A 113,529-nucleotide genomic window follows, 5' to 3' on the forward strand; every position below is an offset into this window, starting at 1 on the left:
GGCGTGGCTGGGCGGGACGCCGATCCGCGACGAGTACCTGATCGTCGACGGAGGGCGACTGGCCGGCGCCGGAGCGCATTCGTACACCGCGCGGGGCTGACAGAGGTGTAAGCCGGATCACGGCGTACGTAACGGGGATCACGTGAGACGCGGGCATAACCGGTGAGTAGGGCTGGTTGAATGTATACAGAAGGCAGAATTCAAGGAGAGGAAGCAATGATCTTCACACGCAGGTTCGGTGCTCTGGCGGCGCGGCCGCAGTTCCCGGATGCCCCGGAGCTGGACACGCTGAACACCCCGGCCGACCTCGACGCGGAACTCGCCGAGCTGACCGGAACGGACGCCCGCAGCACGAACGCAGACAACCACGACAGCGACCGCCAGGACGCCGGCGAGTCGGCTGCCTGACCCAGGCGGACGAAACATCTTCCGCCACGGGTATATGTCAGCTAATGGCACTTGGTAGACTGTCTACCAAGTGCCATGGCTGTAGGACCGGAAGGGACCTCATGACGACGATCAGTGCAGGGCCAGGGGCGGGTGCGGAACCGGCGGGCGCGCGGCACGTCAAGCGGCCGCAGCCGCTGCGCGAGTCCGTGTACGAGGCCCTCACCGAGATGATCATCGACGGTACGCTCGAGCGCGGCCGGCACCTGGTCGAGGTCGAGCTCGCCGGTCTGCTGGGCGTCTCCCGGCAGCCGGTCCGCGAGGCCCTGCAGCGGTTGAACAACGAGGGCTGGGTGGATCTGCGGCCCGGGTTCGGCGCGATGGTGCACGTGCCCGCGGAGGACGAGGTCGACCAGTTGCTCGCGGCCCGCGCCGCGCTGGAGTCGGAGTCCGCGCGCCTCGCGGCCCGGCACGCGTCCAAGGACGACGTCGCGAAGCTGCGCGACCTCTGCAAGGTCGGGACGTCGTACCAGGAGGCCGGCGACATCGACGGCACGGTCCGGACCAACGGCGAGCTGCACAGCCTGATCACCCAGATGTCCGGGAACCGTTTCCTGGTCGACTTCGCGGCCCAGGTCGACCGCCGCGTCCGCTGGTACTACACGCCCGTCGCGCCGGTTCGTGGTGCGGCCTCGTGGCGCGAGCACAACCGCCTGGTGAAGGCGATCAGCGAGAGCGACGAGGACAAGGCCGCCCAGATCATGCGCGAGCACACCGAGCACACCCGCAAGGCGTACCACGACCTCCAGGCCGCGGAACCGGCCACCGAAACCCCCGAGGCGGACCCCGCACCCCGTAAACGCCGCCGCACCCTTTGAGGGTCAAACCCTCAAAGGGTGCGAGGCTCAGGCGACGCGACGTTTGCGGCTCCGGTCCCTGTCGGCCTTGCGGGCCTCCAGGGCGGTGGCCAGTTGGGAGTAGTGGCCAACCGTACGACGGGCGTACTGGTTGGTGTCGAGGATCCGGGGCCACCAGAACCGGGCCACTTGTTCGTGCATCCACAAGAAGCCGATGGCGAACCCCATGCTGAGCAGTGCCCGGAAGGCCAGGAACTGCCAGGGATCGGGCGGCAGACCGGGCCTTCCGGTGAACACCCACTCGGTGACGATCGCGTGCACCATCAGCGACAGCGGGAACGCGATCAGCCAGTAGAACGCTGCCGGTGTGAACACGCCGGCAGGCACCTTGCCCAGGGCCACCAGTACGGAGTACCCGGAGCCGAACAGGATCAGTGGTACGCCGAGCCCGAGCCCGGTGAGCACCGCCCAGCCGGCGGGCTGGCCGGCAAAAACGGCCAGTCCACCGGCGAGGAGTCCGGCCGCCACGCCGACCGAAGCGGCCGGGAGGCAGTACTGCGCCATCTGCTTCACGTCGACAGCCATGTCAGCCCACAGCCACGCCGAAGCGGAACAAGCAGTAGAACAGCATTCCGAGGTAGAAGAACGCCCCGAACCCGATGATCACGTTCCGGACCGGCCCGGGACGGATCTTCTTCGGCAGCAACAGGTTGTTGGTGAGCAGCAACACGATGCAGTACGCGCCCATCGCGAACGTCGACAGGAACGCCAGCGTGTCCAGGATCCCCGCCGGGCCATCGGCCGGCCCGAACAGCAGGATCAGGATCCCGAACAGGATCACGCCCCACAGGAACCCGGCGTACAGCCTCGACATCGAGAACCGCTTGGCACCCGGGACGAAGTAGTACGTCATGTCTGCCTGGCCGCGGGAGAACGAGTCGAACAGACCCAGGGTCGCGTTCAGCCCGATCAGTGCGATGAAGGCGAAGAACAGGGTTCCGAGGATCGGCGAACCGGCCGCCGAGAACGAGTCCGACATGGCCCGCAACGCGGCCGACCGGTCGCCGTCCTCGATCAGCTGCGCCACGTCCGGGTTCTGCCGGGCCGCCGACATGGCCAGCACGGTGAACGAGATCGTGACCAGCATGGTGATCCCCCAGAAGAGCAGGATCGCGTCGAAGGTGACCCACTTGCGCCAGCCCTTCCACTTCGCCATCTCGGCCGGGTCCTCGGTGTCGAACATGAACCCGCGGGACGGCATCGACTCCGCTTCGCCGGCGGTCCGCAGGCCGCGGACCTTCGGGATGTGCGCGCCCATGCCGGCACCGCTGTCACGCAGTTGCAGCGTGTACCACATCTGCTGCATCCCGGACGGTCCGGCGAACGCGCAGGCACCGACGACGACCGGGAACCAGGCCGACGTCATCGCCTCGTGCGGGAAGTACCCGAACGCGAGCATCCCGGACAGCGTCTTGCCGACGTCGCTCCAGCTGCCGACCATCGCCGCGATCACCGACGTACCGACAACCAGCACCCCGATCAAGAGACCGAGGAGCTTCTCGAGGAAGTTGTAGATCACCGACAACAGACTGAACAGCACACCCACGAACACCAGAGCCACGCACGCGGTGACCTGCCAGGGTATGCCGGTGATCTCCTCGAACGCGGCTGCTCCGGCCGACAGATGGCCCGGCCACATGTAGATCAGGATCGCCGCTGCGTAGAAGAACCACATCAGTGGTTTGAAGACCCGGGCCGCACCGAAGAAGATGCTTTCTCCCGTGGCCATCGCGTAGCGCGCCATCTCCAGCAGCACGAACGCCTGCAGCGTGACACCGATCAGGAACAACCAGCGGATGTCCGGCCCGAACACCAGGACGAGCCGGGGCCACATGTACGACTCGCCGATGCCCACCCCGAGCGCCACCAGGAACACGGTCGGGCCCAGGATGTGCATGGACGGTGGTGCGTCCGGAAGCTTCCGGATCGGCATCGGTTCGAGCCTGCCCGCTTTCCAGACCTTCTCGGTCGCGGCGGTCGCAGCGCCCGCGGCAGGCTCTTCAGGAACTTCTGAGGTCTTGCGCGTGACGTCCAAGGCGGACTCCTTAGATCGACGCCAACTAGCGGTTGGGATCCCCCGCGGATTGCCCTTCCTCCAATCAGGCTCAGTTCAGTGGCCCGGCATTGCGGGCCCAGCGGTACTTGGCACCGAGCACCTGGACGGGTGTCTCGGTGGTGTACGGGTACGCGACCACGCCGTGGTCGAACAGGTACTGGCTGGCTTCCTCGACCTCGACGTCACCGGACAGCGAGGCGACCACGGGCTTGTCGATGCCCTTGGCCCGGAACTCCTCGACCACCTCGGCGACCAGTTTCGCGAACACCATCGGCGGTGTCACGATCGTGTGCCAGTACCCCAGGATCAGCGCGTGGATCCGCTCGTCGGACAGCCCGAGCGCGACCGTGTTCCGGTACGTGGACGGCGGCTCACCCCCGGTGATGTCGACCGGGTTGCCGGCCGCACCGAACGGCGGGATGAACTTGCGGAACGCCGCGTCCAGATCCGGCGGGATGTCCATCAGCGTCAGGCCGTTGTCCACACAGGCGTCCGACAGCAGGACGCCGGAGCCGCCCGCGCCGGTGATGATGACGACGTTCTCACCCTTCGGCGTCGGCAGCAGCGGGATCCCGCGGGCGTACTGGAGCATCTCGTTCAGCCCCGGCGCCCGGACCACCCCGCTCTGCCGCAGGATGTCGTCGTACACCTTGTCGTCGCCGGCCAGCGCACCGGTGTGCGAGCTCGCCGCCCGGGCGCCCATGGAGGTCCGGCCGGCCTTCAGCACGACGACCGGCTTCTTCTTCGACACCCGGGCCGCCGTCTCGGCGAAGGCCCGGCCGTCCTTCAAATCCTCAAGGTGCATGGCGATCAGGTTGGTGTTGTCGTCGTTCTCGAAGAACGTCAGGAGGTCATCTTCGTCGATGTCGGCCTTGTTGCCTACCCCAACGATTGCGGAGACGCCCATCCGGCTCGAGCGGCTGAACCCGAGGATCGCCATCCCGATGCCTCCGCTCTGTGACGAGAGCGCGACGCTGCCCTTGACGTCGTACGGCGTACAGAACGTCGCACACAGACTCTCGGGCAGGTAGTAGTAGCCGTAGATGTTCGGTCCGAGGATCCGGACGTTGTGCTTGCGGGCGATCGCGACGACCTCGTCCTGGAGCGCCTGCTCCCCGGTCTCGGCGAAGCCGGACGGGATCAGGATCGCGCCCGCGACGCCCTTCTGGCCGCACTGCTCGAGCGCCCCGGCAACGAACTTGGCCGGGACCGCGAACACCGCGACGTCGACGTCACCCGGTATGTCGAGGATCGAGGCGAACGCCTTGAGCCCGAGTACCTCGCCGCCCTTGGGGTTGACCGGGTAGATGTCCCCGGCGTACCCGCCGTTGACGAGGTTCTTCATCACCGAGTTGCCGATCTTGCCGTCCTCGTTGGACGCCCCGATCACCGCGATCGCCCGCGGCTTCATGATCCGGGTCATCGCGGTCAGGATCTCCTCCTGGCTGTACCGCTCGACCGGCTTGCCGGCCTCGGCGTCCACGATGATCCGGAAGTCCACCGCGGTGGCGCCGTCCGGCCCGGCGAGCACCGGGTTCAGGTCCACCTCGGCGAACTGCGGGAAGTCGGTGACCAGGTCGGACAGCCGCCGGACCAGGTCGGCGAGCGCGTCCTTGTCGACCGGTTGCGCGCCGCGGACGCCGTTCAGCATCTCGTGCGCGCCGATCCCGTCGATCATCGCCCGCGCCTCGCCGTCACCGAGCGGAGCCAGCCGGAACGTGACGTCCTTCAGCACCTCCACCAGTACGCCGCCGAGGCCGAACGCGACGATCTTGCCGAACGTCGGGTCGGTGACCGCGCCGACGATCACCTCCTGCACGTCACCGCCGGTGACGAGCATCTTCTGCACCTGGACGCCGGTGATCTCGGCGTCCGCCTTGTACGAGCGGGCGTTCGCCAGGATCTTGTCGAACGCGTCGCGGGCTGCGTCCTCGCTGTCCACACCGACCACGACACCGCCGGCGTCGGTCTTGTGCAGAATGTCCGGCGAGACGATCTTCAGTACGACGGGGAAACCGATCTCGGCGGACAGACCGGCGGCTCCCTCGGCAGTCGTGGCCAGTCCCTCACCCGGCGTCGGGATGCCGTACGCGTCGGCCACCAGTTTGGCGTCCGGCGCGCTCAGCGAGGTGCGGCCGTCCGCCAGAGCCTGGTCGAGGATGGTCCGGACTGCTGCCTTGTCATAAGTCATGCGGCTAACTCCTCTGTAGTCACTTGCGTCCGAAGATCCGCAGGTCACCGGCCTCGGATCTTCGGACGTTCAGATCACGCCGGCGGTCTTGAGGTCGTCGAGCTCGTTGGCGGAGATCCCGAGCGAGCCGTACACGGTGGAGTTGTGTTCGCCGAGGCCGGGCGAGGTCTGCACCTCGACCGGGGAGTCGGACAGCTTGATCGGGCAGCCGACGGTCTTGAACGTGCCGCGCTGCGGGTGCTCCACTTCGACCACTGCGCCGAGGTCGGCGAGCGTCTCGTCGGCGATCAGCTCGGCGGTCGACATGATCGGGCCGCACGGGACGTTCAGCGCGTTCAGCTTGTCCATCACCTCGAACTTCGTGTGCTGCTCGGTCCACTGCTCGATCAGCGCGAACATCTTGTCGAGCTTGTCCAGCCGCGCCGCCGGCGTCGCCCAGTCCGGGTCCTCTGCCAGCTCAGGCTTGCCGATCAGGTTCGCGATCGGCGCCCAGCCCGGCGGCTGGACGATCACGTAGATGTAGTCGTTCGGGCCGCCCGGAGCGCAGCGCAACGCCCAGCCGGGCTGACCGCCGCCGGACGCGTTCCCGGACCGCGGCACCGCGCCGTTGAAGCTGTCGTTCGGGTACTCGCGGAGCGGACCGTGTGTCAGCCGCTGCTGGTCACGGAGCTTGACCCGAGCGAGGTTGAGCACCGCTTCCTGCATGGCCACGGTCACTCGCTGGCCCTTGCCGGTACTGGTCCGCTGGTACAGCGCGGCGAGGATGCCCGCCACCAGGTGGATCCCGGTGCCCGAGTCGCCGATCTGCGCACCGGTCGCGGTCGGCGGACCGTCCTCGAACCCCGTCGTACTCATCGCGCCGCCCATCGCCTGGGCGACCACCTCGTACGCCTTGAAGTTCTCGTAGCGTCCCGGGCCGAAGCCCTTGATCGACGCGAACACCAGGCCGGGGTTGAGCTCCTGGAGCCGTTCCCAGGTGAAGCCCATCCGGTCGATCGCGCCGGGGGCGAAGTTCTCCACCAGGACGTCGGAGTTCTTCACCAGGTCGATGAAGATCTCCTTGCCGCGGTCGGACTTCATGTTCAGCGTGATGCTGCGCTTGTTGCAGTTCAGCATCGTGAAGTAGAGGCTGTCGACGTCCGGCAGGTCGCGCAGCTGCTGGCGGGTGATGTCGCCGGTCGGTGCCTCGAGCTTGACGACGTCGGCGCCCAGCCAGGCGAGGATCTGGGTGCAGGACGGTCCGGACTGCACGTGCGTCATGTCGAGCACACGCACACCTTCGAGGGCCTTGCTCATACTGGTCCCCTTACTTGTACATGGTCTGGTTCATGGTTCCGGGGGCGTACGCGTCCGGGTCGACCCAGACGTTGATCAGCGACGGCAGTCCGGACTCGCGGGCGCGGAGCATGGCCGGCCCGATGTCCTTCGGGTCGCGGACCTCCTCGCCGTACCCGCCGAGCATCCGGGCGAACTCGTCGTACTTGACGTCGCCGAGGGTGTTGCCGATCCGGCCGCGGTCGTGGCCGTACTTCGCCTCCTGGCCGTAGCGGATCTGGTTCATCGAGGAGTTGTTGCCGACGACACCGACGAACGGGAGCTTGAAGCGGACCAGGGTCTCGAAATCCCAACCGGTCAAGGAGAAAGCGCCGTCACCGAAGAGCGCGACGACCTCCTTGTCCGGCCGCGCGTACTTGGCCGCGAGCACGAACGGGATGCCGACGCCGAGGGTGCCGAGCGGGCCCGGGTCCATCCAGTGGCCGGGCGACTTCGGCTGTACGACGCCGCCGGAGAACGTGACGATGTCGCCGCCGTCGCCGATGTAGATCGAGTCCTCGGTGAGGAACTCGTTGATCTCGTGCGCCAGCCGCAGCGGGTGGATCGGGTTCGCGTCGGACAGCTGCCGCGGCAGCCGCTTCTGGTACGCCGCGTCCTCCTCGGCCCGCAGCTCCGCGAACCACGCCTTGCGGTCGGTCTTGTGCAGCCGGCCCGACGCGGCCTGCGTGACGGCGGCGAGGATCGCGCCCGGGTCGCCGACCAGGCCGAGGTCGATGTCGCGGTTCTTCCCGACGGTGCGGTAGTCCATGTCGATCTGTACGACAGTCGCGCTCTGCGGCAGCCGGCGCCCGTACCCCATCCGGAAGTCGAAGGGCGTACCGACGATCAGGATCAGGTCTGCGTTGTTGAAGCCGTACCGGCGGGAGAGGTGGAAGTGGTGCGGGTCTCCGGGCGGCAGGGTGCCGCGGGCCGACCCGTTCATGAACGCGGGGATGTCCAGCGTCCGGACGAAGTCGGTGGCCGCCTGGCTGCCGCGGGACGTCCACACCTGGGTGCCCAGCAGTACGACGGGCTTCTCGGCCCGGACGAGCAGATCGGCCAGCGCCTCGACGCTGGCCGGATCGCCGATGCTCTTCGTCGACGCCCGGTAGTGGCCGGCCTCCGGAACGGTCGCGGACTCGACCGGCACCGAGTTGTCGAGGATGTCGCGCGGGATCTCCAGGAACGACGGGCCCGGGGCCCCGTTGTAGCACTCGCGGAACGCCATCGACACCATGTCGGCGGCGCGCGCGGTGTGCGGCACGGTCGCCGCGAACTTCGTGATCGGGGTCATCATGTCGACGTGCGGCAGGTCCTGCAGGGACCCCATCTTGTGCTGGTTCAGGGCGCCCTGGCCGCCGATCAGCAGCATCGGGCTCTCCGCGCGGAAGGCGTTCGCGACGCCGGTCACCGCGTCGGTGGTTCCCGGGCCGGCCGTGACGACCGCGCAGCCGGGCTTGCCGGTGACGCGGGCGTACCCGTCGGCCGCGTGCGCCGCGACCTGCTCGTGGCGGACGTCCACCACTGCGATGCCCTCGTCCACGCAGCCGTCATAGATGTCGATGATGTGACCGCCACAGAGCGTGAAGATCACGTCGATGCCCTCGGCCTTCAAGGCCTTCGCGACGAGGTGACCACCGGAGATGGTCTCCGGCTCCTTGACCTCGGCGACGGAATGGGTCTCCGACACTGTCTGCGCCATCTGCAGTCAACTCCTCGGAAAGGCCTGTGTCAGGCTTGATGTAGATTGCATACCGTATGGTGTAGTCGTAGTCTTAACCCAGTCGACAGTGATTGTCCAGAGGTCAGGACAACTGCTCACTCGCCGAGCTGAAATCCCTTGTGGTGTTGACGAATCGCCTCATGATGCCGGGCTGGTCCGGACGGCACCTTGGGTGCGGAGACACTGCTTCAACAGCGCTCTCAGACGTACGTCGCGGTCACCACCTGTAACCCGGGCAGTGACCGCGACTGCTTCTGCTGCGTGTTCGATAGCGACGAACGTGCGGTAGAACGCCTCGCTCCAGCGGAAGCGCAGCCACCACTGGTCCGTTCCGCCGTCCGAATCCAGCAGCTGCAGAGCGGTTCGGTGCGCTCTGCCCAGGCGGTGCTCCTCGTCGGGCTGCAGTTCGCCGCCGGTCAAGGCGGTCGAGACACAGAGCGCGACGAGACGCGCGGACGGCTGGAACCCGGTGTGGTTGGTGTTGAGGAAATGCGGCGCGAGTGGGAGGAGTTCGCGGCGGCCGGCCGAGGTGCTGTGGTCGTGGGCCGCGCGGGCAACCGCGCTCAGCACGGGGTGCACACAGGCCGGGCGGTCGGTCCAGGGTTCCCGCGCGAGCCGGGACACCAGCTCCATCACACACGGATCCGGTCGCGGAACCCTTCCGTAGCCGTTCACTCGCCCGACACCGGCCGACCGAGTTGGGGACGGACGGGCAGCGCCGGCCTGCCAGGTTGTTTGAGCAGGCGAACACTCAGCGCGGTCAGCACGCCGAGCAGTCCGGCCACGAGGAACAACGGACGGTAACCGGCCACAGAGATGATCGATGCGGCGACGCCGATGCCGATGAGCCCGCCGGCCGCCTTGGCGGAGTACAGGATCGCCTGGTTCTGTACGAGGCTGTTCTCGCCGAAGAACTCCAGCACGAGGTTGGCCATGATCGCGTAGAACGCACCGCCGCCGAGGCCGGCGAACATCGCGCAGACCGCGAACACCCAGCTCGCACCCGACAGCACCAGGCCGACCTGCGCGAAACCTTCGATCATCAGGACGGCAGCCAGTACGCGTCGACGACCGAACCGGTCAGACAGATGACCTGCGGACGACCGCCCGAGACCGTTGACAGCGGCAAGCATTCCGGCGGCGGCCGCGGCGGCTGCCGTACCGTGGCCGGTCTCTATCGCGAAGCTCGCCACGAACGCGATACCGAACAGCGACAGCGCCGTACTGATTGCCAGCAGCAACCACATCAGCGGCAGAGCGCCGGTCCGCATCGCCTCGCCTGGACGGTACTGCCGGACAGCGGGGGCGTTGTGCGGGATGCTGCGGTTCAGCTTGCGGTCGATCGCCCAGGCCTGCGCGTCGAGGTCCGCCGGCCACCAGTGCCGCGGCGGATCCTTCAGCAGACCGCCCGCGATCAGCACGACCACCACGGCGACCGCTGCGGTCAGGTCGAAGACGAGCGAGTGGTCGAGCACGGTGAGCAGGACGATGCTCGGTACAGCTCCGACCGCGAATCCGCCGGTGACGAAGCCGATCGTCGCGGTACGGCGCTCCGGGAACCAGCGTGCCGAGGTCGTGATGCACGCGGCGTACACGAGCCCCGCGCCGATGCCGCCGAGCAGTGCGTACCCGATGACGACGACGGCGTAGCTGTGTACGTGCGCGAGCGTGACGAGACCGATCGCGGCGAGTACGCCGCCTGCGACGACCGATTGCGTCGGACTGGTCCGCCGTACGCGCTGAGCCCACGCGGCCGGAACCGCGACCAGCGCCTGGCAGGCGACGAAGAGTGCGAGCAGCCACAACGTCTGCGCGGCACCCCAGCCGCGATCGGACCCGAGGCCGAGAGCGGCGCTGCCGAACGAGTACTGCAGGGGGCTGATCGCGACCATGCACGCCCAGGCGGCCCAGAGTTGCCAGCGACGCGAGTGGCCGGTCAGCTCACGCGCATCCTCACCAACCCGGTACCGCCGGCCGTACACATCACGGACATCACGTACCTCCGGGGGCGCAGCCATTACGTGATCCATGAGTTCTCCTGACTCTGCTCATGCCGCGTGACTACTGCATACCGTATGAGATCTGTGGTACCTCGCCTGTCAGGCCATGTCCAGACCTGGTGGCCACTTGTTCGTAGATTGCATACCGAATACAGTCGTCACTACACATTCAGGAGGCTGACGTGGACTTGTTGGAGCACCAGGCGAAGGAACTGTTCGCGCGGCACGGCGTTCCGGTGACGCTCGGGCGCGTGGTCGAGGACCCGGCCGCAGCGGCGGACGCGGCCCGCGAGCTCGGCGGCCGCGTAGTGGTGAAGGCACAGGTCAAGACCGGCGGTCGCGGCAAGGCGGGCGGCGTGAAGCTCGCCGCCACCCCCGAAGAGGCCGTCGCTCGAGCGCGCGAGATTCTCGGGATGGACATCAAGGGGCATACGGTGCGGCGCGTACTGCTCGCGCCGGCCGCGGACATCGCCGACGAGTACTACTTCTCGTTCCTCGTCGACCGCGCGAACCGCGAGTACCTCTGTATCGCGAGCACCGAGGGCGGCGTGGAGATCGAGGAGGTCGCCCACACGAACCCGGACGCGATCGCGAAGGTGCCGATCGATCCGGCGGTCGGGGTCGACGACGCGAAGGCCGCGGAGATCGTCGCGGCCGCCGGTTTCCCAACGGGTGCGGATGAAGTCGTACGTCGATTGTGGGACGTCTTCGTCGCCGAGGACGCCTCGCTCGTCGAGGTGAACCCGCTGGTGAAGCTCGGCGACGGATCGCTGGAGGCACTCGACGGCAAGGTCACGCTCGACGAGAACGCGGCGTACCGGCATCCGGACCACGCGTCCTTCGACGACAAGGACGCCGCGGATCCGTTGGAAGCCGAGGCACACGCGAAGGGCCTGAACTACGTCAAGCTCGACGGTTCGGTCGGGATCATCGGCAACGGCGCGGGACTCGTGATGTCCACGCTGGACGTGGTCGCCTACGCGGGTTCGCCGTACGGCGTGAAGCCGGCCAACTTCCTGGACATCGGCGGTGGCGCGTCGGCCGAGGTGATGAAGAACGGGCTCGGGATCATCCTGTCCGACCCGCAGGTGCGCAGTGTGTTCGTGAACGTGTTCGGCGGCATCACCGCGTGCGACGCGGTGTCGAACGGCATCGTGCAGGCACTCGCGCTGCTCGGTGACCAGGCCGACAAGCCGCTGGTCGTCCGGCTGGACGGCAACAACGTCGACGAGGGCCGCAAGATCCTTGCCCAGGCCAACCATCCGCTGGTGACCGTGGTCGACACGATGGACGGCGCCGCGGCCCGCGCCGCCGAGCTGGCCGCAGAGAAGGGACTGTGAGATGGCGATCTTCCTGACCGAGAAGAGCCGGGTCGTCGTGCAGGGCATGACCGGATCCGAGGGACAGAAACACACCAGCCGGATGCTTGCCGCCGGCACCACCGTGGTCGGCGGCGTGACGCCTGGCAAGGGCGGCCAGTCCGTCGACTTCGCAAAGTGCTCGGTCCCGGTGTACGGGTCGTGCGCGGACGCGGTGCGGGCGGCGGATGCGGACGTGTCGGTCGTGTTCGTGCCACCACGCTTCACGCGCGGCGCCGTCGTGGAGGCCGTCGACGCAGGCATCCCGCTCGTGGTGGTGATCACCGAGGGTGTACCGGTGCACGACACCGCCGCGTTCTTCGCGCACGCACAGGCGCAGGGCACGCGGATCATCGGCCCGAACTGCCCGGGTGTGATCAGCCCGGAACGTTCCAACGCGGGCATCATCCCGGCCGACATCGCGGGACCGGGACGTCTCGGGCTGGTGTCGAAGTCGGGCACGCTGACGTACCAGATGATGTACGAGCTGCGGGACTTCGGGTTCTCGACGGCGATCGGGATCGGTGGCGACCCGATCATCGGGACCACGCACATCGATGCGCTGCAGGCGTTCCAGGACGACCCGGACACCGACGCGATCGTGATGATCGGTGAGATCGGTGGCGACGCCGAGGAGCGGGCGGCCGCGTTCATCAAGGAGAACGTGACCAAGCCGGTCGTCGGGTACGTCGCGGGCTTCACCGCGCCGGAGGGCAAGACCATGGGTCACGCCGGCGCGATCGTCTCCGGCTCGTCCGGAACCGCGGCCGCAAAACAAGAGGCCCTGGAAGCCGCCGGCGTCCACGTAGGCAAAACCCCCACCGAGACGGCCGACCTACTCCGCGCAGCCCTCTCCCCCGCACCCCAACCAACCTGACCACCCCACAGCCACGCCTGATGACACTCCAGTCATGAGTGAGGTGGGCCCCAGTCATGGCTGGGGTTGACCTCTGAGCTTGCGGGTCGGCGCGCCGGTATGTCAGCGCACAACCCACCACCTCAGAGGTCAACCTCTCAGCTGGTGGGTTGGCCACGTGCATGCTGACGGCGAACCCACCAGCTCGAGGGTCAACCTCGCAGATGGCTACCTGTCGGCGCCGGCGTTCCGGGTGCAGGGGGCGGCGGTGCTGTTGCGGATGACGAGGGTGGTCGGGACGGCGACCGGGGTGTGTTGGTGGTCGGTGGCGTGGATCTGGGTGAGCAGGGCGTCGACGCTGCGGCGGCCGATGTCGGTAAAGGTCTGACGGACCGTGGTGAGCGGCGGCCAGAACTGGGCCGCCTCTTCCATGTCGTCGAAGCCGACCACGCTCACGTCGGCCGGCACCGTCCGCCCGTGGGCGTGCAGCGCGCGCAGTACGCCGAGGGCCATCTGGTCGTTGGCGACGAAGATCGCGGTGACGTCCGGATCGGCCGCGAGCCGGCACCCGGCGTCGTACCCGGACGCGGACGACCAGTCCCCGAGCAGCAACGGCGGTACGTCGCGTCCATGATCGCGCAGCGTCTGCTCCCACGACAGGCGGCGCTGGCTTGCCGCGTACGACGACGTCGGACCGCCGAGATGCCACACCGTCTTGTGGCCGAGCTCCAGCAGATGTTCCGTCGCGAGGCGTGCGCCCTGCAGCTGGTCGGTGTCGACGACCGGATGGTCGTAGTGCACGCCGGCGTGGACGATCACGACGGGCAGCCCGACCGGTACCTGGACCTCGTCCAGGACGTGCGCCTCGATCATCATGATGACGCCGTCGACGGCCTGCTCGCCCAGCCTGGTGAACGCGTCCGCGACCGCTTGACGGTTCACCGAGAGCACCGGCATCAGGTTGACCGAGTACCCGCGCGCGGTGGCGGCGGTGGCGATCGCATCCAGGGTGCGTGTCGTACCGAAGGTGGACAGCTCGAAGACGATCACACCGATGCTGCGGAACTCGCCGCTGCGTAGTGCACGCGCGGCGCCGTTGGGGCGATAGCCGAGCTGGTGCATGGCTTCCTTGACCCGGGCGCGGGTGGCCGCGTCGACGTTCTGCCGCCCGTTCGCGACCCTGGACACGGTCTGCCCGGACACCCCGGCCAGCCGCGCCACATCGGCCATCGACGGACCGCGCCGCCGCCTGCCCACCGTTCCTTCCACCCCGCTACCTCCCGTGTGGCAGGAGTCTAGACATGTTTGCGTCAACACGTCCTTGGTGCGGCGAGGCGGGATGGAACAGGTGGGTCCGACGTCGCTGTGGCCGGACCCACCTGGTCTTAGAGGGCGTCTTACACGCCGACCTTGCTGGCCAGCAGGTCGGCGACGGCATGGACGGCGCGCAGCGTGGGCGCCGGCACGCCGGTGAGATCGGCGAGCTCGACGACCGCCGCCAGGATCACGTCGAGCTCGAGCGGCTTGTCCTTCTCCAGGTCCTGCAGCATCGACGTCTTGTGCCCGCCGACGCGTTCGGCACCGTCGAGCCGCTTGTCCACGGAGATCTCCGGGTGGCAGCCGAGGGCCGCGGCGATCGCCAGCGACTCCTCCATCATCATCCGGACCATCTGCCGGGTGCCCTGATGCGTGGCGATCTCCACCATCGTCGCCCGGGCCAGTGCGCTGATCGGGTTGAACGCCGCGTTGCCGAGCAGCTTGATCCAGATGTCGTTGCGGATGTCCGCCTCGACCGGGCACTTCAGCCCGCCGGCGATCATCGCCGTACTGAACTGTTCGCAGCGCTCGGACGGCCCGCCGGCCGGTTCGCCGATCGAGAACCGGGTGCCCTCGAGGTGCCGGACGACGCCCGGGCCTTCGAGCTCGGTCGAGCAGTAGACGACACAGCCGACCGCGCGGTCGAGGTCGATCACCTCGGTGACGGCGCCGCCCGGGTCGACCGATTCGATCCGGCGGCCCCGGTACGGACCCTCGAGGCCGTGGAAGTACCACCAGGGGATGCCGTTCTGCGCTGCGACGACGACCGTACGGTCGTGCAGCAGCGGCTGGAGCAGCGGGCCGGCGTTCGCGTACGAGTTCGCCTTGAGTCCGAGAAAGACGTAGTCGACCGGGCCGATCGCGGCCGGATCGTCGGTGGCCGGGGTCCGGGCCGTGAAGTCGCCCCGGGGGCTGAGCACAGTGACGCCGTCCGACCGGATCGCTTCCAGGTGGGGGCCGCGAGCGACCAGGTGCACCTCTGTCCCACCACGGTGCAGAGCCGCGCCGACGTACGCACCGATCGCACCGGCGCCGAGAACCGCAACTCTCATCAGGTCCCTGCCTTCCGGAGAAGTTGTATACGGCATACAGTAGGCTGGAGCCTGAATGCGGTCAAGATCACATTGCACGGCAAGCGCTCGCCAAAAAGATTTCCGATCGCAGCGATGAATCCGGGCGCTCCCGGCGGTAGGTACTGGCATCAACCGCAGCGACAAGGGAGCAGGACCATGAGCCACGTCATCGCCACCTCGTTCATCAGCATCGACGGAGTCGTCACCGACCCGGACGGCTCGGGCGGCACGCCGGCCGGGGGCTGGGCGTTCCGGCACGGTCCCGAGACGGTCGGCGGCGACAAGTTCCGCCTCGGCGAGTTGATGGACACCGGCGTACTGCTGCTCGGCCGGACCACCTGGGAACTGTTCAGCCGGCTCTGGCCGAACCGCACCGACGAGTTCTCCACCCGGATGAACAAGATGGCCAAGGTGGTCGCGTCGCACACGCTGACCGACCTGTCGGCGTTCCCCAACTCGACACTGATGACGGGCTCGCTGGAGGAGTACGTACGGTCCGAGCCACGGACGATCGCGGTCACCGGCAGCCTGAGCGTGATCCGCGCACTGCAGGCCGCCGACCTGGTCGACGAGTACCGGCTGATGACGCTCCCCTCGATCGTCGGCAGCGGCGACAAGCTGTTCGGCCCGTCCGAGCAGCCCGTCCACCTGCGACTCGACTCGGTCGTCCAGACCGGTGCAGCTTCGTTGGTGACCTACGTACGGCCTTAGTGTCTTGTCGGTGAAGTGGCCTGGCATGGCGTGGATAGGTGGGGCTCCGGGCGCGGGGAAGTCGACGATCGCTCGGGACCTCGCACGGCGTGGTGACCTGCCGCTGCACCCGATCGACCTGTGGACGTACGCACACCTGGACCGGCTGCCACCACTCCGGCCGCTGGCCGAGGACCTGGCCGCGGGACCGCAGTACGCGGCAGACGCGTTCGTGGACATCGCTCGGCTGCGGCTCGACCTGGTGGCCGAGGACGTACGCGAACGGGACCTCGGCGACGTACCTGCGCTCGTGGAGGGGCCGCAACTCCTCCCGTCGATGGCTGACTCGGTTCCAGCTGCGGTGTGGTTGCTGCCGGACGCTGAGCAGACGCGTCGCGCCAGGGAGGAGCGGCTGGCACGAGTGGAGGACCCGGAAGGCCGGGCGCGGCTGGAGAGCCTGCTGGCGCGGGACGCGATACTGGCGGAGCGCGTGCGCCGGGAGGCAGCCTCGTACGGACGGGTGGTTGTTGAGGTCCCCGCTGCGCCGGACTGGGCGGATGTGGTGCAGAGAGTCGTGGACGGACTGGGGTCGCTCCCCCGACTCCAGGCGGGTGACGAGCTGCGCCGACAGCGCCAGTACGAGAACCTGGCCGGGTGCCGGCAGGGGCGGCTGTGGCAGGCCGATCGCGGGCTGGCCGAGGTGCCGCCGTACCCGTTTGCGTGTGAGTGCGGGACGTCCGGATGCGCGGTGACATGGATGGGAACACCAGGCGAATACGACGTGCGGCGCGGCGAGGGGTGGCTGACGGCTCATCCAGCGTGCTAGGGTTTTGACTCGTTGCAGTTTTGCAGTTCCACGTTCGTGTCGAAGCGCCCGCGGATTGTGATCCGCCGGGCGTTTTGTCGTATCAGGAGAAAATCATGGCTTTGGGAACAGTGAAGTGGTTCAACGGCGAGAAGGGCTTCGGCTTTATCTCCCAGGAGGACGGCGGCGCCGACGTGTTCGTGCACTACTCGGCGATTCAGACCCAGGGCTTCCGCTCCCTGGACGAGAACCAGCGCGTGGAGTTCGAGATCGCTCAGGGCCCGAAGGGCCTGCAGGCGGAGAACGTTCGCCCGCTCTGATCTCGGTTCGGTTGTGAGTTCGGCAGGCCCGGTTCAGGCCGGGTCTGCCAGGCTCCACAGGTTCTCGCCGTCCTCGACCACGTCGGTCCGGGCGAGACCGATCGCGGTCGCCACGGCGGCCGACGCAGTGTGATCCGGATGTACGTGCGCGATGATCCGGTCGATCTTCTGAGCCCGTAGCCAGGTGACCAGCCCCTGTGCGGCCTCCTTCGCAAAACCCCGGCCCTGCCAGGCAGCGCCGATCACCCAGGCGATCTCCGCCTGCCCCGCTGTCACGGTTGCCTGGACATAGCCGATGAGCGTGTCCTCGTACTGGACAACCCAATTCAGCCACTGCTCGTCCGGACTGTCCGGGCCGGCCAGTTGGCGGCGGTAGCGCGCCTCGAGCACCTCAACGGACGGCGGCTCGCCGCCGGTGAACGCATACAGGCCCGGATCGGACAGGACCACCGCCATCGGTGCGGCGTACTCGACGCGCAGCGGCAGCAGGGTCAGACGTTCGCTGGTGATCACCCGCGCAACGGTAACCCGGACTTGCCAGACTTGCCGGACCGGCAATTCGGCATGGGTTCTGTCGCAATTCCGTACCAAACTGAGCTGCATGATCGAGATCGATTGGGCCGGAGAGGCCGGGCGGCTGCGGGCGTCGGCCGCGGGCGAGGCCGACTGGAACGCGGCCGTGGCCGGCACGCTCGTACGGGACACCGACAAGGTAGTCGCGGACGTCGGGTGTGGCGGTGGCGGGATGGCGAAGGCACTCGCCGAGGCCCGGCCCGGTGCGACCGTCGTGGCGATCGACGCGGACCCTGACGTACTCGCGCAGGCTCGCGAACACACCGGCGGGCTGGTGCGCTGCGAGTTGGCCTCGATGGACGACGGAGCAGAACCGTTGCGCCAGGCAATCGCTGCGCCGGCGGATCTGATCTGGGCGTCCGCCTCGGTCCATCATGCGGCCGATCAGCAGGCAGCCATCGACGCTCTCGTCTCCTTGCTTGCGCCGGGCGGACGGTTGGCGCTGGCCGAGGGCGGACTGCCGGCCCGGCACCTGCCCTGGGACCTGGGGATCGGCGAGCCAGGGCTGGAGTTGCGGCTGGACGTGGCGCAGGACCGGTGGTTCAAGGTGATGCGGGAGTCGCTACCCGGATCCGTACCGTTGCCGTACGGGTGGACGGAGGCGCTGACGCGGGCCGGGCTCACGGAAGTGACCACGCGGAGCGTGCTGAGCGAGACGCCGGTGCCGTTGACTCCGGAGCGGCTGGACCGCGTCGTGCAGGGGTTCCGGACGCGGATCGAGCGTCTTACTGGGACCGGTCATGGACACGGGCACCTCGTACCTCAAGAAGAGTGGCTGACTCCAGCGGATCTGGAGGTCTGGCAGCAGTTGCTGGACCCCGAAGGGCCGTATTTCCTCGGGCACCGCGCCGACCTCGCCGCATTGTCCGTACGGAGCGTCCACATCGGTCACGCGCCGCGCTGACAGGGCAGCCCGTCGCCGTACTGTCGGTCGGTCGCCGTAAGGTGGGTCCCCATGAATGACCGGCTGGTGTGGATCGACTGCGAGATGACCGGCCTCGATCTGGAGAACGACGCCCTGATCGAGGTCGCGGTACTGGTCACCGACTACGAACTGAACGTCCTCGGCGACGGGATCGATCTGGTGATCGCGCCCCCCGACGGCGCGCTCGAGCAGATGGGTGACTTCGTCCGCGACATGCACACCGCCTCCGGGCTGCTCGACGAGCTCGCCGGCGGCATCCCGCTCACCGACGCCGAGCAGCAGGTGCTCGACTTCATCAGCTCGTACGTCAAGGAGCCGCGCAAGGCCGCCCTGGCCGGGAACTCGGTCGGCACCGACCGCACCTTCCTGGTCCGCGACATGCCGCGCGTCGAGTCGCACCTGCACTACCGCAACGTCGACGTCAGCTCCATCAAGGAACTGGTACGCCGCTGGTACCCGCGGGTCTACTACGCGACCCCCGCGAAGAACGGCAACCACCGCGCGCTCGCCGACATCACCGAAAGCATCGCCGAGCTGCGGTACTACCGGCAGACCGTGTTCGTGCCGCAGCCCGGGCCGGACTCGAACACCGCACGGGCCGCGGCGAGCCTGGTCTCGGCCCCTGTCGAAGACAGCGCCGCAGGCAGCGCCGCGGAGACTCCCGCGGACAGTCCTGCAGACGCCTGACGGGCACCCGACCTGCGCTCTGACCTGCGGATCCACCCTCGATTTCAGGTCCGGAGACTTCATCGCTATGATTACTCAGCCGTCGCAGTACGGGCGGCAATGGTGGGTGTAGCTCAGCTGGTAGAGCACCTGGTTGTGGTCCAGGTGGCCGCGGGTTCAAGTCCCGTCACTCACCCGAATTCGGCGGCGGCATGTGCCTGCGGAGAGCGCAGGCCGTGCCGCCTTCGGCGTTTTGTGCGGCTTCGCTCCGCTCGCCGCAAGCGGGGGCTCCGCCACCCGCACCCCCTCGCGCCTTCGCTGCGCTCGGCGGCCTTCGCTTCGCTCGGCTCCTGGGTTGGGTTGGGCAGTCAGGTCACCCGCGTGGGTTCGGTTTGGTGGTTGCTGGCCCGCCTTCCCCGTCCCCTTCGCCCCCCACCTTCCTCTTCTCCCTCCCCCGTTCCCCTTCGCCTTCCTCTTCTCCGTCCCCCTTCGTCTTCCCGCTCTTCCCCGCCCGTCCGCTTCTCCCTCCCCCGTACCGCCGTCCTTCTTCTTTCTCTTGTTCTTGGTCTGGGAGGATGGGGTTGTGAAGTTGAGTGGGAGTGCTTGGTTCGGGTACGGGGTCGTGGTGGTTGTGACCTTTGTGGTGGGGTTCTTGGCCTTTGCCGTTTGGGTTCTTTCCAAGGTGTTCTGAGGTTGGTGTGACCTGATCGGGGTGTGGGTGCGTCTCTTGGGGTAGAAGCATCTACGAGAGGCAGCGGATGAGTGCTACCGACGATTTCGAGGAGTTCGCGCGAGCGCGAATATCTCAGCTGTACCGGACCGCATGGTTGCTGACCGGGGACCGGCATCATGCCGAGGATCTGGTGCAGGAGACGCTGGCGAAGATGGTGGCCGCCTGGCAGCGGATCGAGAATCCGGTGGCCTACGCGCGGACAGCCATGGTGCGGACGTTCGTGTCGCAGCGGCGGCGGAAGAGCTGGTCCGAGCGGCCTACGGGCGAGCTGCCTGAGGTGGCCGAGCGCTCTGGGGATCCGGAGCTGCGCTTGGCGTTGCAGAGTGCGCTGGGTGAGTTGGAGCCGCTGGATCGGGCGGTGCTGGTGCTGCGGTTCTTCGAAGATCGCAGCGTCGAGCAGGTGGCGTTCGATCTCGGCAAGAAGACCAGTGCGATCACCACTCGCACCGCCCGGGCCTTGGAGCGCCTTCGCGCGGTCCTCGGCGAGGGTGCCGACCAGCTGATCGCGCTCTGACACAGGAGAACCTCATGAACACCCAGCTCAAAGACCTCATGCACCGGGCCACCGAGAACCTCGAGCCCGTTACACCCGACCTGCTGGAACGGTCCGTCGCGCAGGGCGTCCGGCATCGCCGCCGCCGTACGACACTGCTCGCCGCGACCGGGACCGGCGCCGTACTGGCCACCGCGGGCTTGATCGCCGGCGGCATCCAGCTCATCGGCTCCCCCGCCGACTCGGCGGCTGCCGGACTGCCGGCCGCCAAGCCGTCGGTCAACGCGTCGGCCAAACCATCGATCAAGCCGTCGACCGGTCCCTCGGGCAAGTCGTCGGGGAAGCCTTCCACCAAGCCGACGTCCGGCGGCAGCGCCGGCAGCCTTGCTGCGCAGAAGCAGACGCTCAGCACGCTCCGTACGTTGCTCAAGGCCCCCGGTCGGCAACTGTCGGCGCCCCAGACCTGGGGTGACTCCGACAACTTCGCCGGTGCGGGAATCGTGGTCGACGACGGCAAGGGCGGCGGCTACGTCAGCGTCGCGCTGAGCTCCGGCGACGTCCACAACCCGTGCAGTGGCGGCCACCTCGGCTGCACGACGCTGCCGGACGGCTCGGTTATCCGTACGCTGAAGAACCAGCCGGAGTACTCGGACAGCCGGCAGGCCAAGGAGGGCGTACTCAGCAACAGCGTCGAGCTGTACCACCCCAACGGCCGGACCATCAGCATCATCAGCTTCAACGGGCCGGCCGAGAAGGGCGAACGCCACACCCTCGCCAAGCCGGTGCTCACCGTCGCCCAGCTGACCACGCTGGCCAAGAGCACCACCTGGAAGTTCCCGGTGGCGAAGATCAGCAAGTAGCTCGAAGGCCCGGCGCTCAGGTGGGCGCCGGGCCCTACTTCGCCGCGAGGACGCCGTGCGTCACGAGCTCGACGCCGATGGCCAGCGTCAGGAAGCCGATGATCCGACTCAGCGCGCCGAGCCCTGTCGGGCCGAGCTTGTCGACCAGCGGCGTACCGAACCGCAGGAGCACCGCGACCAACGCGGCGACGACAGCCACCGCGACGATCACGCTGACCCGGTTGAGAACCCCCGGGTGCCGAGCGGTCAGAGCGATGACCACGCCGATCGCGCCAGGTCCGGCGACCAGCGGCAGCGCCATCGGCGAGAACGAGACGTCCGCCTTCGTGACGCCGTGCGTCTTCTCGTCGTCGGTCAGCGTCTGCCGCGACACGATCATCCCGAAGCCGGAGTGACCGACCACCAGGCCACCCGCGATCTGCAGTGCGGGCAACCCGATGCCCAGGCCTTCCAGTACGAGCGTGCCGAGCAGCGCGAACACCGTCAGGATGCCGAGCACGTAGACGCCCGTCATCACCGCCTGGCGTTTCATCGCGGCGCGTTCGACACCGTCCGTCAGACCGGCAAAGGTGGCCAGCGCGCCGACCGGGTTCGTGATCGGCAGCAGGGCCGCCAGGGCCCCGATGGCAACGTGTACGGGCTCCACGGGCGGGAGCGTACACCCGGGTCCCGGAGAGACTGCCGTGCGCTAGACAGGCGGCTCGACGTACCAGCGTGGCAACTCGCCCGGCTGGAGGTCCGTCGGGTCGCCCGGGCGGGACAGGGTGAGGATCGCCTGCTGGATCTCCGGCCGGGCGTTCAGCGCGTCCTCGATCGCGTACAGCCGGGCGGCGACCTCGGACTCGACATCGTTGCCGGTGACATCGACCGCAGCGACCAGGAAGATCCGGTCGGCGCCCACCCATTCCATGTGCAGGAACGTGATCCGCTCGATGTCCTGGTGCTCGAGCAGCGCCCGCAGCACCCGGTTCTGGGCGAGCGGCGTGACCGCCTCACCGGTCAGGAAGTCCATGTTCCGGCTGATCAGGAACAGCGCCACCGCACCGAGCAGGATGCCGACAACGATCGACCCGATCGCGTCCCACGCCGCGTTGCCGGTGATCTGATGCATCAGGATCGCCAACGTCGCGATCAGGATCCCGATCAGCGCCGACAGGTCCTCGACGAACACCGCCCGCAGTACTGGGTTGGAGGTGAGCCGAACGTACCGCCACGGCCGCAACATCCGCTCCAGCGCACCGGCCTTGGTCTGCCGCAACGCCTGCAGGAACGAGATCCCCTCGAGCACGAACGAGACGCCGAGCACGGCGTACGCCCAGCCGTACGACGTGCCCTCCGCCTCGCCGTGCTGCAAGGCCTGGACCCCGTGCCACACCGACACGGCAGCACCGACCGTGAACAGGCCGAACGCCGCGAACATCGACCAGACGTACCCGACGCGGCCGTAGCCGAGCGGGTGCGCCCGGTCGGCCGGCCTGCGTCCCCGCCGCTCCCCGACCAGCAGGAACACCTCGTTGCCGGTGTCGGCCCACGAGTGCGCCGCCTCCGCCGTCATCGAGGCGGATCCGGTGATCACCGACACGATCGTCTTGGCGATCGCGATCAACAGGTTCGCGGTCAGCGCCACCAGCACGGTCAGGAGGCTCTCGCCACCGGCCGTGTCCTCCTCCGAACTGCTCACCCTCAGACCATACTCAGCTGACCGCCCGGATGATGCGTTGCTCGATCGCGCGTGCCACTGCGGCCGCTCTGGTGTCCACCTCCAGCTTCGAGTAGATGTGCGCGAGGTGCGACTTGATCGTCGCCTCGCTGACGTACAGCCTCTTGGCCAGTTCGCGGTTCGAACTGCCGGTGGCGAGCAGGCCGAGGATCTCCACCTCGCGCTCGGTCAGCATCGGCCCGGTGCGCCGTAACAACCGGGCGGCGACTGCGGGCGCGAGCACGGTCTCTCCACGCGCGGTGCCACGGATCGCCCGGAAGAGATCCTCCGGCGGAGCGTCCTTCAGCAGGTAGCCCGAGGCGCCGGCATCGATCGCGCTCTTGATATCGGCCTCGGTGTCGTATGTCGTCAGGACGAGCACGTAAGGCGGCTCGGGCAGCGCGCGCAGCTGCGCGGTCACCTCGGCCCCGCCGGGACCGGCGCCGAGGTTCAGGTCCATCAGCACGACGTCGGGGTGCAGGGCCGCGACCAGTTGCTCCGCGCTGTGCGCGTCGGATGCCTCGCCGACGACACTCAGATCATCCTGCCCCTCGAGCAGCGCCCGAAGACCGGCGCGCACCACGGGATGGTCATCGACCAGCGCCACCCGGATCATCCGCGCTCCGGCGGCAGCGGGATCGACGCGGCCAGCGCCGTCCCGTCCCCCGATTCACTTTCCAGCACCAGCGTTCCTCCAAGTTGTCTCAGCCGTTCACGAATTCCGGCCAGTCCATGGCCGCGGTCGGCATCGATCTTGGCACGAGATCGCGAGAGGCCCGTTCCGTTATCCACAACGTCGAGAACCACCGCATCCGGTTGGTAGGTGAGGGTCACAAAAGCTGCCTCGGCGTGCGCGTGCTCGAGCACATTGGCGAGCGCACCGCGTGCTGTCCGGAGCAGTGCTGTCTCCACCTCGGAGTCCAGGGTCACCGGCGTGCCGTGTACTTGCACACGGACGTTGAGGTCGCTGTGGGCTGTCAAACGTTCGCAGGTCTTGCGTAGCGCGTCCGGTAGACCAGCGGCCAGCTCGGCGGGTGCCAGGTCGCGTACGACTCTCCGGGCCTCGTCAAGACCGTCGCGGGCAGTGGCTGCTGCTTGTGCTGCGTGATCGCGTGCAGCAGCAGGCTTGTCGTCCCACTCGCGCTCGGCAGCCTGTAGCAGCAGGTTGATGCTGGACAGGCCCTGCGCCACGCTGTCGTGAATCTCTCGGGACAGCCGGGCGCGCTCGGCTATCACACCCGCCTGATGCTGCGCGTCCGCCAAGTCGCCCTGTGCTGCGTGCAACTCGTCCAGCAAGACCTGTCTGGCCAGTGCGTCCCGCTCCAGCGCCCGGTAGGCCCCAACGGCAAGCACTGCGATGCAGACGGGTCCCAGCACGATCGTCGGGTCCAGCCGGTCGCTCATGCGGGTCCACTGCACCACGGTGACCACCACCATGCCGGCAACGACCAGACAAGCCGGCCGGAACGACAGGATGCGCAGGGCAACGAAAGACAGCGGCACCGCGCACCAGGCGAACGAGGGCGCCAGGAACACCAGCACGCACCACTCCACGACCAGCAACGCCAGCCAGACCCGACTGGGCAGCACCCGGTAGGCGGCGTACGTCGCGAGCAGGACCACTGCACCGAGCAGCACCCACGGGCCGCGGTCGTCGAACCCGTGACCGGTGAGGTACCGGATTGCCGACGCCAGCACGAGGACCACCAGCGCCGCGTGCAGTGCGGTCACCAGCCGGGTCGCGTGGCTGAGGATCGACGGGGTGTGCGCAGTAGACATGTTCAGTTGATCGTAGGCCGCCTGGGCCTGGTTCCGAATCATCCGTTCGGCTATCGATTGGTGGCCGAACACCCGTCGTACGGAGCGCCCGGCGGACGGAGGCTGGAGGCAGCTCGAAATCCACCGACCGTTCAGGGGCTCAGATGTCTGTCCGTTCGCTCTCCGCCACTCTCGCGCTCTCCGCCACTCTCGCGCTCTCCGCCACCCTGCTCGGTGCCGGCGCCTCGACTGCCTTCGCCGCCCGGCCGGCCACGTACGAGCTGCCCGGTGACGCCGGCGGCTCGAGGTTCGAAGGCATCGGGTACGACGCGCGTACCGCGAACTATTACGTGTCCGAGACCACCGGCGGCGAGATCCACCGCGGCCGGCTCCACTCCGGCGCGGCCGTCGAGTGGCTGCAGGGCGACGGCGTCGACGGCCGCTGGACCGCCCGCGGCATCACCGTCGACTCCCACGGCCGGGTGTACGTCGCCGGCGGGCCGAACGGGATCGACCACCCGGGCGCGCCGGACCTGTGGGTCTACGACCGCGACGGACGGCTGCTCGCCGCACTGCGCACCGGCGTACCGAACTCGTTCTTGAACGACATCGTCATCGGGCCGGACGGCGCGGCCTACTTCACGAACTCGAACGCTCCGCAGATCTTCCGGGTCTCCGCGGACCACGGCCGGTGGACCGTCACGACCTGGGCCGACGCGACCGGGACCATCGAGACGGCAACCGGCTTCAACCTCGGCGGGATCGTGCTGTCACCGGATCGCCGGGCGCTGGTCGTGGCCCAGGGCAACGTCGGCAACCTGTGGAGGTTCGACCTGCGGACCGCGCAGGCCACCGCGATCGACACCGCCGGCGCCGATCTGGTGAACGCCGACGGGCTGGTGCAGCATGGCAGCAAGCTGTGGGTCGTGCGCAACTTCTCCAAGGTGCTGACCAAACTGCGGCTGTCGGCCGACGGCCGCACCGCACGGCTGGTCTCTGCGACGCCGACCGATCCGGACCGGGTCCTGACGACTGCGAAGCTCGCGCAGGGACGCTTGCTGGCGGTGGACAGCAAGTTCGACGAGGCCACCGCGGCCCCGCCGTACCAGGTCATCACGCTCAACCCGCGCCGATGAGCCGGCGTCCGATCGCTGTGGTTGCCGTTCTGCTGATGGTGGTGACCACGGCGTGTTCCACTGAGACCAGCAGTAGTCCCCCATCAGGCCCGTCCAGGAGCGTGTCCGTGCCGTCCACACTCGACAGTCAACTGATCGCCGCCGCGTGGAAGAACGAGGTGGCGGAGGCGAAGCGCCTGATCACCGCGGGTGCGAACGTCAACGCGGTCGACGACACCGTCCAGAGCGCGTTCCTGATCGCCGCGAGCGAGGGCTACGTGGAGCTCCTCGACCTGACGCTCGCGCACGGCGCCGACGTCCGCAGCCTCGACAGCTACCACGGAACGGCGCTGATCCGCGCCGCCGAGCGTGGCCACGCCGCGGTCGTCGGTCGACTGCTCCAGGCCGGCGTGGCGGTCAATCACGTCAACAACCTCGGGTGGACCGCGCTGCACGAGGCAGTGCTGCTCGGCAGGGGAACCCCGGAGTACGTCGACACCGTGCGGCTGCTGATCGCCGCCGGCGCCGACCGGAACAGACCCGCGGTCGACGACGGCACCACACCGATGCAGGCTGCGCACGACCGCGGCCAGAAGGCAGTGAGTGCGGCACTGGACGCTCGAGCCGACCGAGGCGACCTGCTGAGCGCAGCAACCGCTGGTGATGCCAACAAAGCGGCTGCGGCGCTGGCTGCCGGCGCCAAGCTCGAGTCCCGCGACGACCACCGTCGTACGCCGCTGCTGCTCGCCTCGCTCAACGATCGGGTCGATGTCGCGCGACTACTTGTCCGGCTCGGCGCAGACCCCGACATCCAGGACGACCGGAAGGACTCCGCGTGGCTCGTCACAGGGGTCACCGGGAGCGTCGCGATGCTGGAGACGCTCCTCCCCGCAGACCCTGACCTCGCGCTGCGGAACAGGTTCGGCGGCATCTCCGTGATCCCGGCCAGCGAGCGTGGTCACGTCGACTACGTCCGGCGGGTCGTCAAGACCGACATCAACCTCAACTACGTCAACGACCTCGGCTGGACCGCGCTGCTCGAGGCCATCATCCTCGGCAAAGGCACGAAGCCGTGGCAGGACATCGTCCAGATCCTCGTCGACGCCGGCGCCGACCCCGGACTCGCCGACAAGGACGGCGTCACACCACTCCAACACGCCCAGTCCAGCGGGTATGACGAGATCGCGAAGATCCTGCGTACTGCCGGAGCGCGCTAGTCGCGGACCAGGCAGCGAGAAGGGAGTTCGAACCAGCGGAGGTGGTCGAAGCCGGTGTTGACGTGGCCCTCGGGGTCGATGCGGTCCTGATCGCAGGTGGCCAGCAGGTCGCGGGCCTCGGCCAGGTAGTCGTCGAGTGCTGACTCGGGTGCCGTGTGGTCGTGCCGTGGGTACCTGAGCCGGCCGTCGGCGTCGTACCCGACCTGGGAGAGTCGCAGCGGCGGCTCGACCGGGCCGCGGTGATGCCGCCACAGACCGTTTGCCGGGTCGAACCTGTAGTCGCCGAGCAGCCGCCAGCCGTCCCGGGCGAGGAGCTTCACGGCCTCGACGACGTACGCGAACACCGCCTCCGAGATGAAGTAGTTGAAGTTGACCCGTACCCAGCCCGGTTTGATCCCCTCGCAGCCGTGCACGATCTCCTGCTCGAACTCGTGCGACCGGGCGAGGTCGATCCCGAGCAGCGTGTGACCGTACGGGCCCGCACAGGAGCAGCCGCCGCGGGACTGGATGCCGAACAGGTCGTTCAGCAGCGCGACGACGAAGTTGTGGTGCAGGTACCGGCCGGACGGCGCCTTCACGACGAACGAGACGATCGACAGCCGCTCGGCGTCCAGGTTGCCGAGGATCTGCAGGTTCGGCTCGTCCTTCCACGCCTCGACCGCGCGCCGCAGGTACGCATCCTCGTGAGCGCGGATCACGTCGATCCCGACCGCCTTCTTGAGCTGGAACGCCAGACCGGCCCGGATCGATCCGATGATCGCCGGCGTCCCGCCCTCCTCGCGATGCACCGGGTCCTCGAGGTACCGGTGTTCCAGCGGGTTGACGTACGCGACCGTCCCTCCGCCCGGTACGTCGGGGACCCGGTTCCGGAGCAGCTCGCGGCGTGCGACCAGTACGCCCGGAGTGCCCGGGCCGCCGATCAGCTTGTGCGGGCTGAGGAAGATCGCGTCCTTGTAGGCCAGCGGGTCCTGGTCGCGGCCGCCGTACATGTCGATCTCGACGTACGGCGCGGCAGCGGCGCAGTCCCAGAACGAGAGGGCGCCGTACCGGTGCAGCAGCGCGGACACCCGCTGCGTGTTGCTGACGATGCCCGTGACGTTGCTCGCCGCCGAGAACGAGCCGATCTTCAGCGGGCGGTCCGCGTACTGCTGCAGGCGCGACTCCAGCTGGTCGATGTCGATGTGGCCGTCCGCGTCCTGGCTGATCAGCACCACGTCGGCAATCGACTCGCGCCAGGGCAGCTCGTTCGAGTGGTGCTCGTACGGGCCGATGAAGACGACAGGCCGGCGCTCCGGCGGGATCTGGTCGGTCAGGTGGTACGTGTCGTCGAGCTCGGCCGGGATCCGCAGCCCCATGATCCCGATCAGCTTGTCGATCGCCCCGGTGGCACCGGAGCCGCAGAAGATCACGGCGGTCTCGTCGTCACCGCCGACGCTGTTGTGGATGATCCGGCGAGCGTCCTCGCGCAGGCGGGTCGTCTGCAGGCCGGTCCCGCTCGACTCGGTGTGCGTGTTCGCGTACCGCGGCAGGACCTCCTCGCGGATGAAGTCCTCCAGGAACGTCAGCGCGCGGCCGGAGGCGGTGTAGTCGGCGTACGTCACCCGCCGCGGTCCGTACGGCCCGGGCATCACCTGGTCGTCACCGATCACCGACGCGCGGATCTGCCGCAGCAGCGGCGTCTCCGGCGGCATCCCCTCGTCTGCTCCCATGTCTCAGAGTAGGGCCCGGACGTGACCTGCGTCTCGTGCTCGGTGCGCGCCCTGTGGATAAGGTCGGTGCCAGTCGACGGCGAGGAGTGGGGATGACGTTTTCCAGCGAGCTGTGGGAGCGCGGGGCGGCCTCCGTGTACGAGGAGATTGTCAGGCACCCGTTCATCACCGGGCTCACCGACGGGACCCTCGATCACGACGCGTTCCGGTATTTCATCGTCCAGGACAGCCACTACCTCCGCGCGTACTCCCGGGCGCTCAGCCTGGTCGCGGGACGGGCGCCCGACGAGGACGCGGTCAGCATGTTCGCGCTGCATGCCGCGAACGCGATCGCTGTCGAGCGGGAGCTGCACACGTCGCTGCTCGGATCGCTGGGGCTCACCGCGACTGATGTGGACGCAGCTGGATCCGGTCCGACCACAACGGCGTACATGTCCTATCTGACGGCTGTGTGCGCCACAGGAACGTACGCCGAGGCCGTGTCTGCCGTACTGCCCTGCTACTGGATCTACCGCGATGTGGGGCGGGAGCTGCTCAAGCGCTCGTCGCCGGATCCGGTGTACGCGCAGTGGATCGCGACGTACGGCTCGGAGGAGTTCGACGCCGTCGTCGAGGAGGTCCTTGCGGTCACCGACACACTGGACGTCGGCGCTGCGGAGCGGGAACGTTGTCACCAGCACTTCGCCACGACGTGCCGGTACGAATGGATGTTCTGGGACGCCGCTCATCACAAGCTCGATTGGCCGGTGGGATGAAGGACTTCTACGACGTCGTCATTGTCGGCGGTGGGCACAACGGGCTCGTTGCTGCCACCTACCTGGCGCAGTCCGGGCTCTCCACCCTCATCGTGGAGCAGCAGGCACACACCGGCGGCGCAGCGGTCAGCGAGCGCGTGTTCCGGGGCGTGGACGCGCGGCTGTCGCGCTACTCGTACCTGGTCAGCCTGCTGCCCGACAAGATCGTCGCGGACCTCGGGCTGACTCTGGACCTCCGTTCGCGCGGCGTGGCGTCGTACACCCCGGTACGGCGCGGTGGGCGCGACGTTGGCCTCCTGGTCGAGCGTCCGGAGGCCACCGGGACCAGGGAGTCGTTCAAGGCCCTCACCGGCAGCGACACGGAGTACGAGGCCTGGACCGACTTCTACGGAGCTGTGGGATCGCTAGCGGCCACCGTGGCGCCCACACTGCTCGAGCCGCTCCAGCCGGCGGCTGCGCTCCGGTCACGAGTAGACAGCGCGCTGTGGGACGAGCTGGTCGAGCGACCACTTGGAGAGAGCATCGAGCGCCGGTTCGCCGACGACACCGTACGTGGCGTCGTGGCGACGGACTCCGTCATCGGAACGTTCGCGGGGCTGCACGACGAGTCCCTGATCCAGAACAGGTGCTTCCTGTACCACCTGATCGGCAACGGCACCGGTGAGTGGCGGGTGCCGGTCGGCGGCATGGGCGCGGTCACCGACGCACTGGCCGCGGCCGCGCGACGTGCGGGCGCGACGATGGTCACCGACGCGGCCGTGACGTCTGTCGAGGTCGACGGGAACCGCGGATCGGTCACGTGGCTCGGCGGTGACGGCGAGAGGTCCGTCGACTGCACCTGGGTGCTCTCGAACGTCGCACCGGCCACACTGGCCGCGCTGCGTGGTCAGACCGGCGTCGAGAAGCCGGAGGGTTCGCAGCTGAAGATCAACCTGCTGCTGAACCGGCTCCCGGCGCTCAAGTCCGGCGACGACCCGGCGCGAGCGTTCGCCGGCACGTTCCACATCGACGAGGACTACAGCCAGTTGGAGACGGCGTACCGTTCCGCGGCCGGTGGCGAACTGCCTGCCGTACCGCCGTCCGAGGTGTACTGCCACTCGCTGACCGACCCGTCGATCCTCTCCCCCGAACTCGTTGCCGCCGGCTACCACACCCTGACCGTCTTCGGCGTCCACTTCCCCGCCCGTTTGTTTGCCTCCGACAACGACTCGGTCCGCGCCGAAGCCACCCGCCGGGTGCTGGCCGGACTCGAGTCGCACCTCGCGGAACCACTCGACGACTGCATCGCGCGCGACGCCGACGGCAACCTGTGCATCGAGGCCAAGACCCCGTACGACATCGAGCAATCCGTCGGCATGCCCGGCGGCCACATCTTCCACGGCGACCTCCAGTGGCCCTGGGCGACCGACCCGGCCGACGCCGGCCGCTGGGGCACCGAGACCGACGTCCCGAACCTCCTGATCTGCGGCTCCGGCGCCCGCCGAGGCGGCGCCGTCTCCGGCCTCGGCGGCCACAACGCCGCCATGACCGTCCTCACCCACTAACCGATTTCACATCTCCGCGATCCCCCTGCTACGATCCTCTTCGTTCGAAGGCAAGACCGGCGCCGCTAGCTCAATTGGCAGAGCAGCTGACTCTTAATCAGCGGGTTCGGGGTTCGAGTCCCTGGCGGCGCACAAAAGCCCAGGTCACGCAAGTGTCCTGGGCTTCTGCATGTGTGCCGCACACTCTTTACGCACTCAATTACTGTCCGGGCCGGCCGTCGAGCGGCGAGCCTCGCCTTCGCACCCACCTCACGGCACCTCAGATTTGTCGTGACTGTGCGTCACATCACATCGCCTCGCATCCTTGCCGAAATCTCGGCTCTCAGCATCCGCCCACCGTTGAGCCCCCAACCATCAACCCGGTTGGAGGCATGAGATGTCGAGATCACCGCTGCCACTCGGAACCTGGGGCAAGATCTCTGCCTGGTCGCCGAGACCGACACCAACGGCAAGGCGCTCAAGTACAAGTCGCAAGCGAAGTTCCGCGACCACGACGGCGTCGTCCGACCTGTCTCGGCGTACGGCCGGACCAAGACCGCATCCGAACGCGACCTGTTGAAGAAACTCCAGGATCGCGCCAGAACGAACCAGTCCGGTGAGCTGACAGCAATGCACAAGATCAACCACCTCCTGGACCTCTGGGAGAAGCGATTCGAAGGACTGATCGCCGACGGGAAGCGCTCACCCACCTCCCTCGACACCTACCGGCGCGCCCTCAAGAACCACATCCGTCCCGCCCTCGGCGAACTCCGCATCGGCGAAGCCACCACCCCACGCATCGACACCGCCCTCACCAAAATCAAAACCACCGCCGGCGCCCCCACCGCCAAAACCTGCCGCGCCATCATCTCCGGCGCCATGAAACTCGCCGTCCGCTACGGCGCCACCTCCATCAACCCCGTCCGCGAAGTCGACACCATCGAAGCCGACCTCCCAGACCTGGTCACGTTCATGCTCGCCACCGGCGTCCGCATCGGCGAGTCCCTCGCCGTCCTCTGGCACCAGACCAACCTTGAAGCCGGGACCGTCGAGATCACTCACACGATCGCGCGGCTACGAGGCCAAGGCCTCATCCGCAAAGCCACCAAGTCCAAAGCCGGCGAACGCCTCCTCCACCTCCCGACTGGTCCATCGCCACGCTCCGCACCCGCCACGCCGCCGGCATCCGCCTCGACGACCCCATCTTCGCCGACACTCGCGGCGCCCACCTGGACCAGCTCACCCCGTAACCTCGCTCAATGCCTCAAACCACGCGGCCGGAGGAGTTGACGGGGATGACGGTACCGACGCAAGACGACGTGCTGGAGTACTTCGACACGTTGTCGAACTGGGGGCGGTGGGGTGCAGATGACGAGCGCGGCACGCTGAACTACATCACCGACGACGTACGGCTGGCGGCAGCGCGGGCCGTGCGGCACGGCAGGAGTGTTTCGTGCGCGTGGGACATCGCCGTACCGGAAGAGATGGACCGATCAACCACGACGTGTCCGTGCGCCGCTGAGATGCCAGGGGCCGAGCACATGCCGGCCGCGTTCCACAACGATCGGCGCTGGGGCTTCTCGAACGAGCGGCTCGGGATCCTGTTCCACGGCAACACAATCACCCACCTCGACTCGCCTTGCCACATCTTCTGGGACGGCAAGCTGTTCAACGACCGACCACACACCATGGTCGACGCCGCAACCGGTTCAGCGTGGGGCGCCGTCACAGCCGCGGCGGACGGGATCGTCACGCGAGGCGTCCTGCTCGACATCGCGACGGTCCGCGACGTGCCCTGGCTCGAACCAGGTGAAGGCGTCTTTCCCGAGGACCTCGAAGAGGCCGAACGCCACCAGGATGTGCGTGTGCGCCCTGGCGACGCAGTACTCCTGCGAACCGGCTACGGCCGCGCCCGGCACGAGTCCGGCCCGGCCGGCGGCATCGAACAGGCCGGCTGGCACGCCTCCTGCCTGCCATGGCTGCACGAACGCGGAGTCGCCCTCATCGGCGCTGACACACCTTCCGACGTCCAGCCGTCCGGATACGCCGACATACTCATGCCGGTCCACGCCGTCAGCCTCGTCGCCATGGGCCTGTGGCTGCTCGACAACTGCGACCTCGAAGCCTGCGCAACAACCGCGACCCAACTCCAACAATGGGACTTCCACCTCACCGTCCCCCCAATCCGCCTCACCGGCACCTCAGGCAGCCCCGTCAACCCAATCGCTACCTTCTGACCGCAGCACCAGCCGAGCTCCTCACCAGCAAGCCCCAGGCAACGATCAACTACTGACCTTGCCGGCCGCCTTCGAAGATGTCGAGGATCTCTGTGGTGCTCACCGCCGCGTGCGGTCAGAGTGCGCGAATATGGCTTCTGACCTGGGGATTTACGGCTCATCGTCACTCGTCGCTGATCGTCGATTGTCAACGTCTGACGGAGCAGTGACGGAGCAAGCTGGCCCGGGCGGCCGTACAAGGGTCCCGATCTGTGGACTCCCGCATGAAGGAGCCAGCAACCGGACCTGAACCCCTAACCCCCCTTACCAGCTCAGAGGTGTCCTCGTATCGCATCGATGGTCGAAAGTCGCCACTGGCCTGCTGACTCTCTGACGGAGAGTTGCGCTGAATCGTCGTCAGCGCTCGTCATCTACTGCCCATTCCGGTGAGTAAAACGGTGAGTTCCCGGGCCTGCCGCGGATGCTTGACCCGAGGACGATCTGGATACTCGACCTCGGCCCCTACGCCACCACAGCCCACACGTCTTCGCTGAGTTTGCATTCGAACACATCTCGATCGCGCTCGATCAATACGGGTGGTCGGGTCAGTTCTTGAGATGGGTGAGCGGTGCTCACGTCCACAACAGACTCATGGCCCGCGAAGTCGTCACCGACCTCCTCCACCGCAGCATCGCGCTCAGCATCTGAACGGGTCGCGCCCCGCGCTCGTACGTTGCGTCTGTGGCACCATCCGATAATGACCGATTTGCTTGCGACCATCGTGGCGACCCGGCGCCTACCGCCTGAGCCAGTTGCAACTGACGCGTTGGTGCACTTGTGTGCGACATCTAGGGCTGTTGCTTCTGCGATGGCGGACTTCCTCCTTGACGCGTGCCCAGGCGCTTCGACAACGGGGTTGGTCTTTACCGGACAGGAGATCAACCCGGAGACGGAGGGTCGGCCCGATCTCGTCGCGTCGGACCCGGCGGGTACTCGACTCGTGGTGGAGGCGAAATTCGATGCAGAAATGACCCTCGCTCAGACCAGTGGCGCGTACGTGAACAAACTGACCGCTGGTGTGGCCGCGGCTCTCGCCTTCCTGGTTCCGAGGGACCGTATGCAGAACGTGTGGCGAACGATCTCGGTGACCCCCGGTGGTGCGGCCGAGCCTGTGGCCTTGCCGGAAGGCGCACTCGACGCGGGCATTGCGACGATGCCGCTCGGCGCGACGGGCCACGTCCTCGCCGTGGTGTCATGGGAGTCGATGTTGAATCGGATGAGCGCAGCGGTCGGAAAGTTCGGCGACACAGCCGGTGCTGCAGAACTTGCTCAGCTCCGAGGGTTGGTCGAGTGGCGAACCACCGTGGGTTGGGTTCCGCTGGTTCCTGGCGATCTGCCTCAGCGGGCCGGTCGCCAACTTCAAGCGATCAGCGAGACGATCAAGTCGGTCTGTTCGCGCGTGTCCTCGTCAAAGATGCGCAACGGTTCGGCTGACGGAGGTTTCGGACGGTACATCTCAACGCCGTCTGGCAAGTCGATTTGGGTTGGCATCTGGCTTCACTGGTGGGACGCCTACGGCCCCGGGCCGGTGTGGGCGCAGGTGAGCCTGAAGACGCCGCAGGAGATGTCACTGACCTCGGATGCACTGACCGGCGCCGGCATCATGCACCACTCACGACCGGAGTACACCGACGTGCTTATTCCGCTCCGGCTCCCGGTTGGCGCTGAGCAAGGGGCTGTCGAACTCGATCTGGTCACTCAGGTGAACGCTGTAATCGCGGCACTGAACAACTTGGCGGTCGAGGTCATCGAAGACGACGCCGAACACGAAGACGTTTCATCGCCGTAGGTCGCCAGCTTCGCAACCTAGCAACTGCCGGGGGTGGTGGACGTTCGCTTCAGGCCGCGCCTTCCGGGCCCTGGACGACTTCGGTGATCTGCTGGGCAATCTCGATGGAGTAGTCGCCGGTACTGGGAGTCCCTCGAGTGAGAACGCTGTCGTCAGCCACAAAGGGGATCGCTAGGTGACGCTAGAAAGAAGCGCCTCCCCGCGGGCGCAGCGTCAGGTCGGGTTCGCGCTCGCCAGGTCAACGGGTACCGGCGAGTCATCAACCGGTGGCTGCACTACGTCTCGGACCGTCACACCGCCACATCACAAAACTACGGCTGGAATATTAGGGGCGAGAAATACACGACGTTACTCACAACACGCCGCAGCGTGCGGCCCACAGTTGTTATCGTCCTGCACACATCTTTGTTGGATAGGCGGATAGATGACCGATCGCGAGATTCCCCCTGGACTGGTCGCCGAAGCGAAGAACACGCCGGGCGGCTGGGTGTACGAGATCGTTGGCAGCTACGGCCCGAACGACGACGTGCCTCCGACAGCCATCCGAGGGGCATGGAAGGTCGACGACAACGGCAACATCGAGGGCAACTTCATCCCGAACGAGAACTTCGTCGCAGCCGACGAACGCCCCCGGCCCGCCAGTATCCTCACCCGCGCCGGCCTCGCCCCTAAGCCGCGAAGAGTCCGCTAGCAGCAGCTCAGGCGGTTCACACTCGGCCGTCTGCAGACGGCTGGGGTCGTACGATCGAACGGTACAACAAGCTCAGTCAGCGGTGCTGCACGACGGCGTGACGCACGCGCTCACTGACCTGAACGACGTCGGCATGGCCTCGTCGCAGGCTGATCATCGAACCCTGATGGACACAACCAGCAGCGAACGCGAGGGGTCGCCCATCATCGCGGCGGTGATCACGGCTCAGCTACTCGATCGCGTCGTCAGGCCGGGCTCACTGTCGGCTCGAGGCGGACGAGGCCCTCGGGCAGCGCGTCACCCCATTCAGCCATCTCAGCGGTAACCCGGAACATCATCGCCGCGACGAACGGTTGAGCCTGCTCATCCGAGCCGGTGCCGAACGATTCCAGGCCCCAGTCTCGCCAGTTGGCGTGCAGAACGTCGTACACCTCGTCGATCTGAGCACGGGTGAACCGGCTGGGCACCACACATAACTGTCGTGGAAGTTTCGGCGACAACTGCCGGATCACCGCGTCCACATCGGTGGCAGCGACGACCAACACCTCCTGCTCCGGGGAGGGACGGAAAATCGCCAGGTGGACGATCGGTCCGAACGACTCGCGGTCGCGGAGGTCAATATCCAGCTCGACCACGCCGTGCCGCCAGCCACCAGGCGGCGGCGGGCACGGCGGATCCCTCCGTGCCGCACCCGCCGCTCGAGCAGGCATCTCCGCCGACAACCCTTCGACCTCGATGCTCTCGTCCCCCCACACCCCAACCACCGAGACGTAGCCCAGCCCCCGGTTCGCTGCAACGCCGGCAGCGACTGCCTCACCATCTGCCCCGATCAACCGAACCGACCGATCCGACTTCCAACCCGGCGCTCTCCACGTCAAATCATGCACGCGGGCCAAGTCCAACCAATCACCGTCAGCCCCCGCCACGAACCGCCCCCAAGTCCGAACCCTGTCTCCCACCCCGAACACCAAATCTCTCGCCGCCATGCCTATATGCTGCTGCGCCTGAACGCTTTCAGCATGCCTCCACAGCCCGTTGTCCCACGGGACCAAGCCTCCAAGCGCTACCAGTTCGGCGTAAGTCCCCGCCGACCGGGACAGTTCCTCGGCGGGCCTGGGCGAGCGCTACACCAACACGACCTCGACAACGGCACCGGCACCGCCACCGGCACGACGTACAAACGCGACAGCCCGGACTTGCTTCGATCATCGCGGGGCTTGTCGCGTTGCTGCTAACCGTTGGGCTTGTTGCGGTTCAATTGCGGGCATTTCTTTCCTGGCGGGCAATGCGGGGCATCGTCGACGTACCGGGCAGGGTCGGCTTGCTCGTCATCGTGGCGACTGGCGTTGCCTTCCCGCTCTGGGTGGCGATGGATCCTTCCGCTCGTTGGAGCCGGTGGGCGTTCGCGGCGTTCGGATGGGCGCTCCTGCTCGCTGCGGCCATGGTCTGGATCGGGATGGAGCGCGCAGCTCCCGAGTGGCTCGTCGATCGGGCGATTCGACGAGGCGTGCCAGTGGCGAGCTTCACACCTAACGGCAAGGAGCGCCGCATGACGGACCGAACCGACGTCGTCGTCGAGCTCGCCGGACACTCCGTCCTTGGCGCCATCGAACGCCGACGGGCGACCCTCGCCGCTGCCTACCTACTGTCAGGGCAACCCCACACCACAGGGCGGCGGGCGAGGACCGACGAGGCCACCGGGCGGATCGCTCGTGGTTCGATCGACGGCAGCACGGAACTGTCAGTGACCGAAGACACTGTCGTCGTCTTCACAGCGCTCGGCGCGGCGCTCGCACGCAGGTCGTTTGCCTCTACGCGATCCGTGATGCACTCACCGGGATAGCCAAGCGGGCCAGAGCCGACGGTCATCACGCGATCGGCAAGGAGGCACTCGACGGTTTGGCGGAAGTAGCAATCGCACGGCTAACCTTGCTGGTACCGCCGGTGTCGTGCGGTCCAGCAATCCAGCCACTCAGTTCAGAGCGCACACGAAGAGCAGGCCCAACGCCATCGACGTGCGGCCAAGATCATCAGAGCGATCACGCAGGCGACCGCTGAAGAGCGGCTGGAGCGACGCCAGGTCGAGGACATCGTGTCAGCCGCGGTTGCTGCAGGAGGAGAAGGCGAGGCGACGTCGACCAGTGAGCACCAGTCCTTACCGATCGTTCCCCGCTCTCAGGTCGAGGCCGATGCCGGATGGAGCCAGAAGCGTCAGGCGGTTGTGGTCGATGGTGTAGGCGACCACGGGTCCGAGGGTGTCGATGATTGCGGTCTGCATGGCAGCGGTCTCGGCTGTGACGGCGCGCCCGGTGACGACGATGTCGCTGACGCTGAGTTCTGTGTTGTTGCGGGTTACGGTGCCGGTGAGGTCGGTGCCGCCGGTCCAGCCGCTGAGGTGCCCGTCGTCGAACCGGATCCAGGCATCCTCGGTCCGGCCGTAGCCTTGGCGCGTGTCGCCGTTGGTGATGGTGGTGACGATCGTCCATTTGATGCCGTCGAGCGGGAAGTCCGGTTGGGCGATCTTGCGGTCCAGCAGTGTGATCGTCGTACCGCCTGAGGTGAGGGTGAGCTCGTCGCCGTTCAGGCGCCAGGAGGGTGTGCTGGTCAGGAACGTCTTCAACCATTCCTCCTGGTCCCGAAGCGGCGGCTCGCAGCCGACCTGGGTACCGCCGAGTCCAGGGATCGTCAGACGCCCGCCGGTCAGCAATTCGCCGGCCCCGACGGCTGTGCCGAGGGCATTGCAGCCGACACCGGCTCTCAGGATGTCCCACACTCGCGGGTCGCCTTCGTTCTTGTTGGGCTGTCGCGCGAACCCGAGCCGGACGCGCGTGTTCGGCACCAGTTGTTTGGGCAGTCCGTCCTCGTCCACCGCGGTCGACAGATAGGTCCTGCCCAACGGCGAACCGGCCGAGCCGTCCAGGCCGGCGACCGCGGATTTGAACTCGAACAGACGGTTCAGGAGAACGTCGGATCCACCCGCTGCTAGGTCCTGGACGCCCGATCGATGCAGGGTCGGTCGGCCGTCGCGAGCGACCCGGATGATTGTGCTCGGGCCGTACGCGGTGGCCGGCTCACGTTGGTCGTCGGCGTCGATGATCATGATGCTGCGGCCGGGGAACTGCGCACGAGCCGAGGCGGCCGAGGCGGCCGGGGCCTCGCCGGTTCGATTGGCGCTGCTTCCGTACAGGAACGGGTGGCTCTGCCACAGGAACCAAGTCGGTCCCCAGGAGCCGTCGAAGAACAGCACCCAACCATCCTGGATCGCGGGCGCCAGCCACTCGGGCATCGCCGGATCCGACCGGATCGGCGCCAGCACGGTGATCCGCTCAGCAAGAGCAAAGTCGACCATCGCGAGGGCCTCGCGGCGCAGATCGAGGCACCGGAACAGCTGATCGTGCGCGGCCTCGGTGTGGACCGAAATCCCAACCGGCTGCTCGACCGGCCGCCCTTTCAGCAGATTCACCGCGCGCGCATCCCGAGCTATCACGCCGTACGTCATCGGACCGGGATTCGTCACGACGACAGCCAGTCCCTCCCGCAGCGCCTCGACCGCGTACATCAGCGCGGCATCGAACTCAGGCAGGTCCATCACCGACATCCCCCCATTATCAGCCCGCCAACGGCCGTATGTCCTCGCCAGGCAGCCTCGCCCCAACACGTCCGCACACCCCAAGTACCTGTCGTGTCACGTCCATTCGGCCACACGAACAGCCCACGCCACCAGCCGACCTCCGCTTGCAGACGAGTACGGACATCCGTGCACAGGACTTCGCACATCGACCTGTAGCGCAGGTGACGGTGATAGTCCGCGGGAGTGTCTCCGGGGCGGGGCTGCCGACTGAAGAAGTGACGCGCGCTAGCGCTTCGGTGGCCGGCTCCGCTGTTCGTGGCGTTTGCCGCACTTCAGATCGCGACGACAGTGGTGTTGATCCTGCGCGACAGCCGGTCGGGATTGTTCAGGTCAGCCAGGAGGCGTAGAAGATTCCTAGGCCGGCTGCTACGCAGATACCGGCGACGATCCAGAAGCGGATGACGACGGTGACCTCGTCCCATCCAGCGTGTTCGAAGTGGTGATGGATGGGGGTGATGCGGAACAGACGGCGGCCCGTGCCGGTGAGACGTCTGGTCAGTTTGAAGCCGGTCATCTGGACCAGCACAGACAGCGTCTCGAGGACGAACAGGCCAGCGATGATGGCCATCAGCAGTTCGGTTCGGGACATGATCGCCACGCCGGCCAAGGCGCCGCCGATCGCGAGAGAGCCGACATCGCCCATGATGATCCGTGCGGGTTTGGCGTTCCACCAGAGGAAGCCGACGCAGGCCGCGGCGATGGCGGCGGAGAAGACCGCGAGGTCGAGAGGGTCGCGCACCTGGTAGCACTGCGCCTCCACCACGTTCGCGCGCGCGGAGTTGCACAGCTGGTTGTTCTGCCAGATGTTCACGATGGTGTACGCGCCGAAGATCAGCGCCGAGGACCCGGCGAGCAGACCGTCGGCCCCGTCGGTGAGGTTGGCGCCGTTGGACGTCGCGGCGACGATGAACCAGATCAGCAGCAGTACGACAACCACCGGCAGCTTGATCCCCCAATCGTGAGTGGTGGAGAGGTACTGCGATGCCGGCCGGACGCCGCGCTCATCGGCGAACACCTGTGTGGCCAGGATCCCGAAAGCGAGCGCTATCAGCGTCTGACCCGCCATCTTGGCCCGGCCGCTCAGACCCCGGTTGTCCTGGGTGTAGACCTTGATGAAGTCGTCGACGAACCCGATCACCCCGCAACCGAGGAACAGCAGCATCAAGAGCCAGGCGCTGGCACTCGGCCACCCCCGCGTCAAGAACGTCGCCACCAAGTACGCCGCGGTGGCACTCAGCAGGATCACGAGACCGCCCATGGTCGGCGTACCCCGTTTGACCTGATGTGTCGTCGGGCCATCGCGCCGGATCGGCTGGCCGAAGCCGTGCCGGGAGAACCATCTGACCGCGAACCGGGTCCCCAGCAGCGAGCAAACCACCGCCAGCGTGCCGCTCAGGAGTATCGCCCGCACAGCTACAGCCCCTCTCGGCCAGTCGAATGGTCGATCCCTTCGAGGCAAGAGGGAGTCGGTAGGTCGGTCAAACATAGCCAACGGACAGCTCCCGATCCGGCCCGCGAAGGGGCGCGTCGCTAGGTGAGAGTCCAGCCTCCGGCTGGTTGAAACCCGGAACCCGGCCGAAGTGTCGTATCGCATCGATGGTCGAAAGTCGCCACTGGCCTGCTGACTCTCTGGCCGGGGCGCCTCAGCACTCAGCACGCCGTGCCGGAGCGCATTCCAGACCGTCGTGCTGAGAACGCCGCCAGCCTCGGCGAATACTCTCCACGCCCTCAGACTTCGGCGCTCGTCCAGGTCGAGCGCCGTATCGTTCACCAGAGCGAAGCTGCGCGCGAACCAGTCCGCCAGCTCGTTCGCCACCGGGGCCGGGCCCGTTGACCGCTCGAACAGCCTCTTGAGTGGTTCCCGTTTCACAGTCCATTCGAGCCAGTACTTGTCGGTCGCGAACTCGCAGAAGAACCGGATCCGGTCTTCGCGCTGCAGCGAGTCCTCCAGGTACGACTCCTCGTCGGGTGCAGGTTCGGACGCGGTCGATAGCAGTTCACGGAGGCGCTGGCGGTGGTCCAGCAGACCCATCTCGCCATGCTTGGCGCACTCGTCCAAGCAACCCGTCAGCAGATCGTGGCGCTCAGCCGGATACGCCAGAGGAGTCACCTGCAACCGGCGCCAGATCGCGTTGTCCGGATCGTCGGTCAGGACGTACCGCTTCGAATCGGGGCCTAGCCCAAGGCCCAGATACTTCATCACGACGTCGGGGTGGCTGGAGCCGACGAACAGCACCACGTACTTGCGGAACATCCGTTCCAGGAAACGCGCAGCCCACGCGCTGTGGAAGTAGGCCTAGCCCTGGACAACGCCTTCGGCGACCTCGACCTTCTCTGGTGTCATCCAAGAGTCGGCCCGACCACGGAAGACACACCTGAGTTGATGCTGTCCGCATATCAATGCAACGTCGCTTCGCTGACGGTCAGAGATGGTCACATCGCCACAGTCTGTGCCACACTCGCGCAGCGACACCGTAGGCAAGGGGGGATCTTGGCTTGGAGTGATCTGGCCTCGACGGGCAGGACTGTCTTCGTTGCAGATGCGCGCGGTCGGGGGTGGCGGTAATGGCGTTCTGGGCGCAACTGTTACCAGGGTTGCGTGACGCCCGAGTGCCGCTCAGCGTAGGCGCGCTCTGGCTGGCAACTGGCTACCTCCTCTGGGATCGCCTTCCTGCCCCTTTGCGAGAAGGTCACCTCGTACACAGCCTCGAGAATCTCGCCGCGACCGCGCCAACGGCCGCGGTCGGCTCTGCCGCAACCTTCTCGATCTACCTGGTAGGCATCATCTTGAACCAGGTCGGCTCGATCGTCGTCAACAAGATCCTCATGCCGCTCCTCAAAGGAGCTGCAGGACTCGCCATCGCTGTCCTCGTCGTCACCATGGCCTTCCAATCGTGGGTGTCGATCGCCCTCATTGTCGGACTTTTCCTCCTGATCTCTTACACAGCCTGGCGCGCCGACCGCGACATCCCCTTCGCCGAGCACCTCGAGAACCTCTACAACATGCTCGCGCTCAGGACCGTCCTCCTCGTCACCGACGGCTGGACCGCGGTCGCGAACGCGTGGGACCCGGCTCGCGGAAACGTCGACTACATCCTCAAGAAGGAAATCGGCCGGATGATCACCGAGTCCCCCTCGCTCGTGCCGGATCTGATCGAGCGCATTCCTGCTCGCCGGCTGGCCGGCCTCGCTCCTGTCCTCAACCTGAAGGCGCGCGACATCAGGAAGGCCGGGCCGGATCTGGCGCCCAGCCTGCGGAGGCGAAGCCTGGCCAAACAACTTCAACTCGCACGCTCGAACGCCGAGATGGCGGCTGCCGCGCGTAGAGCAGTCGCGACCGCTGTCACCGACAACGAGACCAAGCTGGACAAGCTGCTCAACGCCTGCCTTGACAAGAGGAAGCTGCGCAGAGATATCCGTGGCAGAGTCGACCGCGCGAACGTCCAACTAAAGGCAAACCACGAAGGCGTCTACGGCGAATACGACCGGCTGCGTGCCGAGAGCGAACTCCGGCTGGCATTGGTCGCACCGCTCTTCGCGCTCCTCGTCGCGGCCGGGCTCAGCATCCTCCGTGATCTGGGGGCCGCCAAGGACGACGCCCCCACCGCTGTGATACTCGCCGGCATCGTCGCACTCCTGATGATGTCGTCCGGACGCCAGAAGGAGGCCGAAGCCGCCGAACTGCTCTATTCGGCCGTCCGCCAAGAACTGGTCGAGAACCACGACCGTGTCGAGTACGGCGCGGACTTCTTCCCGCTCCGAACATTCCCGGATGCGGAGCTCCTGCCCCGCGCGGCGGCCATCAAGTCGCGCCTACGCCGACGGTGGGCCCGACGGACGACACCCGACAACCAGGCAACCTCGGAGCAGGACCAAGCATCTGCTGAGCCCGACACTTCCCAGCCCGACCTGGCCCCGTAGCCGAACGACACCCAAACCAACGGGGAGGCCAAACCAGCTCCGATCGAGTTCTGCCTCACGATGAGAGTCTCGCCAAATCTCTCACGCGACGTTGCAACAGAGCCTGGCTGACCCTGCCGTAGACAGCAGCCCCACAACATCGGGCCCAGCGAGCCTCATTCGTCGACGCCGCCTGATCTCGTCTCCTGTGACCGAGAGCCCGTCGGAAGACTCACCCCAGCCGTACAGCGTCACTGGGTAAGCCGTCGACCGAGGTGCTAGCGAACCAGGAAGTTCAGTTTGCCCGTCGGTTCCCCTGCGCCCGCCTCAGGTGCAACTTGCAGTGCTCGTCGGTGCGACCGCAAGCTCGTTGGTCTTGGTATTAGCCCGAGCTACAACGGTGCAGTCGTCCGACTCGAGCTCACCGAAGTTCGTGACGTCTTGTACCAGTACTGCAGGAAGAGCTTTCCGCTGTCTGGCGCCTGGTACTCACCCGGGCCGATCTTGTGGGAGTTTGGTCGTCGATCTCGATGACGCCTTCACCGGCAGTCGTTACCAGTTGCATGCTGCGGCACTCAACGCACCTCTTTACGCACCTCAATCAGCGCGAGAGGATGGTCAGCGATGAGAACCGATACGAACGCGACCAGCCGCGAACCCCTTACCAATAAGGGCTTTCGCGCACCATCGACAAACGGTGATCAGTCTCAGCTGGAATTCAGCGGGTTCGGGGTTCGAGTCCCTGGCGGTGAGATGGGTGCGAACGAGAGATCCCGCGTCACATCACATCGCTTCGCGTCGTTGCCGAGATCTATTGAAGAAGCTTCAGTCTCCATCACCCAAGACGTCTACCTAGGCCGCCGAGCCGCCAACCCAGCCGCCGCCGAAGCACTGGACCACGCCTTCGAGGACCCAGACCACGTCTGACGGCAAAACGGTGTCTGCGCCACCTCTACAAGATGTCGAGGATCTTGACGGAGCAGAGACCAGGCTGTGAAAGCCACGCAACTCCGGTCCTGCCTCGAGGCAGGCTTGCTGTCCTCGTCTGCGGGTACCGGTTTTGGACCTGCCGTGCCTCGGCGCGGTGTCCGCTGCCAGGAAGGAAGGCTGCCCGATGACCGAACGTTCTTCGCAATTCACCACCACGGACGCCGGGATCCCGGTCGAGAGTGATGAGCACTCGCTGACCGTCGGCCCGGACGGTCCGATCCTGCTCCAGGACGCGTACCTCATCGAGCAGATGGCCCAGTTCAACCGCGAACGGATCCCGGAACGGCAGCCGCACGCGAAGGGCAGCGGAGCGTTCGGCCATTTCGAGGTGACCGCCGATGTCAGCCCGTACACCAGAGCGGCCCTGTTCCAGCCCAGGGTCAGTACGGACCTGGTGATCAGGTTCTCCACCGTTGCCGGCGAACGGGGCAGCCCCGACACCTGGCGTGACCCGCGCGGCTTCGCGGTGAAGTTCTACACCAGCGAGGGCAACTACGACATGGTCGGCAACAACACGCCGGTGTTCTTCATGAAGGATCCGATGAAGTTCCAGCACTTCATCCGCTCCCAGAAGCGCCGTGCCGACAACAACTTGCGCGACCACGACATGCAATGGGACTTCTGGACCCTCTCCCCCGAGTCCGCGCACCAGGTGACCTGGCTGATGGGTGACCGCGGCATCCCCCGCACCTGGCGCCACATGAACGGCTACAGCTCCCACACCTACCAATGGATCAACGCCGAAGGTGCCCGGTTCTGGGTGAAGTACCACTTCAAGACCGACCAAGGCGTCGAGCACTTCACCCAGCACGAGGCCGATCAGATGGCCGCGGTCGACACCGATTACCACATGCGGGACCTGTTCGAGCACATCCGCGACGGTCAGTATCCGAGCTGGACGCTGTACGTGCAGGTGATGCCGTACGACGACGCGCCGTCGTACCGCTTCAACCCCTTCGACCTGACCAAGGTCTGGCCGCACAGCGACTACCCACTGATCGAGGTCGGCCGGCTGACGCTCGACCGCAACCCGACCGACAACCACGCCGAGATCGAACAGGCCGCGTTCCAGCCCAACAACCTCGTGCCCGGCATCGGGCCGAGCCCCGACCGGATGCTCCTCGCCCGGCTGTTCTCGTACGCCGACGCGCACCGCGCCAGGGTCGGTACGAACTACCAGCAGCTGCCCGTCAACGCGCCCGTCGTTCCCGTGCACTCGTACTCCAAGGACGGCGCGATGGCCTACCGCAAGACCACCGATCCGGTGTACGCACCGAACTCCAAGGGCGGCCCCGCAGCGGACGTCGATCACCACGGCGAACCGCCGAGCTGGCACGCGGACGGTGAGATCACGCGCACGGCGTACGTCGCGCACGCCGAGGACGACGACTGGGGACAGGCCGGCACGATGGTCAGAGAGGTCCTGGACGACGCCGCGCGCGACCGACTGGTCGACAACATCGTCGGCCACCTGCTCAACGGCGTCAGCGAGCCGGTCCTGACCCGCGCCTTCGCCTACTGGCGAAACGTCGACTGCGATCTGGGTACCCGAGTCGAGGAAGGCGTCCGCGCCGGAGCGTCGTGAACCCTAGAACCGCCGGGTGGATAGTTTTGGCGGGAGCACCGCTATGACATGAAGATCGGCGTACTTGATATTGGATCGACGACGGCGCAGTTGCAGGTCGCGGAGGCTGTGCCCGGTGGCTGCGCGAAGGCATCTTGCTCTACCACCTCGAGACCGTCGCGGACCAGGAACACCCAATGACCGTTGAGTCCCTTCAGCCGCTCACCGCGCCCGCACCAGCGGCCGTCTCAAGCGTCGACCGATGATCCAGCGCGCAACGGGAGATGTCGGATGCTGTCAGGATTCGGTGGGTGGGTGTTGTTCGGCGGCGGTCTTGATCGCTGACAGGGTGTTGTCTAGTTCGGCGTCGATCGGGCCTTCGGTAGTGGTGTGGACCCGGACGGTCAGTTTGGAGGTCCCGTCGGCGACGAAGTCGACTGCCAATTCGCCGTTGTACTCGTGCGGTCCGTCCATGCCCCAGCGCAGGATGCGGTCCTCGTCGAGTACGTCGATCCAGCCGCCGCGATGCCCGCCGCCGACCGTCACGTCGATGTCCTCGCGGACGGCCTGGTGCGGTCGCCGTGCCTCGGGCCCCTGCGCCGTGATCGGGGTCTCCACGGTGCGGTGCAGCGAGGTCAGCCAGGGCAGGTAGTCCGGCAGGCGATCGAGGTCGGAGAGCCGGTCGAACAGGATGTTCGGCGCGACATCGACTGTCGTCCATGCTTCGTGGTTACCCATGGGACTGCTCCTTCCGAAGACGTAACTCGGGCAGGACCTCGGTACGGTAGAGATTCATCATGTCGACGCTGTGCGGGCCCATGTTCGCGACGTACACCTCGTCGAACCCGGCCTCGACATACGGCGTGAACGCGTCGAGGTGAACGTCGGCTTTCGGACCGCAGGCGACGGACTGCGCGGTCGCCTCCTTCGTGACCAGCTGCGATGCCTGCTCGAAGTGGCGTGGCGACGGGAGCACCTGCGCGAGCTCGCCGGGAAGCCCCGAGTTGCCCCAGATCCGGTGCGCCTGCTCGACGCCCTCGTCCGCGGTCGGCGCGTAGCTGACCTTGAAACCGGCTTGGGCCGGCTTGTCTCCGCCGCCGTGGTCGCGGAAACGCTGCAACAGATCGCGATCCGGCGACGTCGTCAGATACCCGTCGGCGATTCGGGCGGCCACGTCTGTTGCCTCGGGCCCGAATCCGGACAGGTAGATCGGCAGCGGCTCATCGGGCCGCGTGTAGATCCGCGCGGTGTCGACGGTGTAGTGCTTGCCGTGATGATTGACGAACCCGTCCTCGGTCCACAGCCGCCGCATGATCTCGACGGCTTCCTCCAGCATCTCGAGCCGTACGTCGACGCTCGGCCAGACCGAGCCGACGACGTGCTCGTTCAACGCCTCGCCCGTCCCGACGCCGAGGCGGAACCGCCCGTTCAGCAGGACGGCGCTGGTGGCGGCCGCCTGCGCAATCACGGCCGGGTGGATCCGCACCGTAGGACAGGTGACTGCAGTTGTCACCGGGAGTTCGCAGACCTGGGAGATCGCGCCGATCGTCGACCAGACGAACGCGCTCTGCCCCTGCTCGTCGTTCCACGGGTGGTAGTGGTCGCTGATCCACAGGCCATCGAATCCGGCGTCTTCGGCCATCCTGGCTTGTTCGATCAGTTCGGCGGGAGTGTATTCCTCGCTGGACAGGAAGTATCCGATCTTCACCTGCTGACCTCCGATCAGTGGCTCCGATTCCGGTGCCCACTGTCGATGCTTGCATTCGTGCCGATCATGGGTCGTTCGGACGTTCGAACCCCGTTTGCGGCCGGCTACCCCGGGTACCGACCCCTGATCGAGGGTCGGGAGGTCGTCCGTGGCTGTGCAAGTCGAGTTTGGCGAAGTTCAGGCGCCGGAGGGACTCGCGGCTGCCTTGGAGGCTGCGGTCGACGGCGAAGTACGGTTCGACGCCGGTTCGCTGGCGACCTACTCGTGCGACTCGTCGAACTATCGCCAGGTACCGCTCGGGGTCGTGGTGCCACGCACCGTCGACGCAGCTGCGGTGGCGGTCGCGGTCTGCAGCCGCGCCGATGTTCCGGTGCTGTCGCGTGGAGGTGGGACGAGTCTTGCCGGGCAAACCACGAACGCGGCCGTCGTGATCGACTGGACCAAGTACTGCCACCACGTGGTTTCGGTCGATGCTGCCGCACGGACCTGTGTGGTCGAGCCGGGGATCGCGCTCGACGACCTGAATCGGGCGCTTGAGCCCGACGGGCTGATGTTCGGGCCGCGGCCGTCGACGCATCAGAGTTGCACGATCGGCGGGATGGTCGGGAACAACTCGTGCGGTGCGAGCGCGCAGGCGTACGGGAAGACGGTCGACAACGTCCGGCGGCTCGAGGTGCTCACGTACGACGGTACTCGGATGTGGGTCGGACCAACGGAATCTCCGATAGAGATTGCGGCCGGCAACGATCGCCGCGCGGAGATCTACCGCGACCTGCTCGCCCTGCGTGATCGGCACCTCGGCGAACTGCGCACCGGCTACCCGAACATCCCGCGCCGCGTCTCCGGGTACAACTTGGACGCGTTGCTGCCGGAAAACGGCTTCGACGTCGCACGCGCCCTGGTTGGCAGCGAAGGTACGTTGGTCACGGTTTTGCGGGCCGAGCTGGAGCTGGTGAAGGTTCCGAAGCACCAGACGATGGTCGTGCTCGGGTACCCGAGTCTGGAGGCCGCCGGTCACGCAGTACGGCGAGTGCTGCCGCACAACCCGTGGCAGCTCGAAGGGCTGGACGAGGTGCTGGTCGACCTCGAGCACGACGAACACACCGTCGACACGGCGATCGCGCGGCTGCCGGAAGGCCGTGGCTGGCTGACCGTGCAGTTCGCCGGCGACACGTTCGAGGAGGCCGACCGAGCCGCGCGCGGGCTGATGGACGACCTGCGGGACGGCGAAGCGACGATCAGCTACCTCGACGATCCGGGCCGTGAGCAACAATTGATCGAGCTCCGGGAGGCCGGTCTCGGCGCGACCGCCCACCCAGCCGCGAAGCACGAGACCTGGGAGGGCTGGGAGGACTCCGCCGTACACCCCGACGATCTCGGGGACTATCTGCACGATCTGCGGGCGCTGCTCGACCGGTTCGGTTACGACGAGACCGAGACGTCGCTGTACGGGCATTTCGGGCAGGGCTGCGTACACACCCGGATCCCGTTCGAGTTGCGCACCGCGGACGGCATTGCGCAGTACCGCGACTTCGTCGAGCAGGCGGCGCGGATGGTGAAGCGGTACAACGGTTCGCTGTCCGGTGAGCACGGCGACGGCCAGTCGCGCGGCGAGCTGCTGACCACCATGTTCGGGCCAGAGCTGATGCAGGCGTTCGGCGAGTTCAAGGCGATCTTCGATCCAGGGAACCGGATGAACCCGGGCAAGATCGTCGATCCGAATCCGCTCGACTCGCACCTGCGACTCGGGACCGACTTCGGGCATCGGGCGATCCCCAGCGAGTTCGGCTACCCGCGCGACGACGGGAAGTTCAGCAAGGCGACGATGCGTTGCGTCGGGATCGGGAAGTGCCGGCAGTCGTCGTCGGCCGAGGGTGAGGTGATGTGCCCGTCGTACGAGGTCACCCGCGAGGAGGAGCACTCGCCGCGCGGGCGGTCCCGGTTGCTGTTCGAGATGGTACGCGGCGAGGTGATCCCGGACGGTTGGCGCTCGACCGAGGTCCGTGACGCCCTGGACCTCTGCCTGTCGTGCAAGGGCTGCAAGGTGGACTGCCCCGTCGGCGTGGACGTGGCGACGTACAAGGCCGAGTTCCTGTCACATCACTACCGGCATCGGTTGCGGCCGATGGCGCATTACTCGATGGGGTGGCTGCCGCTGTCCGCCCAGGTGGCGAGCCGCGCACCGAAGCTCGTGAACGCGGCGACGCGGACGCCGATTCTCAGCAGTCTGCTCAAGCGTGCGGGCGGGATCGCCGCCGAGCGTGAGCTGCCACGCTTCGCCGAGCAGACCTTCACCGACTGGTTCGCGAAACGCCCACGGCAGCAGGGCACCCGGATCATGCTCTGGCCGGACACGTTCACGAACTTCTTCCACCCATCGGCCGGCCGATCGGCGGTGCAGGTGCTGGAGGCCGCGGGCTACGACGTCACGATCCCCGATCTCCCGGTGTGCTGCGGGCTCACCTGGATCTCGACGGGTCAGCTCGGCATCGCCAAGCGGGTACTGCGGCGTACGGTCGACGTCCTACGAGACACGATCCGCGCCGGTGTACCGGTCGTCGGGCTGGAGCCGTCGTGCAGCGCGGTGTTCCGGTCGGACGCGCCGGAACTGCTGGACGACGACGAGGACCTCCGGCGGTTGTCGAAGCAGTTCGTGACGTTCGCCGAGCTGCTGAAGGACTGGGAGCCGCCGCAACTGGACGTGCACGCGATGGTCCAGACGCATTGTCACCAGCACGCGGTGCTGACGTCCGACGCCGACCTGATGCAACGCGCCGGTGTCGACCGCGAGCAACTGGACTCCGGCTGCTGCGGCCTCGCGGGCAACTTCGGCTTCGAGCGCGGTCATTACGAGGTGTCGATGGCCGCGGCCGAGCGGGTGCTGCTGCCCAAGGCACGGTCCGCGGCCGCGGAGACCGTGATCGTTGCCGACGGCTTCAGTTGCCGTACCCAGATCGAGCAAGCCACCGACCGGCGGGCCGTTCATCTCGCCGAACTTCTGGCGACCGGCCTGCAGAGAGGAATGCGATGAGCACGACAGTTGGCGACTACGTACTCCAGCGCCTGCGCGACTGGAACATCGACCACGTCTTCGGGTATGCCGGCGACGGGATCAACGGGCTGCTCTCGGCCTGGCAGAAGGCGGAGAACAAGCCACAGTTCGTCCAGGCCCGGCACGAGGAGATGGCGGCCTTCGAGGCGGTGGGGTACTCGAAGTTCACCGGCCGGGTCGGTGTCTGTACGGCGACCAGCGGGCCGGGCGCGATCCACCTGCTGAACGGGCTGTACGACGCCAAGCTCGACCACGTGCCGGTGGTGGCGATCGTCGGTCAGACGGCGCGCTCCGCGATGGGCGGCAACTACCAGCAGGAGGTCGACCTGCATACCCTCTACAAGGACGTCGCGTCCGACTACTGCCAAACGGTGATGGTCCCCGAGCAGCTGCCGAACGTGCTGGATCGCGCGATCCGGATCGCGACATCCCGCCGTACGGTGACCGCGCTGATCATCCCGTCGGACCTGCAGGAACTCGAATACACGCCGCCGTCGCACGCGTTCAAGATGGTGCCCTCCAGTACTGACTTGAGCTGGTCAGCGCCGGTCCCGGCAGCGGACCAGCTCGATCGCGCGGCGGAGATCCTGAACGCCGGGTCGAAGGTGGCGATCCTCGTCGGTCAGGGCGCCCGTGGCGCGGTCGACGAGCTCACGGAGCTCGCCGATCTGACCGGCGCGGGCGTTGCAAAAGCCTTGCTGGGCAAGGACGTTCTGTCCGACGAGCTGCCCTGGGTGACCGGCTCGATCGGATTGCTCGGCACCCGGCCGTCGTACGAGCTGATGATGGACTGCGACACGCTGCTGGTAGTCGGATCGAACTTCCCGTACACCCAGTTCCTGCCAGAATTCGGCAAGGCGCGGGCGGTCCAGATCGATCTTGATCCGACGATGATCGGGATGCGCTACCCGTTCGAAGTGAACCTGGTCGGCGACTCGGCCCGGACGTTGCAGGCGCTGATCCCATTGGTCCATCGCAAGGAGGACCAGTCGTGGCGGTCCGGTGTGGAGAGCAACGTTCGGCGCTGGTGGGAGGTCATGGACCGGCGCGCACACACGTCGGCGGATCCGATCAACCCGGAGCTGGTGTTCCACGAGCTCTCGGACCGGCTGCCCACGGACGCGATCCTGGCCTCGGACTCCGGCTCGGCAGCGAACTGGTACGCGCGGCACATCAAGTTCCGCGGCGACATGCGCGGGTCGCTGTCCGGGACGCTCGCGACGATGGGCCCCGGTGTGCCGTACGTGATCGGCGCCAAGTTCGGGCTGCCGGACCGGCCGGCGTACGCACTGGTCGGGGACGGCGCGATGCAGATGAACGGCATCAACGAGCTGATCACGATCGCAAAGTACTGGCAGGACTGGGCGGACCCGCGGCTGGTGGTCGCCGTCCTGCACAACAACGATCTGAACCAGGTGACGTGGGAACTGCGGGCGATGGGAGGCTCGCCCCAGTTCCTGCCCTCGCAGGAGCTGCCGGAGTTCCCGTACGCCGGGTACGCGAAGCTGCTCGGCCTGCACGGAGTAACTGCGGAGAAGCCGGAGGAGGTCGGCCCGGCCTGGGACGAGGCGCTGCGCGCGGACCGGCCGTGCGTGGTCGAGTTCCGTACCGATCCCGCCGTCCCGCCGATCCCGCCGCACGCGAGCTGGGACCAGATCGAGAAGGCCCTGGAGTCGATCGTCCGCGGCGACAGCGACCGCGTGAACATGGTCAAGGAAGGCGTCAAGTCCAAGGTCCAGGAGTTCCTCCCCGGCAAGTCATGATCGACACCCTCCAGGCCTCGGCGTTCAAGATCCCCACCTCCTCGCCCGAGGCGGACGGGACGCTCGCCTGGGACAGTACGACGCTGGTCCTGGTCGAGGTCTCGTCCGGGGACGTGACCGGGACCGGCTGGACGTACGGATCGCCCGCCTGCGCCACCGTCGCCGCACACGATTTGGCTCCGGTCGTGCACGGACGGGACGCCATGGACGTCGGTGGATCCTGGAACGCGATGCGGGCCGCGCTGCGCAACATCGGCCGGCCGGGCGTAGCCGGGATGGCGATGTCGGCGGTGGACTGTGCGCTGTGGGATCTGAAGGCGCGGTTGCTCGACCTGCCGTTGCACCGGTTGCTCGGGGCGGTGCACGACAGCGTGCCCGTGTACGGGAGTGGGGGCTTCACGACGTACGACGAACGGCAACTGGCGGAGCAACTCTCGGGCTGGGTGGAGCAGGGCATACCGCGGGTCAAGATCAAGATCGGCGGCGAGCCACTGGAGCGGGATCTGCGACGCGTGGCACAGGCTCGCGACGTGATCGGCTCCGCCGAGCTGTACGTCGACGCGAACGGGGCGTACTCGGTCGGTGAGGCGTGCCGGGTCGCGGCGCGGTTGGCGGCGTACGACGTGACCTGGTTCGAGGAGCCGGTGTCGTCGGACGATCTCGCCGGGCTCCGCACGGTCCGCGAACAGACGAGCATCGACGTGACCGCGGGCGAGTACGGGTACGACCTGGTCTACTTCGAACGGATGGCCGGCGCGGTCGACTGCCTGCAGGTCGACGTCACGCGCTGCGGCGGCATCACCGAACTGCTGCGGATCGCGGCTGTCGCGGAGGCGCATGGCCTGCAGGTCTCGGGGCATTGCGCGCCTGCGCTGCATGTGGCCGCGCTGGCCGCCGTACCGAATCTCCGTCACCTCGAATGGTTCCACGACCACACCCGCATCGAATCGATGCTCTTCGACGGCCTGCCGGACCCGGCCGGCGGCCGCCTGACTCCCTCCGATGCCCCCGGCCATGGCATGACTTGGCTTCCGTTTGCTGCGGCGAAGTACTGCCTGGCTTGAGGCGGGTCAGCTGCGGGGCCAGAAGCCGATGCGGATGTCTGCGTGGTTGAGGGTGGTGGGCATCGGGCCCGTCAGTTTGGCGCGGGTGGTGGGGTCGACGTCGATGTCGTACTTCGTCGCAACGTGACTGACGGCTGTGCTGGTGGTGAGCAGGACGACGTTCCGCCCGGGGCACACGGCTGCGCCGTCGCTGAACGGAATGATCGGCCACGGCCCGTCAGTGCGACCGTCCAGCCAGGCGCCCGGTTCGAAACGATGGGCGAAGTCGAGTTCCTCGTCGTCGCGATGGAAGACCGAGCTGATGATCGCGAACTCGGTGCCGGCCGGCGCGACCTGGTCCCGCCAGAGTGTCGGCTCGTGCGCCTGTCGCAGTACGACGAGCGTCGTCGGCCATAAGCGCAACGACTCCTGCACCGCGGCACCGGCGTGCGCAAGGAGCGGTGAGGCTTCCGGGTGCAGTGCCTCGGCGACGATCGGCTCGAGCTGTTCCGGGTGCGTTCCGAGGACCGCGAAGAGCCGCCACAGCGCGATGCCGGCAGCGTCGAACGCGAACAGCCAATGCGGCACCTGACCGGCCGGATCCAATGCTTCGGGCCCGCGGTCCAGCATCGCGACGAGACTCCCCGGTTCGGCCTTCTCGACGTACTGCGTGATCGCGGCCAGGAACCGGCTGCGCAGCTCGTCGCGGTTCGGGCCGAACTGGGCCCAGTTCGCGTCCGCGCGGAGCCGATCGAGCCGGGCGGTCAGCTCGACGTCGTCACGGGCCGAGTCGCCGAGCACGACACGTCGCACGACCCGTGACCAGTGGGCGCGGAAGTCGTCCCAGCCGAGCGTCGCGTGCAGGCCGTCGAACTCCTCGCGGACCACCTCGACGAACCGGTGACCGTGATGATGCACGGGCTGGTGACTGTCGAGTGCATGCTCGTTCAGTTCGCGGCGCGCAGGGCGCAGTGCCGAGGTGGTGATGAGGACCGCGTGCGGCTGGAAGTGGGTCAGGGCGCCGATCTTCTCACCGGCCGCGGCCGAGAACGGCTCCGGCGTCTCGGCGAGCAACCGGTGTACATCGTCACCGGCTAGGACGATCGCGATCGTACGGCCGGGCAGCCGGATCAGGACCGGCCCGTCGCCGTACTTGCGCCGCAGCCGACGAAAACAACGCAACGCCCGGTCGTCGGCGTGCAACCTCTCCGCCAGCGTGCCGATCCGAGGTCTGCGAAGGATCGGACCCTGGGCGACGACAGGACCCAGAATGTCCCGCACGATCCTTCCGGTGTCCAGCACGGAAGCAAAAGGCAGCAGATTCGGCATGAATCACAAGTGTCCGCAGCGTCCGTTCCGAAACCACCGGGTTTGCCGGAAAACCGGCCGGGCGCTGGAAATGCCGGAACGGGGACATGACCTGCTGGGACCGGGCCACATTTCGGGGTCCATCAATCCGTCCGGTGATCTCCGGAATCGCTTCGCTGTTCCGCGGCGCGAAGCTGTGGGGCATCGCGATGATCATCATCGGTGTTTGTGCCGGACGTACGCGGGGATCGCCAGCCAGAACATCAGGAACCACATCAGTACGCCGGCAACCACCGCGACGGCAGCGCCGCGCGGGAGTACGACGTCCAGCGCGATCAGCAGCCCGCCCGAGATCGAGACGACCAGGAACCCCATACCGACGCGAGCCAGATGGTCCGAGATCGTGACCAGCCGGTCCCGCAGGCCCTGCTGGTAGAGGAACCGGTGGAACGCCACGGGCGCGAGGAACAGGGCGACCGCGAGCGCGGCGGTGATCAGCGTGACCGCGTAGACGGCGTGGGTGAAGCCGTCAGTGGTGTGGAACTGGTTCTGGAACGCGATCCCGAGCAGAAACGCGAAGAGGATCTGCGTTCCGGTCTGCACCAGCCGCAGCTCCTGCAGCAGCTCGCTCCAGTGCCGGTCGAGGCGCTCGCCGGAGGTTTCCCCGTCGCGCTCGTACGGGAGCGGGTCCATGGTGCCTGCCTTTCGTCGCGCCTCGGCCACCCAGTACCCCACCAGACACGCCGGGCACCTGACAGCCCAGTGATTGCCCGGTGATTGCCCGGTGATTGCAGCGTGCGCGACCGGGCACCGGATCGGTCGACCGAGGAGGAGACAGGTATGCGGGCACTGGTCCTGAACTGCACATTGAAGCCGTCGCCGGAACCATCGAACACCGATCAACTGGCCGCGGTCGTCGTCGACGCACTCCGGCGCGAGAAAGTCGAGGTCGAACAGGTCCGACTGGTCGACCTGACGATCAGCCCCGGCGTCAGCACTGACGAGGGATCCGGCGACGAGTGGCCGTCGGTGCACGAGAAGCTCCTGCGCAGCGAGATCCTGGTGGTCGCGACGCCGACTTGGGTAGCCCGGCCGTCGTCGGTCGCCCAACGGATGCTCGAGCGGATGGACGCGATGCTGAGCGAGACCGATGACGACGACCGGCCGGTCGCGTACAACAGGGTCGCCGGAGTCGTTGTCACAGGCAACGAAGACGGCGCGCACCACGTCATCTCCGAGATCAGCGGCGGGCTCGGCGACATCGGCTACACGGTCCCCGGCCAGGCCTGGACGTACTGGAACAAGGGCCCCGGCCCCGGCCCGAGCTACACCGACACCGCCGAGGGCCACGACTGGTCGGCCAAGACGGGCCGAACGATGGCCGCGAATCTGGTCGCGGTCGCCAAGGCCCTGGCCGAAAACCCGGTTCCTGCTCCCGGATGAGGTGACGCATGAGTGAGAACGACTGCCTGATCCCAGCGAGCGTCGAGGACGTGTTCGCGTCTCCCCCCACCGAGCGCAGCGCCCGATACCAGGCCAGCGCATGATGGTAGTTCGAGTCGATCAGCGTCCCGTCAATGTCCAGTACGGCATACGCCTCCGCCTCCTCGGCCGACATCCGCAGCCATCTCGTGGCCTTCGCATGGACCTGCCTGATCCGTCGGTACCCCGAACCAGGCGGCTGTGTGAGGGGTTTTGTGCACCACCCACGGGGAACCGGCCGGGGGAGATCGCGTACAGCAGACTCAGGAGGTTCTGATGCCCGGCAAGTCGTCGAACGTCAAGAACGAGAAGCAGTACGAGGCGCTCAAGGACAAAGGAATGTCCAAGGAACGCGCCGCCAGGATCGCAAACTCACCGAAGGCGAGCCAGCACGGAGGCGAACAGAGCGGCAAGGGCGGCGACGCCGACCAGGGCGGCACCACCGCGCAAAAGAAGAAGGCCGGACGCAAAGGCGGAAAAGCCGCCGCAAACTGAACGAGGCCGACGCCCCGGCCGACAGCACCACCGAGGAGACCGGCGCGGAGCGACGTGCCCGGCATCTGATGGAATGAGGGAGACAGCCATGAGCACGATTCCTACACCGCAGGGGCCGATTCCTCCGCTCGGAGACCCGGATCGCGTCGTTCCCGGTACGCCGGACGACGATCCGGACACCACGACCCCGGACCCGGAACCCGATCCCGACGAGGACCCCGACGAGCAACTCCCCCGCGACACAACACCCAGCCGGTAAGGCCCCGCAGACTAGGGAAGCCGGTGCAGGAGGGCAGTACGATAGCTGACAGGAAGCGGTGCGGATTGCTGCCGGCACTAGCTGACGATGCCCGCCACGCTTGGAGGCCAACCGGATCTCGCCGCTCCAGCTCGTCCAGACATCGCTGCCGGGCCATCACCACTCGGAGCCGGGCCTCGTTCATCGGTGCGCTGTTCAACGCCGCGTAGCTGGCCAGCCAGTCACGGCACAGCTGGTCCGTACTGCCAGTCGACTGCGGCATCTGTTCATTTCGGCTCCCGGCGAGTCGTTCGCCGTACCAACCGATCGCGCGCGGCGATGCCACCAGCAGCAGAGCCAGTACGCCGAGAGCAGCAGCCCCCAGGGAACTTGAGCAGCACAGCACCCGCGACGATCGCTCACCGCGTTCGCGCCGGTCCTCCGGACGGCGAACGCTCCGTGGTACTCGCAGCTGCTCACCTCACAGGCCGCCGTCGGCGCCTCCCGGGTCGAGATCGTGCTCACGCGGTACCCGCTTGCCGGGCGGCTTATGCACGCTCGAGCGAAGGCTGCCGTACTGACGGGTCGATCCACCCCGCCAGCAACTGCCCGGCGAAGAGGTCGTCGACGGCCAGCGCGCTGCGTGCGCCGAACAGTACGTCGCCGAGCGCATCCGGATGCTCCTGTACGTAGGAGCCGCACAGGTCGTGCGCCGCGATCTGCTCGTGGACCGCATCGGCCTCGATGTGCTCGGTGAAGTAGCGCGCCTGCTCCTCCGAGGCACCCAGTCGGGTGGCTCCCGTCGCGTACTGCCGGTTCGGCAAGGTCGACGTCATCTCGAGCGCGGCAAGATGACCGATGAGCGCGGCGGTCCAGCGACTGTGCAGCGCGAACACTGACATCACGTTCGACACCGCCAAAGTGACGGCCGGTACGTCGGGAACGTAGTGACCGTAATCGTCGTTCAGCCCCAGCCACCGCATCGTCGTCCGGAACAGCTCTGAGTGCATCCGCTCGCGCCGGCCGCCACCGTACTCGTCGGCCTCGATCTCGACCAGCGCGGCCTTGGCCGCACCGCTGAGGCGCGGGATGCCGAAGCTGTGCGGGTCGGCCTCCTTGAGCTGGTACACCGAGCGGTTCAGCACGAACTCGCTGAACTGCGCGCGGGTCGCATGCCGACGCAGGTACGGCGCGAGGCGCGGACCGTCGGAACCGTCGATGATCGCGCGGAGCTGTACTGCGACCGGCCGCTTGTCCGGAACGACGCGGCAGTTCGCCTCCAGCCAGGCGAGCCACGGTTCCTCGAGCCGCGAGCGGAAGGCGATGACGTCGGGATCCCATTGGTACGCAGGGTCTATCTCGTCGAATCCCCGGTACTGCAGTTCGTTGGCGATCCACAACGCCAACTGCAGATCCCCATCGATGTACGGCCGGCAGGACGCCTGGACCTCGGGATGCGGCGCGCCGTGGTTGCTGTGCGTCAGACGATCGCGCAACCACTGGCTGAGCGGACCCCGTGGCGGTGGTAGCTGCATGCCACTCCGGTACCCCAGATCCACCCTCGTAGCTCCGTTCACCCGTGGGTACCGAAGGAGAATGACCGAGATCCGCGCCTACCCGGACGGCCCGCTCCTCGTTCGCGGCGAGTTCGAACTCCTCGACGAGAACGGCGACCCGATTCCGGCGTCACGCCGTACTGTCGCCCTGTGCCGCTGCGGCCGCACCGCTATCCCGCCGTTGTGCGACGGCACCCACACCCTGCCCGTCAACCGGCCGCACCCTCATCCGGCGAAGACCTCCGCAAGCCAGGGCGCAACTCGCTCCGCGCCGAGCGCTCGAAGGTGATCCACGGGCGGATCCTCGACCAGTACACGTACGTCGTCCAGCCCGCCCGGGGCGTACTCCTCCGCGCCGTCGATGAGCTCATGCAGGCATTGCCGGGTGCGGCGGACAGCGCCGCTCCGCAGGTCGAGAAGGTCGCCCCGAACCCCGTCCCGTAGAGCGGACCAACGATTCTCCGCGATCCGCCAGGACGGTGCCGGGGCCGGAAGGCCACCGCGCCGATGCAGCTCCGTGAGCCGCGCAGCAAGCGCGTAGACGAACCGCACGATCGCGCTCGTCCGCTCCGTCGTCGCCTGTACGTCGAGCACGCGGAGCTCGAGCGTCCCGTACAGCAGATGTGGGCGGAGCTCCCACCACCACTCCGACGGATCGTCCACGGCTCGCCCGCGAACGGCCCACGCCAGGTCCTCCGCGAACTGTTCCCAGGACGCAATGATCGGCGGCACTCCTTGACGTGGCAGCTGCGCCGCGATCACCGGGCGCACCGAGCACAGACCGCTGTCCCGGCCAGCGCGGAAGGGTGCGGCACCAGCCAGCGCCGCCAGCTCCGGAAGCAGGTCCCGCAACGCGTGGTAAACGGCCAGAGTGGAGTCCGCGTCACCGAAGGCCAGATGGATCTGCAACGACGAGACCAACTGGCGTTGGATCACCTCGTGGTACCGGGTGCCGAGGCCGGCCGCTCGCGCCGTCGCCGACAACTCCACGGGTCCGTCTACCAGCGGGTGCACCGGTGCGGCGATCAGCGCCAGGCCAGGGTCGCACGCGGCCGCCAGCAAAGCGCGGCATCGGCGCAGCTCCGCGACGGCCGCGACCGGGTCCTTGTGCACCGCGGTCGCGATCTCGAGCTGGCAGGCGGGCAGTTCGGGCTTGATCCGCACGTCGTCGACCATCCGTACGAGGCCGGCCGCACTCGCGGGCAGCCAGCTGTCGCGGTGCACCACGAGCAGCTCCTCTTCGAGGCCGACAGTGCCCGCCGTCGTCCCGGAGAACACCGACCGGAGACGGTCGGCGGACAGGAAGTCAATGTCGGTCACCCCAACCACCTACTCTCTGCTTTCCCCGGCAGGATCGGCTCAGGGTTGGAGGAGAACCTTGACGGCACCGTCGCGCTTGTGCTGGAACATCTCGTACGCAGCCGGGCCGTCCGGCAACGGCAGCCGATGGGTCGCGAAGCTGTCGACCTGCAAAGGATCGTCGTCCGTCAGCAGCGGGAGGATCTGGTCGCTCCATCGACGTACGTTCGCCTGGCCCATCCGCAGCTGGACCTGCTTGTCGAACATCGTCAGCAGCGGCAACGGGTCCGCTGCGCCGCCGTACACACCAACCAGGGAGATGGTGCCCCCGCGGCGAACGATCTCCACCGAGGCCTGCAGAGCCGCGAGCCGGTCCACGCCGGCCTTCTGCACGAAGGCGCGCTGAACGGCAGCCGGAAGGAGCCCCGCGGCCTGCTGACCCAGCCTCGCGACCGGCGAACCGTGAGCTTCCATGCCGACGGCATCGATCACCGAGTCCGGCCCACGGCCATCGGTGAGATCCCGGATCCGGTCGGTGAGGCCGTCGCCGTACTCGAGCGTCTCGACACCGCACCCCCGGGCCCGCTGCAACCGTTCGGGCACCAGGTCCACACCGAGCACCCGGTGGCCCCGGTGCAGCGCGATCCGGCAGGCCATGTCACCGATCGGTCCGAGGCCGAGGACGACCACGGTCCCACCGTCCGGAATCCCGGCGTACTCGACCGCCTGCCAGGCCGTCGGAAGCACGTCGGACAAGTAGACGAACCGGTCGTCCGGCGGACCCTCCGACACCTTGATCGGGCCGTACTGAGCTTGCGGCACCCGAACGTACTCCGCCTGCCCGCCCGGAACCTGCCCGTACAGCTTCGTGTAGCCGAACAGCGCCGCACCCATCCCCTGATCGCGGACCTGAGTCGTCTCGCACTGCGTCTGCAGCCCCTGGACGCACATGAAGCAGCTGCCACAGGCGATGTTGAACGGTACGACGACCCGGTCGCCCGGTTTGAGCCCTGGGACCGCAGTACCGGTCTCCTCCACGATGCCCATCGCCTCGTGCCCCAGCACGTCGCCGGCGTCCAAGAACGGCGTGAGCACCTCGTACAGGTGCAGGTCGGAGCCACAGATTCCCGTCGAGGTCACCCTGACGATCGCATCCGTCGGCTCCTGGATCCGGGGGTCCGGTACGTCGGCGTACTCAATCTTCCGTCTACCCTGCCACGTCAACGCCTTCACGAGTCCTCCACCGCAGTCATTTGTCTCCGGTCAGGGCGCTCGGTACCCGCACGCCACGGCGCTACTCGAACCCATCTCGGCGGTTGGCTGCGCAGGCCGGGCTTGAGTCGGCAACCTCGTCCGCGTAACGTGCGATATATCGCGGGCGAGAGGTCCAAGATGTGGCTTCGCCGGGCTCGCGGTGTTTCGGTTGGAGCGCTTTCATGAGCACGGCGCCCCACGAGCTGGAGCCTGCGACCGGCCGGACCGAGTTCGCGGCGCAGATCTGCGACGGTGACGCGGGCCCGCTGACAGCGACTGCGGAGAGCACTCACCAACTGACCGCTTGATCCTTCATACAAGTCGCGATTCGCGACGGTCTCTCAGGCGGCCCGGAGTACTCTTGACTGGCACCAGCACCGGCACAACCAAGCGCCGCACCGGCTGGGACAACACAGGCAGACCAAGCCCCAGATGGCACCGAGCAATCCAGTCCAGGCCCCGGTCACCGAGCCGCGGCGCAGCGGGCCCGGCGTGACAGGTGATGCCTTTTCGCGCCTGGCCCTTGAAATGCACCAGGCGTCCAGTGTGGAAGAGACTGTCCAAGCCGTGGTCGACTTCGCGCTGCACGCGCTGACCTGCGATTACGCAGGGGTGGCGCTCCGCGCCATCGGCGGCCGGCCAGACATCCCTGCCGTCACCGATCCGGTGGTCGCCGGGATCTACTCGTTCCAGCTCGCGACCGGCGTCGGTCCTCTGGTGGTCTGCATGGACGGCCGGACAACCATCAGCGTTCCCGACGTCGCCCACGATGCACGGTGGCCGCGCTGGGCCGAAGAAGTTCTCAGACTCGGCGTACGCAGCGTGCTCGACGTACCGCTGTGGACCACTGCCGACGCCGTCGGTGTTCTCGGCCTGTACAGCAAGCGCGACAACGCGTTCGGGCCCGACGACGAGGCCGTCGCGCACATCCTCGCCCGGCATGCCACTGTCGCGCTGGCGACCGCCCGGCGCGAGGAGAACCTGCGCGTCGCGGTCGATGCCCGGAAGCTGATCGGTCAGGCGATGGGAATCCTGATGGAGCGCTACGACCTGGACAGCGACCGAGCCTTCCAGGTCCTCAAGCGCTACTCCCAGGACAGCAACATCAAACTCCGCGAGGTAGCCCAGAGCTTGATCAACAGCCGCCACCTTCCAGACCGCTGAGGTCCGCAGGTTCGGACGGTGCGGTGAGTTTGGCGCGCCCCTGCCTGGGTACCGCTGCGCTGGTCGATCGAACGAACGGTCCGGCCATCCAGGGCGAACACCCGGAACGAGGCGGCGAGATCCTGGTCGAAGACACCGCCGACGAACCCCGCTGGCCCGCCTGGAACCGCTCGCTGACCGAACTCGGCGTCCGCACGCGTACTCAGCTCACGCCTGACCACCGCCGGCGCGACCATCGGCTTCCTCACCTGGTACGCCGACACATCACACGGCTTCGCCCCAGACACCATCACTACCGCCCACCCGCACGAGCCCTCGAACACAACCCGAACTAACCGCGGACACCGGCAATGGAGCCCTCGAGGATCTACCGGGCGCGAATTGCCTTGCCTCGGTCCTGTGCCGGGCAGTTGCCCCCTGTCGTTCGCGGTACCCGAATTGCCGGCCAACACGCCAGATCTGATTCACTTCTTTTAATTGTTGTTTTTTGACAACTACTATGGAGTGGTGATCGAGACAAACAAGTCCCGCACCAGCGACGGCAGCAGGGCAAGCGACGCTGCAGCCGTCGAGCAGGCTTCGCTGGCATTGTTCGAGCTCACTCTGAAGGCTCTGTCGGCGTCGCGGCAGTTGTCAGTACTGCAGTTGCGGGTACTGCTGGCCGTCGAGCAGCACGGCCCGCTGAATCTCGGCGACGTTGCCGGGCTACTTGATCTGTCCAAGCCGTCAGCGAGTCGTCTGGTCACCAAACTCGTCGACGACGGCCTGATGTTGCGACGTACGCCGGAAACCGATCGCCGACAAGTCGAACTGGTCGTGTCAGCCAAGGGCCGCCGCCAACTCGGCAGTCTGCGGCGTGGACGCCAGCGCGAGATCAGCGACGTACTGGACGCTATGCCACCCGATCGGCGTCAGGCGCTGATCCACGGCCTGGCGTCCTTCGACACCGCTGCGTCCGCCGCTCTCAAACCGGATCGCCACTGATCCGCTCAGCTGGCTATCAGTTGTCCTATATGTACTTTTAGCACTTCACAACTACCACACGAATAGGCCGAACGGTCGATGGGCACCGCAAGGTGTAGACGGGCGCAAGGGCTGCACCACGGCCGATCCACGGAGCGCGCCCAGTCAAATGTCTATAGATCGGTAGGGGTGAAACAGTGTGACGGGCAAGCAGCAGACTGTCGTTGTGACCGGGGCCAGTGGAGGCATCGGGCGTGCGAGCGCGATCGCGTTCGCACGGCGCGGAGCCAAGGTGGCGCTGCTGGCCCGTGGAGAGAAGGGCTTGGCCGGGGCCGCGAAGGAGGTCGAAGCCGCGGGCGGTACGCCACTGGCGATCCCACTCGATCTGGCCGACTACGACCAGGTCGAACGCGCTGCGCAACGCATCGAGAACGAACTCGGCCCGATTGATGTCTGGGCCAACGTTGCCTTCACCACCATTTTCGCACCCTTCACCCAGATCGACCCCAAGGAATACAAGCGCGCCACCGAGGTGACGTACCTGGGCTACGTGTACGGCACGCGGGTAGCGCTCGACCGGATGAAGCCTCGCGATCACGGCGCGATCGTGCAGGTCGGGTCGGCGCTGGCCTACCGTGGGATCCCGCTGCAATCGGCGTACTGCGGGGCCAAACACGCCGTCCAGGGATTCCACGACTCTCTGCGCTGCGAGCTGCTGCACGACAAGTCGAACGTGCACGTCACGATGGTGCAGATGCCGGCGGTGAACACGCCCCAGTTCTCCTGGGTCCTTTCCCGGCTGCCGAAGCACCCACAACCCGTACCGCCGATCTTCCAGCCCGAGGTCGCCGCCGGCGCCGTCGTGTACGCCGCGGATCATCCGAAGCGTCGCGAGTACTGGGTCGGCGGTCCGACAGCGGCCACCTTGATCGCGAACAAGTTCGCTCCCGGCATCCTGGATCGGTACCTCGCCCGCACCGGTTACAAGTCGCAGCAGGTCGACCAGTTCGACCCACACGAGGCTGCCAACCTGTGGGAACCGGCCGACGGCAAGGACGGTTACGACTACGGCGCCCACGGCGTTTTCGACAGCCGATCGACCACCCGCAGTTATCAAGTGTGGGCTTCCCGGCATCACGGTCTGCTCGGCTTGCTCGGCGCGGGCGCCGCCGCGGTCGCCGGAAGCATCGTGGCGTCACGGTCACGGACCAAGTGAGGCCGCGATGCCTCTGCAGCTGGAGGACTACGGGCTGATCGGCGACACTCACACCGCGGCGCTGGTCGGCTATGACGGATCGATCGACTGGCTCTGCGTGCCCCGCTTCGACTCCGGTGCCTGCTTCGCCGCGCTGCTGGGCGACGAACGCCATGGACGGTGGCTGCTGGCACCGGCCGGCGACCATCGGGCCACCGATCGCCGGTACCGGGGCGACTCTCTGGTGCTCGAGACCGACTTCGCCACGGCCGACGGCACCGTCCGCGTCACCGATTGCATGCCGGTCACCGGCGAACGGCCCGACGTGTACCGCCGTGTCGAGTGCCTGTCCGGGCGGGTCACGATCCGCAGCGAGGTAGTCATCCGTCTCGACTACGGCAACGTTGCACCCTGGATCCGCGATACCGGACGCCGTTGTACAGCGCTGGCCGGCCCGGACAGGTTGACTCTGGACTCCGACGTCGAGCATCACCGCGATCACGGCGACCTGGTCGCACAGTTCGAGCTCGCTGAGGGCGATCACGCCGAGCTCCGGCTCACCTGGTCCGCACCGCGTGACCGGCCCCCGAAGCACGTCGATGTCGGCAGAGCAATCAAGCGCACCGAGCGCTGGTGGCACAACTGGGCCTCCCAGTGCCGCTACGACGGCCGCTACCGCGACGCCGTCGTACGCTCGCTGATCACTCTCAAGGCGATGACCTACCACCCCAGCGGAGGGATCGTCGCCGCTCCCACCACCTCACTGCCAGAACAACTAGGTGGCGTACGGAACTGGGACTACAGGTACTGCTGGATCCGCGACGCCACCTTCACCCTCCTCGCGCTGCTCGGTGCCGGCTACGAGAACGAGGCGAAAGCCTGGCGCGAATGGCTGCTCCGCGCGCTGGCCGGGCGCCCCGAGCAGATGCAGCTCATGTACGGCGTCGAAGGCGAACGACACCTCTCTGAGTACGAACTCGACTGGCTACCCGGCTACGCCAATTCCCAGCCCGTCCGCGTCGGAAACGCCGCCTCCGAACAGTTCCAACTCGATGTCTACGGCGAGCTGATGGACGCCTTGCACCAGGCGCGCGTCCACGGAATACCACCGGAGGAATCCGCCTGGGAGGTTCAGCAGGAGCTCCTCGACTTCCTCGAGGGACACTGGAGCGACCCCGACGACGGCATCTGGGAGATGCGCGGCGGCCGCCACCACTTTGTCCACTCCAAGATCATGGCCTGGGCGGCGGTCGACCGAGCCGTCCGCGGCGTCGAGGACTTCGGTCTCGCCGGCCCCGTCGACGACTGGAAACGCCTCCGCGAGACGATCCACGACGAGGTCTGCGACAAAGGCTACGACTCCGGCCGGAACACCTTCACCCAGTACTACGGCTCACGCTCGCTCGACGCTTCCGTACTACTGATGGGATCGGTCGGATTCCTGCCCGGCACCGACAAACGCTACCGCGGCACCGTCGACGCCATCGCCGACGAATTGACTCACGACGGTTTCGTCAGCCGTTACAGCACAACCAAGAAGTCCGAACAGGTCGACGGACTTCCGCCCGGCGATGCGTCCTTCCTGCCCTGTTCCTTGTGGCTCGCCGACGCTTACCTGCTTACCGGTCGCAAAGCCCAAGGCCGCAAGATCTTCGAGCGGGTCCTTGACCTCAGCAACGACCTGGGCCTGCTGTCGGAGGAGTACGACACCGAACAACACCGGCTCGTCGGCAACTTCCCCCAAGCCCTCACCCACCTGAGCGTCATCAACACCGCCCTCGACCTGCACTCCGCCCAAGGACCCAGCCACCGCCGAGCCCGCCCCTCCGGAAGCCGGTGACCATGACCGACAATTCCTCAGCCCGCCATCGCATCCCGGTCATCGTGCTGTCCCTGGTGGGTTTTGCCATCGCGACAGTCCTGACTCTGTTCCAGGTCGGAGTCCTGGACTCGATCTGGGACCCGGTCTTCGGCGACGGAAGCCGGCAAGTCCTGACCTCCTCGGTCTCGGAGGCGCTACCGATCCCCGACGCCTCACTCGGCGCCGTCGCCTACCTGCTCGAAGCCATCCTGGAATCCCTCGGAGGCACGAACCGGTGGCGCGACAACCCCTGGATCGCCGCCGCAGCAGGACTCATCGCCGCCGGCCTCGGCCTGGCCGCCCTCGGGCTCATCGCGCTCCAAGCCCTCGTCGTCGGAGCCTTCTGCACCCTGTGCCTCTGCTCAGCCGCCATCTCCCTGATCATCGCCTACCTCGTCGCCCCCGAAGCCCTCGCCGCCGCACGCACCCTCAAACAAGACGCCAACACAATCAACAATCCGTCGCCAGGCCGGCACACGCGACCACGCAAACCTGCCGACCCCTCACAACAGTAGGGAGCTCGCAACCGAGCCAACCGGTGCTCTACTCGGACGCGTTCACCGCCGCAGGCCACGGATGGTTGATCGGATTTGGCTACGGGTGCCGGCTAGCGTCCTCCCTGCTGATCGAGGTTTGCGAGACGTTCGGTCAGGACTGCCTGCTCGGCCTCATTACTGGTCAACTCGAGAGCTTGCCGATAGCCGACCCCGGCTTCGTCATCGCGATTCAGTCGAGGGCCGGGATCTTCCCGCCCTGGAGAACGGCGGCTGCGGATAACGCTCAGGATCGTCGGGGCCAGCTTCATCGCCGGGGTCTATCCGCTGATCCATCTGTGGCCGGTCGGCTTCCGGTGGCAGCCGCACCATCCCGGCTACGAGCAAATGATCGCGGTCATCTACGCCGTCCTCGGGATCTTCCTGATCCGCGCCTCCCGCCACCCGCCCGAGCACCTGGCACTGGTGTGGTTCACCGTCTGGTCGAGCGCGGCTCACGCCGCCGTAATGGCCGCCAGCGCGATCAGCAGCGAACCCGGCTGGGGGCACCTGATTGGTGATGTGCCAGCCTTGCTGATCGCTGCCGCAGCACTCGCAGCGTTCGCGCCATGTCGGCTGGAGGCACGCACCGACCCGGGACGGCTCGCCGCGGGAACACGCCGCCATGGCCATGGGAAGCCCAGCCGCCGGGTCGGCTCACGAACTCGGTTCCCCCGCGACATCAACCAGCCATCGCGAGCCGACGGCAACCGCAGCAACGGACTCGATGAGCGCCGCCAGCAGCGAGGCGGCCTCGAGCCCCACCGCAGCCCATTTGATGCGCCGAGGCCGGCGGTGACAGTTGAGTCAAGCACCGACGGGCATCTGTACGCGATGGGCGATGTGCGTCAGGTTGCTGCTGGCCGCGCTCCTGCTCGCGCTCATGGTCGCTCTCGCTCGGCGCACCCTCACTGCCGCCCATCCCACCCACCACCAGCAGGCCGTCCAGATGGCCAACATGGCCGGCCACCACGCGACCACACCGGAGGTGAAGAAGCTCGCCACCGCGATCAAAGCCGCCCAGGACCCGGAGATCAATACCCTGTCGGGCCGGCTCACCAACTGGGGCAAGCCCGTCCCGACACCGTCGCACGGCGACCGCGGCACGCACGAGATGCCCGGCCTGATGAGCGAGGACGAGATGTCCGACCTCGGCAACGCCGATGGCGCGATGTTCGACCGCATGTGGGCCCAGATGATGATCGAGCACCACCAGGGGCGCGGTCACCATGGCCAAGACCGTACAGCCCGACGATCTCGCCCGACCGCACGACCAGATCGACTATCAGATCGACGACCTGGTCACGAGTCAGGTCGGCCAACGCACGACCCGACAGCACGGACGCACCATCACGCTCTGGAGTCACGTGATTGGCGGAGTTGTTGATCGACCAGCAGCCGTTGTCGATGACAACCAGCTTCGAGCGGCCGCCGGCTCGACGGATGATCGTGGGCGCGGAATACCGGCTGTCCGCGGGCTGGGACGAGTCGTGGGGGTCGTCAGGGTGGGTCAGGGTTCGGGTTCTCGAGGATCTCGTCGCGTTCGCGGACGACGCTGTGCCAGCTCGGCTCGTCGATCGGGGCGACTATCCGGTAGCGGCGGATCGTCGGCAGCAGCTCAGTCAGGTCGCCCAGGACCTGGTAGCCGCTGGCGTCGGCGAGGCGGCGGTGGAAGTCGGCGTTCAGCTGGACCAACTCGTCGTACGCGCCACGGTCCAGCACTGCGGTCATTTCGGTCTGCACGGCCTCGAGCTCAGTGAGCTGTTCGTCGGTGGGCTGCTCGGCGGCGAGCCGGCCCACCAGACCCTCGATAGCCTCCCGGGCGAGAACCTCAGCTGCCTCTACAGGCAAACGGGCCGCCCGCTCGAAGCGGAGACCGAAGGCCGTGCCGTGTTGGACGTCGCACGGCGCACGAGCGACCGGACTCTTGAAGCCCTGGTCCTTCTAGAGCTCGGCACAGTGCTCCTTCGACGCGCCACAGCCGCCGACGCCGGCGACTATCTGGAAGCGGCGTTGACACTCTTCCGGGACATGGAAGACCGAACCGCTGAGTCGCGAGCGCTTCAGATGCTGGGCGTCCATCATCGCACCGCCGGACGGACACAACAGGCCGTCGAACATCTAGACGCCTCGTACACGAAGGACGCCTCCCAGATCTTCGAAGCAGCGGAGGACATCGCCGCTCGGACGGGCAGCCACGACCTGCTGGTACGGATCCAGCACAGTCATGGGCTGATGCTGCTACGGTCCGGGGAATTCCCTACCACCTTGGGTCTGCTCCGCTGCGCCTGGAATATCGTGCGACGGCACCCCACTCCGACCTGAGAAACTCGGTAAGGGTCGCTTTGGGCGATGCCTTCTTCAGCCACTCGTCGGCCAGGCAAGTACCGGCTCAAGTCACCCTTTGCGTCTCGACCCATTTGTTCCTGACCAGCAGCGACCACTGTGGCCGGCCGGTGCCGTGCCGGCGTCCCGCAGTTCGGGGTCCTCACACCTTGCGACTCGACCGAGCCCCGTCCAGGCCCCAGGAGATGATCGTTTCAGGCGTGATCGTGATGATCTCCCGGGAGAAGTACGGCACCGGCGGCTCGTGGTCTGTCAGCGCCACCGCTGAGCCGCGGATCTCGACGCCGCGCGGCATCCAAGGGTCCACCGACGCCAAGTCGTCCACGACCAGTGAGACCGTGCTCCCTCGCTGGATGTTCCTGAACTTCTGGGAAGCCCCGAGCGCGTGCCCGCCGATCGTGATCGTGCCCGAGGTGGCGTCGACTAAGAAGCCGACCGGGTTGTTCTGCACTCGGCCGCTGGCGGAGACGGTGGCCAACCGGCCGAGGCGCTGGTCTGCTAAATAGTCGAGTTCAGCCTGCGTGAAGGTCATGCGCTCAGTCTCCAACCTTGCCCCTAGGGTCAAGCCAAGTCCTTCACCGCGGACTCTTTCTGCACTGAGCTGGTATCTCGCCCTACGGGAACACCACGACAGCGGCCGAACGCAGCCTCCTCACCAAACTCGCTAGACCATAGACACTGGCGCGACTCAGATCGAGCCGTTCCGCGACTGCCCCAGTCGAAAATCGCCCCTCCCCCCTCCCCCATCGGCCAGTCGTGCACGGACCGCGTGCCCGCACATCGCTCGACCTCCGCTCGGAAGATGGGTCGGCGGGCGCCGGTCCAGGAACTCAAGTGCCAGAGTCGACGAGTTCCCGAACGAAACGCACCGGCCGCCGGAGTAGGTCGGCGACATTGGATGACTGGTCGAGCGCTGGCCGCCCTCGTCACGCAGGGGAGCGGGCGCGGTTAGCGGGTCCAGTCGATCTCGACGCCAACGTAGTTCTCCGGCTCGGCGGCCAGGCCGGCGAAAACGGCGCCTGCCTCGCTGGGGGCGACTTCGTGTGTCACGAGGCTCGTCACGTCGAACGATCCCTCCGCCATCAACGACAGCAGTACGGCGCGGTTGGCCGGCTCGGTCCATTTGTCGTGGACCGTCGCATGCGTCGGTGCCGTCCACACGTGGGCACCGATGATGCTCAAACCCTTGCGATGCGCCTCCGCGTACGGGCTGAACCCCTCGACGATACCGCGCGTACTGCCGAGCAAGATCACCCGCGCGCCCTGCGCTGCCAGCTGCAGCGCGGGCACGAACGCCGACGCAGCGCCGGTCGCCTCGATGACGACGTCGAACCCGCCGGGCGCGATCGCAGCAGTCTCACGGTCCGCCGTACCGGAGGCTGGATCGATCGCGGCGGCCATCCCGAACTCGAGCGCCTTCGCGCGACGCTCCGCCACCAGGTCGTACGAGACGACCGGATGCCCACCGGACAGCCGCGCCAACCGCGCGGCGAGCAGTCCCACCAGGCCGGCACCGACCACAGCGACACGGTCTCCCAACTGGAGACTCGCCTTCCGTACGCCGTTCAGCGCGATACAGCTCAACTGGCTGAAGGCCGCCGTCCGATCACTGACGCCATCAGGGATACGAGTGATCCGGGCGAGCCGTTCCGGACGTGCCTCGAGCACGATCGATGCGTGCGGCAACGGACCGGTGATCCGGTCGCCCGGCCCGAACCGCTCCATGCCCTTGCCCACGGCAAGCACCTCACCGGCGAACGAGTACCCCGGGTAGTACGGCTCGTCCCGCTCCGGCGGACGCTCGGTGGTCCGGCCCAGGTAGTTGGCGACCTCGGTGCCGGCGCTCACCATCGTCACGCCTGCCTTGGCCAGGATGCTGCCGGGCGGAAGCTCGTCCGGCAGGTCGAACCGTTCGAGTTCCATCTCCCCGATGCGCGCCGAAACGAGACGATGACCTTGCACAAGATCCTCCTCAGATCGCGGCACAGCGCCGCAGGTAGTCGATGGAAGGTACGGCGAGATCGTCGATCTCACCCGGCGCCTCGAACGCCGCCACGGACCGGATCCCGTCCGCCGTACGGAGCGCGTCGATTGCCGGACGGGGCACTGCATCGGGCCGGTAGTCGGCAACAAGCACGGAGTCTCCTTCAGGTATGACGGGAGGTGGCGGCAATCGCCCTGTTCACGGCGGCCGCCGAGAACAGGTTGTCGACCGCGATCCGGGCCAGGCCGATCAGGCCGGCATCGTCGCCGAGGGTGCTCAGCCGTACGTCGAGGTTGCGGGTGGCCCGGGCCAGTGAGCGCGGGTACAGCGACTCCCGGATACCGCCGATCAGCGAGCTCGACCCCAGATCGCCGCCGACCACGAGCACGCCGGGATTGACCATCGAGACCACGGTCGCCATCACCTCACCCAGGCGGCTGCCTGCCTCGTGCGTCAGACGCAGCGCATCGACGTTGCCCTCAGCAATCAATCGCTTCACGTCACTGCCCGACCTGACACCGAGGGCGTGCGCGACCGCTCGACCGCTGGCGACCGTTGCGAGGCACCCCGACGATCCGCACTGACACCGTCCGGTCTCCCCCGCGAGCCGGATGTGCCCGATGTCGCCGGCGCCGCCGTCGATGCCGTGATAGATGACGCCGTTGATCACCATGCCGGTACCGATCCCGGTCGACACCTTGACCAGGCACAGGGACGGGCTGCCGGAGTAGTTCACGGACTGCTCGCCGACCGCCATCGCGTCGGCGTCGTTCTCGACGAAGACCGGTAACCCGAACGATTCCTGCAGGTGCTCGATGATCGGGTACGCGTCCCAGCCAGGCATGATCGGCGGCTGACTCGGCCGCCCGGTCTGCGGGTCGACCGGACCGGGAATCGAGACCCCGATGCCGCCGAGGGTCTGCCGGTCGATGCCGGCGCCGTCGAGCAACCGCAGGAACGACTCCACGAGCGTTGTCAGCAGGGCCTTCGGTCCGTCCAGGACGGCGACGTCCAGTCTCTCGTCGGCCAGGATCGCACCATCCAGCCGGGTGAGCGCGGTCCGGCTGTGCGTTGTGTCGACGGCCGCGACCGCGAGTACGGAGTTCTCCACGTTGAACTCGAGACGCAACGGCCGGCGTCCGCCGGTCGCGTGACCGCCGTCGGTCTCCCGGATCAGCCCGCTCTCGAGGAGCGCGTCGACGCGTTGTGCCACGGTCACCCGGCTCAGGCCTGTCACTTCCTGGATCTCGCGCCGCGTCGCCGCGTCGCCGCCACGAATCAACTGCAAGACATCGCCCGGTCCCGAACTCATCAGCCGCCTCTCCCCCTGACTCTCGACCTGACCCACGCCATCATCCCTTGTCGGCGCCGCTGGTCAGCCCTTCGGTGAGCGACCGCTCGGCAACGCCGTACAGCAGGACGATCGGGACGGTGAGCAGCACCGAGCCTGCCATCAGTACGGTCTTGGGCACCTCGATGCCGTTCGACAGCTGGGACAGACCGAGCGACACGGTCCACAGGTCACGTTTGGCGGTGAGGAAGAGCAAGGCGAAGAGGAACTCGTTCCAGGCGATCATGAACACGTACAGTCCGGTCGACAGGATCGTCGGGAGCGCCAGCGGCGTGATGATGCTGCGCAGGATCCGGTACCGCGACGCGCCGTCCACCATGGCGGCTTCCTCGATACTGATCGGGATCGTGGTCACGTACGTCCGCAGCATGACGATCGAGACCGGAACCGTCTGAGCGATGTAGACGATCACGAGCCCGAGCAGCGACTCGCGGATGCCGAGCGCGGAGAACCCGACGAACAGCGGGATCGCGATGATGATGCTCGGGAAGAGGTAGACGGCCAGGAACAGCGCACTGATCTGACGACGGCCGAAGAACTTCAGCCGCGACAGTGCGTAGGAACCAGGAACCGCGACCAGCAACGTCACGATCCCCGTCGCACTCGCCACGATCGCGGAGTTGCCCATGAAGTGCGCGAACCCCTGACCACCCTGGTCGACCGACTTCAAGACGTTCCGGTACGTCGTCAACGTCAGGTCCTGCAGTGGAATCCAGAGCCGATCCGGATGCAGCAGCAGCTGCTCGATCGGGACGAAACTCAGCTCGACCATGTAGTAGAACGGGAAGATCGTCACCAGGACCAGCAGCACGATGACGACCCAGCGGAGGATACCGAAGACCAGCGTCTGTACGGCGATGCGGCTCACGACTCCTCCGTTCCCCGGCCGGAGAAGAACCTGACGTACACGAACAGGCTGACGGCGAGGATCGCCGACAGTACGAGCGCGTTCGCCGCCGCGCCGCCGATGTCGAAGCTGCCGAGCAACGTGTCGTACACCCGTACGGCGGCAACCTCGGTGCCGGCTCCGCCACCGGTCAGCAAGAAGACGTCGTCGAACTTGTTGAACGTCATGATCAGGCGCAGCACCGACAGCAGTGCGATCACCGGCAGCAGCTGCGGAAGTACGACGAACCGGAACTTCTGCCACGGAGTCGCGCCGTCGACGACCGCTGCTTCCTCGACGTCCTTCGGCAGCCCGACCAGGCGGGCCGTGATGAACAGGAACGCGAACGGGAAGTACCGCCAGATCTCGAAGGCGATCACGGTCATCAGCGCGTACGGCGAGCGGCCGAGGAAGTTCACCGGATCCGACCAGCCGAGGACGTGGGTACCGAACGCGTTCACGATCCCGAACTGCGGATTGAGCATGATCTGCCAGACGAACGCGACCGCGACGACCGGGGCGACATACGGCAGCAGCATGAACGACCGGAACAGTCCCCGGCCGCGGAACGGCGTGCGGAACGAGAGCGCCGCGATCAGCCCGACGAGGATCGAGCCCGCCGTCGAGAAGACCGAGTACACGACCGTCGTCCCGAGCGAGCTCCAGAACTCGCTGTCCTCGAGCACGGCGGTGAAATTGTCCAGCGTGAGCGGATTCGCCAGGCCCTTGGTCGCGATCGTGGTGAAGTCGGTGAGCTGGAACGCGAGGATGACATTCCAGATCACCGGGACCACGATCACGGCAACGATGATGATCGTCACGGGCAGAACCAGAGCCAGTCCGGCCCGGTTGTCACGGCGAGCGGTCGCCGAACGGCGCCGGCGACGCGCCGGAGTCGCCGCCGGTGGCCGTTCGAGGTTCGTGACGGTCATTTCAGCTTTGCCTGCAGCTGGGAGACCTGGTCGGTCGCCTGAGTCGCCGCCTTCTGGGCATCGATGGCGCCGTTGCCGAGCTCACCGATCACCTTCGGGACCACCAACTGTGTGTTCACCGGCCCGAGCAGCGCGCCCTGGCCCTGTGGAATCGCCCATCGGTTGATGCTCTTCGGCGCGTTCTCCAGTGCGGTGATCGTCGCGGCGTCGTAGATGTCGCTGAGCGGCTTCTTGGTGTCGACGCCGGCCTTGAGCGCCTTCCAGCCGGTGCTGAACTTGTTCGGGTCGTTCGCGTCCCCGGTCCGCACCGGCACCTTGCCCTCAGGCGCCATCCCGAGCCACTGCAGGTAGCCGGTGGACATCATGTACTCGACGAACTTCTCCGCGGCATCGACCTTCTTCCCGGTCTTGGCGGAGACGACCCACGACGTGATCTCGCCGTACGTACCGCCGCCTGCTCCCCCGGACGGGCCGCGGATGTCGGTCACGATGCCGGAGTTCTTGGCCAGCCAGGCCGGGTCGGCCTTGCACTGCGGGCAGGTCGGCAGCGCGTCCTTCCGGAGGCCCGCCAGCTCGTCCAGGATGTACGTCGACCAGTCCACCATCGCGGCCTGACCGGCGAAGTAGCTCGCGCGGGTGGTGTCGACGGTCTGCGTGCCCTTGGGCGAGTACTTCTGCGCCAGGTCGCCGTACAGACCCCAGGTCTGTCCACACTCGGAGGAGTTCAGCTTGATCTCGCGGTTTTCGCCGACCAGCTGACAGTTGTTGCCGAGGGCAAGGCTCTCGAAGGTCTGCGACGTGAACACGTCGGCCGGATCGGTGGCCAGTGTGATGCCGTAACGGCCGCCGGTGGTCAGTTTCTGCGCGGCCGTCCGGAGGGTGTCGTACGTCGTCGGCGGCTCGAGCCCGGCCTGCTGGAACAGGTCCTTGCGGTAGACGAGGATCTGCGCGTACGCCGAGTCCGGCACCGCGAGCTGATCGCCGTTGTCCCTGGTCAGGTCGAGGGCCGACGAGGCGAACGTCTTCTCCCCGAGCTTGTCGACGATCGCCTTGGCCGCGTCCTTGTTCGCGATCTTCTGGTCGTTCAGCTGGCGGGTGCTCGACAACGAGATCGCGCCCATCACGTCGGGCAGCTTCCCGGACAGGGCCGACGAGGCGACGAGCTGCGGGAACTGCGCCTCGTCGATCGCGACCAGGTCGACCTTGACGCCGGTCTCCTTCGTGAACGCGGCGGCGATGGCCTTGGTCGTGTTGATGCGGTCCGGCTGGTTCTCCAGCGACCACACGGTGATCGTCTGCGGGGCGCCGGCGTCGCCGCCATCGTCGCTGCCGGAGCATCCGGCCAGCGTCGCCGTAGCCATCGCTGTCACCAGGAGCGCGGCCGCCGCTGTGCGCGAACCCATGATCCCAACTCCTCTCCGAAGGGGCACGACTGGACAGTACTGCAACATCTGCATAGCGTCTATACAGAAGTTGTAAACCGATAGTGCTAATGTCGCCGTCACCGTCAGCGCAAGGAAGTCACACCGTGCCAACACTCCTCAGGTTCTCCGCGCCACGCGTCGTCGAGGTGATCGACGTACCGGCGCCCGCCCTGCTCCCGGGGCAAGTGCGCGTGCGCACGCTGTACTCCGGCATCTCCGCCGGCACTGAACTCACCGCGTACCGCGGAACGAACCCGTACCTGACCCGTCAATGGGACCCGGACATCCGGCTGTTCCGCGACGGCGCCCCGGAGTCGCCCGGCTATCCGCTGGACGGTTGGGGCTACTCCGAGGTCGGCGAGATCATCGAGACCGCTCCGGACGTAGGCGCCGCGGTCTCCGTGGGCGACACCGTCTGGGGTATCTGGGGCCACCGCGGCGAGGCCGTCCTACCGGTCGAGGCGGTCGCGGGACACCAGCTGCCGACCGGCCTCGACCCGCTCGCCGCCGCCTTCGTCCGGGTCGGCGCGGTCGCGCTGAACGGCGTACTCGCGGCCGATCTCGGCGTCGGCTCCACCGTGGCGATCTTCGGCCAAGGCGTGATCGGCCTACTGGCGACTCGCTTTGCGGTCCTGAACGGCGCGACTGTCATCGCGATCGACGCGATCGAGGGTCGCCGGAACCGCGCACTCGCATGGGGCGCGGCGCATGCTCTCGAGCCCGGGGCGGACGTGGCCCTGCGGATCCGTGAGCTGACCGGCGGGCAAGGCACCGACACCGCGATCGAGCTCAGCGGCAACTACGCGGCGCTCCGGGACGCGGTGCGTACAGTGGGCGCGGACGGAACCGTCGTCGCGGCCGGCTTCTACCAGGGCGACGCGGCGTCGCTGCGACTCGGTGACGAGTTCCACCACAACCGCGTGCAGATCCTCGCCTCGCAGATCGGCTCGGTCCCGAACCGGCTGCGCGCCCGCTGGGACGTACCGCGCTTGCAGCGGACCGTGGTCGACACGTTGGCGAAGGGCGCGATCGATACCACTTCGCTGGTCACCCACCGGTACCGACTCGAGGACGCACCGGCGGCGTACGAGATGCTCGACGTCGATCCGGCCGCAGCCCTGCAAGTCGTTCTGGACTTCTCATGACGCCGATCACGCTGCAGGAGCAGCACCTTCCCGGCGCCAGCCTCGAGGAGAAGTTCGAGACCGCGACCGCGTGGGGGTTCGACGGCATCGAACTACGGGCCCAAGGCAACTTCGTGTTCGAGTCCCGGTTGCCGGAGCTGCGGCGGGCGCACGCGAACGGCGTGCTGATGCCCACCGTCTGCGTGGAAATGAGCCACTTCATCGGCGCGTTCGACGACGACCTGCGCCGCGACGCGATCGCCCAGCTGCGCTCGCAGTTGACCGTGATGGCTGAGATCGAGGGCCGCGGCGCGATGACACCGGCGTCGTACGGGATGTTCTCCCGGCGGCTCCCACCGTTCGAACCGCCGCGGTCCGCGGAGGCTGACCACGCCGTTCTCGTAGAAGCGCTGGGGACACTCGGCGAGCACGCCCGCTCGGTCGGCGTCGAGCTCTACCTGGAACCGCTCAACCGGTACGAGGACCACATGGTCAACCGGCTCCAGGACGCTGCCTTGCTGATCAAGGAGGTCGGTCTCGACTCGGTACGCGTCGTCGCCGACACGTACCACATGAACATCGAGGAGGTGGATCCGGCCGCCGCTCTGCAGTCGGTCGCCGACTGCCTCGGGCACGTCCAGGCCAGCGACTCGAACCGGCTGGAGCCCGGTGCCGGACACGTGGACTGGGCGCTGTTCGGCGCAACACTGCGTTCGATCGGGTACGACGGCACCATCGCGGTGGAATCGCGGCTGTCCGGCGAGGCCGCGGCGGTCCTGCCGCGCGTCCCCGCACTCTTGCGGAGGTATCTGTGACCGCCTCGACCACGGTCGCGCGCGCGATCCGCGTCCTGGAAGCGAACTGGAACGGGTCCCACACCCTCCCGGCGACCGGTCTGTACCCGCACCAGTGGAGCTGGGACTCCGGCTTCATCGCGATGGGCCTGCGGCATGTGTCCCCGCGCCGAGCCGGCCAGGAACTCGACTCCCTGCTGGCCGGCCAGTGGGCCGACGGACGCATCCCGCAGATCATCTTCGACCCGCACCGCGACCAGGAGTACTCCCCCGGCGCGGCCTTCTGGCGGTCGGAACTCCTCGACGCGTCGCCGGACGACGTACTGACCGCCGGACTGGTGCAGCCGCCGAACCACGCCTGGGCGGTGTGGAAGATCCACGTCGCCGATCCGGCCGAATCGAGCAGGCGATGGTTCCTGCAGCGGGCGTACCCACGGCTGATCGCCTGGCACGAGTATCTCCTGACCCGTCGAGACCGCGGCCGCAACGGGCTGGCGTGCGTCGTGCATCCGTGGGAATCCGGAACCGACAACTCTCCGCTGTGGGACGACGTACTGCGGACCGTGCCGACCGAGGCGCGGACTCCGATAGAGCGCCCGGACCTGCTGCACGCCGACGCCACGGAACGTCCCACCGAACGGGACTACGGCCGGTACTTCTGGCTCGCGGAACGTTACCGCGACCACAGCTGCGACGACGCCGACCCCGAGTACCCGTTCCTGATGGAGGATCCCGGCTTCAATGCCCTGCTCGCCGTGTCCGAACTCGCACTGGAGCGGATCGCGGGCGAACTCGGCCTCGACGGTACCCCGCACGCCGAACGCGCCCGGCGGATCGTCGACGCGCTCGACACACTGTACGAACCGGCCATCGGCTGCTACACGGCGCGCAACGTCCGCGACGGCAGTCTCGCCACACCCGCAACGGTGAACGGTCTGCTCCCGCTGCTGCTCCCGGACGCGCCGCACACGCCTGAGTTGCTCCACACGCTGCTCGGGCCGCGCTTCCTCGGCAGCGGCGCAGCGCTCGTGCCCAGCTACGACGCGACCGCCGACGACATCGATCCGCAGCTCTACTGGCGCGGTCCCGCCTGGTTCAACATGAACTGGATGATGATCATCGCGCTCTCCAACCTCGGATACACCGAGGTCGCCGGCCGGCTCGCGACGACAGCGGCAGAACTTGCCCGCGGCAACAATTTCCCCGAGTACGTGAACCCCTGGACCGCAACCGCCCACGGCACCCGCAACTTCAGCTGGACAGCGGCACTCTGCCTCGACCTCGCCTCCGGGACCGACCAACCGCTCCTCTAGCTCGACGAGCCGAGCGGCCCAGGTTGAAGTCCTGGCAGTGTTGTCCTTGGCCGCCTGTGCACGACCGCGGGCACCCTCGTGCCCAGTTGTTCGCGGCAACTCCGGGACCGTGATGCGGTCTGTCTCGCCAGGGAGGGTTGTGCGTCAGGTCGTGGTCCGCGGCGTCAGAGCCAGTCACTCTACGATCCCGCCTGAGATCGCCAATTTACCGTGCGTGACCTTCGCGAATGTCAGGCGCGTTATTCGCGAGCTTGCATCTTCCCGACGATGGCTGGTGCTTCTTCAGTTGGTCGTGACTGTGCGTCGCCTCACATGGCTTCGCTGCGGGTCGGTGTCGACGGCCTTCGTGGGGTTTATGGTTTCGGGGATTGCGATAGGGTTTGTGGATGGCTTCGTTGCGGGCGTTGGAGTGTTTGGTGGCGGTCGCGGACTCGGGGTCCATTACCCAGGCGGCGCGGATGCTGCATTCGTCGCAACCTGCTGTGTCGCATCAGCTTGCTGCTCTGGAACGGGAGACCCGGACCGCGCTGATTCGTCGGGAGCCTCGGGGCGTCAAGCTCACGCCGGCTGGTCGAGCGGCGGTTGCCGATGCGAGGCGGGCGATCGAGGCGGCCGCGTCGGCTGTGCGCCTGGCGCGCGCTGCCGGTGATGCTTCCGGTGGATCGCTGCGCCTGGCTTGTGCGCAGAGCTTGACCGTGCCGATGCTCGCCCCTGTCATCCGCGACTGGCACCGTCGGCACCCGCAGGTGGCGATCAGCCTGCGAGAGTCGGTGGTACCGGGCGAGCTCCTCGGACTCGTCGACTCCGACGAGGTCGACATCCTGCTGGTGCCGGGGCCCGTGTCCGAGCACTACACGACAACTCCCGTCGCCGAGGAAGAGATCGTACTGACGGCGCCTAGCAACCATCGCCTGGCCCAGCAGCCGTCAGTGACCTTGGGCGACCTCGACGGCGTTCAGCTCGTTCACTTCGCTGCGGATAACGGTCTGAGCGGCTGGCTCGATCGATCGCTGACCAGCGCCGGCGTTCGCCCCGAGACCGTGATGCGGACGTCGGTCACGGCGGCAGCACCCCAGCTTGCCGCCGCCGGCTTGGGCGTCGCCGTCACCCCGATCAGCGCGGTGAGCGCCGGGCTGCCTGGAGCGGTTCGCTCGTTCTCACCACGCTGGATCAGGCAGCTTGTCGCGGTCTCGCCCGGAGACCTGGACCCGCTCGCCGCCCGGTTCGTCGCCGGCCTGGGCACCCGCGGCGTCCGGGTGCCTCGCGACGTGAAGGCTCAACTCACCGCCGACGACGCACCGGATTCTCCCAAGTAGGCGCGGGGTCAGGCACTGGCCGCCTCCGCGGCGCGGGCCAGGCGTTCGACCCACTCCTGGTGGTAGCGATACAGCGCACCGGGACGCTTGCGCCCGAGCTCCTCGAGAAAGAAGGCGCCCTGCTGGGTTTCCTCGGTCAGTACGTGACAGCCGTCGTCGGTCGGCGTGATCACCCAGCCGTGGTAGGCGCGCGAACCGGTCTCGTCGCCGTCGACCAAGGTCTCCCACGAAAGCCTTCTGAACGGCTCGAACTCCGTCACCTGCAGGCTCATCGGAAACCCCACCGTGACCCGGCTGTACCTGCTTCCGAGCGCCAGTTCCCGCTCACCGCTCAAGATCCTGACCTGGTCCTCGGGGGGAAAGTAGTCAGACCAGTTCTCGGCGTCGACGAGAAGCTCCCAGACCTTCTCGGGCGGGGCTGACACGTCGATGTCATTGAGCGCGTAGATCGCCGATGTCTTCGGGTGGTACTGCTCCGGCCACTTCACCTTGTCATACATCGGTTCCCCTTCTGACTGCCAGCGAGAAGTCGTAGTTCTTTTCGCCCCAGCGGCCCAGGCCCATGACCAGCAGGCCGGTTTCCTCCAGTACGCGCGCCATCACCAGCGGACCGGCGTACACCGCTCGCAGTCCAAGGCTTTCGATGAACGAAGTCACCACGTCCTTTGCCGGACCTTCATTGCCTGCGAAGAGCGCATCCAGCTGTTCGTTGCGGGACAACACGGCACCGAAGATCGTGTTGAACGCCTTGAAAACCTCGGTGGAGTCCCCTGTCACCTCGGCGATCTCCTGCGCTACGGACGTCTCGGCCGCGACATGCCGGCCGCCGTAGTCGCTGAGGTCGAAGGTGTTGGAGATGTCGATGATGATCTTGCCGTCCAACGCTGTGCCGTACTGCTGCACCACCGGGACGGCGTTCTGCCACGGAACCGCGAGGATGACTATGTCCCCGCTCGGGGCGGCGTCCATCGAAACAGCCGTGGATCCGCCTCCAACGGTGCGCGCCAGGGTCGATGCCTTGTCCGTGTCGCGACCGACGAACTCGACAGTGTTTCCACCGGCCACCGCTCGGTCACCCAGAACCTTCGCCATGTTCCCGAGGCCGATGATGCTGATGCTTGCCATGATTGGTGCCTCCTACAGTTGTTGTGCTTGTCGTTCAGTGCTGAACAGCCACGGAGGCCCTGACGGCCTCAAGCCCGGCGGCCTGCGAAACGATCGGCGCGTAGCCGAGTTCGGCTACTGCTTTGTCCGTACGCAGGGTGCACTCCTGCCCCAGGAACCACCGGGCCGGTACTGGAACCACCTCGGCCGCCGTCTTGGCATCGAGCTCAGGAATCGGCCCGTCCACGCCGTAGATCTCGAACTGGGCTTCCAGGAACTCGCGCAGGACGACCCGGTGCTGGTCGGTCACGAAGTAGGCCTCGCCGGGCCGGCCGCGCTGCCATCCGAGCAGCAGTCCTTCGACGACGTTGTCCACGTACGTCACATCGGTCGTGAACCGGCCGCCCTCGATCCATGCGAACTGTCCAGCCTTGGCGGACGCCACGAGGCCCTCGACGAGCATGCTCTCTGGGCCCCAGACGAACCTCGGGCGGATCGACACCGTGGCGAGGTCCGTGGCATTCGCATCGAGCACGATCTTCTCGGCCTCGGCCTTCACCGCTGAATACACGCCCTCCGAATCCGGTCGCAGTGGTGCGGTCTCGTCGGCTTCGACCAGCGGATCGCCCGCGAGGAGCGCGGCTTCGGTTCCGCAGTGGACGAACCGGGGTACGTTGCCGAAGCGCGCCGCGTCCACCGCCGCCAGAGTGCCGCCGACAGACACCAATTCCTGCCGCGCACGATCCGCGGAGATGTCGGTTTCGGCTGCAAGATGGAACAAGACGTCGCTACCGACCACTGCGTCGCGCCAGGTAGTTGCGTCTGGCAACGTACCTCGTACGGGTTCGGCACCGAGGTCGGCCACGACCTCAGCGGACGCGTCGCTCCGTACCAGGGCCCGAACCGAGTGGCCCTCCGCTACGAGCCGGCGCACCAGCGCCCGACCGATGAATCCCGAACCGCCGGTGACAAATGTGCCTGCCATATCGCTCTCCTTTGTGAGTGTTTCTGGATGGGACTAGCGCGCCCAGCGCGGAAAGGCGTGCTGCCTGCCGGCGATGGTCGCGACCGTCGTGGGGATCATGATTGCCAGGGTTGCCCAAGGCACCGAGTTGATACCGAAGCCTGCGAGGAGGACGCCGCCGACGATCCCTCCGGCCGCGATACTCAGATTGAAGACAGTCACCAGGATCGACTGCACAGCATCCGTCGCCGCTGCGCGTACGCCGGCCGTGACGAAGAGTGTGGCGGAGCCACCGAAGCCGAGGCCCCAGACGGCAACACCCAGATAGAGGAGCACCGGGCTCACCTGCGCGAACCCGAGGACGAGAGCCCCGGCGCCGACGACGACCGTGCTGAGGACAATGAGCCGGCGGTGGTGCGGGTCGACGAACGTACCGGTTGCCCAGATGCTGAGCAGCGCGGCAAGGCCGAACGCCAGCAGGACCCATTGGATCTGGCCGCCGACGCCCGCGGCCGCTGTCAGCGGACCGATGTACGTGTACAAGATGTTGTGGGCAATCATGAATCCCGCGACGACCCAAAGAATCGACGCGATGCCACGGGTACGGAGAATTGTCGCGACGGGTACATGGCCGCCCGCCGGCCGGCCCGGAAGGTTGGGCAGAGACAAGAGCACCCAGGCAATCAGAGCGATGCTGACCACTGCCGTTGCAATGAAGGTCACCTCCCACCCGGCCGCGTCTCCGAGCAGAGTGCCCGCCGGAAGCCCGAGCGCGAGCGCGACAGGAATGCCCGCCATCGCGATGGCGATCGCCTTGCCCTGGAAGGCTTCTCCGGCGATCCGGGCCGCGTAGCCGCCGATGTTCGACCAGATCAGTCCCGCTCCGACACCGGCGACCACACGCGCAACGAGGATCAACGCGAAGCTGTTGGCGAGTCCCACGACCGCGTTGGCCACAGCGAAGGTGATCAGCGCCGCAACCAGTACGGAGCGGCGCCCTCGCGTCTTCAGTGCCGCATTGAGCGGGATGGCGGTGAGCGCTGTCGCCAAGGCATACACCGTGATGGTCTGGCCCACGGCGGATTCCGAGCGTTCGAGGCTTTGGGACATGCCCTGCAGCAGCCCGGCGGGGATCGTCTCGTTGATGATTCCCAGGAATCCTGCCGCGAACAGGGCCAGCAGGCCGCCCAGCGGGAGGCGCACCTTTTCCTTGACGAGGGACTCTTCGTTCGTCGCTGACGACATGATTGCCTTCCGGTGAAATCGTGATGGGCCCTTACAGTTCGGACTCAACGCGAGCCGACTCGGCGGCAATACCAGGACTAACCGTCGAAACGTTTGGGTGCGGTATTCATCCCTTCGATGGGTCGGCCAGGTGCGCGATCCGGCCGGTTCCGGTCACTCGCCGCAGATCCATCGACGGCCGACGTCTCACGCTGCTAAGAAGGCGACATGCTTGCCATCGACAGGAAAGCCGTGGTGACCCGGCACCGGGTGTTGCGCGACGCAATCAACACCCACAGCCCGCTCCAGGTCGGCAACGGCCGGTTCGCCTTCGGGGTCGACGTCACGGGCCTGCAGACGTTCGTGCCGTTCAACACGATGTCGGAGTGGGGATGGCACAGCTTCCCGTTGCCGCCCGGACAGCAGCCATCGGATTTCCACGGCGAGGTCTGGGACACCCACGGCCGCGCGGTCGAGTACCCCATCCCGAACCCGGCCCAACCTGAACAGTCCCGCTGGCTCTATGCCAACCCGGCGCGCATCAACCTCGGCCGCGTCGGCCTGGAGCTCACCCTCCCCGACGGCCGTATCGCCGTCGCCGACGACCTGACGGCCATCCGGCAGGAGCTCGATCTGTGGACCGGCATCATCGACAGCCACTTCGAGTTGGCCGGCGAACCGGTACACGTCCGCACCTGCTGTCACCCCGACCAGGACGCCGTCGCCGTGGAGATCGACTCACCTCTAGTCGCGGTCGGCCGGCTGGCCGTCTTCCTCGATTTCCCGTACGCCGATCAGCAGGAATTCGCGGAACAGGTCGGGACGTACGGCGAGCCGGATGCCCATCAGACGACGGCGACGACGTACGCCAACCGTGCCGACATCACCCATCGGATGGACTCCACCGAGTACCACGTCGAGATTGTCTGGGAGGGTCGCGGCGTCTTCGCGAGCGCGGAGGCGGACGGCGGCGAGCTTGTTGCCCGCGACAACGAAGCTCTGTCGATCGGTGCCGCCGGCCGGCATCGCTACCGGCTCGGCGCAGTCGGCGGGACCGATCGGCTGCACTTCGTCTGCACGTACGCCCCGGCTCCGGCGGCACAGTCTTCTTCGGCCGATGTGTCGACTGCGGAGACGTTCGCGGCGAGCACTCGCGGCTGGCGGCAGTACTGGCTGTCCGGCGGCGCGGTCGATCTGTCCGAGAGCAAGGACCCGCGCTGGCATGAGCTGGAGCGACGGATCGTACTCTCGCAGTACTTGCTGCGCGTCAACGAAGCAGGCTCACTGCCACCGCAGGAGTCCGGCCTCGTCAACAACAGCTGGCACGGCAAGTTCCACATGGAGATGTACTGGTGGCACGGTGCGCACTGGGCGCTGTGGAACCGCTGGCCGATCCTCGAACGCAGCCTGACCGTCTTCGACCGCTTCCACGACTCGGCGCGGGAACGCGCGCAGCAGCAGGGCTTCCAGGGTGCACGGTGGCCGAAGTGCACGACGGCCGATGGCAGGGAGGCCCCGCACGTCATCCATGCCCTGCTGATGTGGCAGCAACCGCACCCGATCTTTCTGGCCGAGCTGGACTACCAGGCGCATCCCACCGAGGCCACGCTGCGGAAGTGGCACGACATCGTTGCCGACACCGCCGACTTTCTCGCCTCCTGGGCGTTCTGGGACGACAGCACGAGCCGGTACGTACTCGGCCCGCCGATGCATCTCGTGTCGGAGAACACCGATCCCAAGACCACCCAGAACCCCACCTTCGAGCTCTCGTACTGGAGGTTCGGCCTCCGGATCGCGCAACAGTGGCGCGAACGGCTGGGATTGCCCTGCAACCCCGAATGGCAGCGCGTCCACGACAGGCTCGCGGCACTACCGGTCCAGGACGATTCCTACGTTCTGTACGAGGGTGTCGAGAACATGTGGACGGAGAAGAACTACGAGCACCCGGCGCTGATCGGCGCATTCGGCTGGCTGCCGGGTGACGGCGTCGGCATCCCCACGATGGGCCGCACCGCTGACCGGGTCTTCACCGGCTGGAGGTTCTCACGCACCTGGGGCTGGGACTTCCCGATGCTGGCGATGTCCGCCGCGCGTCTCGGACGCCCGGACGACGCGGTCGACTTCCTGCTGCACCCGTCGGCCGGCTTCCAGTTCGACGACGCCGGCCTGGCCAGCGGCGGACCGTTCCCCTACTTCCCGAGCAACGGCGCCCTCCTCTACGCCGTCGCCTTCATGACCGCTGGCTGGCACGGTGCGCCGGACCACCACGCCCCCGGATTCCCCGCCGACGACCGCTGGGTGGTGCGCTCCGAGGGCCTCGCCCCAGCCCTGTGACGCCCCTCGTTCGCTGAAAGGTCAGCCTGAGCCCGACTCGCGGGCACGGTGCGTGTAGGTGCGGGGCAGCTAACTACCGGGACGGGCCTTGTCAGGCGAGGGTGGCGAGGTCGGTTGGGGTGAGTTGGATGGCGCCGGCGGCGAGGTTTTCCTCGAGGTGGGACGGGTTGCCGGTGCCGGGGATGGCCAGGACGTTCGGGCCTTGATGGAGGGTCCAGGCGAGGCGGATCTGTTGTGGTGAGGCGCCGTGCTGTGCTGCGAGCTTCTCCACGGCCGCGGAGTGGTCGGCATCCGCGCCGGTCTCGCGCTGCGCACCGGCGATCGCGAAGAACGGCACGTACGCGATGCCCCGCTCCGCGCACTGCCGGATCAGCTCGTCCTCCTCGCCGCGCAGGTCGATCGCGTAGCTGTTCTGTACGCACGTCACCGGCGCGATGGCCAGCGCCTCGTCGAGATGGTCGCTGCGTACGTTCGAGATCCCGAGCCGGCGGATCAGGCCGGCGTCGCGCAGGTCCGCGAGCGCGCCGAACCGCTCCGCGATCGAGTCGGCGCCCGGCTTCTTCATGATCCGCAGGTTCACCACGTCCAGGTTGTCGACGGCGAGCTGCCGCAGGTTCGTCTCGACCTGGGCGCGCAGCTCGGCCGCGGTCGCCGCGTGGTGGAAACCGCGCTCGGGATTCTCGCCCGGCCCGACCTTGGTGGTGATGACGAGGTCATCCGGGTACGGCGCCAGTGCCTCGCGGATCAACTCGTTGGCGTACCGGACCTCGCCCTCGCCGACGCCGAGCGTCCCACCCGGCGACCGGTAGAACGCGGCCGTGTCGATGTGATTCACCCCGAGCTCGACCGCCCGGCGCAGGACCTTGATCGCGACCGAGCGATCGGGATTCGGGGTGATCCGCATGGCGCCGAAGCCCATCCGGTGGACGGTGACGTCGCCGAGCGTCCAGTCCCCGGCGGCGGCTGCTGTGATGTTCATTCCTCGACTGCTCCTCTGGTCCGTACGGAGATGATTCGGGAAGGCCGACTTCGAGCGCCCGATGATCGAGCAGCTGCTGCGCTCGTCGATCTGAAGGTGCCCTGACAAACGCAAAGGCTGGGACCCGGTTCATCCCGGAAGTCCCAGCCTTGTCTACCTCGGTAATTATCTCACCCCCTGAACGTCGGTACCAAACCGGCTGTCAGAGGTTGGGCAGGATCTGTTCGAAGAACACGCGGTCGGAGGTGAAGACCGGCTCGAGTTGGGAGAACTCGCGGGCGGTGACCCATCTGGCGTCGCTGACCTCTCCCGGATGGATGACCAGGTTGCCTTCTTCAGGTTCGGCGGTCCACCAGTGCAGGATGAATGCGGCGTCGTCGGTCTGTGATTCCCAGACCTTGGCGATGGGTGTCACCGTGAGGCCGACTTCCTCACGTACCTCCCGGACCAGGGCTTCTGCCTGCGTTTCGCCAGGATCGAGCTTGCCGCTGAGCGGAGCCCAATAGCCCGGTAGCCGGACCGTCGGGCCGCGCTGAATGACGAGCACCCGTCCGGATCGTCGCACCACCGCGACAATCGCCTCTCGCTGATCCATCACGTACCTCCGCTGGTTGTTCCGGGGCTCAACTGGCGACGGCGTCCAGCGGCGTGGGGATGCGCGACAGGAAAGCGCTGACGGCGTCGCCGAACTCCTGATGGTGGGTGAGGTAGAGGTCGTGGCCGGCGCCATCGACGGTCACCAGCTCAGTGCCTGGCCGCCGTTCGATCATCTCCATCGCGTGATCCAGCGGGACGACAGGGCTGTCGCCACCCCGGACGAGGAGTGCGGGCTGATCGCTTCCGGTCCAGTCGTCCCACCACGTACCGATCACGCCCCGCTTGGTCGCATGCATGGCTGCGGGCCGCCAGTGGAAGCCCCAGCCGCGCTCGTCCTCGAACGCGCTCTCCTGGAAGTGGTCGACCGACCCGAAGCCCCGCACCTTCTCACCGATCGCGAGCTGGAGAGCTCGCAAGGTCGGGAACCGTTCCGGAAACTCGTCGAGCCAGGGGTTGGTGAAGTCGCCGACCTCGACCGGTACGTCGACGGCGACGAAGGCCCGTACCAAATCGGGTCGCCGGGCGGCGAGCTGATAGGCGTTGAGAGCACCGAGGGAGTGACCGACGACGACCGCGGGACCGATCCCGAGCGCCTCGATGGCGTCTGCGGCGTCGGCGAGGAAGGCCTCCCGCCCGTACTCCCCGGGCTCGTCCGACAGGCCATGACCACGCTGGTCGAGGCCGATGACGCGCCAGGCCGGACCGAGGCGGTCGGCGAGAGTCATCCAGGCGCGTCCGCGCCCGAACGTGCCGTGGAGAGCGAGGATCGGATCGCCGGAGCCGCCGGTGTCCACGTAGGCGAGCCGGACGTTGTCGCGAGTTGAGAGCTGTCTTGTCTGCATGCTTTGACTCTAATCGAGGCACTCGATTCGAGTCAACACTTTTCGAGTCGGGTCGATAAGATGGCAGGATGCTGACCTTGAGCATCCTCGGCTTCCTGTACGAGCGGCCGATGCATGCGTACGAACTCCGGCGAAAGCTCTCCGGGCTGTCCGGACACATCCGCCCGGTCAGCGACGGCGCGCTCTATCCGGCGATCAACAGGCTGGAGAAGGCGGGCCAACTCACCCGCCATCAGGAGCCGGGCAGCGGGGCGACGCCGCGCCAGGTCCTCTCGCTCACGGAGGCGGGCCGGGACGAGCTCATGCGCCGCCTGGCCGAGCCCGCCGAGGTGGAGCTCACCGACCGGAACTCGTTCCTGACGCTGCTCGCCTTCCTCGGATACCTGAAGGATCCGGCGGATCAGGTGCGCGTACTTCGCCGGCGGCTGGAGTTCTACGAGCAGCCCGCGAGCTACTTCTACGACGACGGCCGGCCGATGCGCGCGGCGGAGATGACCGATCCGTTCCGCAAGGCCATGCTGACCCTCGCCGCAACAACCAAAAAAGCGGACATGGAGTGGCTCCGAACCACCATCGAAGACCTCTCCAACACCTCCCGCTGACCGCACGCACCAACCCCGCGGTCCTGGCCATGCTCTGTCGGTGAGCCTTCCGGCTTCTGCGCGACATCGGCGAGGGCGAGGCGTCACGATCTGGTTACTGGTGTAACGCGGGGCTGGGTTGTGGCGATTAGCGGGGCACAGAGCCACGGAGGCTTGCGACTACAGGTGTGCCGGGAAGTCTGGTCGGCGACGTCCTGCCCTATGCCCGAACACCAGGAGTCCATCGTGCTCAATCCTCTTCGCCCGGTTGCGATCGCCGGCGCCGCGCTCGTCCTGACCTTGGCCGGCTGCTCCGGCGGCTCCGGTAAGGGGTCGGCCGCTCCGTCGGCGAGCAGTTCCGTTACGACGAGCACGACCAGTACGACGCCCACGCTCGCGTCGACGACCTCTGCGACGCCGGCCGCAACACCCACAGTTGCGCCGTCGACGCCCGCGCCGAAGGCGGTACGTACCGCTGCCGAGCTCACCAAGGCCCTTCTGGTGCTGACCGACCTGCCGGCGGGGTTCTCGATCGACAAGGACACCGCTGACGACGGACCTGCCGTGACCGTCTCGTCGAAGGACTCGCGCTGCGCCCGCCTCGTCGCGCTCACGAATGCCGACAACCCGCCCGGTTCCAAGTCGTCCGCTGCCCGGTCGTACTCCGGCGGCGCGCAAGGACCGTTCATCGATGAAAGCCTCGACTGGATGGGTTCGACCACCGCGGTGGCTGCACTGCAACGGTCCTTCCAGAAGGCCGTCGCGAGCTGCCGGACGATGTCCCTGACGATCCCCGGCGAGGGCCGCTCACCGATCAGCGTCAGCCAGGTCTCGGCGCCCAAGGCGGGAACCAATCCGTTCGCCGTACGCTTCAGCGCCACCGGCGGACCGCTCGACGGCCTCGAGGTGACCATGGTCACCACCGGCGTCGACGACGTCGTACTCGCCGTCACCGTCGTCGCCGGCGCCCCGGAAGACATCGACGGTGCGACCACCATCGCAGCAACAAAGGCGAAGGCCGCCTTGAGCACCGGCTCCGGAACCTGACCCAGCCGCCGGCCAACGCTCTCCGGACCGCCCGCAGCCCGGCTGCATTGCGGAGCCAGGCTCTGGGCCACGTCCGGTGGCGTGTCGTTGCCGGACGTCGGCCATAAGCCCAGTCACAGGTTCGCCGATCGTCGCCGTATCCGCCGTGGACCCGGAGCGGCAGAGTCGAGGTCGCGGGGGCAACCACGACGGGAGCGGCCACATGACCTTGACAACTGCGGTAGATCATCGCGGCCGGCGGCCGGTCCTGGTCGGCGTCGACGGTTCGGCCTCCGCGCAGGCGGCGCTCGCCTGGGCGGCGGTTGAGGCCTCGTACCGGCATTGTCCGCTGCACGTCGTTCACACCTTCAGCTGGCCGGTCATCGCGGACCCGTTCGGCCTCGACCTGACCGAACCCATGAACGACAGCAGGCGCGCGGCAGCCCCCGACGTCAGAGTGACCGCCGAACTGTTCAGCGGCGCGGCCGCACCGACCCTGCTCAGCCAGGCACACGCCGCCCAACTGGTTGTCGTCGGCAGTCGGGGTCTCGGCGGCTTCCGCGGGCTGCTCGTCGGCTCGGTCAGCGCCACCGTTGCTGCGCACGCCCCGTGCCCGGTGATCGTCGTCCACCCGCACCGCGACGGCACCGCGTTCCCCGTCTCGCCGGTCGGCCGGGTGGTCGTCGGCGTGGACGGGTCGGACGTCTCGGCGGCCGCGATCCGGTTCGCATTCCAGGAGGCCGAACGCCGCCGCGTCGGCATCACCGCCGTACACGCGGCGATGCCGACCCGACAGCATCCATCCCTGCAGGTCCCCGCGGACATCGTCGAGCAGGTCGACCAGCAACTGTTCGCCGCCGCGATGGAGAGCGAACGAGTTCTGGTCCCGGGCATCGACGTGGAAACGAAGCTGGTGCACAGTCACCCCGCCCAGGCTCTGATCGACGAAGCCGACGGCGCGGAGCTGATCGTGGTCGGATCACGCGGGCGTGGCGGCTTCACCGGGATGCTTCTGGGATCGGTCAGTCAGGCCGTACTGCACCATGCTCCGTGCCCGGTCGCCGTGGTCCACCCGCACCGGACGAGGGCTACGAAACGCTCGCCTGCGCACCAGTTCGCCGATCTGGAGGAGCAGGCATGACGCCGACGCCGCAAGGCCTGCCCGAGAGTCTGGGGCTGCATAGTCAGCTGCTCGATCTGGATCCCTCGGAGACCCAGGAGTGGCTGGAATCGCTGGACCAGGTCGTGGACCACGCCGGGCAGAACAGGGCCAGGTACTTGATGCTCAGCATTCTGCAGCGGGCCAGGGACCGGCGCGTCGGGGTCGCGAACCTGCTCAGTACCGATTACCTCAACACGATCGCTCCCGAGGCCGAGCCCGAGTTCCCGGGTGACGAGTACATCGAGCGGCGGATCCGGGCGTACAACCGCTGGAACGCTGCGGTGATGGTGCATCGGGCGCAGCGGCCGGGTGTCGGCGTGGGTGGACACATCTCCACGTACGCCTCGGCGGCTGCCCTGTACGAGGTTGGCTTCAACCACTTCTTCCACGGCCACGATGCGCCGGGCGGAGCCGATCAGATCTACTTCCAGGGCCATGCCTCGCCGGGGATCTACGCGCGGGCGTTCCTGGAGGGTCGGCTGAGCAGCGATCAGCTCGACGGGTTCCGTCAGGAGTTCTCGTACGCCGGCCTCGGCGGCGGACTGCCGTCGTACCCGCATCCGCGGCTGATGCCTGACTTCTGGGAGTTCCCGACCGTGTCGATGGGACTCGGGCCGATCAACGCGATCTATCAGGCCCGGTTCAACCGGTACCTGCACCATCGCGGCCTCAAGGACACCAGCGGCCAGCGGGTCTGGGCGTTCCTGGGCGACGGCGAGATGGACGAGCCCGAAGCCCTCGGGGCGATCGGGGTGGCGGCCCGCGAGGAGCTGGACAACCTCACCTTCGTGATCAACTGCAACTTGCAACGCCTGGACGGCCCGGTCCGCGGGAACGGCAAGATCATCCAGGAACTGGAGTCGTACTTCCGTGGCGCCGGCTGGAACGTCATCAAGGTGATCTGGGGCCGCGAATGGGACCCGCTGCTCGCCGCCGACACTGACGGCGCATTGCTCAACCTGATGAACACGACCCCCGACGGGGACTTCCAGACCTACAAGGCCGAGTCCGGTGCGTTCGTCCGCGAACACTTCTTCGGCCGGGATCCCCGGACGGCCGCGATGGTCGAACACCTGTCGGACAACGACATCTGGAACCTCAAGCGCGGCGGCCACGACTACCGCAAGCTGTACGCCGCCTACCGGGCCGCGACCGCGCACACCGGGCAGCCGACGGTGATCCTGGCCAAGACGATCAAGGGCTGGACGCTCGGGTCGCATTTCGAGGGCCGCAACTCCACCCACCAGATGAAGAAGCTGACTCTCGAGGACCTGAAGGGCTTCCGCGACAGGCTGTTCCTGGAGATCCCCGACAAGGACCTCGACGCGGTCACGCCGCCGTACTATCGGCCGCCGAAGGCCTCACCCGAGCTGGAGTACCTGCACGAGCGGCGCCGCGCCCTCGGTGGCTACCTGCCGGCCCGTACGGTCCACAACGCACCGCTCGCGCTTCCCGGCGAGTCGGCGTACGAGGTAGCGCGCCGCGGCTCGGGCCGTCAGCAGGTCGCCACGACGATGGCGTTCGTCCGGCTGCTCAAGGAGCTGATGAAGGACCCGGAGATCGGCCACCGGTTCGTACCGATCATCCCCGACGAGGCCCGTACGTTCGGGCTGGACTCGCTCTTCCCGTCCAAGAAGATCTACTCCCCGCACGGGCAGACGTACCTGTCGGTGGACCGGGACCAGATGCTCAGCTACGCCGAGGACGTCCACGGCGTCCTCCTGCACGAGGGCATCACCGAGGCCGGCTCCGCAGCGTCCTGGATCGCGGCCGGCACCTCGTACGCCACGCACGGCGAGCCGATGATCCCGCTGTACATCTTCTACTCGATGTTCGGGTTCCAGCGCACCGGTGACCAACTCTGGGCCGCGGCCGACCAGATGACCCGGGGCTTCCTGCTCGGCGCGACCGCGGGACGTACGACTCTCAACGGTGAAGGCCTGCAACACCAGGACGGCCAGTCGTTGCTGCTGGCATCGACCAACCCCGCGTGCCTCGCCTACGACGCCGCCTATGCGTTCGAGCTCGGCCACATCACCGCTGACGCGCTCCGGCGCATGTACGGAGAACCGCGGGCCGGCGAGGACCAGAACGTGTTCTACTACCTGACCCTCTACAACGAGCCGATTGCCCAACCGTCCGAGCCCGCCGATGTCGATATCGACGGGATCCTCGCCGGCATGCACCGCTACTCTCCCGCTCCCGAAGGAGACGGCCCAAAGGCGCAGATCCTTGCCTCCGGCATCGCGATGCCCTGGGCAATGAAAGCGCAACATCTCCTGCAGACCGAGTGGGGAGTCCGCGCCGACGTGTGGTCCGTGACGTCCTGGACCCAGCTTCGTCGGGACGCGCTCGCCGCCGATGAATGGAACCACTCGTACCCCGACCAGCCTCCCCGGATCCCCTATGTCACAAGGCGACTGGACGAAACCACAGGACCCGTCCTCGCGGTCTCGGACTGGATGCGCGCAGTGCCCGACCAAATCGCGCCCTTCGTCCGCAGGCCCTGGACGTCGCTGGGCACCGACGGATTCGGCCACTCCGACACCCGCGATGCATTACGCCGCCACTTCGGCATCGACGCCGAGGCAATCGTCGTACGGACACTGCAGCAGCTGGCCGAATGCGGCGACCTGGAAGGAGCACATCATGACAACTGAGTGCCTCCTCGCCGCGACCCTCGCCCTGACCCGGATTTGTATCGCGGGACGATAGGCTTGGAGAGAATCGGCCCTCCGGGGCAGCCACTGAGGACGTGATTCACATGCAGCCGACACGTTGCACAACAAGCAGGCCGTAGAGCCGTTGACGAAGGCGGACTTCGAGGCGCTGGCCCGTTTCCGGTTCGCCATCCGCCGGTACCTGCGCTTCAGCGAGCAGGTTGTTCGCAGTCAGGGCCTGACTCCGCAGCAGTACCAGCTCCTGCTGGCATTGAAGGGATTTCCCGGCCGCGAGTGGGCGAGCGTCAGCGAACTGGCCGATCGGCTTCAACTGCGTCATCACAGCGTCGGCGAACTCGTGAACCGCGCCCAGGCGCAAGACCTGGTGACCAGGGCTTCGGATCCGACGGACGCCAGGGTTGTCCGGGTGGAGATGACGCGCCAGGGCGAGAAGGCGTTGGCGCGGCTGAGCGCACTCCATCGTGACGAGCTTCAACGCATGGGTACGGCCCTCGCAGCGCCCGACTGGAGCGACACCACCGGCGGTGCCGGATGACGCGCCACACAGTGCAGGTCCGCAGGATCTACGACCAGGCTGCGGCCGACGACGGACTCAGGATCCTGGTCGATCGGGTTTGGCCCCGTGGGATCCGCAAGGAAGCGGCCGCGATCACCGAGTGGGCGAAGGACGTCGCGCCATCCACGGAGCTGCGCAAATGGTACGGCCACGTCCCGGAGAAGTTTGCGGAGTTCGAGACTCGCTACCGCGACGAGCTTGCGCAGCCGGCACAACAAGAAGCCCTGGACCACCTGCGTACCTTGGCCAAGGAGTCGACGGTGACGTTGCTGACCGCAACCAAGGACGTGGAGCACAGCCAGGCAGCCGTACTGGCCGGTCTTCTCCGGGAGAGCTAGTCAGCGGGACGTTGCTTGATCTGCAGGCCGGGGCGGCGTCGGTGGACGGTCAGGTAGGACAGGCCGTCGGTGCCGGCGGTGACGCTGCGGGTCGAGCCGTGTGGCAGCCAGGCGATGTTGCCCTCGGCAAGAGTCTGTACACCGTCCGGTGTGCCGATGGCGCCGTCTCCTGCGACGACTACCAGTACGACGTCGAGGTCCGGCTCGGTGTGGGTGTCCACTTGATGCCCGGCCGGTAGATGGATCAGGTTCGCATCGAGCTGGCGACCTGGCTCGGCGAGCGTCCAGCGAGCGCCTGACGGTACGGCCGAGTCCTCGACGAGTTCACGTACGTCGGCCAGAACCCGGACCGTTGGTTGCGCCATGACGCCACTCTCCTCCCACAAGGTTTCCAATAATTATCACATGTGCTATTTGTAGTAAATACAAGTACCTGCTGAGGAGCCCAGATCACCATGGCCACAGGCATCCAGGACGACCGTACGAAGTCACACCGCGGCGCAGTACTCGACGCCCTCCGCACCGCCGACACCCCGCTCGGTGTCACCGAACTCGCCGAACAACTCGGCATCCACGCCAACACCGTGCGCTTCCACCTCGACGCCCTCGTCGCCCAAGGCCTCGTCGACCGTCACCTCGAACAACCCACCGGCCGCGGCCGCCCCCGCACCGTCCACACACCACACCCCGGAATGGACCGCGGCGGCCAACGCCAGTACCAACTCCTCGCCAAAATCCTCCTCAGCCAACTCTCCACCGCCCCCAACCCAGAGGCCACCGCCGAGACCGCGGGCCGCAACTGGGGCAGCTACCTCATCGACCACATCCCCCCACCCCGCCAGCCCACCGCCACCGAAGCCACCCAGCGGTTGACCGCGATGATGACCGACCTCGGGTTCGCCCCGGAACCCGACACAGAGTCGAGCGAGCGCATCCGGCTGCGGCACTGCCCCTTCCTGGAACTCGCAGAGGAGTACTCAGCAACCCTCTGCCCCCTCCACCTCGGCCTGATGCGTGGCGCCCTCACCGAACTCCGCGCCCCCATCACCGCCACCACCCTCGAACCCTTCGCCGAACCCGACGCCTGCATCGTCCATCTATCCCCCACCAACACCCGCCAACGCCGTACGAGGAGCAAGTGATGTACCTGACGAGGATCGGCAGCACACCTCGGCGCCGGGCGCCGATCCCCGGTGGGCCGACGATGGAAGTACTCGTAGCGCCCGAGACCTCCGACACCATCGCCATGGTCCAGGTCTGGATCCCGCCCGGCGGTGGCCTGCCCGAGCACGACCACGGGCCGTCCGAAATCGTCCTCGTCCACATCTCGGGCTCGATCCGGCTGCGGCAAGGCGACGAGCAGCACGACCTTGCCCCCGGCGCCGTCGCACACCTGGCCACCGGCGAACGCGTCAGCCTGACCAACCCAGGCACCGACCACGCCGTCATGATGATCGTTGCCTCACCCCCCGATTTCATCACCCGCGTCGCCTCCTGGCCCGCCGCGTAGCACCATCCCGCTCCCGCAGCACCATCCCCACCGCGCAGCACCATCCCCACCCCGCAGCACCATCCCGCTCGCGTAGCGCCCTCCCGGTCCCGAAGCGCCGTCCCGGCCGCGTAGTGCCATCGGCGACAACGCCGCTCGCCGTACGCCCACCTCTCAACCCACGTACCGACCGCGCCCTCGCCAGTCAGCACCCGCCCCACACCACGAATGCATATCCGGCTCTTGTGTCCGATGTGTGGGTGCTGACCACTCCCTCACTGAGCCGTGCACCGGATCGGGCAGCGGGATGGGGCAGGAGGATGGGGCAGGAGGATGGGGCAGCAGGATCGGGCACGGTTCGGTGATGCGGCACGCGATCCGCGACCCTCCTGTCCTACCCCTCCATGCGGGCTCGCGCCGAGTCGTGGCGTTCGGCTGGCCCCCGGTCCACCGAGTCGTGGATCGAGGCTGCGTTTGCCCTGTATTTCACTACCAAGATTCACGACTCGACGGAACCTGCCCGACTGCCGCATGGCGGGCAGGTGGCGATTCACCCCTACATCACAACAGCCGGACATCCACTCGCGGTGAGGGTTCTCCGCCGGTGCACCAGCAGAGAACCCACACCACGAGTAGATGACCGGCCCTCCTACCTTCTGTGCGGACGACGGCGTGGCGCCGACACCAGCGATGTCGGCTCGCGCTCGCGACCGGCGCACCTGACGCTGCTCTGGCTGCACGTGGTCCGGGAGTAGCGGGGCGGACAATTCGACAGGACGTGTCGGTCGGTGTCTGACCTGTGGGTAGTACACCTGAGCGTGAAAGTGCACCGAGCGTACAGCGTCTCGGGGTGCACTACCTGTCGAAATGTCCCTGCCCTGCCCTGCCCGGCCGGTTGGTCGGTTGGCTGGTGAACTGGGCGGCGTGCGAGGGCGGTGGCGGAGGGTTCGGACAGGCAATGGTGGGTTCGGACAAGCAGTGGTGGGGGTATGCCCGTCCGCCGTCGGTCCACCCACACATCCGACAGGAGAGCCGCATATCCGCTCGTGGACAGGGTTCTCCACTGGTGTGCAAGCGAAGAACCCTCAAGACCAGCGGATATCCACCTCTGCCAGCGCACGAGCGGGCGCGCCCCTGCCAACCCTCGCCCCGCCAACCCCGCCCAGCCAACCCTCGCCCCGCCAACCCCGCCCAGCCAACCCCGCCCAGCCAACCCTCGCCCCGCCAACCCCGCCCAGCCAACCCTCGCCCCGCCGGCCCACGCCCAGCCAACCTCGCCCCTCGCCCCGCCGGCCCACGCCCAGCCAATCCTCGCCCCGCCGGTCCTCGCCCCGCCGGCTCGTCGGCTCGTCGTGCGGGAGTTGCTCACGGTTCGGCGAGTCGGGGATTTTGGCTGTGAAATGCGGCCGATTGCAGGCTCGATCCACGAATCGGCGATCCCGGCTGGAGCCAAACGCCACGACTCGGCGGAATGGGGAGGGGGACGGGTGCCCGGGGGGTGCTCAGCGGCGCGTACGTCATCACGTCCCGACCACCCGACCCACCCGACCACCCACCACCCGGCCCAGCGACCCGCGACCCGCGACCCAACGAGCAGCGACCAGCGACCAGCGAGCCAACGAGCGGCGACCAGCGAGCCAGCGAGCCAGCGAGCCAGCGAGTAGCCTACGGTGATCCCGTTCACGCAGCCGTCGGTGATCCCGTTTCACGCAGCCGTCGGTGATCCCGTTGCATGCGGCCGTCGTGTTTGTGCCTCATGCGTCTCCAGTTGCGGTTTCTTCGGGAGGCTTGTCAGGGCTCTTGTCCAGCAGGTTGTCCTCTGACGCATGGGGCTTGTGGAGGGCTAGGTCGGGGTGGTTCCGGTCGAAGGCGGGGCTCTCGGAACGGATCCGCGGTAGTTCGTCGAAGTTGTGTCGTGGCGGTGGGCAACTGGTTGCCCACTCCAACGAGCGGCCCCAGCCCCACGGATCGTCGACGCGGACCACCGGCGCTTTGCGGGACTTGTAGACGTTGTACAGGAACGGCAGCGTGGAGGCGCCGAGGATGAACGCGCCGATGCTGGAGACCTGGTTGAGGGTGGTGAAGCCGTCGCTCGGACTGTAGTCGGCGTACCGGCGCGGCATGCCCTCCACACCCAGCCAGTGCTGCACGAGGAAGGTCGTGTGGAAGCCGATGAACAGCAGCCAGAAGTGCAGCTTGCCGAGGCGCTCGTTCAGCATCTTCCCGGTGAACTTCGGCCACCAGTAGTAGAACCCGGCGAACATCGCGAACACCACGGTGCCGAACACGACGTAGTGGAAGTGCGCGACCACGAAGTACGAGTCGGTGACGTGGAAGTCGAGGACGGGTGAGGCGAGGATGACGCCGGTCAGGCCACCGAACAGGAAGGTCGTCATGAAGCCGATCGACCACAGCATCGGCGTCTCGAACGACACCGACCCGCCCCACATCGTGCCGATCCAGTTGAAGAACTTCACCCCGGTCGGAACCGCGATCAGGAACGACATCAGCGAGAAGAACGGCAGACTGACCGCGCCGGTCGCGAACATGTGGTGCGCCCACACGCTTGCGGAGAGGAACGCGATCGCGATCGTCGCGCCGACCAGGCCCAGGTAGCCGAAGACCGGCTTACGGCTGAAGACCGGCAGGATCTCGGTGACGATCCCGAAGAACGGCAGCGCGATGATGTACACCTCGGGATGCCCGAAGAACCAGAACAGGTGTTGCCAAAGGATGGGCCCGCCGTTCGCCGCGTTGAAGACATGGGCCCCGAGCGACCGATCCGCCTCGAGCATCAGCAGCGCGCCGGCCAGGATCGGGAACGCGATCAGCACCAGCAGCGAGGTGATGAACACGTTCCAGGTGAAGATCGGCATCCGGAACATCGTCATCCCGGGCGCACGGAGACAGATGACGGTGGTGATGAAGTTGACCGCGCCGAGGATCGTGCCCAGACCGGCCATCCACAGACCCATGATCCACAGGTCACCACCGAGACCGGGCGAACGGACCGCGTCGGACAACGGCGCGTACGCGAACCAGCCGAAGTCGGCCGCACCGCCCGGGGTGAAGAAGCCGCTGAACGCGATCAGCCCACCGAACAGGAACAACCAATAGCTGAACATGTTCAGCCGCGGGAACGCGACATCCGGCGCACCGATCTGGACCGGCATGATCACGTTGGCGAACCCAATGAACAGCGGCGTCGCGAACAGCAGCAGCATGATCGTGCCGTGCATCGTGAACAGCTGGTTGTAGACCTCTTCGTTCACGATCTGCAGGCCCGGCTTGGCCAGCTCGGCGCGGATGATCAGCGCCATCACGCCGCCGATCAGGAAGAACGTGAACGACGTGATCAGGTACAACTGGCCGATCAGCTTGTGGTCCGTCGTCGTCAGCCACTTCATCATCAACCGGCCTTTCGGCCGCCGACGGCCACTGATGGCCGGTGCCGTCGATCGCTCTACGATGCCGGTCATCCGCGCGTTCACCAGTTGGCCAGCGGATCACTGGCCGGAAACGACGCCAGGCCCCACACCTCAACAATGTCGGCGGCCGGCGGCTCGCGATCCGCCCTTTCGGCGGCAGACTCCCGTACGGTCCACAGCGGCACCTGCGATCGCAGCGAACCGTTCGCCTCCACCGTGTACTGGCACTCCACGCACAGACTCGCCATGGGAAGCGTTTTGAGGCGATCCAGTGCAATCTCTCGACCGCAGCGCTGACAACTCCCGAAGCGGCCGATCGCGAGCCGGAACAGTGCAGCATCGATCTCTGCCAACGCAGCTCGGGCGGCTCGCATCAGCGCCGCCGTCACCTCACTCCGGGCATCGTCGGAGGCGGCGAGCCCTTCGTACGTCAGGTCGGTGAGTTGGTTGAGACGGAGACTGCGCTGGTGTTCGAGGTCGCGGCGGTACCGCTGCGTGTCGACGGTCTGCCGGTCTCGGGGGGTGCTGGGTGGTGCGCCCTGGTCCAGGTCGGTCATCGAAAACCTCCTCGTCGGCACGGATCGTGGAACGGCGCTGACCGCGCTCTCCACGCCCGTACGATCCCGACGATGCCGTCTCGTACGCAGCCCGGCCACGTGCCCGATCGGCGAAGCTGGGACGCCCTCGTTGCCGAATCCCGGCAACCCCCTCAGGCACCTTGGGTTCTATCGCAACACGACATACTTTGGACACAGCCTTGGCCGTGACGGTGCCTCGTGTGGAGTGCGGCGAGTAGGAGCGCTGGGTCTCGCACGCCGCACCGTCCGACAGGGCCGTAACTAAAGGCTTGTAGTCCGGGCTTCCCGCACCTGGACTGGCAGCACCACCTGCTGCGGCGGCCCGGATGCCTTCTGCGTGATGCGTTCGATCAGCAACTCTGTTGCGCGACGCCCCAGCTCCGCCGACGGGAGAACTGCCTCCGCCGCGAGCGGGAGCGTCTCGTACGGACCGGAGTCGTCCATGCAGGCCAATTGGATGTCGTCGGGAATCCGGCGACCGAGCCGCGCCAGGTCGTGCGCGACGATCGCGAGCACGTAGCCGTTCGCGCAGAGCAAGACCGTTGGCGGCTCAGCCGATCGGAGCAGGCCGGACAACATCGCCAGCCGGCGCTTCTCCTCCAGTGGCTCGTACGGCCGCAGTGCAACGAGATCCGGCCGGACCGGCAAGCCCGCCCTGCGAAGCGACTGCAGGTGCCCGGCGTGACGATCGGTGACACTGGTGCACTCGGTCTCGCCCCACAGCGTCGCGATGCGCTGATGTCCGATCCCGATCAACCGGTCGGTGATACGCAGTCCGAGGTCGACGTTGTCGGCCACCACCGCGTCGGTCGGTACGTCAGGACGGTAGCGGTCGATCATCACCAGCGGCACCTGGCGCCGGCCGGCCTCGGCGTACACGTCGGAGGCAGAGCGACCCTGCACCGGATAGAGCAGGATGCCGTCGACACCGAGGTTGAGCGCCCTGCGGAGGGCCACCTCCTCACGCTCGGTCGATTCCGCGGAGTTCTGCAGGAACAACTGGTACCCCTGGTCGGCGCAGATCTCCTCGGCCGCCGTGAGGATGCTCGCCAAGTGCGCGCCGCGCAGCCCGTGCAACGCGTTGACGATGCACGCGATGGTCCCGGGGTTGGGGTCGCGTCGCCGCGACGGCGCCACGAAGGTCCCGACGCCGCGGCGCCGGATCAGCACACCGTCGGCGACGAGGTCGTTCAGCGCCCGGACCGCGGTGATCGAACTGACCCCGAATCGCTCGCACACCTCTCGCTGGGTCACGAACGGCTCCGCCGGGTCGAACCGGCCGCCGTCGATCTCGTCGCGCAGCGCCTGCTTGATCTGCTGATACAGCGGGACCATTCCCTCAGCTCCCAAACGCGGTTAGCATACGAATTCCACTTACTATATTAAATGAGAGGTGGACCTCGATGCATCCCGCCCCCATGCGTCGCACAATGACCTATCTGGCAGCCCTCGTCTGCGGCGCCCTGGTCGTGTCCGGCAACTCGGCACCACCAGCCACCGCCGCGGTCCCGCCACCGCCCGTCAGCGTCGGTGCCAACCTGCCGTTCTCGATCCTCGAGGCCGAGAACGGCATCCTGCACGGCAGCGCCGCACTCCGCAGATTCACCCCCGGCATGGTCGTACCGAAGGATGCCAACCTCGAACTGGAGGCGTCCGGCTACGGCCTCGTCGAGCTGACGAACACCGGCGATTCCGTCACGGTCAGAAACACCACAGGCAAGCCCGCGAACACGCTGGTCGTGCGCGCCTCGCTACCCGACACGCCGACCGGTGGCGGCATCACGGCGCCGATCGCGCTGTACGTCAACGGCGCCTTCCGGCAGAACATCGCACTGAGCTCGAAGCAGTCCTGGGTCTACCGGCAGTCCAAGACGAACTGGGACGACCCGAACGGCGGCGGTCAGGCCCTGCACTTCTACAACGAGTTCCCGGTCTGGGTCAGCGGTCCCCCGATCGCCCCGGGCAGCGCAATCACCTTTCGCAAGGACCCGTCCAGCACCTCGCCGTCGTACGCCATCGACTCGGTCGACCTCGAGAACGTCGGCCCGGCCCGTACCCAGCCGGCCAACTCCCTCTCGGTGATCTCGTACGGCGCGGACCCGACGTTCGGCACGGACTCGACGATCGCGATCCAGACCGCGGTGAATGACGCACGGACGCAGCACAAGTCGGTCTGGATCCCGTCGGGCAAGTACTTGACCAACAGCCTGGCACCGACCGCACTCGACTTCACCGGTGTGAAGGTCCAGGGCGCAGGCATGTGGTACACGACCATCTACCGGAGGGTTCCGCTTTCACCCCCGCCGATCGGCTGGCGGTCGCAGATCGTGGTGGGCTCAGGCACCACGGTCTCGGACTTGCAGGTCGACTCCAACGCCGTCTACCGCGGCCTGCATGACGCCGGTGGCGACGACTACGGCTTCAACACCGGCGGCACCGGCTGGCTGATCGACCGGATCTGGACGCGCCACACCGACGCCAACTGGCTGTCCGGCACCAACGGGACCGTCCGGAACAGCCGCACCGCGGACAGCTACGGCGACGGTTTCAACGCCAACAACAGCAACAAGTACAACCCCGACAAGCTGGGGATCAACCTCACGATCCGGAACAACTTCGCCCGCGGCACCGGCGACGACGCCTTCGCGACGTACTCCGACGCCGGCGCCACGGCCGACAACAGCCAGATGACCGGTACGAAGATCCTCAACAACACCGCCGTCGCACCGTACTGGGCCAACGGCATCCGGATCGCCGGCGGCAAGAACGTCGAGGTCCGGAACAATCTCGTCTACACGGTGTCGTCCGACAGCGCGATGGAGATCAGTATCTTCGGCGACACCGGCCGGCCACTGGAATCCGCGACCGTGAGCGACAACGTCCTGATCGGGGGCGGCGGCTGGAACGGCGTACGGCAAGGCGTCCGGATCGGCTCGCCCGGGCCGAAGTCGTTCTTCCCCACCGCCTACACCAATGTGACGATGGAGCGGAACGTCCTACGCGGAGCCCTTCGCGCCGGCCTGTTCGTCGACCGCACCTTCATCAACGCGTCGATCACCGACACCACGATCGACGGGCCCGCGAGCCAGGGCATCTGGGTGAACAGCGGCGTCACCGGAACCGGAACCTTCACGCGTACGACGATCAAGCACCTGCGGCCCGGCCAGCCCGCCTTCCAGAACGACTCGCCGGACACCTTCGACACCAACTGATCCCCTGCTGACATCAGCTGTGAGCACATACCCGATCCGCCCCGGAGGTTGCTCGTGATTCCACACCTGTCCGCCTTGGCCCGGCGAGCGCTGCTCGCCATCGCACTCCTCGTCGCTCTCCTGCCGCTACCAGCTGCCCAGGCCACGCTTGCGTCGGCGCCCACTCCGACCTCCCAGGTGCAGGCCAAGCACGCCGAGGTCGTCGCCGTTACGCAGGTCGCCGACCGGTTGACCGACCTGACCGTACGGTCGCCCGCGCTCGGCGGCCGCACCGTGAACGTCCGGCTGCTCACCCCGGACGGCTGGAACCCCTCGGACCGCAGTCAGCACTGGCCGACGCTGTGGCTGCTGCACGGCTGCTGCGGCGACTACAAGTCGTGGACCGGTACTGGCATCGCGGACATCCCGAGCCTGCGCAGGGTCCTCGTCGTGATGCCCGAAGCGGGCTGGAACGGCTGGTACAGCAACTGGTGGAACTACGGCGCCGGCGGCGACCCCGCCTGGGAAACGTTCCACACCGTCGAACTCGCGGACCTGCTCGAACACGGCTGGGGTGCCGGCAGTGATCGCGTCGTCGCCGGCCTCTCGATGGGCGGCCAGGGAGCACTCCTGTACGCCGCGCGTCATCCGGGCATGTTCCGCGCCGCCGCGTCGTACTCCGGCTCCGCCCACCCACTGCTGAACGACGAGTCGATCAACCGCATCATGGGCTTCTTCGCCGGGCAGGGCAACGATCCCCTGCGCGTGTGGGGAGACCCTGTCGCCCAGCGTCAGATCTGGGAGCAGCACGACCCGTACTACTTGGCACACCGGCTGAAGTCCATCCCCGTCTACCTGTCCGCAGGTGACGGCACCGCCGGACCCTTCGATCCGCCCGGCAAGTTCGACCCGCTCGAGGCCGACTTCAACCGCCAGAACCACGCACTTGCCGACGCCCTCCAGCAGGCCGGCGCCAAGCACCTCACCACCAACTTCTACGGACCCGGCACGCACGGCTGGGAGTACTGGAAGCGCGAGATGCGCGCGTCACTCCCGATGCTCCTCGGCGCCCTCGGCGTCAAGCAGTAGCGTGCACGTATGGATACTGCATCGGCTCAGGTGTTCGCTCAGCAGTGGGTTGCGGCATGGAATGCGCACGATCTCGATGCCGTGCTTTCGCACTTCACCGACGACGCCGAGTTCTCCTCTCCGGTTGCGGCACAGCTGCTTCCGGAGACGGAGGGCGTCCTTCGCGGCAAGCCGGCGATCCGCGGCTACTGGGCTGTCGGGCTCGAGAAAATCCCCGACCTGCACTTCGAGGTCGTCCACGTCTACACCGGAGTCAGCACCATCGTGATCAACTACCGCAACCACACCGGCGCCCTCGTCAGCGAGGTGCTTGAGCTCAACAACCACGGCCTGGTCGAGCGCGGGCACGGCACATACCTCGCCGACGACGCCGCCGGATCATCCGGCGCCTAGGAAATACGCCCTAGTCAGCCACCCACCCCCGGCGCAAGTCCTTGCTGGGCTGACGTGTAGAGGGTTTGAACCTGGGCAGCGGTCAGTGCCCCGGAGAATACCGAGACCTCGTCGACCGCGCCGACCGTCGCGTCCTTGGGTGGCAGGCTGCCGACGGCCGCGCGGCCGAGAGACGTACTGGTGTTGATCGTGCCGACCGCGGCACCGTTCGCGTAGATGGTGATGTGGCTTCCGTCGTCGACGTACGTCAGATAGGTCCAGGTCGCCTTGGGGACGACATAGTTGACGGTGTAGTCGGCGATGTTGCGTCGGGTGACGCCCACCTTGCCCGAGCTGGAGTTGATCTTGACGATCGAGGTGTCGCTGTTCAGCAAGGCCATGCTGCTCGAGCCGCCGGTGATGTTGACCCACGCTCCGACCGACCACGGGCCGGGCAGATCCGGTGCGGTGGTGGTGATCGTCCCGCTTCCCCCGGTGAACTGCACTGCGCCACCGACCTTGCCGGGCTGTACGGTCGCATCCCCGATCAGGGTGCCGTCGTAGCCACCTCGGGCCGCATCCTTGATCGTGGTGCTGTCCATGGTCCAGTGGTCGACCAGCGTCAGTCCGATTACGAACCGCGTGGTTGTGGCGTAGTGCTTGCCGCCGGCGGTCTCCTTGACGGTGAGGTCGTGCAGGCCGTTGGGCAGCGTGGCGATCGAACAAGCCCACGTGTGGTCAGCTCGTACGACGGCCGAGCACACAGGTACACCGGCCTCACTCAATACCACCGTGCCTGCGGGCGCTCCGATCCCTTCGATGACAGACGGAGACGTCGGCAGCCATGCGTTCGATGCAGGGTTCGTGACCACGAGCGGGGACAAGGACAACGCGTCCGCGATCCTGGTAGCGGCGGCGACCGCGCTTCCGGCCGGTGCGGTCGCGAACGTCGGCGCGGAGGTCACGAAGCTGCTCGCGCGGGCGATCCAGTCGATCGGCGCGGGCGCGGTCCCGTCCCGCATCGCCGTCGTCAGCGTGTCGAAGTACGCCTGCCAGTTCTGCTTGTAATAACCGCGGACCAGTCCGTTGTAGGTGTGGTTGGCGTAGTTGTTCAGTGAGCCCGCCTTGTAGCCGTCGGCGGGATCCACCCAACTCGTCCACAGGTAAAGCAAGGACGTGACGAGCTGTGATTGAGCAACAGTGTCCGGCCCTGCGGTCGAGGTCGCGCTGGCGACATAGCTGCCGATCATGAACCAAGGCACAGTCCCCATGACATCGTCGGTGAGGTCCATGAGCTTCAGCCACCGCGCAGTCAGGTCGTTGAACGTCGCGACGTCCTTGACCTGGTACGCCGAGTTGATCCTGGGCAGGAGTGTCCGTGTCGCGTTGCCGGTGACCGTCGACGCCACCTCGGCGAGGTCGAAGTCGTACGCCGCCTTCTGCACGACGCTCGGCGCCGCGAGCAGCAACTGCGGAAGCGCCGTCGCGAACCGGGCAGTGTCGTACGGCTGCTGCTTCGGAGACGCCGGATCCGCATTCCGCGCGGTCAGGCTCGGCTGTGCGACGAACAGCGACTCAGCCGGCTCCGCGTGCGTACCGTTCGAAGGCCTCGGCAGGGTGTACGCGGTCGAGCCGATGATGTTCCACGCCGTGGCGGCGGCGGTGGTTCCGTACCGGCCGTGCGCATAGTCCTTCATCCAGTCGCCGAGATCGAACGCCGCATCGTGCCACGGCAGCTCGGACAGCAGTTCGAACGCGGCCGGGTCCTCAAACCCCTCGGGCATCACCGCGATCCCGGTCATGTTGTTGCCCGGAGCATCCAGCTGGTTGTAGTACCGATCGATCCAGAGCTGTCCGGTGGCGCCCATCACCGTGTGCCCACCGTAGGAGTAGATCGAGCCGAAGAGGTACTTCGTGTCAGGCCAGGCGGTCTCTCGCCCGAACGTTGCGGTGGCGTCGGACAGGCCGTCGCTGACGACGAATCGGCTCTTGTCGGCGATGCCGGCCAACTGTGCGGCCGTCGGGTTCCCCTGCCAGCCGAGCTGCATCCAGGTTGCGCCGGCTTCGCTGTCCTGCAGTGTCGCCATGATGCTCGAGGTGACGTCCTGCTGCGGGATGCCGCCGGACGAGCCGCCTTCCTGCAACGGATTCATCCGGTAGATCGAGCTCTTCCCGAGGAGCTCGTCGGCGTGCCGGTAGTACGACGCCGCGACCTCGGCGAAGAACGGATCCGTCGGCGCCAGCCAGGCCGGCCGCGGCTGTCCGGACCAGTTCCCTTGCGGGATCACCTTCGTTCCGGCCGGAGCATGGGCAGCGAAGTCCTGGGGCACGGTTCCGATGAAGCCCGGCAGCACCGGCACGATACCCAGCCCACGCGCACGATCGGCGATCCTGCGCCCGAGCGCGGCCCGTTGGTCGAGCAGCGCCTGAGAGATCGGTGCGCCGTAGTTGGACACGTTCTGCATCGCCCACCACGGCTGCGTCGTCGGCAACGGGATCCAGGCCCGCGTCTCCGCTGCCGAGTACCCGAAGTCCTGGAGGACCCGCTGGTACACCGCATCGGATCCAGGCAGTACGTACACCTGGTTGATGCCGTGCAGCGCGTAGATGTCGAGCATCGACTGCCACTGGTCCCACCCCATGTACGGATCGGTGTATCCGTCGTGGGTGTCGTTCCCCAGGTACCGGTTCGCGGTGTTGGCCGTCTGCGTGATCGGCCGTGCGGGCGCCGGCATCGGCGTCGGCACCACTGGATGCGGGTTCCCGAGGTTCGCGGCGGCGTGCACCACGTACTTCAGGTACCACCCTGCCCCCTGGTTCGCGGCCGAGGCGGTCGTCGCACTGATCGTCACATGGCCCCGATGACCCGAGATCGTGAACCGCTCGACGCCGTCCGCCGCCGGCCTGATCTCGAAACACACCTGACGAGCCGCAACCCGACCGGCGACCCGGGCGAACAACGCCTGCTGCGCCGGAGCGGACGACGCCCGGCAGTCACGCTGCTCGGGCCCTGGTGGCGCGGGCAGCGCGGAGGCAGGAGCTATGAGCACGCTTCCGAACACAACGACGACGAGCGCTAACGCGGACTGTAGTGACCGACGCATGACCTCTCCTGATCACCCCGAGGAACCAGCGACCATGCGAAAGATATTAATGAATCCTGTCTATGTAAAGAGCTGAGGTGGCGGTGCGGTGCTTTCGCGGATGGTCAGCTGGGTGGCCAGTTCGAGGCGGCTGGGTTCGTCGGCGTCGGCGCCGCCCTGGACGATCACCTCGACGGCCATTCGGGCCATGTCCACGAGTCGCTGGTGGACCGTCGTCAGCGGTGGGGTCACCCAGTCGCAGGCGGCGAGGTCGTCGAAGCCGACCACACTGATGTCGTCGGGGACGCGGACGCCGCGCTGCTGCAGTGCTTTGTAGGCGCCGAAGGCCTGGAGGTCGGTGCCGGCGAAGATCGCCGTCGGCGGTTCGGCGAGGTCCAGCAGCTCGAGCGCAGCCGATTCCCCGCTGGGCGGGAAGTGGTCGCCGAACCGCAGCAGCTCGGGGTCGGGCGTGATCCCAGCGCGTTCCAGCGCCGCGCGGTATCCGCCGAGCCGGGCCTGCGTGCAGAGCAGGTGCGGCAACCCGGCGATCATCGCGATCCGCCGGTGGCCGAGATCGACAAGATGTTCGGTGGCGGCCAGTCCCCCGGCCCAGTTGGTCGATCCGATCGACGGGATGCCCGGTTCGGGATCGCCCATCGGATCGATCAGCACCAGGGGCACGCCGAGTGCGTCGAGCCGCTCGCGCTCGGCCGGCCCGAGGTTCGAGACGGCGAGCAGAACGCCGTCGGAGTGCCGGCCGGCGAGGTTGTCGAGCCAGCGCTGCGCGTCCGACTGGGCGCTGTGCACCGCCGACACCACGAGACCGATGCCGGCCGCCCGGCAGGCGTCCTCGGCTCCGCGGATGATCTCGACCGACCAGGGCGTCGCGAGCTCCTTGATGACGAGGTCGACCAGCCCCGCCCTGGGCTGCTTGCCGCTCGGACGACGCTGATAGTTGTGCGCCCGGAGCGCCTCCTGGACGCGTTCCCGAGTCTCCGGGGACACCTCGGCGCGTCCGTTCAGGACCTTGGACACCGTCGGCGATGACACCCCGGCGGTACGTGCGACATCGCTGATCTTCACCCGACCTGATTTCGCCACAACCAACCCTCGCAGAAATTTCGGCGCAGTTTCCGACAGTTTACACACGCCGGAGTGCAGCCTGAATCGCCGCTCAGCGGCGCGTGAATTGCTTCGAAGTATTGACGGCCAATGGACTTGGACTTAGCGTTCCAGTCGAAATATTCGGAAACTTTCAGGGCCATTGCGGAGTCGAGGAAGGCCTCGTCATGCATCGTCCATCGCAGGACCACGTCAGGCTGCGGGTAGCCGGCACCGAGTTGGAGACGCGGAGCGGCCGGCGCGTCCGGCTGCGTGGTGTCGGGCTCGGCGGCTGGCTGAGCATGGAGAACTTCGTCACCGGCTACCCCGCGACGGAGGACCTGCAGCGCCAGACACTGCGCGAGGTGCTGGGCGACGAGGTCTACGACGCGTTCTTCGACCGTTTCTACGAGACGTTCTTCGCCGACGAGGATGCCGCGTACCTGGCCTCGCTCGGGTTCAACTGTGTCCGGCTGGCAGTCAACTACCGCCATTTCGAGGACGATGGGCAGCCGAAAGTCCTGAAGGACAAGGGTTTCCGGCTGCTGGACCGCGCGATCGAGATCTGCGCCCGGCACGGCATCTACACGATCATCGACCTGCATGCCGCACCCGGTTTCCAGAACCAGCGCTGGCACAGCGACAACCCGACCCACATCTCGCTGTTCTGGCAGCACCGGGACTTCCAGGATCGCGTGGTGCATCTGTGGGAGGCGCTGGCTGACAGGTACCGCGCAAATGCCTGGGTGGCGGGCTACAACCTGCTCAACGAACCGGCCGCCCCGAACGGCAGCAGTCTCGCTACGTTCTACTCCCGGCTGTATGCAGCAGTTCGCGCGGTCGATCCGGACACTGTGATCTTCCTCGACGGCAACGAGCACGCGACCGACTTCGCGTTCTTCGGCGAGCCGTGGCCGAACACCGTCTACAGCTTGCACGACTACGCCCTGGCCGGCTTCGCGGACTCCGGCAAGTACCCCGGCATCTCGCGCGGGCGGTACGTCGACCAGGCAACGGTCGAGGCGAAGTTCCTGGAGCGGGCGCAGTACATGCGCGAGACCGGCACACCGATCTGGGTCGGCGAGTTCGGGCCGGTGTACTCCGGCGACCCCGAGCAGGACGAGTCGCGGTACCGCGTGCTTCACGACCAGTTGGAGATCTACGACCGGTACGGCGCCGGCTGGAGCCTGTGGACGTACAAGGACATCGGGCTCCAGGGACTCGTACATGTCGCACCCGAATCGCCGTACCTGCGGCAGATCGCGCCGGTGCTGGCCAAGAAGGCGCGACTCGGTGTCGACGCCTGGGGCTCCGTCGACACTGGCGTCCGGCACCTGCTCGACCCGATCGATCGGACCTTCGACACGGAGTTCCCGTCCTTCGACCCGCCGCCGTTCGGCCGCCGGCAGTGGATCGCGACCTTGGTCCGGCACATCCTGCTCGCCGAGCCGCTGGTCGAGGACTTCGCGCGCACGTTCGCCGGTCTCGGGGTCGAGCAGGTCCAAGAGCTGGCCGACTCGTTTCGGCTCGATCGCTGCCTTACCCGCGATCGGCTCGCCACCGCGGTGCGAGCACCAGAGATTGACCCGTCCACAGCAGCAGCGTTGAGGGAAGGTTGAGGACCAGATGGACAGCACGTCAACCGAGAACAACGGCATCTCCCGCCGTACCGTGATCCAGGCAACCGTGGCAGCCGGGCTGGCGACCGGTCTGTCGGCCACCATCGGCAGCACCGCGTACGCCGCGGATCCGTCGATCACCGCCGGCATCGACGCCACGAAGATGTCCGCGCCGATCCTCCCGTACGTCTACGGCGCCTTCATCGAGCACATCGGCACGCTCGTCTACGACAGCCTCTGGTCGGAGGTGCTCGCCGACCGGAAGTTCTACCTCGCGGTCGACCTGCAGAGCCCGAACACCAGGAAGTGGCGGCCGGTCGGCCCGGCCGCGGACGTCACGATGGACCAGCGGGATCCGTACGTCGGCGAGCAGTCGCCACGGGTCACGCTCAGCAGGTCCGAGACCCGGGGCATCAAACAGACCGGACTGGGACTTGCCGCGAAGGCGTACGTCGGCCGGGTGGTGATCGCGGGCGACCCGGGCACCCATGTTGTCGCGACACTGAGCTGGGGCGACGGCGCGGGGCAGAGCCAGAGCGTGACACTCGCGGTCAAGAAGGGCTGGCAGACGATCCCGCTGCGCTTCAAGTCCCAGGCCGCGACGACGACCGGCTCACTGGAGATCTCCGGTACCGGAACGGGATCGTTCCGGGTCGGGGCCGTGTCGCTGATGCCCGGCGACAACGTCAAGGGTTTCCGGAAGGACACCATCGACCTGCTCCGCGGCCTGGGCGGCTTCTGGCGCTTCCCGGGCGGGAACTTCGTCTCCGGCCACGACTGGCAGAACGCGATCGGTGATCCCGACCTGCGCCCGACGACCTTCGACCCCGACCGCAACAACCCGCAGTCCAACGACGTGGGCACCGACGAGTTCCTGGCGATGTGCGACCTGCTCGGCACCGAGCCGTACCCGTGTGTCAACACCGGCTTCGGGTCCGCCCGCGAGGCGGCGCTGCTGGTCGAGTACGTCAACGGCAAGGCCGACACCCCGATGGGTCAGCGCCGCGCCGCCAACGGCCACCCCAAGCCGTACGGCGTCAAGTACTGGGCCGTCGGCAACGAGATGTTCGGCTTCTGGCAGCTGGGCTACATGACGCCGGCGCACTACATGATCAAGCACAACCTGTTCGCGGACGCGATGCGCAAGGTGGACTCCTCGATCGCGATCGTCGCGGTCGGCGCCTTCCCGGCCAGCATGACCGTCCACCGGCTGCCGTACTACATCGACCCGAGCAGCCGGCAGATCGTGCAGCCGACGCCGGTGAAGGTCGAGTACGGCTCGCTGACCGACTGGAACCACCGGCTGCTGACGAGCAGCTCCGGGAAGTTCGACATCATCTCCGAGCACTGCTACGGAACCACGCAGCGCTTCGACCTCGAGCAGGGCAAGTACGTCGACGTGACGCCGGCCGAACCGATGGTGGACTCGGTCCGCCGGGGCGCCAACTACATCAAGTCGGTCCGCGAGAACTGGGAGCTGTACACGAAGGACTTCCCGGAGCTGGTGCAGAACCAGATCAAGGTCAGCATCGACGAGTGGGGCTTCCAGAAGGCGAGCGGGATGAAGCAGCTGTTCGGCCTCGCCATGATGCTGCACGAGATGTTCCGGGCCAGCGACTTCCTCACGATGGCGGCCTACACGATGGGCACGTCGTGGCTGTCGTACAACAAGACCGACTCGACTTACAGCGGAGCCGGAGTGCTGTTCAAGCTCTATCGTGAGCGGTTCGGCGTCACCCCGGTCGCCCTCACGGGTAGCTCACCCCAGCCGGCACCGAACTACCCACCCGGTGGCGACCAGCCCAGTGTCAACGCGGGGAGCCCGACGTACCCCGTCGACGCGATGGCCGCGCTGTCGGCCGACGGCAAGACGTTGACAGTCGCAACCGTCAACGCCACACCCGACACGCAGGAGATCGACCTGTCGCTCAACGGGTTCAAGGCCCGGCCGAACGGCAAGCTCTGGCGGCTCACCGGCACCACCCTCGACGCCACCAACAGGGTCGGCCAAGCGCCGCAGGTCACGGTCGCCGACCTGGCATTCGACACCAGTACGGGTTCGCTGTCGGCGGCACCGTACAGCGTCGAGATCCGCGCCTTCACCCGCGCCTGACCCCACCCCCGCCCGCCCCCACGGCACCACCCAAGGCTGTGGGGACGGCGAGGGTGTAGGTCATTGCTGCCAGGGCGGTGGCTGTGCCGGTGGCGCGGGCGTTTGTGAGGGGTTGGTCGAAGGCTGCGGACGGTAGGTCGTTGGTTCGGTGGTCGTAGGCGGCTTGGGCGTTCGTGGAGAGCCAGTCCAGGAAGGACGTCTGGCCGGTGCGGGTGATGAACTTGTACAGGCCGCGCAGGAGGATTCCCTTGAAGACGATCTCGTAGCTTTCGACCGGGTCCGGCCGATAGAGTCCGTTGCCGTTGGCATCGTCCTCGTACACGACGACATCGCCGGTGGTGAAGTGGGCCTTCGCGAAGTTCGCCACCTGGACACCGTCGGTGATGTAGGCCTGATCCTTCGTCTGGTCGTACAGGTTTGCTGCCAGTTCGAGGAACACGCCGGCGTTGTACGTGTACAGGTTGTCGTCCCAGGGCCGGCCGGAGATCGAGTTCTCGAATCCGCCGTCGGGACGCAGGAAGCTGGCCTTCAGCCAGTCGTAGGTGTCCTTCGCGATCTGAAGGTAGGTCTTGTCGGTGTCCAGCGGATTGTTGTGCACCGCCTCGGTCGGGTAGTAGCGGGCCAGCTCTGCCGCGGCGATCGCGAACCCGTTGGACGGCACGTCCTTCTGGTCCTTGGTGCCGCGCTCCCGCCAGAACCCGCCACCATGCGTGTTGTCGTAGAAGTCGCGGTAGAAGAAGTCGGTGTGCCACTTCGCCTGGTCGAGCAGGTGCCGATCGCCGGTCGCCCCGTACGCCGCGAGCGCGAACTGGACCGCCCA

Annotated in this window: 104 protein-coding genes, 2 tRNA genes and 1 pseudogene (2 of these 107 only partly in view); 58 read left to right on the top strand and 49 right to left on the bottom strand. The window is 67.1% G+C overall.

Going from position 1 to position 113,529, the window contains the following annotated elements; genetic code table 11:
• From ACGFI6_RS02545 to ACGFI6_RS02555, 3 genes are all read left to right on the top strand, one after another.
• On the top strand, positions 1-111 hold the 3' end of the coding sequence (locus tag ACGFI6_RS02545) for an NAD(P)-dependent oxidoreductase (protein WP_393114761.1). The gene continues 426 nt to the left of window position 1, outside the view; the window shows 111 of its 537 coding nt (coding positions 427-537); the start codon falls outside the window, past its left edge; its stop codon occupies positions 109-111.
• A gap of 105 nt (positions 112-216) precedes the next feature.
• Positions 217-408 (top strand): hypothetical protein, encoded by a 192-nt coding sequence (locus tag ACGFI6_RS02550; RefSeq protein WP_393114763.1) that lies wholly within the window; start codon positions 217-219, stop codon positions 406-408.
• A gap of 101 nt (positions 409-509) precedes the next feature.
• Positions 510-1,265 (top strand): GntR family transcriptional regulator, encoded by a 756-nt coding sequence (locus tag ACGFI6_RS02555; RefSeq protein ID WP_393114765.1) that lies wholly within the window; start codon positions 510-512, stop codon positions 1,263-1,265.
• A gap of 27 nt (positions 1,266-1,292) precedes the next feature.
• Here the strand turns inward: ACGFI6_RS02555 and ACGFI6_RS02560 are convergent, their stop codons facing one another.
• From ACGFI6_RS02560 to ACGFI6_RS02590, 7 genes are all read right to left on the bottom strand, one after another.
• On the bottom strand, positions 1,293-1,829 hold the full coding sequence (locus tag ACGFI6_RS02560; protein ID WP_393114767.1) for a hypothetical protein: 537 nt from the start codon (positions 1,827-1,829) through the stop codon (positions 1,293-1,295).
• 1 nt (position 1,830) lies between these two features.
• Complete coding sequence (locus ACGFI6_RS02565; protein WP_393114769.1) at positions 1,831-3,339, bottom strand: Nramp family divalent metal transporter; 1,509 nt, start codon at positions 3,337-3,339, stop codon at positions 1,831-1,833.
• A 70-nt stretch (positions 3,340-3,409) separates the two neighbouring features.
• The gene (locus ACGFI6_RS02570) at positions 3,410-5,551 is read right to left on the bottom strand and encodes an acetate--CoA ligase family protein (protein WP_393114772.1); all 2,142 of its coding nucleotides are present in this window, start codon (positions 5,549-5,551) and stop codon (positions 3,410-3,412) included.
• A 69-nt stretch (positions 5,552-5,620) separates the two neighbouring features.
• Positions 5,621-6,847 carry a formyl-CoA transferase gene (gene frc, locus ACGFI6_RS02575; RefSeq protein ID WP_393114774.1) on the bottom strand — a complete coding sequence of 409 codons (1,227 nt, stop codon included), beginning with the start codon at positions 6,845-6,847 and terminating at the stop codon, positions 5,621-5,623.
• 10 nt (positions 6,848-6,857) lie between these two features.
• Positions 6,858-8,567, bottom strand: coding sequence for a thiamine pyrophosphate-binding protein (locus tag ACGFI6_RS02580; RefSeq protein WP_393114776.1), 1,710 nt, complete (start codon positions 8,565-8,567; stop codon positions 6,858-6,860).
• A 159-nt stretch (positions 8,568-8,726) separates the two neighbouring features.
• Positions 8,727-9,224: a hypothetical protein gene (locus ACGFI6_RS02585; protein WP_393114777.1), complete on the bottom strand. Its 498-nt coding sequence runs from the start codon at positions 9,222-9,224 to the stop codon at positions 8,727-8,729.
• 35 nt (positions 9,225-9,259) lie between these two features.
• Complete coding sequence (locus tag ACGFI6_RS02590; protein WP_393114780.1) at positions 9,260-10,606, bottom strand: OFA family MFS transporter; 1,347 nt, start codon at positions 10,604-10,606, stop codon at positions 9,260-9,262.
• 164 nt (positions 10,607-10,770) lie between these two features.
• On the opposite strand from ACGFI6_RS02590, the gene sucC reads away from it, so the two are divergent.
• Entirely contained in the window at positions 10,771-11,928 is a 1,158-nt protein-coding gene (gene sucC / locus ACGFI6_RS02595) for an ADP-forming succinate--CoA ligase subunit beta (protein ID WP_393114782.1), read from the top strand.
• 1 nt (position 11,929) lies between these two features.
• Positions 11,930-12,823: a succinate--CoA ligase subunit alpha gene (gene sucD, locus ACGFI6_RS02600; RefSeq protein ID WP_393114784.1), complete on the top strand. Its 894-nt coding sequence runs from the start codon at positions 11,930-11,932 to the stop codon at positions 12,821-12,823.
• Between the two features lie 207 nt (positions 12,824-13,030).
• On the opposite strand, the gene ACGFI6_RS02605 is transcribed toward sucD, so the two are convergent.
• Both ACGFI6_RS02605 and ACGFI6_RS02610 read right to left on the bottom strand, forming a co-directional pair.
• Entirely contained in the window at positions 13,031-14,071 is a 1,041-nt protein-coding gene (locus tag ACGFI6_RS02605; RefSeq protein WP_393114786.1) for a LacI family DNA-binding transcriptional regulator, read from the bottom strand.
• A gap of 128 nt (positions 14,072-14,199) precedes the next feature.
• On the bottom strand, positions 14,200-15,171 hold the full coding sequence (locus tag ACGFI6_RS02610; protein WP_393114789.1) for a 2-dehydropantoate 2-reductase: 972 nt from the start codon (positions 15,169-15,171) through the stop codon (positions 14,200-14,202).
• A 177-nt stretch (positions 15,172-15,348) separates the two neighbouring features.
• Between ACGFI6_RS02610 and ACGFI6_RS02615 the strand changes: the two genes are divergently transcribed.
• From ACGFI6_RS02615 to ACGFI6_RS02625, 3 genes are all read left to right on the top strand, one after another.
• Entirely contained in the window at positions 15,349-15,903 is a 555-nt protein-coding gene (locus tag ACGFI6_RS02615; protein ID WP_393114791.1) for a dihydrofolate reductase family protein, read from the top strand.
• A 10-nt stretch (positions 15,904-15,913) separates the two neighbouring features.
• Positions 15,914-16,708 carry a hypothetical protein gene (locus ACGFI6_RS02620; RefSeq protein WP_393114792.1) on the top strand — a complete coding sequence of 265 codons (795 nt, stop codon included), beginning with the start codon at positions 15,914-15,916 and terminating at the stop codon, positions 16,706-16,708.
• A gap of 95 nt (positions 16,709-16,803) precedes the next feature.
• Positions 16,804-17,007 (top strand): cold-shock protein, encoded by a 204-nt coding sequence (locus tag ACGFI6_RS02625; RefSeq protein ID WP_184835013.1) that lies wholly within the window; start codon positions 16,804-16,806, stop codon positions 17,005-17,007.
• Positions 17,008-17,040: 33 nt separating this feature from the next.
• Here ACGFI6_RS02625 and ACGFI6_RS02630 read toward each other — a convergent pair whose 3' ends face one another.
• A complete protein-coding gene (locus ACGFI6_RS02630) occupies positions 17,041-17,520 on the bottom strand; it encodes a GNAT family N-acetyltransferase (protein WP_393114794.1) in 480 nt (159 codons plus the stop codon).
• Positions 17,521-17,608: 88 nt separating this feature from the next.
• Here ACGFI6_RS02630 and ACGFI6_RS02635 point away from each other — a divergent pair, with 88 nt between their 5' ends.
• The 5 genes from ACGFI6_RS02635 to ACGFI6_RS02655 all read left to right on the top strand — a co-directional run bounded on the left by ACGFI6_RS02635 (position 17,609) and on the right by ACGFI6_RS02655 (position 21,257).
• On the top strand, positions 17,609-18,484 hold the full coding sequence (locus tag ACGFI6_RS02635; protein ID WP_393114796.1) for a class I SAM-dependent methyltransferase: 876 nt from the start codon (positions 17,609-17,611) through the stop codon (positions 18,482-18,484).
• 51 nt (positions 18,485-18,535) lie between these two features.
• On the top strand, positions 18,536-19,192 hold the full coding sequence (gene orn, locus ACGFI6_RS02640) for an oligoribonuclease (protein ID WP_393114799.1): 657 nt from the start codon (positions 18,536-18,538) through the stop codon (positions 19,190-19,192).
• 102 nt (positions 19,193-19,294) lie between these two features.
• Positions 19,295-19,367, top strand: a tRNA-His gene (locus tag ACGFI6_RS02645).
• Between the two features lie 562 nt (positions 19,368-19,929).
• On the top strand, positions 19,930-20,418 hold the full coding sequence (locus tag ACGFI6_RS02650; protein ID WP_393114801.1) for a SigE family RNA polymerase sigma factor: 489 nt from the start codon (positions 19,930-19,932) through the stop codon (positions 20,416-20,418).
• A gap of 14 nt (positions 20,419-20,432) precedes the next feature.
• Positions 20,433-21,257, top strand: a complete 825-nt coding sequence (locus tag ACGFI6_RS02655; protein WP_393114802.1) for a hypothetical protein — start codon at positions 20,433-20,435, stop codon at positions 21,255-21,257.
• 34 nt (positions 21,258-21,291) lie between these two features.
• Here ACGFI6_RS02655 and ACGFI6_RS02660 read toward each other — a convergent pair whose 3' ends face one another.
• From ACGFI6_RS02660 to ACGFI6_RS02675, 4 genes are read right to left on the bottom strand one after another with little or no spacing between them, the layout of a single operon-like run.
• Positions 21,292-21,903 (bottom strand): MarC family protein, encoded by a 612-nt coding sequence (locus ACGFI6_RS02660; RefSeq protein ID WP_393114805.1) that lies wholly within the window; start codon positions 21,901-21,903, stop codon positions 21,292-21,294.
• A gap of 42 nt (positions 21,904-21,945) precedes the next feature.
• The gene (locus ACGFI6_RS02665) at positions 21,946-22,938 is read right to left on the bottom strand and encodes a cation diffusion facilitator family transporter (protein ID WP_393114807.1); all 993 of its coding nucleotides are present in this window, start codon (positions 22,936-22,938) and stop codon (positions 21,946-21,948) included.
• 13 nt (positions 22,939-22,951) lie between these two features.
• Complete coding sequence (locus tag ACGFI6_RS02670; RefSeq protein WP_393114809.1) at positions 22,952-23,572, bottom strand: response regulator; 621 nt, start codon at positions 23,570-23,572, stop codon at positions 22,952-22,954.
• Positions 23,569-24,735, bottom strand: coding sequence for a sensor histidine kinase (locus tag ACGFI6_RS02675; protein ID WP_393114811.1), 1,167 nt, complete (start codon positions 24,733-24,735; stop codon positions 23,569-23,571). Before ACGFI6_RS02675 ends, ACGFI6_RS02670 begins: the two co-directional genes overlap by 4 nt.
• A gap of 143 nt (positions 24,736-24,878) precedes the next feature.
• On the opposite strand from ACGFI6_RS02675, the gene ACGFI6_RS02680 reads away from it, so the two are divergent.
• Together ACGFI6_RS02680 and ACGFI6_RS02685 are read left to right on the top strand one after the other, a co-directional pair.
• Positions 24,879-25,850, top strand: coding sequence for an SMP-30/gluconolactonase/LRE family protein (locus tag ACGFI6_RS02680; RefSeq protein ID WP_393114813.1), 972 nt, complete (start codon positions 24,879-24,881; stop codon positions 25,848-25,850).
• A 107-nt stretch (positions 25,851-25,957) separates the two neighbouring features.
• Complete coding sequence (locus ACGFI6_RS02685; RefSeq protein ID WP_393114815.1) at positions 25,958-27,046, top strand: ankyrin repeat domain-containing protein; 1,089 nt, start codon at positions 25,958-25,960, stop codon at positions 27,044-27,046.
• Here the strand turns inward: ACGFI6_RS02685 and ACGFI6_RS02690 are convergent.
• Positions 27,043-28,755: an aminotransferase class V-fold PLP-dependent enzyme gene (locus ACGFI6_RS02690; protein ID WP_393114817.1), complete on the bottom strand. Its 1,713-nt coding sequence runs from the start codon at positions 28,753-28,755 to the stop codon at positions 27,043-27,045. The genes ACGFI6_RS02685 and ACGFI6_RS02690 overlap by 4 nt on opposite strands.
• A gap of 92 nt (positions 28,756-28,847) precedes the next feature.
• Here ACGFI6_RS02690 and tenA point away from each other — a divergent pair, with 92 nt between their 5' ends.
• From tenA to ACGFI6_RS02725, 7 genes are all read left to right on the top strand, one after another.
• Positions 28,848-29,510 carry a thiaminase II gene (gene tenA, locus ACGFI6_RS02695; protein WP_393114818.1) on the top strand — a complete coding sequence of 221 codons (663 nt, stop codon included), beginning with the start codon at positions 28,848-28,850 and terminating at the stop codon, positions 29,508-29,510.
• Positions 29,507-31,054, top strand: a complete 1,548-nt coding sequence (locus ACGFI6_RS02700) for a phytoene desaturase family protein (protein ID WP_393114819.1) — start codon at positions 29,507-29,509, stop codon at positions 31,052-31,054. Before tenA ends, ACGFI6_RS02700 begins: the two co-directional genes overlap by 4 nt.
• Before the next feature lie 59 nt (positions 31,055-31,113).
• Positions 31,114-31,186, top strand: a tRNA-Lys gene (locus ACGFI6_RS02705).
• A 477-nt stretch (positions 31,187-31,663) separates the two neighbouring features.
• Positions 31,664-32,323: a hypothetical protein gene (locus ACGFI6_RS02710; RefSeq protein ID WP_393114821.1), complete on the top strand. Its 660-nt coding sequence runs from the start codon at positions 31,664-31,666 to the stop codon at positions 32,321-32,323.
• A 5-nt stretch (positions 32,324-32,328) separates the two neighbouring features.
• The gene (locus tag ACGFI6_RS02715) at positions 32,329-33,270 is read left to right on the top strand and encodes a cyclase family protein (protein WP_393114822.1); all 942 of its coding nucleotides are present in this window, start codon (positions 32,329-32,331) and stop codon (positions 33,268-33,270) included.
• 847 nt (positions 33,271-34,117) lie between these two features.
• Positions 34,118-35,098: a hypothetical protein gene (locus tag ACGFI6_RS02720; RefSeq protein ID WP_393114823.1), complete on the top strand. Its 981-nt coding sequence runs from the start codon at positions 34,118-34,120 to the stop codon at positions 35,096-35,098.
• 424 nt (positions 35,099-35,522) lie between these two features.
• On the top strand, positions 35,523-35,789 hold the full coding sequence (locus tag ACGFI6_RS02725; RefSeq protein WP_393114824.1) for a hypothetical protein: 267 nt from the start codon (positions 35,523-35,525) through the stop codon (positions 35,787-35,789).
• A gap of 245 nt (positions 35,790-36,034) precedes the next feature.
• On the opposite strand, the gene ACGFI6_RS02730 is transcribed toward ACGFI6_RS02725, so the two are convergent.
• On the bottom strand, positions 36,035-36,775 hold the full coding sequence (locus tag ACGFI6_RS02730) for a hypothetical protein (protein ID WP_393114825.1): 741 nt from the start codon (positions 36,773-36,775) through the stop codon (positions 36,035-36,037).
• 299 nt (positions 36,776-37,074) lie between these two features.
• Here ACGFI6_RS02730 and ACGFI6_RS02735 point away from each other — a divergent pair, with 299 nt between their 5' ends.
• The gene (locus tag ACGFI6_RS02735) at positions 37,075-37,632 is read left to right on the top strand and encodes a hypothetical protein (RefSeq protein WP_393114826.1); all 558 of its coding nucleotides are present in this window, start codon (positions 37,075-37,077) and stop codon (positions 37,630-37,632) included.
• A 312-nt stretch (positions 37,633-37,944) separates the two neighbouring features.
• Here the strand turns inward: ACGFI6_RS02735 and ACGFI6_RS02740 are convergent, their stop codons facing one another.
• Positions 37,945-39,387, bottom strand: coding sequence for an META domain-containing protein (locus ACGFI6_RS02740; protein WP_393114827.1), 1,443 nt, complete (start codon positions 39,385-39,387; stop codon positions 37,945-37,947).
• 358 nt (positions 39,388-39,745) lie between these two features.
• Positions 39,746-40,831, bottom strand: a complete 1,086-nt coding sequence (gene mraY, locus ACGFI6_RS02745; RefSeq protein WP_393115743.1) for a phospho-N-acetylmuramoyl-pentapeptide-transferase — start codon at positions 40,829-40,831, stop codon at positions 39,746-39,748.
• A gap of 1,154 nt (positions 40,832-41,985) precedes the next feature.
• On the opposite strand from mraY, the gene ACGFI6_RS02750 reads away from it, so the two are divergent.
• Positions 41,986-43,341 carry a hypothetical protein gene (locus ACGFI6_RS02750; RefSeq protein ID WP_393114828.1) on the top strand — a complete coding sequence of 452 codons (1,356 nt, stop codon included), beginning with the start codon at positions 41,986-41,988 and terminating at the stop codon, positions 43,339-43,341.
• Between the two features lie 1,093 nt (positions 43,342-44,434).
• Entirely contained in the window at positions 44,435-45,895 is a 1,461-nt protein-coding gene (locus tag ACGFI6_RS02755) for a catalase (RefSeq protein ID WP_393114829.1), read from the top strand.
• Positions 45,896-46,171: 276 nt separating this feature from the next.
• Here ACGFI6_RS02755 and ACGFI6_RS02760 read toward each other — a convergent pair whose 3' ends face one another.
• Both ACGFI6_RS02760 and ACGFI6_RS02765 read right to left on the bottom strand, forming a co-directional pair.
• Positions 46,172-46,612, bottom strand: a complete 441-nt coding sequence (locus ACGFI6_RS02760) for an SRPBCC family protein (RefSeq protein ID WP_393114830.1) — start codon at positions 46,610-46,612, stop codon at positions 46,172-46,174.
• Complete coding sequence (locus tag ACGFI6_RS02765; RefSeq protein ID WP_393114831.1) at positions 46,605-47,582, bottom strand: TIGR03557 family F420-dependent LLM class oxidoreductase; 978 nt, start codon at positions 47,580-47,582, stop codon at positions 46,605-46,607. Before ACGFI6_RS02765 ends, ACGFI6_RS02760 begins: the two co-directional genes overlap by 8 nt.
• Before the next feature lie 148 nt (positions 47,583-47,730).
• Between ACGFI6_RS02765 and ACGFI6_RS02770 the strand changes: the two genes are divergently transcribed.
• The 3 genes from ACGFI6_RS02770 to ACGFI6_RS02780 are packed head-to-tail and all read left to right on the top strand — an operon-like array spanning position 47,731 to position 53,461.
• Positions 47,731-50,613, top strand: a complete 2,883-nt coding sequence (locus ACGFI6_RS02770; protein ID WP_393114832.1) for an FAD-binding and (Fe-S)-binding domain-containing protein — start codon at positions 47,731-47,733, stop codon at positions 50,611-50,613.
• A complete protein-coding gene (locus tag ACGFI6_RS02775) occupies positions 50,610-52,397 on the top strand; it encodes a thiamine pyrophosphate-requiring protein (RefSeq protein ID WP_393114833.1) in 1,788 nt (595 codons plus the stop codon). The genes ACGFI6_RS02770 and ACGFI6_RS02775 overlap by 4 nt, the downstream gene beginning before the upstream one ends.
• Positions 52,394-53,461 carry an enolase C-terminal domain-like protein gene (locus ACGFI6_RS02780; RefSeq protein WP_393114834.1) on the top strand — a complete coding sequence of 356 codons (1,068 nt, stop codon included), beginning with the start codon at positions 52,394-52,396 and terminating at the stop codon, positions 53,459-53,461. Before ACGFI6_RS02775 ends, ACGFI6_RS02780 begins: the two co-directional genes overlap by 4 nt.
• Positions 53,462-53,467: 6 nt before the next feature.
• Here the strand turns inward: ACGFI6_RS02780 and ACGFI6_RS02785 are convergent, their stop codons facing one another.
• Together ACGFI6_RS02785 and ACGFI6_RS02790 are read right to left on the bottom strand one after the other, a co-directional pair.
• A complete protein-coding gene (locus ACGFI6_RS02785; RefSeq protein WP_393114835.1) occupies positions 53,468-54,769 on the bottom strand; it encodes a cytochrome P450 in 1,302 nt (433 codons plus the stop codon).
• A 195-nt stretch (positions 54,770-54,964) separates the two neighbouring features.
• A complete protein-coding gene (locus tag ACGFI6_RS02790; protein ID WP_393114836.1) occupies positions 54,965-55,441 on the bottom strand; it encodes a DUF6328 family protein in 477 nt (158 codons plus the stop codon).
• Between the two features lie 147 nt (positions 55,442-55,588).
• On the opposite strand from ACGFI6_RS02790, the gene ACGFI6_RS02795 reads away from it, so the two are divergent.
• The 3 genes from ACGFI6_RS02795 to ACGFI6_RS02805 all read left to right on the top strand — a co-directional run bounded on the left by ACGFI6_RS02795 (position 55,589) and on the right by ACGFI6_RS02805 (position 56,984).
• Positions 55,589-56,191 (top strand): flavodoxin family protein, encoded by a 603-nt coding sequence (locus ACGFI6_RS02795; protein WP_393114837.1) that lies wholly within the window; start codon positions 55,589-55,591, stop codon positions 56,189-56,191.
• 315 nt (positions 56,192-56,506) lie between these two features.
• Positions 56,507-56,725 carry a hypothetical protein gene (locus ACGFI6_RS02800; RefSeq protein ID WP_393114838.1) on the top strand — a complete coding sequence of 73 codons (219 nt, stop codon included), beginning with the start codon at positions 56,507-56,509 and terminating at the stop codon, positions 56,723-56,725.
• A gap of 88 nt (positions 56,726-56,813) precedes the next feature.
• Positions 56,814-56,984, top strand: a complete 171-nt coding sequence (locus ACGFI6_RS02805; RefSeq protein WP_393114839.1) for a hypothetical protein — start codon at positions 56,814-56,816, stop codon at positions 56,982-56,984.
• A 527-nt stretch (positions 56,985-57,511) separates the two neighbouring features.
• Here the strand turns inward: ACGFI6_RS02805 and ACGFI6_RS02810 are convergent.
• Positions 57,512-58,498: an iron-containing redox enzyme family protein gene (locus ACGFI6_RS02810; RefSeq protein ID WP_393114840.1), complete on the bottom strand. Its 987-nt coding sequence runs from the start codon at positions 58,496-58,498 to the stop codon at positions 57,512-57,514.
• Between the two features lie 61 nt (positions 58,499-58,559).
• Between ACGFI6_RS02810 and ACGFI6_RS02815 the strand changes: the two genes are divergently transcribed.
• Positions 58,560-58,808 carry a CDGSH iron-sulfur domain-containing protein gene (locus ACGFI6_RS02815; protein ID WP_393114841.1) on the top strand — a complete coding sequence of 83 codons (249 nt, stop codon included), beginning with the start codon at positions 58,560-58,562 and terminating at the stop codon, positions 58,806-58,808.
• Here the strand turns inward: ACGFI6_RS02815 and ACGFI6_RS02820 are convergent.
• Entirely contained in the window at positions 58,745-59,839 is a 1,095-nt protein-coding gene (locus ACGFI6_RS02820; RefSeq protein WP_393114842.1) for a YbdK family carboxylate-amine ligase, read from the bottom strand. The genes ACGFI6_RS02815 and ACGFI6_RS02820 overlap by 64 nt on opposite strands.
• A gap of 39 nt (positions 59,840-59,878) precedes the next feature.
• Positions 59,879-61,051 (bottom strand): alcohol dehydrogenase catalytic domain-containing protein, encoded by a 1,173-nt coding sequence (locus ACGFI6_RS02825; protein ID WP_393114843.1) that lies wholly within the window; start codon positions 61,049-61,051, stop codon positions 59,879-59,881.
• A 203-nt stretch (positions 61,052-61,254) separates the two neighbouring features.
• On the opposite strand from ACGFI6_RS02825, the gene ACGFI6_RS02830 reads away from it, so the two are divergent.
• The 6 genes from ACGFI6_RS02830 to ACGFI6_RS02855 all read left to right on the top strand — a co-directional run bounded on the left by ACGFI6_RS02830 (position 61,255) and on the right by ACGFI6_RS02855 (position 66,770).
• Positions 61,255-61,380, top strand: coding sequence for a hypothetical protein (locus tag ACGFI6_RS02830; RefSeq protein ID WP_393114844.1), 126 nt, complete (start codon positions 61,255-61,257; stop codon positions 61,378-61,380).
• Positions 61,381-61,618: 238 nt separating this feature from the next.
• Positions 61,619-62,236, top strand: coding sequence for a GAF and ANTAR domain-containing protein (locus tag ACGFI6_RS02835; RefSeq protein WP_393114845.1), 618 nt, complete (start codon positions 61,619-61,621; stop codon positions 62,234-62,236).
• A 507-nt stretch (positions 62,237-62,743) separates the two neighbouring features.
• A complete protein-coding gene (locus ACGFI6_RS02840; RefSeq protein ID WP_393114846.1) occupies positions 62,744-63,220 on the top strand; it encodes a MarR family winged helix-turn-helix transcriptional regulator in 477 nt (158 codons plus the stop codon).
• 178 nt (positions 63,221-63,398) lie between these two features.
• Entirely contained in the window at positions 63,399-64,415 is a 1,017-nt protein-coding gene (locus ACGFI6_RS02845; RefSeq protein WP_393114848.1) for an SDR family oxidoreductase, read from the top strand.
• 7 nt (positions 64,416-64,422) lie between these two features.
• The gene (locus ACGFI6_RS02850; RefSeq protein ID WP_393114849.1) at positions 64,423-66,234 is read left to right on the top strand and encodes a glycoside hydrolase family 15 protein; all 1,812 of its coding nucleotides are present in this window, start codon (positions 64,423-64,425) and stop codon (positions 66,232-66,234) included.
• 2 nt (positions 66,235-66,236) lie between these two features.
• On the top strand, positions 66,237-66,770 hold the full coding sequence (locus ACGFI6_RS02855; protein ID WP_393114851.1) for a vitamin K epoxide reductase family protein: 534 nt from the start codon (positions 66,237-66,239) through the stop codon (positions 66,768-66,770).
• Between the two features lie 92 nt (positions 66,771-66,862).
• Here the strand turns inward: ACGFI6_RS02855 and ACGFI6_RS02860 are convergent, their stop codons facing one another.
• The gene (locus ACGFI6_RS02860; protein WP_393114852.1) at positions 66,863-67,060 is read right to left on the bottom strand and encodes a hypothetical protein; all 198 of its coding nucleotides are present in this window, start codon (positions 67,058-67,060) and stop codon (positions 66,863-66,865) included.
• 19 nt (positions 67,061-67,079) lie between these two features.
• On the opposite strand from ACGFI6_RS02860, the pseudogene ACGFI6_RS02865 reads away from it, so the two are divergent.
• A pseudogene (locus ACGFI6_RS02865) lies at positions 67,080-67,292 on the top strand (DUF6632 domain-containing protein); the annotation flags it as partial.
• A 349-nt stretch (positions 67,293-67,641) separates the two neighbouring features.
• The gene (locus ACGFI6_RS02870) at positions 67,642-68,175 is read left to right on the top strand and encodes a DUF305 domain-containing protein (protein WP_393114854.1); all 534 of its coding nucleotides are present in this window, start codon (positions 67,642-67,644) and stop codon (positions 68,173-68,175) included.
• 113 nt (positions 68,176-68,288) lie between these two features.
• Here ACGFI6_RS02870 and ACGFI6_RS02875 read toward each other — a convergent pair whose 3' ends face one another.
• From ACGFI6_RS02875 to ACGFI6_RS02915, 9 genes are all read right to left on the bottom strand, one after another.
• A complete protein-coding gene (locus tag ACGFI6_RS02875) occupies positions 68,289-68,639 on the bottom strand; it encodes an FCD domain-containing protein (protein WP_393114855.1) in 351 nt (116 codons plus the stop codon).
• A gap of 93 nt (positions 68,640-68,732) precedes the next feature.
• Positions 68,733-68,909: a hypothetical protein gene (locus ACGFI6_RS02880; protein WP_393114856.1), complete on the bottom strand. Its 177-nt coding sequence runs from the start codon at positions 68,907-68,909 to the stop codon at positions 68,733-68,735.
• A 367-nt stretch (positions 68,910-69,276) separates the two neighbouring features.
• Positions 69,277-69,666, bottom strand: coding sequence for a PPOX class F420-dependent oxidoreductase (locus tag ACGFI6_RS02885; protein ID WP_393114857.1), 390 nt, complete (start codon positions 69,664-69,666; stop codon positions 69,277-69,279).
• A 416-nt stretch (positions 69,667-70,082) separates the two neighbouring features.
• Positions 70,083-71,057, bottom strand: coding sequence for a zinc-binding alcohol dehydrogenase (locus ACGFI6_RS02890; protein ID WP_393114858.1), 975 nt, complete (start codon positions 71,055-71,057; stop codon positions 70,083-70,085).
• Between the two features lie 49 nt (positions 71,058-71,106).
• Positions 71,107-71,271 (bottom strand): hypothetical protein, encoded by a 165-nt coding sequence (locus ACGFI6_RS02895; protein ID WP_393114859.1) that lies wholly within the window; start codon positions 71,269-71,271, stop codon positions 71,107-71,109.
• A 10-nt stretch (positions 71,272-71,281) separates the two neighbouring features.
• Positions 71,282-72,430, bottom strand: a complete 1,149-nt coding sequence (locus ACGFI6_RS02900; RefSeq protein WP_393114860.1) for an ROK family protein — start codon at positions 72,428-72,430, stop codon at positions 71,282-71,284.
• A 40-nt stretch (positions 72,431-72,470) separates the two neighbouring features.
• Complete coding sequence (locus ACGFI6_RS02905; protein ID WP_393114861.1) at positions 72,471-73,337, bottom strand: carbohydrate ABC transporter permease; 867 nt, start codon at positions 73,335-73,337, stop codon at positions 72,471-72,473.
• Positions 73,334-74,287: a carbohydrate ABC transporter permease gene (locus ACGFI6_RS02910; protein ID WP_393114862.1), complete on the bottom strand. Its 954-nt coding sequence runs from the start codon at positions 74,285-74,287 to the stop codon at positions 73,334-73,336. The genes ACGFI6_RS02905 and ACGFI6_RS02910 overlap by 4 nt, the downstream gene beginning before the upstream one ends.
• Positions 74,284-75,690, bottom strand: a complete 1,407-nt coding sequence (locus ACGFI6_RS02915) for an ABC transporter substrate-binding protein (RefSeq protein ID WP_393114863.1) — start codon at positions 75,688-75,690, stop codon at positions 74,284-74,286. The genes ACGFI6_RS02910 and ACGFI6_RS02915 overlap by 4 nt, the downstream gene beginning before the upstream one ends.
• Positions 75,691-75,815: 125 nt before the next feature.
• Between ACGFI6_RS02915 and ACGFI6_RS02920 the strand changes: the two genes are divergently transcribed.
• The 4 genes from ACGFI6_RS02920 (at position 75,816) to ACGFI6_RS02935 (ending at position 80,258) form a co-directional block, all read left to right on the top strand.
• The gene (locus ACGFI6_RS02920; protein WP_393114864.1) at positions 75,816-76,856 is read left to right on the top strand and encodes a zinc-binding dehydrogenase; all 1,041 of its coding nucleotides are present in this window, start codon (positions 75,816-75,818) and stop codon (positions 76,854-76,856) included.
• Complete coding sequence (locus ACGFI6_RS02925; RefSeq protein WP_393114865.1) at positions 76,853-77,650, top strand: sugar phosphate isomerase/epimerase family protein; 798 nt, start codon at positions 76,853-76,855, stop codon at positions 77,648-77,650. The genes ACGFI6_RS02920 and ACGFI6_RS02925 overlap by 4 nt, the downstream gene beginning before the upstream one ends.
• Positions 77,647-78,942 carry a hypothetical protein gene (locus ACGFI6_RS02930; protein ID WP_393114866.1) on the top strand — a complete coding sequence of 432 codons (1,296 nt, stop codon included), beginning with the start codon at positions 77,647-77,649 and terminating at the stop codon, positions 78,940-78,942. Before ACGFI6_RS02925 ends, ACGFI6_RS02930 begins: the two co-directional genes overlap by 4 nt.
• Before the next feature lie 386 nt (positions 78,943-79,328).
• A complete protein-coding gene (locus ACGFI6_RS02935; protein WP_393114867.1) occupies positions 79,329-80,258 on the top strand; it encodes a LysR substrate-binding domain-containing protein in 930 nt (309 codons plus the stop codon).
• Between the two features lie 8 nt (positions 80,259-80,266).
• On the opposite strand, the gene ACGFI6_RS02940 is transcribed toward ACGFI6_RS02935, so the two are convergent.
• Genes ACGFI6_RS02940 through ACGFI6_RS02955 form a run of 4 tightly spaced genes read right to left on the bottom strand, consistent with a single transcriptional unit; the run spans position 80,267 to position 83,571 of the window.
• Positions 80,267-80,758: an SRPBCC domain-containing protein gene (locus tag ACGFI6_RS02940; protein ID WP_393114869.1), complete on the bottom strand. Its 492-nt coding sequence runs from the start codon at positions 80,756-80,758 to the stop codon at positions 80,267-80,269.
• Positions 80,751-81,383: an NADPH-dependent F420 reductase gene (locus tag ACGFI6_RS02945; protein WP_393114871.1), complete on the bottom strand. Its 633-nt coding sequence runs from the start codon at positions 81,381-81,383 to the stop codon at positions 80,751-80,753. The genes ACGFI6_RS02940 and ACGFI6_RS02945 overlap by 8 nt, the downstream gene beginning before the upstream one ends.
• Before the next feature lie 34 nt (positions 81,384-81,417).
• Positions 81,418-82,347, bottom strand: coding sequence for an NAD-dependent epimerase/dehydratase family protein (locus ACGFI6_RS02950; protein ID WP_393114872.1), 930 nt, complete (start codon positions 82,345-82,347; stop codon positions 81,418-81,420).
• A gap of 33 nt (positions 82,348-82,380) precedes the next feature.
• The gene (locus ACGFI6_RS02955; protein WP_393114873.1) at positions 82,381-83,571 is read right to left on the bottom strand and encodes an MFS transporter; all 1,191 of its coding nucleotides are present in this window, start codon (positions 83,569-83,571) and stop codon (positions 82,381-82,383) included.
• A 207-nt stretch (positions 83,572-83,778) separates the two neighbouring features.
• Between ACGFI6_RS02955 and ACGFI6_RS02960 the strand changes: the two genes are divergently transcribed.
• Positions 83,779-85,884 (top strand): hypothetical protein, encoded by a 2,106-nt coding sequence (locus tag ACGFI6_RS02960; protein ID WP_393114875.1) that lies wholly within the window; start codon positions 83,779-83,781, stop codon positions 85,882-85,884.
• Positions 85,885-85,975: 91 nt separating this feature from the next.
• Here ACGFI6_RS02960 and ACGFI6_RS02965 read toward each other — a convergent pair whose 3' ends face one another.
• The 3 genes from ACGFI6_RS02965 to ACGFI6_RS02975 form a co-directional block, all read right to left on the bottom strand.
• Positions 85,976-86,863: an aldo/keto reductase gene (locus ACGFI6_RS02965; RefSeq protein ID WP_393114877.1), complete on the bottom strand. Its 888-nt coding sequence runs from the start codon at positions 86,861-86,863 to the stop codon at positions 85,976-85,978.
• A gap of 202 nt (positions 86,864-87,065) precedes the next feature.
• Positions 87,066-87,458: an NUDIX domain-containing protein gene (locus ACGFI6_RS02970; RefSeq protein ID WP_393114878.1), complete on the bottom strand. Its 393-nt coding sequence runs from the start codon at positions 87,456-87,458 to the stop codon at positions 87,066-87,068.
• Positions 87,459-87,486: 28 nt separating this feature from the next.
• Positions 87,487-88,302 (bottom strand): alpha/beta fold hydrolase, encoded by an 816-nt coding sequence (locus ACGFI6_RS02975; protein WP_393114879.1) that lies wholly within the window; start codon positions 88,300-88,302, stop codon positions 87,487-87,489.
• A 68-nt stretch (positions 88,303-88,370) separates the two neighbouring features.
• On the opposite strand from ACGFI6_RS02975, the gene ACGFI6_RS02980 reads away from it, so the two are divergent.
• From ACGFI6_RS02980 to ACGFI6_RS03005, 6 genes are all read left to right on the top strand, one after another.
• On the top strand, positions 88,371-88,904 hold the full coding sequence (locus ACGFI6_RS02980) for a PadR family transcriptional regulator (RefSeq protein ID WP_393114880.1): 534 nt from the start codon (positions 88,371-88,373) through the stop codon (positions 88,902-88,904).
• A 225-nt stretch (positions 88,905-89,129) separates the two neighbouring features.
• Positions 89,130-89,930 (top strand): hypothetical protein, encoded by an 801-nt coding sequence (locus tag ACGFI6_RS02985; protein WP_393114882.1) that lies wholly within the window; start codon positions 89,130-89,132, stop codon positions 89,928-89,930.
• A 202-nt stretch (positions 89,931-90,132) separates the two neighbouring features.
• Positions 90,133-91,050 carry a universal stress protein gene (locus ACGFI6_RS02990; protein WP_393114883.1) on the top strand — a complete coding sequence of 306 codons (918 nt, stop codon included), beginning with the start codon at positions 90,133-90,135 and terminating at the stop codon, positions 91,048-91,050.
• On the top strand, positions 91,047-93,731 hold the full coding sequence (gene aceE, locus ACGFI6_RS02995; RefSeq protein WP_393114884.1) for a pyruvate dehydrogenase (acetyl-transferring), homodimeric type: 2,685 nt from the start codon (positions 91,047-91,049) through the stop codon (positions 93,729-93,731). Before ACGFI6_RS02990 ends, aceE begins: the two co-directional genes overlap by 4 nt.
• Before the next feature lie 118 nt (positions 93,732-93,849).
• Positions 93,850-94,287: a MarR family winged helix-turn-helix transcriptional regulator gene (locus tag ACGFI6_RS03000; protein ID WP_393114886.1), complete on the top strand. Its 438-nt coding sequence runs from the start codon at positions 93,850-93,852 to the stop codon at positions 94,285-94,287.
• Entirely contained in the window at positions 94,284-94,646 is a 363-nt protein-coding gene (locus tag ACGFI6_RS03005; protein WP_393114887.1) for a DUF488 domain-containing protein, read from the top strand. The genes ACGFI6_RS03000 and ACGFI6_RS03005 overlap by 4 nt, the downstream gene beginning before the upstream one ends.
• Here ACGFI6_RS03005 and ACGFI6_RS03010 read toward each other — a convergent pair.
• Positions 94,643-95,011 (bottom strand): hypothetical protein, encoded by a 369-nt coding sequence (locus ACGFI6_RS03010; protein ID WP_393114888.1) that lies wholly within the window; start codon positions 95,009-95,011, stop codon positions 94,643-94,645. The genes ACGFI6_RS03005 and ACGFI6_RS03010 overlap by 4 nt on opposite strands.
• A gap of 90 nt (positions 95,012-95,101) precedes the next feature.
• Between ACGFI6_RS03010 and ACGFI6_RS03015 the strand changes: the two genes are divergently transcribed.
• Positions 95,102-95,788: a helix-turn-helix transcriptional regulator gene (locus ACGFI6_RS03015; protein ID WP_393114889.1), complete on the top strand. Its 687-nt coding sequence runs from the start codon at positions 95,102-95,104 to the stop codon at positions 95,786-95,788.
• Positions 95,788-96,156: a cupin domain-containing protein gene (locus tag ACGFI6_RS03020; RefSeq protein WP_393114890.1), complete on the top strand. Its 369-nt coding sequence runs from the start codon at positions 95,788-95,790 to the stop codon at positions 96,154-96,156. The genes ACGFI6_RS03015 and ACGFI6_RS03020 overlap by 1 nt, the downstream gene beginning before the upstream one ends.
• 1,733 nt (positions 96,157-97,889) lie before the next feature.
• On the opposite strand, the gene ctaD is transcribed toward ACGFI6_RS03020, so the two are convergent.
• The 3 genes from ctaD to ACGFI6_RS03035 all read right to left on the bottom strand — a co-directional run bounded on the left by ctaD (position 97,890) and on the right by ACGFI6_RS03035 (position 101,476).
• Positions 97,890-99,614, bottom strand: coding sequence for a cytochrome c oxidase subunit I (ctaD, locus tag ACGFI6_RS03025; protein ID WP_393114891.1), 1,725 nt, complete (start codon positions 99,612-99,614; stop codon positions 97,890-97,892).
• Between the two features lie 8 nt (positions 99,615-99,622).
• Positions 99,623-100,120, bottom strand: a complete 498-nt coding sequence (locus ACGFI6_RS03030; protein WP_393114892.1) for a TraR/DksA family transcriptional regulator — start codon at positions 100,118-100,120, stop codon at positions 99,623-99,625.
• A gap of 282 nt (positions 100,121-100,402) precedes the next feature.
• A complete protein-coding gene (locus ACGFI6_RS03035) occupies positions 100,403-101,476 on the bottom strand; it encodes a substrate-binding domain-containing protein (protein ID WP_393114893.1) in 1,074 nt (357 codons plus the stop codon).
• A gap of 83 nt (positions 101,477-101,559) precedes the next feature.
• Here ACGFI6_RS03035 and ACGFI6_RS03040 point away from each other — a divergent pair, with 83 nt between their 5' ends.
• From ACGFI6_RS03040 to ACGFI6_RS03050, 3 genes are read left to right on the top strand one after another with little or no spacing between them, the layout of a single operon-like run.
• Complete coding sequence (locus tag ACGFI6_RS03040; RefSeq protein WP_393114895.1) at positions 101,560-103,353, top strand: glycosyl hydrolase family 28-related protein; 1,794 nt, start codon at positions 101,560-101,562, stop codon at positions 103,351-103,353.
• Positions 103,354-103,407: 54 nt separating this feature from the next.
• Positions 103,408-104,421 carry an alpha/beta hydrolase gene (locus ACGFI6_RS03045; RefSeq protein ID WP_393114896.1) on the top strand — a complete coding sequence of 338 codons (1,014 nt, stop codon included), beginning with the start codon at positions 103,408-103,410 and terminating at the stop codon, positions 104,419-104,421.
• Positions 104,422-104,430: 9 nt separating this feature from the next.
• Complete coding sequence (locus ACGFI6_RS03050; protein WP_393114897.1) at positions 104,431-104,814, top strand: nuclear transport factor 2 family protein; 384 nt, start codon at positions 104,431-104,433, stop codon at positions 104,812-104,814.
• A gap of 14 nt (positions 104,815-104,828) precedes the next feature.
• Here ACGFI6_RS03050 and ACGFI6_RS03055 read toward each other — a convergent pair whose 3' ends face one another.
• Entirely contained in the window at positions 104,829-107,897 is a 3,069-nt protein-coding gene (locus tag ACGFI6_RS03055; RefSeq protein ID WP_393114898.1) for an alpha-N-acetylglucosaminidase TIM-barrel domain-containing protein, read from the bottom strand.
• 60 nt (positions 107,898-107,957) lie between these two features.
• Positions 107,958-108,959: a LacI family DNA-binding transcriptional regulator gene (locus ACGFI6_RS03060; RefSeq protein ID WP_393114900.1), complete on the bottom strand. Its 1,002-nt coding sequence runs from the start codon at positions 108,957-108,959 to the stop codon at positions 107,958-107,960.
• A 206-nt stretch (positions 108,960-109,165) separates the two neighbouring features.
• Between ACGFI6_RS03060 and ACGFI6_RS03065 the strand changes: the two genes are divergently transcribed.
• Both ACGFI6_RS03065 and ACGFI6_RS03070 read left to right on the top strand, forming a co-directional pair.
• Positions 109,166-110,596 carry a cellulase family glycosylhydrolase gene (locus ACGFI6_RS03065; RefSeq protein ID WP_393114901.1) on the top strand — a complete coding sequence of 477 codons (1,431 nt, stop codon included), beginning with the start codon at positions 109,166-109,168 and terminating at the stop codon, positions 110,594-110,596.
• A 7-nt stretch (positions 110,597-110,603) separates the two neighbouring features.
• A complete protein-coding gene (locus ACGFI6_RS03070; RefSeq protein WP_393114902.1) occupies positions 110,604-112,709 on the top strand; it encodes a hypothetical protein in 2,106 nt (701 codons plus the stop codon).
• Here the strand turns inward: ACGFI6_RS03070 and ACGFI6_RS03075 are convergent.
• Positions 112,696-113,529, bottom strand: the 3' portion of a protein-coding gene (locus ACGFI6_RS03075) for a glycoside hydrolase family 76 protein (protein ID WP_393114903.1). The gene runs 315 nt beyond the window's last position; only the last 834 of its 1,149 coding nucleotides appear in the window; the start codon falls outside the window, past its right edge; its stop codon occupies positions 112,696-112,698. The genes ACGFI6_RS03070 and ACGFI6_RS03075 overlap by 14 nt on opposite strands.

The sequence above is a fragment of the Kribbella sp. NPDC048928 genome (assembly GCF_043197975.1).
Classification (GTDB): domain Bacteria; phylum Actinomycetota; class Actinomycetes; order Propionibacteriales; family Kribbellaceae; genus Kribbella.

What these genes read in the sequence shown, in the direction of transcription:
- ACGFI6_RS02550 (WP_393114763.1), top strand. Translation starts at nt 217, where the DNA reads ATGATCTTCACACGCAGGTTCGGTGCTCTGGCGGCGCGGCCGCAGTTC.
- ACGFI6_RS02555 (WP_393114765.1), top strand. Translation starts at nt 510, where the DNA reads ATGACGACGATCAGTGCAGGGCCAGGGGCGGGTGCGGAACCGGCGGGC.
- ACGFI6_RS02560 (WP_393114767.1), bottom strand. Translation starts at nt 1,829, where the DNA reads ATGGCTGTCGACGTGAAGCAGATGGCGCAGTACTGCCTCCCGGCCGCT.
- ACGFI6_RS02570 (WP_393114772.1), bottom strand. Translation starts at nt 5,551, where the DNA reads ATGACTTATGACAAGGCAGCAGTCCGGACCATCCTCGACCAGGCTCTG.
- frc (WP_393114774.1), bottom strand. Translation starts at nt 6,847, where the DNA reads ATGAGCAAGGCCCTCGAAGGTGTGCGTGTGCTCGACATGACGCACGTG.
- ACGFI6_RS02580 (WP_393114776.1), bottom strand. Translation starts at nt 8,567, where the DNA reads ATGGCGCAGACAGTGTCGGAGACCCATTCCGTCGCCGAGGTCAAGGAG.
- ACGFI6_RS02590 (WP_393114780.1), bottom strand. Translation starts at nt 10,606, where the DNA reads ATGGCTGCGCCCCCGGAGGTACGTGATGTCCGTGATGTGTACGGCCGG.
- sucD (WP_393114784.1), top strand. Translation starts at nt 11,930, where the DNA reads ATGGCGATCTTCCTGACCGAGAAGAGCCGGGTCGTCGTGCAGGGCATG.
- ACGFI6_RS02610 (WP_393114789.1), bottom strand. Translation starts at nt 15,171, where the DNA reads ATGAGAGTTGCGGTTCTCGGCGCCGGTGCGATCGGTGCGTACGTCGGC.
- ACGFI6_RS02615 (WP_393114791.1), top strand. Translation starts at nt 15,349, where the DNA reads ATGAGCCACGTCATCGCCACCTCGTTCATCAGCATCGACGGAGTCGTC.
- ACGFI6_RS02625 (WP_184835013.1), top strand. Translation starts at nt 16,804, where the DNA reads ATGGCTTTGGGAACAGTGAAGTGGTTCAACGGCGAGAAGGGCTTCGGC.
- ACGFI6_RS02635 (WP_393114796.1), top strand. Translation starts at nt 17,609, where the DNA reads ATGATCGAGATCGATTGGGCCGGAGAGGCCGGGCGGCTGCGGGCGTCG.
- orn (WP_393114799.1), top strand. Translation starts at nt 18,536, where the DNA reads ATGAATGACCGGCTGGTGTGGATCGACTGCGAGATGACCGGCCTCGAT.
- ACGFI6_RS02650 (WP_393114801.1), top strand. Translation starts at nt 19,930, where the DNA reads ATGAGTGCTACCGACGATTTCGAGGAGTTCGCGCGAGCGCGAATATCT.
- ACGFI6_RS02655 (WP_393114802.1), top strand. Translation starts at nt 20,433, where the DNA reads ATGAACACCCAGCTCAAAGACCTCATGCACCGGGCCACCGAGAACCTC.
- ACGFI6_RS02670 (WP_393114809.1), bottom strand. Translation starts at nt 23,572, where the DNA reads ATGATCCGGGTGGCGCTGGTCGATGACCATCCCGTGGTGCGCGCCGGT.
- ACGFI6_RS02675 (WP_393114811.1), bottom strand. Translation starts at nt 24,735, where the DNA reads ATGTCTACTGCGCACACCCCGTCGATCCTCAGCCACGCGACCCGGCTG.
- ACGFI6_RS02680 (WP_393114813.1), top strand. Translation starts at nt 24,879, where the DNA reads ATGTCTGTCCGTTCGCTCTCCGCCACTCTCGCGCTCTCCGCCACTCTC.
- ACGFI6_RS02690 (WP_393114817.1), bottom strand. Translation starts at nt 28,755, where the DNA reads ATGGGAGCAGACGAGGGGATGCCGCCGGAGACGCCGCTGCTGCGGCAG.
- tenA (WP_393114818.1), top strand. Translation starts at nt 28,848, where the DNA reads ATGACGTTTTCCAGCGAGCTGTGGGAGCGCGGGGCGGCCTCCGTGTAC.
- ACGFI6_RS02700 (WP_393114819.1), top strand. Translation starts at nt 29,507, where the DNA reads ATGAAGGACTTCTACGACGTCGTCATTGTCGGCGGTGGGCACAACGGG.
- ACGFI6_RS02710 (WP_393114821.1), top strand. Translation starts at nt 31,664, where the DNA reads ATGCACAAGATCAACCACCTCCTGGACCTCTGGGAGAAGCGATTCGAA.
- ACGFI6_RS02715 (WP_393114822.1), top strand. Translation starts at nt 32,329, where the DNA reads ATGACGGTACCGACGCAAGACGACGTGCTGGAGTACTTCGACACGTTG.
- ACGFI6_RS02720 (WP_393114823.1), top strand. Translation starts at nt 34,118, where the DNA reads ATGGCGGACTTCCTCCTTGACGCGTGCCCAGGCGCTTCGACAACGGGG.
- ACGFI6_RS02725 (WP_393114824.1), top strand. Translation starts at nt 35,523, where the DNA reads ATGACCGATCGCGAGATTCCCCCTGGACTGGTCGCCGAAGCGAAGAAC.
- ACGFI6_RS02730 (WP_393114825.1), bottom strand. Translation starts at nt 36,775, where the DNA reads ATGGCGGCGAGAGATTTGGTGTTCGGGGTGGGAGACAGGGTTCGGACT.
- ACGFI6_RS02735 (WP_393114826.1), top strand. Translation starts at nt 37,075, where the DNA reads ATGCGGGGCATCGTCGACGTACCGGGCAGGGTCGGCTTGCTCGTCATC.
- ACGFI6_RS02740 (WP_393114827.1), bottom strand. Translation starts at nt 39,387, where the DNA reads ATGTCGGTGATGGACCTGCCTGAGTTCGATGCCGCGCTGATGTACGCG.
- ACGFI6_RS02750 (WP_393114828.1), top strand. Translation starts at nt 41,986, where the DNA reads ATGGCGTTCTGGGCGCAACTGTTACCAGGGTTGCGTGACGCCCGAGTG.
- ACGFI6_RS02755 (WP_393114829.1), top strand. Translation starts at nt 44,435, where the DNA reads ATGACCGAACGTTCTTCGCAATTCACCACCACGGACGCCGGGATCCCG.
- ACGFI6_RS02760 (WP_393114830.1), bottom strand. Translation starts at nt 46,612, where the DNA reads ATGGGTAACCACGAAGCATGGACGACAGTCGATGTCGCGCCGAACATC.
- ACGFI6_RS02775 (WP_393114833.1), top strand. Translation starts at nt 50,610, where the DNA reads ATGAGCACGACAGTTGGCGACTACGTACTCCAGCGCCTGCGCGACTGG.
- ACGFI6_RS02780 (WP_393114834.1), top strand. Translation starts at nt 52,394, where the DNA reads ATGATCGACACCCTCCAGGCCTCGGCGTTCAAGATCCCCACCTCCTCG.
- ACGFI6_RS02785 (WP_393114835.1), bottom strand. Translation starts at nt 54,769, where the DNA reads ATGCCGAATCTGCTGCCTTTTGCTTCCGTGCTGGACACCGGAAGGATC.
- ACGFI6_RS02790 (WP_393114836.1), bottom strand. Translation starts at nt 55,441, where the DNA reads ATGGACCCGCTCCCGTACGAGCGCGACGGGGAAACCTCCGGCGAGCGC.
- ACGFI6_RS02795 (WP_393114837.1), top strand. Translation starts at nt 55,589, where the DNA reads ATGCGGGCACTGGTCCTGAACTGCACATTGAAGCCGTCGCCGGAACCA.
- ACGFI6_RS02800 (WP_393114838.1), top strand. Translation starts at nt 56,507, where the DNA reads ATGCCCGGCAAGTCGTCGAACGTCAAGAACGAGAAGCAGTACGAGGCG.
- ACGFI6_RS02805 (WP_393114839.1), top strand. Translation starts at nt 56,814, where the DNA reads ATGAGCACGATTCCTACACCGCAGGGGCCGATTCCTCCGCTCGGAGAC.
- ACGFI6_RS02810 (WP_393114840.1), bottom strand. Translation starts at nt 58,498, where the DNA reads ATGCAGCTACCACCGCCACGGGGTCCGCTCAGCCAGTGGTTGCGCGAT.
- ACGFI6_RS02815 (WP_393114841.1), top strand. Translation starts at nt 58,560, where the DNA reads ATGACCGAGATCCGCGCCTACCCGGACGGCCCGCTCCTCGTTCGCGGC.
- ACGFI6_RS02830 (WP_393114844.1), top strand. Translation starts at nt 61,255, where the DNA reads ATGAGCACGGCGCCCCACGAGCTGGAGCCTGCGACCGGCCGGACCGAG.
- ACGFI6_RS02850 (WP_393114849.1), top strand. Translation starts at nt 64,423, where the DNA reads ATGCCTCTGCAGCTGGAGGACTACGGGCTGATCGGCGACACTCACACC.
- ACGFI6_RS02855 (WP_393114851.1), top strand. Translation starts at nt 66,237, where the DNA reads ATGACCGACAATTCCTCAGCCCGCCATCGCATCCCGGTCATCGTGCTG.
- ACGFI6_RS02860 (WP_393114852.1), bottom strand. Translation starts at nt 67,060, where the DNA reads ATGAAGCTGGCCCCGACGATCCTGAGCGTTATCCGCAGCCGCCGTTCT.
- ACGFI6_RS02880 (WP_393114856.1), bottom strand. Translation starts at nt 68,909, where the DNA reads ATGTTCGACGGCCTGTTGTGTCCGTCCGGCGGTGCGATGATGGACGCC.
- ACGFI6_RS02885 (WP_393114857.1), bottom strand. Translation starts at nt 69,666, where the DNA reads ATGACCTTCACGCAGGCTGAACTCGACTATTTAGCAGACCAGCGCCTC.
- ACGFI6_RS02890 (WP_393114858.1), bottom strand. Translation starts at nt 71,057, where the DNA reads ATGGAACTCGAACGGTTCGACCTGCCGGACGAGCTTCCGCCCGGCAGC.
- ACGFI6_RS02900 (WP_393114860.1), bottom strand. Translation starts at nt 72,430, where the DNA reads ATGAGTTCGGGACCGGGCGATGTCTTGCAGTTGATTCGTGGCGGCGAC.
- ACGFI6_RS02910 (WP_393114862.1), bottom strand. Translation starts at nt 74,287, where the DNA reads ATGACCGTCACGAACCTCGAACGGCCACCGGCGGCGACTCCGGCGCGT.
- ACGFI6_RS02915 (WP_393114863.1), bottom strand. Translation starts at nt 75,690, where the DNA reads ATGGGTTCGCGCACAGCGGCGGCCGCGCTCCTGGTGACAGCGATGGCT.
- ACGFI6_RS02925 (WP_393114865.1), top strand. Translation starts at nt 76,853, where the DNA reads ATGACGCCGATCACGCTGCAGGAGCAGCACCTTCCCGGCGCCAGCCTC.
- ACGFI6_RS02935 (WP_393114867.1), top strand. Translation starts at nt 79,329, where the DNA reads ATGGCTTCGTTGCGGGCGTTGGAGTGTTTGGTGGCGGTCGCGGACTCG.
- ACGFI6_RS02940 (WP_393114869.1), bottom strand. Translation starts at nt 80,758, where the DNA reads ATGTATGACAAGGTGAAGTGGCCGGAGCAGTACCACCCGAAGACATCG.
- ACGFI6_RS02945 (WP_393114871.1), bottom strand. Translation starts at nt 81,383, where the DNA reads ATGGCAAGCATCAGCATCATCGGCCTCGGGAACATGGCGAAGGTTCTG.
- ACGFI6_RS02950 (WP_393114872.1), bottom strand. Translation starts at nt 82,347, where the DNA reads ATGGCAGGCACATTTGTCACCGGCGGTTCGGGATTCATCGGTCGGGCG.
- ACGFI6_RS02955 (WP_393114873.1), bottom strand. Translation starts at nt 83,571, where the DNA reads ATGTCGTCAGCGACGAACGAAGAGTCCCTCGTCAAGGAAAAGGTGCGC.
- ACGFI6_RS02960 (WP_393114875.1), top strand. Translation starts at nt 83,779, where the DNA reads ATGCTTGCCATCGACAGGAAAGCCGTGGTGACCCGGCACCGGGTGTTG.
- ACGFI6_RS02965 (WP_393114877.1), bottom strand. Translation starts at nt 86,863, where the DNA reads ATGAACATCACAGCAGCCGCCGCCGGGGACTGGACGCTCGGCGACGTC.
- ACGFI6_RS02970 (WP_393114878.1), bottom strand. Translation starts at nt 87,458, where the DNA reads ATGGATCAGCGAGAGGCGATTGTCGCGGTGGTGCGACGATCCGGACGG.
- ACGFI6_RS02975 (WP_393114879.1), bottom strand. Translation starts at nt 88,302, where the DNA reads ATGCAGACAAGACAGCTCTCAACTCGCGACAACGTCCGGCTCGCCTAC.
- ACGFI6_RS02980 (WP_393114880.1), top strand. Translation starts at nt 88,371, where the DNA reads ATGCTGACCTTGAGCATCCTCGGCTTCCTGTACGAGCGGCCGATGCAT.
- ACGFI6_RS02990 (WP_393114883.1), top strand. Translation starts at nt 90,133, where the DNA reads ATGACCTTGACAACTGCGGTAGATCATCGCGGCCGGCGGCCGGTCCTG.
- aceE (WP_393114884.1), top strand. Translation starts at nt 91,047, where the DNA reads ATGACGCCGACGCCGCAAGGCCTGCCCGAGAGTCTGGGGCTGCATAGT.
- ACGFI6_RS03005 (WP_393114887.1), top strand. Translation starts at nt 94,284, where the DNA reads ATGACGCGCCACACAGTGCAGGTCCGCAGGATCTACGACCAGGCTGCG.
- ACGFI6_RS03010 (WP_393114888.1), bottom strand. Translation starts at nt 95,011, where the DNA reads ATGGCGCAACCAACGGTCCGGGTTCTGGCCGACGTACGTGAACTCGTC.
- ACGFI6_RS03015 (WP_393114889.1), top strand. Translation starts at nt 95,102, where the DNA reads ATGGCCACAGGCATCCAGGACGACCGTACGAAGTCACACCGCGGCGCA.
- ACGFI6_RS03020 (WP_393114890.1), top strand. Translation starts at nt 95,788, where the DNA reads ATGTACCTGACGAGGATCGGCAGCACACCTCGGCGCCGGGCGCCGATC.
- ctaD (WP_393114891.1), bottom strand. Translation starts at nt 99,614, where the DNA reads ATGACCGGCATCGTAGAGCGATCGACGGCACCGGCCATCAGTGGCCGT.
- ACGFI6_RS03030 (WP_393114892.1), bottom strand. Translation starts at nt 100,120, where the DNA reads ATGACCGACCTGGACCAGGGCGCACCACCCAGCACCCCCCGAGACCGG.
- ACGFI6_RS03035 (WP_393114893.1), bottom strand. Translation starts at nt 101,476, where the DNA reads ATGGTCCCGCTGTATCAGCAGATCAAGCAGGCGCTGCGCGACGAGATC.
- ACGFI6_RS03040 (WP_393114895.1), top strand. Translation starts at nt 101,560, where the DNA reads ATGCGTCGCACAATGACCTATCTGGCAGCCCTCGTCTGCGGCGCCCTG.
- ACGFI6_RS03050 (WP_393114897.1), top strand. Translation starts at nt 104,431, where the DNA reads ATGGATACTGCATCGGCTCAGGTGTTCGCTCAGCAGTGGGTTGCGGCA.
- ACGFI6_RS03055 (WP_393114898.1), bottom strand. Translation starts at nt 107,897, where the DNA reads ATGCGTCGGTCACTACAGTCCGCGTTAGCGCTCGTCGTCGTTGTGTTC.
- ACGFI6_RS03065 (WP_393114901.1), top strand. Translation starts at nt 109,166, where the DNA reads ATGCATCGTCCATCGCAGGACCACGTCAGGCTGCGGGTAGCCGGCACC.
- ACGFI6_RS03070 (WP_393114902.1), top strand. Translation starts at nt 110,604, where the DNA reads ATGGACAGCACGTCAACCGAGAACAACGGCATCTCCCGCCGTACCGTG.